General features: G+C 35.0%; 105 protein-coding genes and 6 pseudogenes (1 of these 111 running past the window's edge). 102 read left to right on the top strand and 9 right to left on the bottom strand.

The window, feature by feature from the left end:
* From QM450_RS00555 to QM450_RS00430, 26 genes are all read left to right on the top strand, one after another.
* Positions 1–913 carry the 3' portion of a hypothetical protein gene (locus QM450_RS00555; RefSeq protein ID WP_414319340.1) on the top strand. Its footprint begins 734 nt before the window's first position, so only the last 913 of its 1,647 coding nucleotides appear in the window; the start codon falls outside the window, past its left edge; it ends in the stop codon at positions 911–913.
* A gap of 59 nt (positions 914–972) precedes the next feature.
* On the top strand, positions 973–1,821 hold the full coding sequence (locus QM450_RS00550) for a KilA-N domain-containing protein (RefSeq protein ID WP_049513379.1): 849 nt from the start codon (positions 973–975) through the stop codon (positions 1,819–1,821).
* 11 nt (positions 1,822–1,832) lie between these two features.
* The gene (locus QM450_RS00545) at positions 1,833–2,114 is read left to right on the top strand and encodes a CD1845 family protein (RefSeq protein ID WP_001267140.1); all 282 of its coding nucleotides are present in this window, start codon (positions 1,833–1,835) and stop codon (positions 2,112–2,114) included.
* A 73-nt stretch (positions 2,115–2,187) separates the two neighbouring features.
* Complete coding sequence (locus QM450_RS00540) at positions 2,188–3,225, top strand: DUF6017 domain-containing protein (protein ID WP_049513382.1); 1,038 nt, start codon at positions 2,188–2,190, stop codon at positions 3,223–3,225.
* Positions 3,225–3,710: a PcfB family protein gene (locus QM450_RS00535; RefSeq protein ID WP_049513384.1), complete on the top strand. Its 486-nt coding sequence runs from the start codon at positions 3,225–3,227 to the stop codon at positions 3,708–3,710. The genes QM450_RS00540 and QM450_RS00535 overlap by 1 nt, the downstream gene beginning before the upstream one ends.
* Positions 3,707–5,488: a VirD4-like conjugal transfer protein, CD1115 family gene (locus QM450_RS00530; RefSeq protein WP_049513386.1), complete on the top strand. Its 1,782-nt coding sequence runs from the start codon at positions 3,707–3,709 to the stop codon at positions 5,486–5,488. The genes QM450_RS00535 and QM450_RS00530 overlap by 4 nt, the downstream gene beginning before the upstream one ends.
* Positions 5,489–5,564: 76 nt before the next feature.
* Positions 5,565–5,993, top strand: coding sequence for a VOC family protein (locus tag QM450_RS00525; RefSeq protein ID WP_049513388.1), 429 nt, complete (start codon positions 5,565–5,567; stop codon positions 5,991–5,993).
* 19 nt (positions 5,994–6,012) lie between these two features.
* Positions 6,013–6,333 carry a TfoX/Sxy family protein gene (locus QM450_RS00520; RefSeq protein ID WP_049513390.1) on the top strand — a complete coding sequence of 107 codons (321 nt, stop codon included), beginning with the start codon at positions 6,013–6,015 and terminating at the stop codon, positions 6,331–6,333.
* A gap of 316 nt (positions 6,334–6,649) precedes the next feature.
* Positions 6,650–6,961, top strand: a complete 312-nt coding sequence (locus tag QM450_RS00515) for a single-stranded DNA-binding protein (protein ID WP_049513392.1) — start codon at positions 6,650–6,652, stop codon at positions 6,959–6,961.
* Positions 6,962–6,964: 3 nt separating this feature from the next.
* Entirely contained in the window at positions 6,965–7,180 is a 216-nt protein-coding gene (locus tag QM450_RS00510) for a Maff2 family mobile element protein (RefSeq protein ID WP_000345446.1), read from the top strand.
* A 12-nt stretch (positions 7,181–7,192) separates the two neighbouring features.
* On the top strand, positions 7,193–8,056 hold the full coding sequence (locus QM450_RS00505) for a VirB6/TrbL-like conjugal transfer protein, CD1112 family (protein ID WP_000466903.1): 864 nt from the start codon (positions 7,193–7,195) through the stop codon (positions 8,054–8,056).
* Between the two features lie 12 nt (positions 8,057–8,068).
* A complete protein-coding gene (locus tag QM450_RS00500) occupies positions 8,069–8,335 on the top strand; it encodes a hypothetical protein (protein WP_049513395.1) in 267 nt (88 codons plus the stop codon).
* Positions 8,336–8,338: 3 nt separating this feature from the next.
* Positions 8,339–8,737 carry a PrgI family protein gene (locus QM450_RS00495; protein WP_000542590.1) on the top strand — a complete coding sequence of 133 codons (399 nt, stop codon included), beginning with the start codon at positions 8,339–8,341 and terminating at the stop codon, positions 8,735–8,737.
* Positions 8,640–11,072 (top strand): VirB4-like conjugal transfer ATPase, CD1110 family, encoded by a 2,433-nt coding sequence (locus QM450_RS00490; protein ID WP_049513397.1) that lies wholly within the window; start codon positions 8,640–8,642, stop codon positions 11,070–11,072. Before QM450_RS00495 ends, QM450_RS00490 begins: the two co-directional genes overlap by 98 nt.
* Before the next feature lie 6 nt (positions 11,073–11,078).
* Positions 11,079–13,160 (top strand): CD1108 family mobile element protein, encoded by a 2,082-nt coding sequence (locus QM450_RS00485; RefSeq protein ID WP_414319339.1) that lies wholly within the window; start codon positions 11,079–11,081, stop codon positions 13,158–13,160.
* A gap of 15 nt (positions 13,161–13,175) precedes the next feature.
* Positions 13,176–13,406: a hypothetical protein gene (locus QM450_RS00480; RefSeq protein ID WP_049513399.1), complete on the top strand. Its 231-nt coding sequence runs from the start codon at positions 13,176–13,178 to the stop codon at positions 13,404–13,406.
* The gene (locus QM450_RS00475) at positions 13,384–15,030 is read left to right on the top strand and encodes a CD1107 family mobile element protein (protein ID WP_414319338.1); all 1,647 of its coding nucleotides are present in this window, start codon (positions 13,384–13,386) and stop codon (positions 15,028–15,030) included. The genes QM450_RS00480 and QM450_RS00475 overlap by 23 nt, the downstream gene beginning before the upstream one ends.
* Positions 15,031–15,121: 91 nt before the next feature.
* Entirely contained in the window at positions 15,122–16,828 is a 1,707-nt protein-coding gene (locus QM450_RS00470; RefSeq protein ID WP_049513404.1) for a DNA topoisomerase 3, read from the top strand.
* Between the two features lie 50 nt (positions 16,829–16,878).
* Complete coding sequence (locus tag QM450_RS00465) at positions 16,879–17,832, top strand: DNA cytosine methyltransferase (RefSeq protein ID WP_414319337.1); 954 nt, start codon at positions 16,879–16,881, stop codon at positions 17,830–17,832.
* 9 nt (positions 17,833–17,841) lie between these two features.
* On the top strand, positions 17,842–26,241 hold the full coding sequence (locus QM450_RS00460) for a DEAD/DEAH box helicase family protein (RefSeq protein WP_049513407.1): 8,400 nt from the start codon (positions 17,842–17,844) through the stop codon (positions 26,239–26,241).
* A gap of 52 nt (positions 26,242–26,293) precedes the next feature.
* Positions 26,294–26,953, top strand: a complete 660-nt coding sequence (locus tag QM450_RS00455; protein WP_273162462.1) for a DNA-binding protein — start codon at positions 26,294–26,296, stop codon at positions 26,951–26,953.
* Positions 26,954–27,101: 148 nt separating this feature from the next.
* Complete coding sequence (locus QM450_RS00450) at positions 27,102–27,323, top strand: helix-turn-helix domain-containing protein (RefSeq protein ID WP_049513411.1); 222 nt, start codon at positions 27,102–27,104, stop codon at positions 27,321–27,323.
* Position 27,324: 1 nt separating this feature from the next.
* Positions 27,325–28,347, top strand: a complete 1,023-nt coding sequence (locus tag QM450_RS00445; RefSeq protein ID WP_001049189.1) for a DNA cytosine methyltransferase — start codon at positions 27,325–27,327, stop codon at positions 28,345–28,347.
* Positions 28,348–28,360: 13 nt separating this feature from the next.
* Positions 28,361–29,317, top strand: a complete 957-nt coding sequence (locus QM450_RS00440; protein WP_049513413.1) for a HaeIII family restriction endonuclease — start codon at positions 28,361–28,363, stop codon at positions 29,315–29,317.
* 41 nt (positions 29,318–29,358) lie between these two features.
* Positions 29,359–31,242, top strand: a complete 1,884-nt coding sequence (locus tag QM450_RS00435; RefSeq protein WP_049513486.1) for an ATP-binding protein — start codon at positions 29,359–29,361, stop codon at positions 31,240–31,242.
* A gap of 30 nt (positions 31,243–31,272) precedes the next feature.
* A complete protein-coding gene (locus QM450_RS00430; RefSeq protein ID WP_049513415.1) occupies positions 31,273–32,526 on the top strand; it encodes a DNA cytosine methyltransferase in 1,254 nt (417 codons plus the stop codon).
* A gap of 1 nt (position 32,527) precedes the next feature.
* Here QM450_RS00430 and QM450_RS00425 read toward each other — a convergent pair whose 3' ends face one another.
* Positions 32,528–33,859 (bottom strand): relaxase/mobilization nuclease domain-containing protein, encoded by a 1,332-nt coding sequence (locus tag QM450_RS00425; protein WP_049513417.1) that lies wholly within the window; start codon positions 33,857–33,859, stop codon positions 32,528–32,530.
* Positions 33,860–34,219 (bottom strand): plasmid mobilization protein, encoded by a 360-nt coding sequence (locus QM450_RS00420; protein ID WP_049513419.1) that lies wholly within the window; start codon positions 34,217–34,219, stop codon positions 33,860–33,862. It abuts the gene before it with no gap.
* Between the two features lie 303 nt (positions 34,220–34,522).
* On the opposite strand from QM450_RS00420, the pseudogene QM450_RS00415 reads away from it, so the two are divergent.
* The 41 genes and pseudogenes from QM450_RS00415 to QM450_RS00215 form a co-directional block, all read left to right on the top strand.
* Positions 34,523–34,846 (top strand): annotated as a pseudogene (locus QM450_RS00415) (helix-turn-helix transcriptional regulator); the annotation flags it as partial.
* A 76-nt stretch (positions 34,847–34,922) separates the two neighbouring features.
* Positions 34,923–35,738, top strand: coding sequence for a hypothetical protein (locus QM450_RS00410; protein WP_037365824.1), 816 nt, complete (start codon positions 34,923–34,925; stop codon positions 35,736–35,738).
* A gap of 117 nt (positions 35,739–35,855) precedes the next feature.
* Positions 35,856–35,939: pseudogene (locus QM450_RS00405) on the top strand (MLS leader peptide); the annotation flags it as partial.
* Between the two features lie 48 nt (positions 35,940–35,987).
* A complete protein-coding gene (locus tag QM450_RS00400) occupies positions 35,988–36,071 on the top strand; it encodes a 23S rRNA methyltransferase attenuation leader peptide (RefSeq protein WP_001865637.1) in 84 nt (27 codons plus the stop codon).
* Between the two features lie 124 nt (positions 36,072–36,195).
* Entirely contained in the window at positions 36,196–36,933 is a 738-nt protein-coding gene (gene erm(B) / locus QM450_RS00395; RefSeq protein ID WP_216730757.1) for a 23S rRNA (adenine(2058)-N(6))-methyltransferase Erm(B), read from the top strand.
* A gap of 451 nt (positions 36,934–37,384) precedes the next feature.
* Positions 37,385–37,945, top strand: a complete 561-nt coding sequence (locus QM450_RS00390) for a WYL domain-containing protein (RefSeq protein ID WP_414319427.1) — start codon at positions 37,385–37,387, stop codon at positions 37,943–37,945.
* 60 nt (positions 37,946–38,005) lie between these two features.
* A complete protein-coding gene (locus QM450_RS00385) occupies positions 38,006–38,620 on the top strand; it encodes a GyrI-like domain-containing protein (RefSeq protein WP_049513436.1) in 615 nt (204 codons plus the stop codon).
* A gap of 11 nt (positions 38,621–38,631) precedes the next feature.
* Positions 38,632–39,174: a ClbS/DfsB family four-helix bundle protein gene (locus tag QM450_RS00380; protein ID WP_049513437.1), complete on the top strand. Its 543-nt coding sequence runs from the start codon at positions 38,632–38,634 to the stop codon at positions 39,172–39,174.
* A gap of 20 nt (positions 39,175–39,194) precedes the next feature.
* Positions 39,195–40,070, top strand: coding sequence for an SPL family radical SAM protein (locus QM450_RS00375; RefSeq protein WP_049513438.1), 876 nt, complete (start codon positions 39,195–39,197; stop codon positions 40,068–40,070).
* 236 nt (positions 40,071–40,306) lie between these two features.
* Positions 40,307–40,720 carry an RNA polymerase sigma factor gene (locus tag QM450_RS00370; RefSeq protein ID WP_049513440.1) on the top strand — a complete coding sequence of 138 codons (414 nt, stop codon included), beginning with the start codon at positions 40,307–40,309 and terminating at the stop codon, positions 40,718–40,720.
* A 100-nt stretch (positions 40,721–40,820) separates the two neighbouring features.
* Positions 40,821–42,575: a DUF262 domain-containing protein gene (locus tag QM450_RS00365; RefSeq protein ID WP_414319336.1), complete on the top strand. Its 1,755-nt coding sequence runs from the start codon at positions 40,821–40,823 to the stop codon at positions 42,573–42,575.
* A gap of 499 nt (positions 42,576–43,074) precedes the next feature.
* The gene (locus QM450_RS00360; RefSeq protein ID WP_001035198.1) at positions 43,075–43,230 is read left to right on the top strand and encodes a hypothetical protein; all 156 of its coding nucleotides are present in this window, start codon (positions 43,075–43,077) and stop codon (positions 43,228–43,230) included.
* A gap of 98 nt (positions 43,231–43,328) precedes the next feature.
* Positions 43,329–44,993, top strand: a complete 1,665-nt coding sequence (locus QM450_RS00355; protein WP_049513445.1) for a recombinase family protein — start codon at positions 43,329–43,331, stop codon at positions 44,991–44,993.
* On the top strand, positions 44,993–46,660 hold the full coding sequence (locus tag QM450_RS00350; RefSeq protein ID WP_049513446.1) for a recombinase family protein: 1,668 nt from the start codon (positions 44,993–44,995) through the stop codon (positions 46,658–46,660). The genes QM450_RS00355 and QM450_RS00350 overlap by 1 nt, the downstream gene beginning before the upstream one ends.
* Positions 46,653–48,146 (top strand): recombinase family protein, encoded by a 1,494-nt coding sequence (locus QM450_RS00345; RefSeq protein ID WP_049513449.1) that lies wholly within the window; start codon positions 46,653–46,655, stop codon positions 48,144–48,146. The genes QM450_RS00350 and QM450_RS00345 overlap by 8 nt, the downstream gene beginning before the upstream one ends.
* Before the next feature lie 83 nt (positions 48,147–48,229).
* Positions 48,230–52,912, top strand: a pseudogene (locus QM450_RS00340) (SNF2-related protein); the annotation flags it as partial.
* A gap of 74 nt (positions 52,913–52,986) precedes the next feature.
* Positions 52,987–53,271 (top strand): DUF5962 family protein, encoded by a 285-nt coding sequence (locus QM450_RS00335; protein ID WP_000969637.1) that lies wholly within the window; start codon positions 52,987–52,989, stop codon positions 53,269–53,271.
* Positions 53,264–53,584: a DUF5966 family protein gene (locus QM450_RS00330; RefSeq protein WP_414319335.1), complete on the top strand. Its 321-nt coding sequence runs from the start codon at positions 53,264–53,266 to the stop codon at positions 53,582–53,584. Before QM450_RS00335 ends, QM450_RS00330 begins: the two co-directional genes overlap by 8 nt.
* Positions 53,585–54,102: 518 nt before the next feature.
* A pseudogene (locus QM450_RS00325) lies at positions 54,103–54,180 on the top strand (salivaricin M family lantibiotic); the annotation flags it as partial.
* A gap of 269 nt (positions 54,181–54,449) precedes the next feature.
* Entirely contained in the window at positions 54,450–55,184 is a 735-nt protein-coding gene (locus QM450_RS00320; RefSeq protein ID WP_050543105.1) for an ABC transporter ATP-binding protein, read from the top strand.
* 12 nt (positions 55,185–55,196) lie between these two features.
* Positions 55,197–57,212, top strand: coding sequence for an FtsX-like permease family protein (locus tag QM450_RS00315; RefSeq protein WP_414319334.1), 2,016 nt, complete (start codon positions 55,197–55,199; stop codon positions 57,210–57,212).
* Between the two features lie 926 nt (positions 57,213–58,138).
* Positions 58,139–58,867, top strand: a complete 729-nt coding sequence (locus QM450_RS00310) for an ATP-binding protein (protein WP_414319333.1) — start codon at positions 58,139–58,141, stop codon at positions 58,865–58,867.
* Entirely contained in the window at positions 58,848–59,444 is a 597-nt protein-coding gene (locus QM450_RS00305) for a response regulator transcription factor (protein ID WP_000698198.1), read from the top strand. The genes QM450_RS00310 and QM450_RS00305 overlap by 20 nt, the downstream gene beginning before the upstream one ends.
* A gap of 278 nt (positions 59,445–59,722) precedes the next feature.
* Positions 59,723–60,364, top strand: coding sequence for a peptidylprolyl isomerase (locus QM450_RS00300; RefSeq protein WP_414319332.1), 642 nt, complete (start codon positions 59,723–59,725; stop codon positions 60,362–60,364).
* Between the two features lie 9 nt (positions 60,365–60,373).
* Positions 60,374–61,459 (top strand): DNA primase, encoded by a 1,086-nt coding sequence (locus QM450_RS00295; RefSeq protein WP_414319331.1) that lies wholly within the window; start codon positions 60,374–60,376, stop codon positions 61,457–61,459.
* A 50-nt stretch (positions 61,460–61,509) separates the two neighbouring features.
* A complete protein-coding gene (locus tag QM450_RS00290; RefSeq protein ID WP_414319330.1) occupies positions 61,510–61,743 on the top strand; it encodes a DUF5965 family protein in 234 nt (77 codons plus the stop codon).
* Positions 61,740–62,123: a DUF5945 family protein gene (locus tag QM450_RS00285; RefSeq protein ID WP_414319329.1), complete on the top strand. Its 384-nt coding sequence runs from the start codon at positions 61,740–61,742 to the stop codon at positions 62,121–62,123. Before QM450_RS00290 ends, QM450_RS00285 begins: the two co-directional genes overlap by 4 nt.
* A gap of 37 nt (positions 62,124–62,160) precedes the next feature.
* Entirely contained in the window at positions 62,161–62,433 is a 273-nt protein-coding gene (locus tag QM450_RS00280) for a hypothetical protein (protein ID WP_414319328.1), read from the top strand.
* Positions 62,434–62,500: 67 nt separating this feature from the next.
* Positions 62,501–62,977 (top strand): type II toxin-antitoxin system antitoxin PezA, encoded by a 477-nt coding sequence (pezA, locus tag QM450_RS00275; RefSeq protein ID WP_000579610.1) that lies wholly within the window; start codon positions 62,501–62,503, stop codon positions 62,975–62,977.
* Positions 62,977–63,738 carry a type II toxin-antitoxin system toxin PezT gene (pezT, locus tag QM450_RS00270; protein ID WP_414319327.1) on the top strand — a complete coding sequence of 254 codons (762 nt, stop codon included), beginning with the start codon at positions 62,977–62,979 and terminating at the stop codon, positions 63,736–63,738. The genes pezA and pezT overlap by 1 nt, the downstream gene beginning before the upstream one ends.
* A 27-nt stretch (positions 63,739–63,765) precedes the next feature.
* Complete coding sequence (locus QM450_RS00265) at positions 63,766–66,264, top strand: Spaf_1101 family AAA-like ATPase (RefSeq protein ID WP_414319326.1); 2,499 nt, start codon at positions 63,766–63,768, stop codon at positions 66,262–66,264.
* A 924-nt stretch (positions 66,265–67,188) separates the two neighbouring features.
* Positions 67,189–67,548 carry an SAG1252 family conjugative relaxosome accessory protein gene (locus QM450_RS00260; RefSeq protein ID WP_414319325.1) on the top strand — a complete coding sequence of 120 codons (360 nt, stop codon included), beginning with the start codon at positions 67,189–67,191 and terminating at the stop codon, positions 67,546–67,548.
* Between the two features lies 1 nt (position 67,549).
* Entirely contained in the window at positions 67,550–67,915 is a 366-nt protein-coding gene (locus QM450_RS00255) for a MobC family plasmid mobilization relaxosome protein (RefSeq protein ID WP_414319324.1), read from the top strand.
* The gene (locus tag QM450_RS00250) at positions 67,902–69,731 is read left to right on the top strand and encodes an SAG1250 family conjugative relaxase (protein WP_414319323.1); all 1,830 of its coding nucleotides are present in this window, start codon (positions 67,902–67,904) and stop codon (positions 69,729–69,731) included. The genes QM450_RS00255 and QM450_RS00250 overlap by 14 nt, the downstream gene beginning before the upstream one ends.
* Positions 69,732–69,834: 103 nt before the next feature.
* The gene (locus tag QM450_RS00245; RefSeq protein ID WP_004261340.1) at positions 69,835–70,059 is read left to right on the top strand and encodes a helix-turn-helix domain-containing protein; all 225 of its coding nucleotides are present in this window, start codon (positions 69,835–69,837) and stop codon (positions 70,057–70,059) included.
* A gap of 272 nt (positions 70,060–70,331) precedes the next feature.
* Positions 70,332–70,601 (top strand): DUF3173 family protein, encoded by a 270-nt coding sequence (locus QM450_RS00240; protein WP_000450956.1) that lies wholly within the window; start codon positions 70,332–70,334, stop codon positions 70,599–70,601.
* Entirely contained in the window at positions 70,573–71,760 is a 1,188-nt protein-coding gene (locus tag QM450_RS00235; RefSeq protein WP_414312223.1) for a tyrosine-type recombinase/integrase, read from the top strand. Before QM450_RS00240 ends, QM450_RS00235 begins: the two co-directional genes overlap by 29 nt.
* A 478-nt stretch (positions 71,761–72,238) precedes the next feature.
* Entirely contained in the window at positions 72,239–73,000 is a 762-nt protein-coding gene (locus QM450_RS00230; RefSeq protein ID WP_414319322.1) for an elongation factor Tu, read from the top strand.
* Positions 73,001–73,018: 18 nt separating this feature from the next.
* Entirely contained in the window at positions 73,019–73,936 is a 918-nt protein-coding gene (gene glyQ / locus QM450_RS00225; RefSeq protein ID WP_414319321.1) for a glycine--tRNA ligase subunit alpha, read from the top strand.
* A 282-nt stretch (positions 73,937–74,218) separates the two neighbouring features.
* A complete protein-coding gene (glyS, locus tag QM450_RS00220) occupies positions 74,219–76,255 on the top strand; it encodes a glycine--tRNA ligase subunit beta (RefSeq protein WP_414319320.1) in 2,037 nt (678 codons plus the stop codon).
* Between the two features lie 29 nt (positions 76,256–76,284).
* On the top strand, positions 76,285–76,542 hold the full coding sequence (locus tag QM450_RS00215; protein WP_000187071.1) for a DUF896 family protein: 258 nt from the start codon (positions 76,285–76,287) through the stop codon (positions 76,540–76,542).
* 242 nt (positions 76,543–76,784) lie between these two features.
* On the opposite strand, the gene QM450_RS00210 is transcribed toward QM450_RS00215, so the two are convergent.
* Genes QM450_RS00210 through QM450_RS00200 form a run of 3 tightly spaced genes read right to left on the bottom strand, consistent with a single transcriptional unit; the run spans position 76,785 to position 79,568 of the window.
* Positions 76,785–78,020, bottom strand: coding sequence for an NAD(P)H-dependent oxidoreductase (locus QM450_RS00210; protein ID WP_315639245.1), 1,236 nt, complete (start codon positions 78,018–78,020; stop codon positions 76,785–76,787).
* A gap of 17 nt (positions 78,021–78,037) precedes the next feature.
* Positions 78,038–78,643 carry an NADPH-dependent FMN reductase gene (locus QM450_RS00205; protein ID WP_153224737.1) on the bottom strand — a complete coding sequence of 202 codons (606 nt, stop codon included), beginning with the start codon at positions 78,641–78,643 and terminating at the stop codon, positions 78,038–78,040.
* A gap of 34 nt (positions 78,644–78,677) precedes the next feature.
* The gene (locus QM450_RS00200) at positions 78,678–79,568 is read right to left on the bottom strand and encodes an FAD:protein FMN transferase (protein WP_414319319.1); all 891 of its coding nucleotides are present in this window, start codon (positions 79,566–79,568) and stop codon (positions 78,678–78,680) included.
* A 346-nt stretch (positions 79,569–79,914) separates the two neighbouring features.
* Between QM450_RS00200 and nox the strand changes: the two genes are divergently transcribed.
* On the top strand, positions 79,915–81,294 hold the full coding sequence (gene nox / locus QM450_RS00195) for a H2O-forming NADH oxidase (RefSeq protein ID WP_414273454.1): 1,380 nt from the start codon (positions 79,915–79,917) through the stop codon (positions 81,292–81,294).
* Positions 81,295–81,364: 70 nt separating this feature from the next.
* Here the strand turns inward: nox and QM450_RS00190 are convergent.
* The 3 genes from QM450_RS00190 to QM450_RS00180 form a co-directional block, all read right to left on the bottom strand.
* Positions 81,365–82,217, bottom strand: a protein-coding gene (locus QM450_RS00190; protein WP_414319426.1) for an IS630 family transposase whose coding sequence is annotated in 2 segments (ribosomal slippage) — positions 81,365–81,899 and positions 81,898–82,217 — 855 coding nt in all. Because the reading frame shifts where the segments join, the coding sequence is not laid out codon by codon here.
* A 44-nt stretch (positions 82,218–82,261) separates the two neighbouring features.
* Positions 82,262–83,119, bottom strand: coding sequence for a YitT family protein (locus QM450_RS00185; RefSeq protein ID WP_414319318.1), 858 nt, complete (start codon positions 83,117–83,119; stop codon positions 82,262–82,264).
* 59 nt (positions 83,120–83,178) lie between these two features.
* On the bottom strand, positions 83,179–84,834 hold the full coding sequence (locus tag QM450_RS00180; RefSeq protein WP_414319317.1) for an NFACT family protein: 1,656 nt from the start codon (positions 84,832–84,834) through the stop codon (positions 83,179–83,181).
* Positions 84,835–84,938: 104 nt separating this feature from the next.
* Here QM450_RS00180 and ybeY point away from each other — a divergent pair, with 104 nt between their 5' ends.
* The 17 genes from ybeY (at position 84,939) to prsA (ending at position 98,874) form a co-directional block, all read left to right on the top strand.
* Positions 84,939–85,436, top strand: coding sequence for an rRNA maturation RNase YbeY (gene ybeY / locus QM450_RS00175; protein WP_000275150.1), 498 nt, complete (start codon positions 84,939–84,941; stop codon positions 85,434–85,436).
* Positions 85,417–85,812, top strand: coding sequence for a diacylglycerol kinase family protein (locus QM450_RS00170; RefSeq protein ID WP_000378151.1), 396 nt, complete (start codon positions 85,417–85,419; stop codon positions 85,810–85,812). The genes ybeY and QM450_RS00170 overlap by 20 nt, the downstream gene beginning before the upstream one ends.
* A 16-nt stretch (positions 85,813–85,828) precedes the next feature.
* Positions 85,829–86,728: a GTPase Era gene (gene era, locus QM450_RS00165; protein ID WP_075231656.1), complete on the top strand. Its 900-nt coding sequence runs from the start codon at positions 85,829–85,831 to the stop codon at positions 86,726–86,728.
* Between the two features lie 48 nt (positions 86,729–86,776).
* Positions 86,777–87,601 carry a DNA-formamidopyrimidine glycosylase gene (gene mutM, locus QM450_RS00160; RefSeq protein ID WP_414319316.1) on the top strand — a complete coding sequence of 275 codons (825 nt, stop codon included), beginning with the start codon at positions 86,777–86,779 and terminating at the stop codon, positions 87,599–87,601.
* Complete coding sequence (gene coaE / locus QM450_RS00155; protein ID WP_414319315.1) at positions 87,601–88,206, top strand: dephospho-CoA kinase; 606 nt, start codon at positions 87,601–87,603, stop codon at positions 88,204–88,206. The genes mutM and coaE overlap by 1 nt, the downstream gene beginning before the upstream one ends.
* Positions 88,193–89,392 (top strand): multidrug efflux MFS transporter, encoded by a 1,200-nt coding sequence (locus QM450_RS00150; protein ID WP_414319314.1) that lies wholly within the window; start codon positions 88,193–88,195, stop codon positions 89,390–89,392. Before coaE ends, QM450_RS00150 begins: the two co-directional genes overlap by 14 nt.
* Complete coding sequence (gene rpmG / locus QM450_RS00145; protein ID WP_001809104.1) at positions 89,392–89,541, top strand: 50S ribosomal protein L33; 150 nt, start codon at positions 89,392–89,394, stop codon at positions 89,539–89,541. Before QM450_RS00150 ends, rpmG begins: the two co-directional genes overlap by 1 nt.
* A 39-nt stretch (positions 89,542–89,580) precedes the next feature.
* Positions 89,581–89,814, top strand: coding sequence for a preprotein translocase subunit SecG (secG, locus tag QM450_RS00140; protein ID WP_000282514.1), 234 nt, complete (start codon positions 89,581–89,583; stop codon positions 89,812–89,814).
* Between the two features lie 98 nt (positions 89,815–89,912).
* Entirely contained in the window at positions 89,913–92,267 is a 2,355-nt protein-coding gene (gene rnr / locus QM450_RS00135; protein ID WP_414319313.1) for a ribonuclease R, read from the top strand.
* Positions 92,230–92,697, top strand: coding sequence for an SsrA-binding protein SmpB (gene smpB / locus QM450_RS00130; RefSeq protein WP_001051741.1), 468 nt, complete (start codon positions 92,230–92,232; stop codon positions 92,695–92,697). Before rnr ends, smpB begins: the two co-directional genes overlap by 38 nt.
* Before the next feature lie 14 nt (positions 92,698–92,711).
* The gene (tehB, locus tag QM450_RS00125) at positions 92,712–93,572 is read left to right on the top strand and encodes an SAM-dependent methyltransferase TehB (protein ID WP_414319312.1); all 861 of its coding nucleotides are present in this window, start codon (positions 92,712–92,714) and stop codon (positions 93,570–93,572) included.
* Between the two features lie 119 nt (positions 93,573–93,691).
* Positions 93,692–93,880 (top strand): type II toxin-antitoxin system HicA family toxin, encoded by a 189-nt coding sequence (locus tag QM450_RS00120; RefSeq protein WP_414319311.1) that lies wholly within the window; start codon positions 93,692–93,694, stop codon positions 93,878–93,880.
* A 27-nt stretch (positions 93,881–93,907) separates the two neighbouring features.
* Positions 93,908–94,285 (top strand): type II toxin-antitoxin system HicB family antitoxin, encoded by a 378-nt coding sequence (locus QM450_RS00115; RefSeq protein WP_414319310.1) that lies wholly within the window; start codon positions 93,908–93,910, stop codon positions 94,283–94,285.
* Between the two features lie 77 nt (positions 94,286–94,362).
* Positions 94,363–95,319: a competence protein CoiA gene (locus QM450_RS00110; protein ID WP_414319309.1), complete on the top strand. Its 957-nt coding sequence runs from the start codon at positions 94,363–94,365 to the stop codon at positions 95,317–95,319.
* Positions 95,320–95,337: 18 nt separating this feature from the next.
* Complete coding sequence (gene pepF, locus QM450_RS00105; RefSeq protein WP_414319308.1) at positions 95,338–97,140, top strand: oligoendopeptidase F; 1,803 nt, start codon at positions 95,338–95,340, stop codon at positions 97,138–97,140.
* 5 nt (positions 97,141–97,145) lie between these two features.
* Positions 97,146–97,859: an O-methyltransferase gene (locus QM450_RS00100; protein WP_414319307.1), complete on the top strand. Its 714-nt coding sequence runs from the start codon at positions 97,146–97,148 to the stop codon at positions 97,857–97,859.
* A gap of 73 nt (positions 97,860–97,932) precedes the next feature.
* The gene (gene prsA / locus QM450_RS00095) at positions 97,933–98,874 is read left to right on the top strand and encodes a peptidylprolyl isomerase PrsA (protein ID WP_414319306.1); all 942 of its coding nucleotides are present in this window, start codon (positions 97,933–97,935) and stop codon (positions 98,872–98,874) included.
* A 47-nt stretch (positions 98,875–98,921) separates the two neighbouring features.
* Here prsA and QM450_RS00090 read toward each other — a convergent pair whose 3' ends face one another.
* The gene (locus QM450_RS00090) at positions 98,922–99,260 is read right to left on the bottom strand and encodes a helix-turn-helix domain-containing protein (RefSeq protein WP_414319305.1); all 339 of its coding nucleotides are present in this window, start codon (positions 99,258–99,260) and stop codon (positions 98,922–98,924) included.
* Positions 99,261–99,398: 138 nt separating this feature from the next.
* Between QM450_RS00090 and QM450_RS00085 the strand changes: the two genes are divergently transcribed.
* The 17 genes and pseudogenes from QM450_RS00085 to QM450_RS00005 all read left to right on the top strand — a co-directional run.
* On the top strand, positions 99,399–101,354 hold the full coding sequence (locus QM450_RS00085; protein WP_414319304.1) for an SEC10/PgrA surface exclusion domain-containing protein: 1,956 nt from the start codon (positions 99,399–99,401) through the stop codon (positions 101,352–101,354).
* Positions 101,355–101,722: 368 nt separating this feature from the next.
* A complete protein-coding gene (locus tag QM450_RS00080; protein ID WP_414319303.1) occupies positions 101,723–102,178 on the top strand; it encodes an LPXTG cell wall anchor domain-containing protein in 456 nt (151 codons plus the stop codon).
* 160 nt (positions 102,179–102,338) lie between these two features.
* The gene (ftsW, locus tag QM450_RS00075) at positions 102,339–103,550 is read left to right on the top strand and encodes a cell division peptidoglycan polymerase FtsW (RefSeq protein WP_414319302.1); all 1,212 of its coding nucleotides are present in this window, start codon (positions 102,339–102,341) and stop codon (positions 103,548–103,550) included.
* A gap of 25 nt (positions 103,551–103,575) precedes the next feature.
* Positions 103,576–106,401 carry a phosphoenolpyruvate carboxylase gene (ppc, locus tag QM450_RS00070; protein ID WP_414319301.1) on the top strand — a complete coding sequence of 942 codons (2,826 nt, stop codon included), beginning with the start codon at positions 103,576–103,578 and terminating at the stop codon, positions 106,399–106,401.
* A 435-nt stretch (positions 106,402–106,836) separates the two neighbouring features.
* Positions 106,837–107,838 (top strand): tryptophan ABC transporter substrate-binding protein, encoded by a 1,002-nt coding sequence (trpX, locus tag QM450_RS00065; RefSeq protein WP_414319300.1) that lies wholly within the window; start codon positions 106,837–106,839, stop codon positions 107,836–107,838.
* A gap of 60 nt (positions 107,839–107,898) precedes the next feature.
* The gene (locus tag QM450_RS00060) at positions 107,899–108,765 is read left to right on the top strand and encodes an ABC transporter permease (protein WP_414319299.1); all 867 of its coding nucleotides are present in this window, start codon (positions 107,899–107,901) and stop codon (positions 108,763–108,765) included.
* Positions 108,762–109,520: an ABC transporter ATP-binding protein gene (locus QM450_RS00055; RefSeq protein ID WP_070459428.1), complete on the top strand. Its 759-nt coding sequence runs from the start codon at positions 108,762–108,764 to the stop codon at positions 109,518–109,520. Before QM450_RS00060 ends, QM450_RS00055 begins: the two co-directional genes overlap by 4 nt.
* A gap of 263 nt (positions 109,521–109,783) precedes the next feature.
* On the top strand, positions 109,784–110,494 hold the full coding sequence (locus tag QM450_RS00050) for a TipC family immunity protein (protein WP_414319298.1): 711 nt from the start codon (positions 109,784–109,786) through the stop codon (positions 110,492–110,494).
* Between the two features lie 86 nt (positions 110,495–110,580).
* The gene (locus QM450_RS00045) at positions 110,581–111,291 is read left to right on the top strand and encodes a TipC family immunity protein (RefSeq protein ID WP_414319297.1); all 711 of its coding nucleotides are present in this window, start codon (positions 110,581–110,583) and stop codon (positions 111,289–111,291) included.
* A gap of 86 nt (positions 111,292–111,377) precedes the next feature.
* A complete protein-coding gene (locus QM450_RS00040) occupies positions 111,378–112,100 on the top strand; it encodes a TipC family immunity protein (RefSeq protein WP_414319296.1) in 723 nt (240 codons plus the stop codon).
* 372 nt (positions 112,101–112,472) lie between these two features.
* Complete coding sequence (locus QM450_RS00035) at positions 112,473–113,096, top strand: TipC family immunity protein (protein ID WP_414319295.1); 624 nt, start codon at positions 112,473–112,475, stop codon at positions 113,094–113,096.
* A gap of 39 nt (positions 113,097–113,135) precedes the next feature.
* A complete protein-coding gene (locus QM450_RS00030; RefSeq protein WP_414319294.1) occupies positions 113,136–113,663 on the top strand; it encodes a hypothetical protein in 528 nt (175 codons plus the stop codon).
* Positions 113,664–113,694: 31 nt separating this feature from the next.
* Positions 113,695–114,180, top strand: a complete 486-nt coding sequence (locus QM450_RS00025; protein WP_414319293.1) for a hypothetical protein — start codon at positions 113,695–113,697, stop codon at positions 114,178–114,180.
* Positions 114,181–114,249: 69 nt separating this feature from the next.
* Positions 114,250–114,309, top strand: a pseudogene (locus QM450_RS00020) (GH-E family nuclease); the annotation flags it as partial.
* A gap of 9 nt (positions 114,310–114,318) precedes the next feature.
* Positions 114,319–114,858, top strand: a complete 540-nt coding sequence (locus tag QM450_RS00015; RefSeq protein ID WP_414319292.1) for an ankyrin repeat domain-containing protein — start codon at positions 114,319–114,321, stop codon at positions 114,856–114,858.
* Positions 114,851–115,135, top strand: a complete 285-nt coding sequence (locus tag QM450_RS00010; RefSeq protein ID WP_414319291.1) for a DUF2185 domain-containing protein — start codon at positions 114,851–114,853, stop codon at positions 115,133–115,135. The genes QM450_RS00015 and QM450_RS00010 overlap by 8 nt, the downstream gene beginning before the upstream one ends.
* A gap of 120 nt (positions 115,136–115,255) precedes the next feature.
* Positions 115,256–115,343 (top strand): annotated as a pseudogene (locus QM450_RS00005) (IS5/IS1182 family transposase); the annotation flags it as partial.

Here is a 115,343-nt window from a genome sequence, read left to right as displayed (position 1 = left end):
ACCTTTAGATAATATTGACCAGGTAGAAGAAAATGTGGAAGTTCATTCCCTATCTAAAGTAGATAAAATTGTAGAAGAAGCTTTGAGGGAATATCCAATCGGTTCACAAGTAAGTTATAAAGGACAAGTATTTCAGTTGGTTTCGATTGAAAATGCGCAGTTAAATGACTTAGTTCGCCTAGAGCTATTCAATGATTCCAACCAGTTATTTGAAGAGAATCCTATCTTATACTTGAACAGTTTGGAAGAGATTGAACAAGTATTGTCTCATTTAGAACTTGAAAAAGAAGATTCAGAGATTGAGATTGAATCACCAAGTGAAAGCCAGGAAATAGATCTGTTTTCCTACCTGGAAGAAGAAAATGAAAAGGATAAGGAAACAGAAACGCTTATTGTAGGCATAGAAGAGACGGATGTCCCTGTTCAAGATTTTGTTTTTCCAGATGATTTAGAGGACTTTTATCCTAAGACAAATCGAGAAAAAATTGAAACGAATATCGCCGCAATTGATCTTGTTAAAAGATTAGAAAAAGAGAGACGACAAGCAAGTCCAGAAGAACAAGAACTACTAGCCAAGTATGTTGGATGGGGTGGTCTTGCTAATGAATTTTTCGATGAACTCAATCAAAAGTATGAAGCAGAACGTTTAACTCTTAAGAGTTTAGTAAGTAAATCAGAATACTCCACCATGAAACAAAGTTCTCTCACAGCCTATTATACAAACCCAATGATTATTCGCCAGATTTGGCAAAAATTACTGGATGATGGTTTTGAGGGAGGAAGGATATTAGATCCTTCTATGGGGTTTCGTGTCATAATAATGACACAGGCAAATAGTCAAGTAAATACAAGGGTTTTAGAGCTTCTACCAAAGTTTAAAATCAAAAAAATGAATCGTTGGTGTGCTGTTTAGAGCAGTTATTACGAAAATAAATGTTGTAAACAGTACATCAGCATAAAGGAGGAACTCATATGTCTAGGGTGAAAAAAGAGACGATTGAAGCAAAAGGTTTTGCTATTCAAATTTATACTGAAGACTTTAAAAACGACTATATAAGTCTAACGGATATTGCTAGATATAAAAGTGATGAGCCAAGTGATGTAATTAAAAATTGGATGAGAAGAAAAGATACAATTGAATTTCTTGGTTTATGGGAAAGCTTAAACAACATGAATTTCAATTCGGTCGAATTCGACCGAATTAAATCGGAAGCTGGATATAATTCCTTTACACTGTCCCCTAAGAAATGGGTAGAAAAAACAGACGCAATCGGAATTATCTCAAAAGGCGGAAGATATGGTGGTGCATTTGCACATACAGATATTGCCTTTGAATTTGCTTCATGGATTTCTGCTGAATTTAAGATGTATGTAATTCAGGATTACAAAAGACTTAAGTCAGATGAAAACTCTAAGCTATCATTAGGTTGGAATCTTAATCGAGAAATTTCCAAGATTAACTACAAAATTCATACAGATGCAATCAAAGAATATCTCTTAAAAGATCTTACCAACGAACAGTTGTCTTACAAGTATGCAAGTGAAGCAGATATGCTCAATGTAGCCTTGTTTAACAAGAGAGCTAAACAGTGGCGTGAAGAAAATCCTGAGTTAAAGGGTAATATGAGAGACTATGCAAGTCTGAATGAATTACTTGTTCTTGCAAATATGGAAAGCTATAATGCAATTCTTATTGGTAAAGGTATGGAACAAAAAGAAAGAATGATAGAACTTAGAAAGCTTGCCAGAACTCAGCTGATGTCAATTGAAAAGTTGAACAATACAGGAATTAAGAGCTTAGAAGATAAGTCAAAGAAGTAGAGAGGTATGTTATGAGATGGGCATTGAAAATTATCTTATTTCCAATAATATTGCTCTTGTCGATACTAATTGCTTTTCTAAAATTTATTATAAAAGTTAGCGGAATGATTTTAGGTATAATATCTTTTCTAGTATTTATTGGAGCAGTAGCTTGCTTCATACAAAAAGATATGGCAACAGGAATGGTAGCATTACTTATAGCATTCTTAATCAGTCCTTATGGACTACCTAAAATTGCACTGTGGATTACAGCATACCTTGAAGTAGCGAAAGATACATTAAAGGAAATATAAGAGATCTAAGACGATGGAACATAAATCTATCGTCTTTTTCTATGCCTAAATTTAAGAGAAAGGAGGCGATGAAATGAGTATGTATTTATTTGATGAACAACCTATACTGGCAAATAAAGCATTAGCCAGAGAATTAGGCTTAAATGAAGCTCTTGTGCTTCAACAAATAAATTACTGGATTGAGATAAATAAGAAGTCTGGTAACAATTATCATGATGGCAAGTATTGGACATATAACTCAATACGAGCATGGCAAGAAAAAGATTTTGACTATTTAAGTGTTGATACAGTAAAACGAACTTTTTCTAAGCTTGAAAAAGCGGGCTATCTTTTAGTTGGAAATTATAATAAAGATCCTAGAGACAAAACGAAGTGGTACACAATAAATGACAAAAAATTAGAAGAGCTTTATCTTGAACTAAATCAAAGAAAACAAGATAAAGAAAGAGAAATACTAGAACAAGTAAGTAAAAGAGATATGCCTAATGCATTAGGGCAAAATGCACCAATGGAAGAGGGCAAAATCAACCAATGCAATGAGGCATTTAGCACCGATGCATTTGATGAAAATCTGCCAGTGCATTATGGCAACTTGCATGAACCATTACCAGAGATTACTACAAATAATTCATCAAAGATTACTTCATATATTTCTACAGAGAATTCCTCCCACCTACCCATCTATGAAAAAGATACATTTTATTTAAGGGATGGAATGGAGGATGGACGTAAAAAAATAAAATCATATAAATCTTGTTTAGAAGAATTAAGAGAAAGTACAGGATATAACGAACACATGAGGCTAGGTAATAAGATTATTGCTAAAACCTTTGATGAAATAATTAAAGTTTTAGCTGATGTTATGGTATTAAATGCAGAAGATACAGTAACAATAAATCAAACGAAATTACCAGCATATGTTGTTCAAGAGAGATTTAGAGAATTAGATTCTTCGCATATGGAGTATCTTGTAAATGCTTTATCAGAGAACGAATCAAAAATAAGAAATGTAAGAGCATTTATTTTAACGGCAGCATATAATGCACCAAGCAATATGGATGCCTATTATACAGCACTTGTTAGTTATGATATGAGGGAAGGAGGTTACTGATGATAAATGAAGAAATTTCTAATAGAGTAGTTAATATTGAAATTAATGTCTTAAAGGCAACATATCAAGAAATCTTAAGCCAGGTAAAGAAGTTACAACAGAGATCAAAACAACATGGTGGCTTGGATAAACTTATAAAGGCTGAGGGAAATGAAGTCACACTTAAAGATATGGTTAAGAAAGGGCAGCTTGAAGAAATCAATGTTAAAGATGGTGAATTAAAAGAATTAAAAAAAGAATTGAATAAATATGGCGTTAAATTCTCAGTGATGAAAGATAAGGAAACAGGTACACATTCAGTATTCTTCCAAGCAAAAGATACAAAAGTTATGAATAAAGCTTTTCAAAATGTGCTTTCAAATATTGAGAAGAAAGAGAAAAATAAGGAGTCAATTCACAAGAATATTGAGAAGTTCAAGGAGATGGCTAAAAACTCTGTTTCCAAAGATAAAATCAAGAATAAACAAAAGGAGCAGAGCCTATGATAGATAAAATATTACAGGACATCAAAGGCTTATTTAAGGTGCAAGATAAGGTAAAGTTTCTAAAGCAGAACATTCCCTATCTTGCATTTTTCTATGTTGGCAATATCTTTTCTCGTCATGTACGAGCATATACGGGTGGCGATGTGATAGACAAAATCTTTCAAGGGATATTAGAGATTAATACGATGAGCTTTATTACGAGTATTCATCCTACGGATATTATAATGGGCGTGGTAGTAGCTGTTTTAATCAAATTTATCGTATATACCAAAGGGAAAAATGCTAAAAAGTTCAGACAGGGGAAAGAGTATGGTTCAGCACGATGGGGAAATGAAAAAGATATAGAGCCATATATGGATGAAAAGTTTCAAAACAATATCCTGCTTACGCAAACAGAACGATTAACTATGAATGGCAGACCGGCTAATCCTAAGTATGCAAGAAATAAGAATGTTCTTGTCATCGGTGGATCAGGAAGTGGAAAAACAAGGTTTTATGTAAAACCGAACTTAATGCAAATGCACAGCAGCTATTGTGTAACTGATCCGAAAGGAACGATAGTCCTTGAGTGCGGTAAGATGCTTGAAGATAACGGATATGAGATAAAAATCTTAAATACAATTAACTTCAAAAAGAGCATGAAGTACAATCCATTCGCTTATCTCAGAAGTGAAAAAGATATACTCAAATTAGTACAGACAATCATCGCAAACACCAAGGGAGAAGGAGAAAAAGCAGGAGAAGATTTTTGGGTGAAAGCTGAGAAGCTCTATTACACTGCACTTATAGGATACATCTTCTATGAAGCTCCAAGAGAAGAAAAGAACTTTGCAACACTTCTCGATATGATAGACGCTTCAGAAGTTAGAGAAGATGATGAAACCTATATGAATCCGATAGACAGACTCTTTGAAGCACTGGAAAAGAAAGAGCCTACACACTTTGCAGTGAAGCAATATAAAAAGTACAAATTGGCTGCCGGAAAAACAGCCAAGTCTATTCTTATTTCATGTGGTGCAAGGCTTGCTCCATTTGACATTCAGGAACTTAGGGACTTGATGAGCGAAGATGAACTTGAGCTTGATACTCTTGGAGATAGAAAAACAGCACTCTTTGTTATTATCTCTGATACAGATGATACTTTTAACTTTGTGGTGTCTATCATGTACTCACAGCTATTTAACTTACTTTGCGATAAGGCAGATGACGAGTACGGGGGAAGATTACCTGTTCATGTAAGATGCCTTCTTGATGAGTTTGCAAATATAGGCTTAATTCCCAAATTTGAGAAATTGATTGCGACAATCCGTTCAAGAGAAATTTCAGCAAGTATTATCTTGCAGGCACAATCTCAGCTAAAGGCAATCTACAAGGACAATGCAGATACGATTGTAGGTAACTGTGATAGCACGCTATTCTTGGGTGGAAAGGAGAAAACAACACTTAAAGAGCTATCAGAAACGCTTGGAAAGGAAACGATAGATCTATATAACACTTCTGAAACAAGATCCAATGCTAATAGTTATGGACTAAATTATCAAAAGACAGGAAAGGAGCTGATGAGTCAGGATGAGATAACTGTTATGGATGGCAGTAAATGTATTTTTCAGCTTCGAGGTGTCAGACCGTTTTTGTCAGACAAATTCGATATTACAAAGCACAAGAATTACAAGCTCTTGGAAGACTATGATAAAAAGAATGTGTTTGATATTGAAGAATACATCAGAAGAAAAGGCAAAGTTAAGATGAATAGAAATACAGTAATTACAAGATTGTAATATTTTCTGTTATAGCTTTATGTGACATGGGTATATTTGGTATAATAGAATAAATTAGAATTTATAGGAGGTAACGATGAACAAGATTACTTGTATTTGTTTAGGTGTTAAAGATATGGAAAGGTCAATCAAGTTTTATAGAGACGGTTTAGGATATAAGACTGATTGTACAGAAAATAATCCGCCGGTATGTTTTTTTGATACTCCGGGAACAAAGTTCGAATTATTTCCTTTAGAACAATTAGCAAAAGATATTAATGAAAATAATCCACCAAAAGGAAATGGATTTTCTGGGATTACATTAGCTTACAATGTTGAACATAAAGAAGATGTAGATAATGTGATTGAATTAGTAAGAAAAGCAGGTGGGGAAATTGTAAAAGAGCCACAGGAAGTTTTCTGGGGTGGATATCATGCGTATTTTTCGGATCCAGATGGATACTATTGGGAAGTTTCATGGGGACCGCATTTTCAATTTGATGAAAATGGATTGCTGAAATTTTGAGGATAAATAGGAAAAGAGTATGGCTTCAAGTAAAGAATATTTAGATTTTATTTTAGAACAATTATCCGATTTGAAAGAAATAACATATCGTGCAATGATGGGTGGATATATAATTTATTATCGTGGAAAAATTGTTGGTGGAATTTATAGTGATAGATTTTTAGTGAAGCCTGTAAAATCTGCAATAGAATATATGGAAAATGCAATATATGAATTGCCATATGATGGAGCAAAGGAAATGTTATTGGTAGATGATTTAGATAACAAGGAGTTTTTAACTGGTTTAATTAATGCAATGTATGATGAATTACCTGCACCAAAACCAAAGAAAAAGAAATAATAAAATCCCAGTTTGTCGAACTGAATATAAGATATTAAAGACGATAGAAAAGTAACATCTATCGTCTTTTTTAATGCCTATTTTCAATTTATATTGCGATCAATAAATAGGAAAAACTCGCAGAGAAGCTAACTAGTATTTCAAATGCCGCTCACTAATATATACACGACAAAATGCTAGTTCCCTTAAATATGTTACAGAAAGTAAAGGAGAAAAGATGATAAGGATAAGAAGCCCTACTTAATAGACAACTAAATATACAAATACTTGGCGATTGAAATTAACTTTTTAGTCGCTTTTTTAATTGGAGGAAAAAATGGACAAAAAAATGATTAATATCAATGCCAATCTGTTAAAAGAACCTACTTTTGGAACTTTTACAAGAGGTGATGAAGAAGTTCAAGTTGTAAATTTTGCTCTTTCGAAAGGATATGGAAAAGGTAGAGAGTATATCAACTGTGCAGCCTATGGCAATAAATCTGAAGTGGCTAAGGAATTTTCAGAAGGTGATTTCATTCATGTATATGGCTACTTCAATAGACGGACTAAAAATGGAAAGACATATAAGAATTTTGTAGTTATGTCTATGAACAAAATTGAAAAGAAAGAAGAAAACGAGGAGGAATAAATAATGGATTTTTTCGTACAAGCAGTTAATGTATTAAAGATTTTGGTAATGGCAGTAGGTGCTGGTCTTGGAGCATGGGGTGTTATTAACCTTATGGAGGGATATGGTAATGATAATCCTGGAGCAAAATCTCAGGGCATTAAGCAGCTAATGGCTGGTGGAGGCATCGTTCTAATCGGCTTAAAACTAATCCCATTACTTTCAAATGTATTGAAGTAAGGAGAGTAGCTTATGTTTGGTATTTTCGATAAGATAGAGGAATTTTTTAAAGAGCTTCTTCTCGGAGGTATCCAAGCAAATCTTGAGTCAATGTTTATCGACATTAATGATAAAGTCGGAGCAGTAGCAACCGATATAGGCAAGACACCAATGGGATGGAATTCAGAGGTATTTAACTTTATTAAGAGTATCAATGATAGTGTCATTATTCCAATTGCAGGTTTAATCATTACAGCAGTTTTATGTATTGAACTGATAAATATGGTTATGCAAAAGAATAATATGCACGATACAGATACCTTTGAGTTTTTTAAATACATGATAAAGATGTGGATAGCGGTATGGCTAGTATCTCATGCATTTACATTCTCAATGGCAGTCTTTGATGTTGCACAACACCTTGTAAATCAGGCGGCAGGAGTAATCAATACTTCTGCTACCGTTTCAGGTGATCAAATTGTTCAGATGGTTGAGGGATTAAAAGACAAAGGACTTGGAGAACTGGTGATGATACTCTTTGAAACCTCGCTTGTTAAAGTTGCAATACAGGTTATGTCGGTAGTCATTATGCTAGTTGTCTATGGCAGAATGTTTGAGATATATGTTTATTGTTCAGTTTCAGCAATTCCATTTGCCACTATGGGAAATAAGGAGTGGGGACAAATTGGAACAAACTATATCAAAGGTCTATTTGCTATTGGACTTCAAGGCTTATTCTTGATTATATGCTTGGGTATTTACGCAGTTTTAGTAAAGACGATAAAGATAACGGACATTCATGCAAGTACCTTTATGATATTAGGCTATGCATTACTTCTTGGTCTAATGATGCTAAAGAGTGGAACGCTTGCAAAGAGTGTATTAAACGCACATTAAGGAGGATTTTTAATGATAGAAGTAAAGAAAAAGTTGTTTCCTGTTTCAATTATTGCAGTAGGGATTGGAGCAATTGCTATCTCAATTTTCAACAGGAACAAATTAAAGAATTTAGAAGATGAAGTAAAAAGTACAAGAGATGATGTGAAATCTATTCTTTGTTATCAAGAGCAGAAAAATGCATTCATTGAGTCAGAATTAGAAGAGATAAGAAGTGAAGTTGCTTCATGCTATGAGCATTTTGAAGCATTTTCAAAGGAAAAAGAAGATGGGAGGTAAGTTATGGGCTATGTACCAATTCCCAAAGATTTAAAAAAGGTAAAAACAAAGGTAGCCTTTAATCTTACAAGAAGACAATTAATTGGATTTACACTTGCTGGACTGGTTGGTATACCAGTCTATTTATTTATGAGAAAGTTTATGCCTAATGATATAGCGATACTGTTTTTAATTGTATCAACTCTTCCAATCTTCTTTGTAACACTATTTGAAAAAGATGGACTTACCTTTGAGAAATATTTTAAGCACATATATCTACACAAGTTTTATCAACCACAGAAGCGAGTGAGAAAGGAGGTTTACCTTGAACAAGAAAAGAAAAATACAGCAAATTCAGTTAGAAAAAAATCAAAAGGTATTAAAGGAAAACAAAAGAAACCTGAAAAAAGAAAAGCTGACTAAGCAGAAGAAAAAAGCTTCTCTAATCGACTTAATATTTAAGAAAGAGCCTAAGAGATATACTGTTGAAGGCACAATACCTTATCTGAGAATGCTAAAAAGTGGAATATGCCAGCTTGATGAAAAGCACTATAATAAGTGTATTGCATTTCAGGATATAAACTATCAGCTTGCCTTAGAAGAAGATAAGGATTTGATTTTCAATCAATTTGCGAATGTCTTAAACTCTTTTGATCCAAGTGTAGATATTGAGTTTTCATATATCAATCAGCTTGGAAGAAATAATGAATTAAAAGCAGCTATTCAGATACCGGATAAAAATGATGGTTATGATGATATTCGATTAGAGTTTCGTGAGATGTTAAAAAGTCAGCTTGCAAAGGGAAATAATGGTTTAAAGAAATCGAAGTATATCACCTTTGGAGTGGAAGCGGATAGTTTGGAGCAAGCGACTGCAAAACTTGAGCGACTTGAGATTGATATATTATCAAATCTAAAGAGCATGGGAGTTCGTGCTGAGGGCTTAACTGGAGAAGAAAGATTAAAGGTATTGCATGATATTTTAAATCCAGATAAGCTCTTTTCTTTTTCCTATAAAGACATAAAACCAAGAGAAAGTACAAAGACTGTTATTGCACCAGATTCTTTTAACTTCGTGCCAAGTAAGTATTTTAAGTTTGGAAAATATATTGGAGCAGTAAGTCATCTTCAAATACTTGCAAGTGAGCTATCGGATAGAATGCTTGCAGAATTTTTAGATATAGATGACAACATCAATATTTCTTTTCATATCAAAGCAGTTGAGCAGACAGAAGCTATTAAGATGGTGAAAAGAAAAAATACAGATATTGATAAGATGAAGATTGAGGAAAATAAAAAGGCAGTTAGAAGTGGTTATGACATGGATATCTTACCAAGTGATTTAATTACCTATGGTGATAATATTAAGATGCTTTTAAAAGACCTCCAGACAAGAGATGAGCGTATGTTTATCGTAACGATTGTCTTTATGAATTTTGCAAGGACAGTACAAAAGCTAGATACGACTATTTCTCAGATTTCATCTATTGCAAGTAAGCATAATTGTAAGATTAAACGCTTAGATCATAGTCAAGAACAAGGTTTTATCAGTGTATTACCTCTTGGCGTAAATAAGATTGAAATAGATAGAGGGTTAACCTCATCATCTACAGCAGTCTTTTTACCATTTACAACAGAGGAGCTTTTCATAAACTCATCAAATAGCTTGTACTATGGATTAAATGCCTTAAGCCATAATCTTATTATGGCAGATAGAAAAATGCTTAAAAATCCAAATGGATTGATTCTAGGTACGCCTGGTTCTGGTAAGTCCTTTTCTGCAAAGCGTGAAATGGCAAATGCTATTCTTACAACAGATGATGATGTGATTATTTGTGATCCAGAGGGAGAATATGGCAATCTTGTTAAACAGTTCAAGGGGGAAGTCATAAAGGTTAGTGCAAAGAGTAAAGACTATCTCAATCCACTAGATATAAATATGAATTATGGAGATGGTGATGCACCACTTAAGGATAAGGCAAACTTTATTATGTCTATGCTTGAACTTGTGGTTGGTGGTAGTGGTCTTACAGCAGAAGAAAAATCTGTTATAGATAGGTGCTTACCTAGAATTTATGAGAAGTATTTTGAAAATCCAATTCCAGAGAATATGCCTATACTCCAAGACCTTTACGATATGTTAAAAGGACAAGAAGAAAAGGTGGGAAAGAAACTTGCAACAGAAATGGAAATCTATGTTTCAGGAAGTCTTAACGTCTTCAATCATCAATCCAATGTGGACTTAAATAAGCAGCTTATTTGCTTTGACATTAAAGAACTTGGAACACAGCTTAAAAAGATAGGAATGCTTGTTATTCAAGACCAGGTCTGGAATAAAGTTTCTCAAAATAGAAATACCGGCAAAAGCACAAGGTATTACATTGACGAGTTTCATTTGCTTTTAAAGGATGAACAGACTTCACAGTATTCGGTAGAAATCTGGAAGCGATTTAGAAAATGGGGAGGTATTCCAACAGGAATTACACAGAATGTTAAAGACCTACTTGCAAGTAAAGAAATTGAAAATATTTTCGATAATACGGATTTTATTCTAATGCTTAATCAAGCAACAGGTGATAGAGATTGGCTTGTTGTAAAGCTTAAAATCTCAAAGGATCAGGAAAAATTCGTTACCAATTCAAGAGCAGGTGAAGGTTTGATTTTCTTTGGAAACACCATTGTTCCATTTGTAGATAACTTCCCTAAAGACACAATCCTATATCAAAAGATGACTACAAAACCTGAAGAAGTGAGGTAGCGTCTTATGAGTAAAAAAAGAAAGCGAGATTTGAATGAAAAGTTAAGGGCAAGAGAAGAGAAAATCATCACAAAATCTGAAACAGATGATGTCCTAGATTATAAAAGAAAAACTGGAGATGATTACAGGGATAAGGTAGTTAAAGAAGAAAATAGGTTTCAAGATAAAATTCACGAGAAGATAAGTAAAAGAACGGATATTACTAGTGAAATAGAAACAAGTAACAAGAGCAAAAATGCTATAAAAAGAAATATTCGAAGTAACAGTTTTCAAGCCAAAGTAGCCAAGTCAGATTATCAAACAGAGGTTAAAGAAAACCGTATCTATGATCCTTTGGCAAAAGACCAAGATGGTGATGGTGTCATTGATAGATATGATAATGACTTTAGAGATAGTGATGTATCCTATGAGCCTTTAGGTAATAAAAAGTCTAAACTTCATGAAAAGCAGAAAAGATCACTTAAAAGAAAGAACTATGCTGATAAGCTCTTTACAAGAAAAGGGGTGGATAAGAAAAAGGAAGATAATACTAAAGCTTCTAAAACTGGTAAAGAAGCCATCAGAGATAGGGAAAAGAAAAATCAGATTTATAAAAGGTATAACAAAGAAACCTTAGTCGGTGGAAGTGTGATTGGAGCCGCAAAACTTGGTGAAGTTACAAGTAAGTATCTATCATCTGGTAGTGATGAAAATGCATCGGTTGAAGCTGCTGAAAAAGGCTTAGGAAGTTCCTCTAAACTTATTCATGGCGTAAAAAAATATTCGGATAAGAGAAAAAGTAAGAAGATATATGATTTAGAAAAGAGCAATAGGAAAATCAAAAGTAGAAAGTCCAAGCTTGAGTTTAGAAAGAGCATGGACGAGGTTGAGAAGACCGACCAATATAAAAAAGCAAATGCTTATAAGAAGTTTCAAAAGAAGAAACAGATGAAGTCAGCTATCTATAAGCAAAATAAGACAAGAATTAGAGATAGAGTTAAAAAGACACTGATGGATACATTCAAGGTATCTAAAGACTTTATCATAAGAAAAGCAAAAGTGGCAGCAATAGTAGTAGCTGCCATAATTATTTTTGGAACTTTTGTATTTAACTTTGCAAGTATGACAATGGGTGGATTCGCTAATTCTACAAGCAGTGTTTTAACAACATCATATTTATCAAGACCAAATGTTTTAACTGAGATTAATCAAAGTTTTTCAAACAAGGAAAATGACTTATATAGTGAGCTTGAAAATGTAGAAAAGAATAATCCAGGATACGATGAATATATCGTAAGAAAAAATGGAGATATTGGTCATAATGTTCATGAGCTTTTATCCTATATCACTTCAAGATGTGGTGAAGTAAAAAATTTATCTGAAGTTAGTAATATTTTAGATGACTTATTTAAGACTATGTACCATGTCGATTATAAAGAGGAAATAGAGATAAGATATAAGACTGTAACTGGAACTTACACTGATGAAGAGGGGAACCAATATACCGAGAGCCACGAAGAACCTTATGAGTATAGAAAGCTCATTGTAACTTTAAGTAAAATGGAAATGGATAGCGTGGTTCGAGAAGTCTTTGCCAAGTATCCAGATAATTTAAAGCATTATGAAGCACTATTCCTTGCACAGGGGAATATGGGTGAAATATTTGGAAACACGAATCTCATTACTGCAAATGGTGGCATTGGTGGAGGAAAAGAATACGAAGCATCGTCTGATGTTCAAAAGAAAATTGTAAATGCAGCATATATTACACCGTCACCTGGAGCGGGCTGGTGTGCAATGTGGGTTTCACAGGTTTATCAAAATGCAGGTCTTGGATATATCGGAGGAAATGCTAATGATATGTACCGAAATCATACATTTACTTCTGATAGATCAAAGTTAAAAGTAGGAATGCTTGTAGCTGTTGAAAGTAGCAGTAGTGGTGGACAAGCCGGACTTACTTATGGTCATGTCGGTATCTATATTGGTGATGGTAAGGTAATGGATAATATTGGAGTAGTCAGGGTTACAACATTAGATGATTGGATTGCAACGTTTTGTAAACATCATCCAGTAGGCTTTGGATTTCCACCAAATGTACAAAGATAGAAAGGAGCGGAAAATGTGAATAGGGAACTGAATATTGTTAATAAAAAAATTCAAAAGTTATTAGATAAGAAAGCTCAGGTCGATAAAGATTTAGAGCCTTTATTTATTCGTAAAGATGAACTATTAGACCAAGAGTATGTAGTGATTTGTAGAGAGAATAATATCACTCTTGAGGAATTAGTGAAGATGTTTAAAGAGAAAAAAGAAAAGGAGAAATATAGTAATGAAAAGCAAATTGAAGAATAAGAAAGTATTGGTCGCACTTATTGGAGTAGCATTACTTTTGGTTTCAGTTATATGTGTGATGACTGTAAATAAGCAGATTGTATTTGCAAAAGATGGAACTGTACTTTCAATTCTTAATCCGATTGAAGCTCTTGCAGAAACGGAAGAGAAATTTGAAGTAAAGATTAAGTATGTATTTTCAGACGAGAAAGTATTTAAGGAAGAGGTTGTAAAGGCAGATAAAGGACAAATCCTTGATAGTGGTGACTTGCCAATGTTACCTGACGATATGAAATTCATTGATGATTTTCTTTATTATGAAGTAAAAGGCGATGGGAAAGATGAGATTATCCGTAAGGTAGAAAAGATTGTAAAAGATGAAGCAACTCAGACTGAAAATGATAAAGATAAAGAAAAGAAGTCAGATGAAGCAAAACAAGATAAAGCCACTCAAACAGAAGAACCTAAGAAAGATTCATCAGCTCAAACTGATATTACTAAAAATGATTTATATAAGATGGATAAGGAGTCTAAGGACTTAAAAGAAAAGGTAGATAATCTTAGCAAGGAACTTAAGGACAAAAACAAGTTAAGTGATAAGCAAAAAGATAAAATCAAAAATCTTGAAGATGAAATTGAAGCTTTGGAAAAGAAAATCAAAAAGGATAAGGATTCTATTGATTCATCAAAGGAAAATATTGAGCTAAAAAAATCTATTGAAGAGTTAGAAAAGAAGACTAAGGAACTACAGGAAAAGCTTAATTCTGTAAATAAGATAGGGACTAATGTTAATCCAACTATTTCAAATCCAGTACCTAAAAACAGTGGATCATTTAGTAGTTTTATTCCAAGCACGCCTATAAATACAGGAAAAGGAAGCGATGCTTCTGGTAATATTATAAATACAGGAAAAGGAAGCGATGCTTCTGGTAATATTTCAACACCAACATCTAAGACTGAAAATAAGGTAGAAACTAAGTCAGATAAAAAAGAGGAGAAACAGGAAATCCGTTATCCGAATAAGCTAACACCTAAACAAAATTCAAGTAATGGAGATACGTCTTCTATGGATGGAACAAGCAAGCCTGTAAATACAAATAAAGGAGTAGCGTCAGCACCATCAAAGGCAAGAGGATCTGTTACAGAGAATAAGGATAATGCAAACAAAGATTATCCAATTCACCACAACGATGGTAAAGATAATAAGTCTACGGATATGTATTCAGCAGACGCAAGACAGTTTGTAACTTTTACAACTAAAAATGGAAAGACTTTTCATCTAATCATTAACCATGATGAAGATAGCGAAAATGTAATGCTTTTAACAGAAGTTTCGGAAGATGATTTATTAAATATGGTTGAAAAGAAGGAAACACAAAAGGAGATTGTAAAGGAAGACCCAATAAAAGAAGAGACTAAACCAGTGAAAAAAGAAGAGAGTAGCAATATAGGAGCATACTTAATTCTGATTCTTGTAGTAGCTGGAGCATTAGGTGCAGGTTATTATTTTAAGGTTGTTAAAAAGAAAGAGAATGAAGAACTTGAAGCATTAGAAGATGATGACGATGATTTTTTCTCAGAAGCTGATGAAAGTGAAGAAACATCAGAAATAGAGGTTGAAGAAATCGAAGAAGATGAAGAATAAAATGCATCATAAATTATATGATTTTTGGTGCAAGTTAAAGGCGAGAGAGTATTATCTTTCGCCTTATTTTATTTGAAAGATTGGAGATAATATGGATTTAGTTATTGCAGAAAAACCGAGTGTAGCTATATCAATTGCAAAGGTAATAGGAGCTACAAAAAAGAAAGATGGATACTATGAGGGAAATGGCTATAAGGTAAGTTGGTGCGTTGGACACCTAATTCAGATGGCAAATCCCGATAGTTATGATGAAAAATACGCTAAATGGAATATGGCGGATTTACCGATTATTCCAAAAGAATATAAGTATGTTGTATCAAAAGCTACTAAAAAGCAGTTTAATACTCTTAAAAAACTGATGAATGATAAAGATGTTGATACCGTAGTAAATGCTTGTGATGCAGGTCGTGAGGGCGAAGCAATATTTAGACTTGTATATAACGAGGCTCATTGTAAAAAGAATATGAAACGACTTTGGATTTCATCAATGGAAGATAGTGCCATAAAAGATGGTTTTGGAAACTTAAAAGATGGAAGTTACTACGATGATTTATTTGAATCCGCCAAGGCAAGAGCGATTGCAGATTGGCTAGTCGGGATGAATATTAGTAGGCTTTATTCTTGCTTGTATAAGCAAAATTATAGTGTGGGAAGAGTACAAACACCTACACTTGCAATGATTGTAAATAGAGATGATGAAATTAATAATTTCAAGAAAGAAAAATACTATACAGTAGAGCTTTCTTTAGATGGATTTTCACTTTCTACAGATAGAATTGATGACAGGACTACAACAGAGCAGCTAATCAATTTAGTAGGTAATTCCATAGAAATTATTGATGTCGTTCAAAAAGAAAAGATAACAAAGCCTGAGTTACCATTTGACCTCACAACACTTCAAAGGGAATGTAACAAGTATTTTGGATATAGTGCGAAACAGACACTTGATTATGCTCAAAGTCTTTATGAGAAGAAACTTATCACATACCCAAGAACTGACAGCAGATGCCTTACTGAAGATATGATTACAAGCGTAATTAACAATATATTAGGCAAGAATGACTTTGATACTGAAAGAATTAAGATAGTGTTTAATTCTAAAAAAGTTACGGATCACCATGCGATTATACCAACAATCAGCTCATTAAAAGAAGATATTTCAACTCTTCCAGAAAGTGAAGCAAAGGTATATAGACTTATAACAAATAAACTTCACGCAAGTGTTGGATACCCTTTAGTAGAAAATACTACAAAAATTGTTGCTGAGTTTGATGGTTTTGAATTTAGTAGTAGTGGTAAAGTGATTATTGATGAGGGATTCACTAAGTATTTAAAAGAATATAAAACTAAGAAAACTGAAGATACATTACTACCAGGTGTAAAGGTAGGCGAAGTATTTGAGATAAGAAATAAAGAAGTAAAAGAGAAATATACAACACCACCTAAACATTTTACGGAAGATACACTTTTAAAGGCTATGGAAGTAGCGGGTAATGATGCCTTAGAAAAAGGCATTGAGGTAGAAAGAAAAGGACTTGGTACACCGGCAACTCGTGCAGGTATTATTGAAAACTTGATTTTCAAAGGTTTTATCGAAAGAGATAAAAAGAATCTAATTGCAACCAATAAAGGAATTAGTTTGGTGACTATTGTTTCAGATACTTTTAAATCGGCAGAAACTACTGCTGAATGGGAAATGAAACTATCTGATATTGCTAATGGCAAGGCGGATAAGGATGACTTCTTAAAAGGTATAGAGAATGAAATAAGAGAAACAGTAGGAATATATCGTAAATAGTTTTTTAGGGGGATGAGCTTTAATCTTGTTCCCTTATTTTATTGGAGGTGATGAAAATAGATGAGCTAAATGTATTAGAACTGTTTGGTGGTATAGGTGCTATTAAAAAAGCTTTAATAAGGCAAAAAATACCTCACAAGACGGTTGATTATGTAGAGCTAGATAAGAACTGTGTTAAAAGCTATAATGCACTTTATGATGAAGAATTTGAGCCTAAAAGTATAGTAGATTATCATCCACCAGATGAAAAAATAGATTTATTAATGCATGGCAGTCCCTGTCAAGATTTCAGTAGAAGTGGCTTAAAGAAAGGTGGCACAAAGGGCAGTGGTACAAGAAGTAGTCTTCTTTTTGAAACAATACGAATAATAGAAGAAATGAATATCAAGCCCAAGGTTGTGCTTTGGGAAAATGTAAAGGGAGTTCTCGATAGAAATTTGAGAGCTTCCTTTTTTCATTACTTAAAAGAAATGGAGAGACTAAGATATGAGAACAAATATGAAATTCTAAATGCTATGGATTTTGGAATACCACAGAAAAGAGAGCGTATCTTTGTTGTGAGTATTTTGGAAAATAATCCTTTTGATTTTGTCAAACTAGAAAAAACACAAGCAAGGGATATATCTGAATTTTTTGAGAAAGACACTTCAAATCTTTATGAAGTAAGGCAAGAGTCAATACTTCGATATATAAGAGGAGAGCCTAAGAATAATAATTTTAGAGGAAGACTTAAAGTGATAGATAAGTTTGCCTACACAATTTCCACCAAGCAAGTGCGTATTCCTAATTCAGGAATTATTGATTTAGGTAATGGCAAATATAGATATTTAACTGAGCGAGAGTGTTTTAGACTTATGGGTTTTGATGATGAAGACTTTAATAAGCTAAAAGCTATTTATCCAGGAAGAAAAGGAAAATTATCGTCAATACTGTATAAACAAGCTGGAAATAGCATTGTCGTGAACGTGTTAGAAGCAATATTAAAAGAAATTTTGAAGAACTAGGAGGTAAAGATGAGAACGAATGATTTTTACAACATAATTGAGCTTGTAAAAAGAGATGTTTTAGATAGTGAAAGAGAATATCTAAAGCTCTTAAAGGTCATTGGAAATAATCAAAGATATGACTTTTTAAGTCAACTTAGTATCTATGATAAAAATCCCAATGCAACTGCTTGTGCAAGCTTTGATATGTGGAGAGAAAGATTTAATCGAACTGTTATGAGAGGGCAAAAAGGGATACCTATTCTAAATGACAGTAATGCTTTCCAAAAGGTTGGATATATCTTTGATATTAGTCAGACAGTATCTATGGATAGAGGCGTAAATGAGGTAAAACTATGGGAGTTTGATAGAGAAAAACATGAAGAAGCACTAAAAGATATGATTACTCTTCGTGGCTTTGAAGCAAGTGATAAGTTATCTGAAAATATCTACTCACTTAGCAGAGTTTATGCAGATGACAGCATCTATGAGCTTTGTAATAACTTGAGAATTTCTGATGAAGATAGAAACTCATTTGTAAACTTTATGAGAAATTCTATTAGCTATGCTGTTTCAAACAGGTTTAACTTAGATTATCCGATAGGAATGGATAACCTAAAAGAAAATTTTAGAACCTTAGATAGTATTTCTCTTATGAGCGTAGGGGCTTGTATTTCAAAGGCTTGCGACAATGTTATTGAAAATACCATGATAAGAACGAAAAATTTATCTGTCAATTACGACCTGACAAAGGATATTAGTGCCGATTATAATATAGATAACGAAAAAAATAGTTTAGGAGGGATTAAAAATGTTATTCGATCAAATGACCAAAGAGATGATGACACAAGAAACCGAGTTTTTGGAAATGGAGAATACGGACGAGATAATTTCAAAAATCAAGGAGAAGACCTTGAACAATCTGGAAAACGAGAAGAGCTTCATGGAGGAATTTCCAAATCCGACTTACGCAGTGATGAGACTGGACTTTCTGATAGAAACGAGCGAGGAGAAACACTATCAGATGCTAATCGACCTTTACAAGGAGAAGAAATTACTAATGCATCTAATGGAAGTACAGAAAAGAGCAATCCACTTTATGAGAGAGGAAAAACCGAAGATGATGGAAGCTTGGAAGATAATGGACGAGAATCATCCAGAGTACAAGGCGATGATTTCAGCCCTAAAAGAGATGGTGATAAAGGAAATAGTAGAAGCATAGAAAAAAGCACAGAAGATATGAACGAGGAAGCAGAAAATGCTTCCTTTTTCTATTCTAACGAAGAACCATATAATCTAATGACTGATGAAATGCTTGAGCGTGTTCCTGAACTTTATGAACAGGAAAAAATAAACCTTGCCGAAAAAGAAGTTCATGCAGCATATATTATTCCATTTAGAAGTAACTGGACTTGGTATATGACAGAGTATGATAGAGAAAGTGGCGATGCCTTTGGGCTTGTTTTAGGAATAGAGCCTGAATGGGGATATTTTAATATCAATGAGCTTAAAGAACTAAATGCTCAAAGACTAATTTTAGAGGATTTTCCAAAGACTTTTAGAGAACTTAAATACACAGAACTTAAAAAACAGATGGATGAACAAGAGCTTCAGATGGTCTTTAATGGTGAACTTAGCTTTGAAGATGATGTAATTCATAAAGAAATTAACAACGAAGTTATAGAGGAATTTGAAGAAGAATTAAGTACTAATTTTGCCGAAGAAGTCGGAGCTATAATGGAAGAGTACGAGGTATCAAGAGATATTGCAATCAGTAGACTTACCACAAGCAAATTAGAAGAAGCACTTCAAGGCACAAATATTAAGCTAAGCGATTTTAATTCTGAACAGTTAGAAGAGATTATGATTGCCATTAAAGAATATGACTTTTACGGAAATGAGATTACAGAAATTGCAGATCCAAAGCTTCCTGTTTGGAAGATGGAACAGTTAAAATGGCTGATTGATGACTGGAACAAAGATGCAAACGGTGTTACATCAGAAAAGATAAAGTATTTAAAAGACCTAGATATTGAACTTGCAAAATTCAATGTACTAAAAGGTTATCTAATAAATGATGAAGTAAGCATAAGTCAAATTGAAGAATTTAAGGACAATATTGACTTTGTTACGATGAGCGAGTTTGTTGATAGCCTTAAAGAATATTCATATAACAATCAAAATGAAAAAGTGGCAATTAAGGTGGGTAACGAATTTATCCTTGCAAGTAAAAAAGACAGCTTTGCCATTAGCCTTGAAGAGACTGGAAGAAAAGTAGAAGTTGAAGGAATAGAGTATCCACTTCATCGTGGCACTACTTTTAAGGAAAGTACGAACGTCGATAAGCTCATTGATAGCGGAAAATATAAGGCTCTTGAAATTTCTGAATATGCTTTAGATGAAAAAGAAGCTGAAAATACGCAAATGAAAGAGCCACAAACAAGGCAGGAAACACTTTTTGATTATCTAAACCAAGCGGATAGTAATGTAGATAATATCAATGAAAAGCCCCTTGATTTATCCATCGGAAAAACTGTATATATGGATCACGAAGCATATAGGATTGATTCAGAGATTACTTTTAATAACATTTTACAAAAGAATGATTTAAGACTTGCACCACTTAGAAAAGGTAACTTTATGATGCCGATTGTGAGTTTTGCTGATGATAAGGAGCTTTTAGAAAAAATCTCTTTTGATAGACCAAAACTTATGGTTGGAGATGAAGTTCAATATAAGAATAAGGACTTTACCATTACAAGATTTGATGACATGGGAAAGGGTCTAAAGACAGTAACCATAAAGGATAATGTGGAATATCTTGGCGGAATGATTACAGGTTCAGAAGTTATTGCCTACAGACAAGATAGCGATTTAGATAGACTTTTCGGTTTAGAAGAAACAACAAGAATTAGTGAAAAGACAAAAGCTTCAAACTTTAAAATCACAGAAGAAACACTACCTGAAAAGTTATCGCCAAGTGAGAGGTTAAACAATAATCTTGAAGCAATCTCTATGCTTAACAGAGTGGAGAGCGGAGAACGAGAGCTTGATATTACAGCTCAGGAAGTTTTAGCAAAATATGTAGGTTGGGGTGGGCTATCTGATGTCTTTGATGAAAGTAAAGAAGGACAGTGGAAAGAAGCAAGAGCTTTCTTAAAAGAAAATCTAACGCCTTTTGAATATGAAACTGCAAGAGAATCTACCTTAACAGCCTTTTATACACCGAAAGTTGTAATAGACGGAGTATATAAGACGCTTTCAGATATGGGATTTAAGAGTGGAAATATCTTAGAGCCATCAATGGGCGTTGGAAACTTTATTGGAAATCTTCCAGATGAAATGAATAAGTCTAAGTTTTACGGAGTAGAGATTGACTCGGTTAGCGGTAGAATTGCAAAACAACTCTACCCTCAAAGTGATATAAAGGTACAAGGCTTTGAAGAAACAAGTTTTTCAAATAATTTCTTTGATGTAGCAATCGGAAATGTACCTTTTGGAGAATTTAAGGTAAATGACAGAGACTACAATCGTAATAACTTTCTTATTCACGACTATTTTTTCGCTAAATCCACTGATAAAGTAAGAAATGGTGGTGTTATAGCCTTCATCACATCATCTGGAACTATGGATAAAAAAGACGAAAGTATCCGTAAATATATAAATGCAAGAGCAGAGTTTTTAGGTGCAATAAGACTTCCTAACGATACCTTTAAGGGTGTTGCCGGTACAGAAGTAACTTCAGATATTATATTCCTGAAGAAAAGAGATAGTGTACTTGAGCGTGATGATGACTGGGTTCATTTAGCGGAAGATGAAAATGGTCTTGTATATAATAAATATTTTGTAGACCATCCAGAACAAGTTCTTGGAAACATGAGAGAAGTAAGTGGAAGATTTGGAAAAACTCTTACTTGTGAGCCAATAGCATTTTTACCTCATGAAATAAATATGTCTTCTTTAAAAGATCGTATTGAAGCTGCAGGTGAAAGAATATCAAAAGATGCGAAGTATGAAGAGATAGAGTTGTTAGATGATGAAGTAACAGCAATCCCAGCAACAGATGATGTAAAAAACTTTTCCTACACAATCATAGATGAGGAGGTATATTACAGGGAAAATTCACTTTTTGTTAAGAAAGAAGTATCGGACAAAAACAAGGAAAAGATTAAGGATTATCTCGAATTAAATGATGCACTAAAGAATGTAATATACAAGCAAAAAGAAGACTTTAGTGAAGCTGAAATAAAAGAATCTCAGGATAAATTAAACGAAGTCTATGACAGTTTTTCTAAGAAGCACGGCTTTGTAAATAACCTGAGTAATACTAGAGCTTTACGAGAAGATAGTAACTTCCCACTGGTATCTTCTATTGAGATATTGGATGAAGAAGAAAACTTTAAGGCAAAGGGAGATATATTCTCGAAAAGAACCATTACAAAAGCGAAAGTTATTGACCATGTAGATTCTTCACTTGAAGCATTGGTATTATCTATTTCACAAAAAGGCTATGTAGATTTTGATTACATGACAAATCTAACCGATAAGGATAGAAATACTCTTATAGAAGAACTTAGAGGAGAAATCTTTCTAAATATTAGGGAGAAGAATGTTAGTTTTAATCAGAAGCTTTCTTTTGACTTGGAAGATGGTGATTTACCATTTGCTTGTAGCGATGAGACTAACTCCTTTAAGTATACCTATGTAACGAAAGATGAATACTTAAGTGGAAATATTAGAGAAAAAATAGGTATTGTAGATAGTTATATCAATAGGTTACGACAAGTAGAACGAATGCTTCCAGAAGAAAGTGAAAACGAAAGAAAAACACTTGTAAACGAACTAAGCAGACTGGAATATCAAAAAGCAGAACTTCAAAGAGTAATGCCAAAAGAACTTGAAGCCAGTGAAATCAATGTAAGGCTTGGTGCAACATGGATTCCACCTAAAGATATTGAAAGATTCATATTTGAAACATTAAAGACTCCAGGATATGCAAGATGGGATATTAAAGTCAAATTTTCACATTTAACCAGTGAATGGAATGTTGAAGGTAAGAGCAAAGACAGGGGAAATGACCTTGCAGAAATGACTTATGGTACAAGCAGAGTAAGTGCCTATAAGCTTATTGAAGATGCACTAAACCTAAAAGAAACAAAGGTGTTTGACCAAATTCTCAATCCAGATGGTTCAAAGACTTCGATACTAAATAAAAAAGAAACTATGCTTGCGGGGCAGAAACAAGAACTTATAAAAGAAGAGTTTAAGAATTGGATATTTAACGATCAGGATAGAAGAAATAGACTTGTAAAAGCCTATAATGAAAAATTTAATTCTATCCGTAATCGAGAATATGACGGATCAAATTTAAGCTTTGATGGAATGAGTACAGATATTTCGCTTCGTCCACATCAAAAGAACGCAATTGCTAGAATACTTTATGGTGGTAATAGCTTACTTGCTCATGTAGTAGGGGCCGGCAAGACTTTTGAAATGGTGGCAAGCTCAATGGAAGCTAAGAAACTTGGAATGTGTACTAAGTCATTGTTTGTTGTGCCAAATCATCTTACAGGGCAAATTGGTCGTGAGTTTATGCAACTATACCCATCAGCTAATATTATGGTGGCCGATAAAAAAGACTTTGAACCAAAGAATCGAAAGAGATTTATTGGAAAGATCGCAACAGGCGAATATGATGCAGTTATTATTGGGCATAGTCAATTTGAAAAGATTCCAATGTCTAAGGAATATCAACAAAAGCACATTCAAGACCAGATTGATGAGATTATAAATTATGTAGAAGAGTACAAGCATGATAGAAATCAAAATTTTACAGTAAAAGAGCTTCAAAAAACCAGAAAGAAATTAGAAACAAGGCTTGAAAAGTTAAATGATGATTTCAAAAAGGATGATGTTATTACTTTCGAAGAGCTTGGCGTAGATAAGCTGATTGTTGATGAAGCTCATAACTATAAGAACCTATATCTTTATACAAAAATGAGAAATGTTGCAGGTATTGGACAATCTGAAGCTTTTAAGTCATCAGATATGTTTATGAAATGCCGATACATGGATGAAATGACTGGTGGCAAAGGAATTGTATTTGCTACAGGTACTCCAGTATCGAATTCAATGACAGAGCTTTATACTATGCAAAGATATTTACAGTACGATACTTTGAAAAAGAATGGATTAGAGCATTTTGATTCATGGGCATCAACCTTTGGAGAAACACAATCTGCTTTCGAGTTATCTCCAGAGGGAACAGGCTACAGAGTGAAGACTCGTTTCTCTAAGTTTTATAACCTACCTGAGCTTATAAGTATGTTTAAGGAAGTAGCGGATATTCAAACTGCAGATATGCTCAATCTTCCTGTTCCAGAAGCTCATTTTAAGGTCATTAAGACAGAGCCAAGTGAAGAACAAAAAGAAATACTAAAGAGCTTGTCTGAAAGGGCTGATAAGGTGCGTAATAAGTCCGTAGAGCCTGAAGAAGATAATATGCTTAAGATTACTAATGATGGTAAGAAACTTGCCTTAGATCAGCGTTTAATCAATCCTTTACTTCCAGATGATGAAAACTCAAAGGTTAATGTATGTGTTAAAAATGTATTTTCTATTTGGGATAAGACAAAAGAAGAAAAATCAACACAACTTCTATTTTCAGATATGTCTACACCTAAAGGTGATGGCAGCTTTAATATCTATGATGATATTAGAGATAAACTTGTAGATTTAGGAATACCAAATGAAGAAATTGCCTTTATACATGAAGCCAATACTGATAAGCAAAAAGATGAACTCTTTGCAAAGGTAAGAAAAGGAGAAATTCGTATTTTAATGGGTTCTACTCAGAAGATGGGTGCTGGTACAAATGTGCAAAATAAACTAATTGCAATGCACGATTTAGATGTGCCATGGAGACCGGCTGACCTTGAACAGAGAAGTGGTAGAATTGTTCGTCAAGGTAATGAAAACAAGGAAGTTAGTATCTATCGTTATGTTACAGAGAATACATTTGACAGCTACTTGTGGCAGACAATAGAGAATAAGCAGAAATTTATTTCACAGATTATGACTTCAAAGACTCCTGTTCGTGTGGCAGAAGATGTAGACGAAAGCTCCCTTAACTATGCAGAGATTAAAGCTCTTGCCACAGGTGATCCGAAGATTAAAGAGAAAATGGACTTGGATAACGAGGTTACAAAACTTAAAATGTTGGAAGCAAACTATAAGTCCAACCGTTACAGATTAGAGGACAAGGTGGCGAAAACCTACCCGGAAGAAATTGCAAGAACAGAAAAGCTAATTGAAGCAGTGAAAAGAGATATAGAAAATGTTGAACCACAAGGAAGTGGTGAAAATAAATTCACTTCTATCACGATTAATGGCGAGATAATTCGAGATAAAAAGATAGCTGGAGAAAAGCTTTTAGAAGCGATTAAAACTGTAAAACTTAATGAAAGTAAGGTTATCGGACAGTATCGAAATATGGATTTAGAGGTAAGCTATAACTTCTTCACCAATGAGCATAATTTCACTTTAAAAGGTGCTACAAACCATTCAGGAGAGCTTGGTACAAGTTCAGATGGTAATATTACAAGATTAGACAATGCTATTGATAAAATACCTGAAAGGTTAAATCGTCTTGAAGAAAAACTCGTTAGCACAAAGGAACAACTGGAAAATGCAAAAGAAGAAGTAACAAAGCCTTTTGAAAAAGCAGATGAACTAAAGACAAAAGTATTAAGGCTTACAGAATTAAACAAGCTACTTGATATGGGAGAAGTAGAAGAAAAAGAAAATCCTAATCCATTACTTGAAGATGTAAAGAGGGCTATTGTAGATTTTTGCAAAAGGGAATATGAAGATGATAGTTATACCTATGAAAATTTTAATAATCTATTTCCTGACCTTGCTCATATTGGAATTGCATATACTACTACACCAGATGAAAAGCATGAAATCCAATATGAAATTAGCTTAGAAGATTTTACAGCTACTCAATATATCAATGGAGAATCAATCACAAAGATTGATTATCTCAAAGACCTTGGAAGTGAAGAAAAGGCATTGGAATTTCTAAAACAAGAAATGGAATATGGAGACTTTGGAGAGTTTGTATCTATTGATGATAATGACCTTAAAAAAGCATTAGGTCTTGAAAGAGATGACGATGGTAATATCTATGATCCGCTTGCAGAAGATTTGGACAATGATGGTGTGCCAGATAGATACGATAATGACTTTAGAGATAGTGACTATTTTGAAACTACTTATGATGTAGAGGATAATCTTAATGCAAGGGCAGAAAGCAAAGAAAAGGTATCTGAAAAACCATCTATTTTAGGGCAAATTAAGTCATATCAGTCACAAGAAAAACAAGCAGAAACACGAGAAAATAAATCAAAAGAACACGATGAACGTTAAGGGGCTTATTACAAGCTCCTTTTCATTTTTAGTAGAAAAATGGAGGTATATTATGAACTACAAAGAAATGAGAAATACACTAGAACAAATGGCAAACGAAAATCACGAAGATTTTGCAAAGGCACTAATTAGTTTTGAAAAAGGTATCAATGATAAAAATGCCTTGGATAGGTTGTACCAGGAGTATATGGATAATGACAGTATGAGCTTACTTAATGATGAGTTTGATTATTTGATTGATGAACTTAGAGAAAATGGACAGATTAAAGAAAGTGCAGCAATTGAAAAAGAAGATAATAATCTGGTGAACATTGTTGGGAATGTCGTAGGTGAGATTGAAACAATTGAAAGAGAAAACAAAAATGGAGAAGCCTTTAAAGTAGTTAATTTCTCGGTTGTGTCAAAAGATGATGAGGGAAATAAGACTTATATAAATTGTTCGGCTTATGGAGATAAGGGAGATATACCAAAGAATTTTAAGCAAGGTGACTTTGTAAAGATTTTTGGTCAGGTAAGAACATCCATTGACGATAACGGAAAGGAACATACTAATGTTAGAATACTATCGTCTAAGCTTTTAAAAGCAAAGGAACAGATGAAGAAGCAAGAAGAAAAGAAAGAATCGGTACTTGGAGCAATAAAGAAATATAAGGCTGAAGAAAAAGCAAAACCTGTAGAAAAGAAAGAATCTCTAAAGGAAACTGAGAGATAAGATATGTCGGTGTAGTCTTCGGGCTGCACCGATTATTTTTTTTGCAAAACCAGTTCGAGAAAAGGGAATAAAAGTGTACTATAAGTACTAGTTTTGTGGTATAATAGAAGCGATATGATTTTAACAAGAAAATGACTGGAGGTTAGTCATGTCAAAATTCAGCTATAAAAAATTGTTTAAAAAATTGATAGATAAAGATATGAAAAATACTGAACTTATGAAAAGAGCAAAAGTGAGTAAAAGTACATTCTATAAAATTAAAAATGGTGATAATGTCACAACTGACGTGTTACTAAGAATCTGTAATGTATTGGAATGTGATATTTCAGAGATTGTAGAATGTGTTAATGATTCTTCGGAGGAAATATAAAATGAATTTAATTAGCTTGTTTTCAGGAGCGGGAGGATTAGACTTAGGCTTTGAAAAAGCAGGGTTTAATGTTGTAGCTGCTAATGAATACGATAAAACAATTTGGGAAACATATGAAAAAAATCATGATACAAAACTTATTAAGGGAGATATTTGTGGTATTCCTTCAGAGATGTTTCCTGAATGTGATGGTATTATCGGAGGTCCGCCATGCCAGTCTTGGAGTGAGGCAGGGTCATTAAAGGGGATTGATGATCCTAGAGGACAATTATTTTATCAGTACATACGCATTTTGAAAGATAAAAAGCCGAAGTTCTTCTTAGCAGAAAATGTTAAGGGCATGATGGCGAAAAGGCATAATAGTGCTGTTGAAAATATTGTTTCTCAATTTGAGGAAGCTGGTTACGATGTTTTCATTCATTTGTTAAATGCTAGTGATTATGGTGTTCCTCAAGATAGAAAAAGAGTTTTCTATGTTGGATTTAGAAAGGATTTAAACATCAAATTTGAACCACCTAAACCATACGAGTCAAAGTTGACTTTTAAAGATGCGATATTTGATTTAAAAGATTCGGCAATTCCAGCATTAGAAAAAAATAAGACAAATGGTGATAACTGTAAAGTTTTGAATCATGAATACTTTATTGGTGCCTATTCGCCAATATTTATGAGTAGAAATAGAGTTAGACAATGGGATGAACAGGCATTTACGGTCCAGGCATCTGGTAGACAGTGTCAACTACATCCGCAAGCACCAGTTATGCCTAAAGTAGAAAAAAATAAAAATATATTTGAACCTGGTAAGGAAGCACTATATAGAAGATTAACCGTGAGAGAGTGTGCAAGAATACAAGGATTCCCAGATAATTTTAAATTCTATTATACGAATTTGAACGATGCATATAAAATGATTGGTAATGCTGTTCCTGTGAACTTAGCGTATGTTATGGCTGAGTCAATTTTAGAAGCTTTACGTAATTCTAGTTCAAATTTGAGTCTCTTAAAAACAGGCACAGATAATTAGGCGGAGGTAATCTATGAGTGAAAAAAGTAATAATCAAGGAAGGGCATATGAGTTTTCTTATTTAACTACATTGTTTGAAGAAATATCAAAAGTTCGTCCGGCAAAGATAGAAAAAAACAGTAGTTTTTATGCTGCAGAACGTGCATGGAATACTTTAACCGATTCTGAAAAAGCTATATACAAGATTAGTGCATTAGCTGGAGTAAATACTATATTTGAACTTGAACCGTTGATTTTAGATGATGGATTAGATGAGTTGGAATTGAAAATTCAATCAGATGATAAAGGTAAAGAAGGCGATGTAAGAGATGTACTGATTATTAGACGAGGTATTGAGTGGGAAATTGGTCTTAGCGTAAAACACAACCATTTTGCTGTAAAACATAGTAGATTATCTAAAAATTTAGATTTTGGAAAAAAGTGGTATGGAATAGATTGTTCTGAACAATATTGGAAAGATATTAAACCAATATTTGAATATCTTGATTCTGAAAAACAAAAGGGTTCTAAGTGGAGTGAATTACCTAACAAAGAAGACGATGTATATGTTCCTTTATTAAATGCATTTAAAGGGGAACTGGAGAGACAAAATTGCTTGTTTAGTAAAGATATTCCTAGATTGATGGTTGAGTATTTGCTCGGAGAATTTGATTTTTATAAAGTAATTGGGATTGATAATAAAAAGATAACTCAAATTCAAAGCTACAATTTGAGAGGAACGTTGAATAGACAGGGTAAAAAGCGTAAAAGAAGTGTTGAATTGCCAATATCAACACTTCCAACAAGGATTGTTAGCTTGGAATATAAACCAGACAGTAAGAATACATTGGAACTATACCTTGATGGCGGTTGGCAATTTAGTTTCAGAATTCATAATGCTTCGACTAAGGTTGAATCAAGTTTGAAGTTTGATATACAAATTATAGGTATGCCTACAACAATTATATCGATAGATTGTAGATGGAAATAGGAATGCTAGGAGGGGCTGATAGTTTTATCAGATGTAATATTATGGAAAATAGTGGATTTAAAATAAAATTTGATAAGAATACAATTGATCATCTAGGTATTAAGTTGTATAGCAAATTTCCCCCAGTAATTGCTGAACTTATTTCTAACTCATATGATGCAGATGCTGAAAATGTTGTAATAGAAATAGATTACAATAATAAAATTGTTACAGTTACAGATGATGGAATTGGAATGAATCACGAGGAATTGAATGAAAATTTCTTGAAAATTGGTAGAAATAGAAGAAAAGCTGAGGGAACTGGATTATCTAAAATTAAAGGCAGAAAAGTAACCGGTAAAAAGGGACTTGGGAAATTAGCAGTATTTGGAATAGCAAACACAATTGAAGTTCATTCGATAAAAGAAGGAATAAAAAACGCCTTTAGTATGAACTACGATGAACTTAAGGCTGAAATCAAGGATGAATATAAGCCAAAGGCATTATATGAAAATGAAAAAACAGATGAGCTACATCAAACACAAGTAATTATTAAAGAGATAACTCAAAAAAATATTATGGATATAGACACTCTGGCATATAATTTATCAAAAAGATTTTCGTTCTATGATTCTGATTTTAAAGTGGAGTTAGTTGATTTAACATCGGATAGACGCATTGAAATAACTAAATCCATATATTTTGAGAAATTAGATAAAGAATTTGACTGGAATTTCCCAGATGATTTTGAAAGCGAGTTAAGTCAAACGGAATGGTTTGAATGGTTGAAATCTCATAATGTTTCAGGTAAAATTTTTACAAAAAAAACACCATTGAACAAATCGGAAGCAGGTTTTTACATTTATGTAAGAAATAAACTTGCTGCTGAGAATGATTTTTTTGATGACAGAGCGAATGATACGTTTAATGGATATGTTACTGGATATTTTAATATAGATTTTATTGATGATTCAAATGAAGCTGATTTTATATCCACAGATAGAAAAAACATTTTATGGGAAGCGGATGAAGATACAGCTAAATTAAAACAATATCTTAATAAATTAGTATCTAAAGTTTCAAATTCTTGGAGAAAAAAGAGAAAAGATAAGAAAGAAGAACAGTTGCAACTTCCTGAAGATTTTTTTGAAGGAATGTCAAAACTCGAAATATCTAGTATAAATAAAGTTAAAGATACTTTAATTGCTAACTCGATAGAAACTGATAATATTGACTCGTTGAAACGAATCTTAGATAGCATGAAAACATTATATAAATTTGAAAGTTTTCAAAATTATATTGCCGAGTTAGATGATGAAGATTTAACGGTTGATAAAGTGGAAAAAATTACTACAGATTGGGAATATATAGAATCTAAAGAGTTGGCTAAAATATCAATCGGACGTATTAAGGCAATTGAACAGTTCGAAAAGTATGTAAGAAATGATGCAAGTGAAACAAAAGTTATTCAACCTTTCTTAGAAAAATTTCCATGGATATTGGATCCAAGGATTACAACATTTGAACGAGAAGTTACCTTCAAGAAGATATTAAAAGAAAATTTTCCAGATACAGAACTTGAAGAAAAAAATAGAAGACTAGATTTTCTTTGCAATTTAGTAAATGGCGAATTGATAATAATTGAATTAAAGAGACCAAGAATAAAAATTTCGTTAAAAGAAATTAGACAAGCAAGGGAATACGAAAGATTTTTGCTGAAAAATCATAAAGAGAGTATTGCAAACGGTGTTAAAACATTTTTGATTTCAGATAGTTTTGTGATGGACGATGAGACGACAGATTTTTATTCGTCTTTGGAAGATACAGGCAAACTCTATATTAAATCGTATTCAGATTTACTGCAGCAGGCAAAGCAATATAATAAAGATTATATAACTAGGTATAAAGAGATTGAGAGCATTTATAAACCAGATAAAGAAGTATAGTGATAAAACAACTTGAAAGGAGGTGTGGTTATGCTCAATATAGTAGATGTGTTTTCGGGAGCAGGTGGATTAACCGAAGGCTTTAGGTATAAAGACTATTATAATTTTATTTGTCATATAGAAATGGACAAAGATGCTTGCTCTTCTTTAGAATTAAGAAACATATATTACTATTTAAAAAAAGAAAATAACCTATCTCCATATTTTGAATATATTCAAGGAAAAATCTCGAGAGATGATTTGTACTCGATTATACCAAGAAATCTAACTAAAGATATATTGAATAAGGAAATAAGTAAAGATACTATACCTTCGATTTTTGAATTTATTGACCAAAGATTAGGCAATAATGAGTTAGATGGTATTATTGGTGGACCACCGTGTCAGGCATACTCTACAATCGGTAGAGCCAATAACAAGTCGAAAAAATCTACAGATAAAAGAATTTATCTGTATAAACATTATTTAGATTTTCTGGATAAATATAAACCAAAGTTCTTTGTTTTTGAAAATGTTAAAGGGTTGCTTTCTTTTAAAGATTTATCAGGAGAGTTACTCTTGCCAAAAATAATTTGCGAATTTGATAAGTGCGGATATGAGGTAGATTATCAAATAGTAGATGCAAGTAATTATGGTGTAGTACAAAAAAGAGAACGTTTAATACTTGTCGGACATCGAAAAGATTTAGTGTTCGATAACTCATTTTTTGACAGTTTGGCTGAATATGTTGAGGCTGCTCCAACTATAAAAGAATTGTTTGAGGACTTGCCAAGTATAAAGTCTGGAGGAAGTTCTCATAAGTATCGTTGTGATGTTTCGAGTCAGTTCGTTGAAAAATATATTCGTAAAAAAGATGATATTTTAACACAACATGCTGCAAGACCTCATAATGAAAATGATTTGAAGATATATAAATTGGTACTAAGAGCTAAGAAAAAAGGTAAGAATTTAAGGTATATCGATATACCTGAAGAACTACAAACGCATTCTAATACAACATCTTTTTTAGATAGATATAAAGCTTTGGATTATGGCTCTGTTAGTCATACAGTTGTTGCTCATATAGCGAAAGATGGACATTACTATATTCATCCAGATTTAAGACAGAATCGTTCAATTACAGTAAGAGAAGCAGCTAGAATACAAGGATTTCCAGATGATTTTTATTTTGAACATTCACGAACAGCTGCATTTAAACAGATAGGCAATGCTGTTCCACCAATTTTATCTAAAAAAATTGCAATGGCCGTTATAGATTTTTTGAGAGGAGAAAAAGGAGAATGAATTACCTTTCAATCTCCTTACCCATATATTTTTCATAATTTTTTCTGATTTGATATAGTTCTTTCATATCGGATTTTGAAGAAGAATACTCTTGCATCAGGGTATTCTTTTTTTCATGCAATGAATCAAGCTCTTTCAAAATATCCTTGGAGTTTGGAAGTTTTGAGTAAGATTTTTTTAGGTCTGAAAGGGCATTTTCATAGAGCGTTATTTCTGATTTATGTTCTTCAGAAAAAGCCTTATCAGATGGATCTTTCTTATATTCTAAATAGATTTGACGATACAATTTTACGGTATGAACTTGTTCCATAATATTTGATAGAGTTGAAATTTTGTTATCAACAACTTTGATTTGATCCTGTAAATCTTGTCTTTTTAATGCACTCTCTTTAATGTATTCATCAAGCTGGGAGATAGACTTAAATCTTTTTTCACGCATCAAAAGTACAGTATCGGCTGCAGTTTTCAAATTATGTTTTGTAGCCCAATACTCATAGCCTTTACTTGATTTTATCTTTTCATTATTCTCAATATCAATTATATTTCCGATACGTTTTTTAACAGCATAGGTTCTTTGATTAGCATTATCTAAGATACGCTCTTTTAATCTATCCTCAGTATAATCTTCTCCAATAGTCTTAGCTCTTGTAAATCTTTCTTTGTCCTTGTGCTTAAATGCAATATGTTTTCCATATTTGATTTCATAATTAAGGGTAGCCATTCTCTTTATAAAATCAGCCCAATCTTTGGATTGTTTAATAGCTCTATCTATATCAAATTGAAGTCTACTTTTCCAAGAAGTACCTTTCTTAAGTTGGTCATTTTCATACCATGACTTACCATTAGTTTTATATTTCTTCCTATAAGTTTCGTAGAACTCATCAATAACAGATAGGTTGTTTTCTTTGCATAGTTTATCACTTTGATACCTAATTTGATGATAGCTTCTCTTGTTGGATTGATAGCACTTGCCTGTAACCATATTTACATTATTGAATATGATGTGATTGTGGATATGCCCTTTATCTATGTGAGTAGATAGTACAAATTCATATTCGTCCTTTAATATCTTTTTACACAGTTCAAGACCGATTTGATGTGCCATTTCGGGCGTTGCTTCACTAGGCATAAATGACTGAATAAGGTGTCTTGCAAGTACTGTTCCATTAACTTTATTATCTTCTCTAGTCTTCATAAAAGCAGTATGGGCAGTAGAAGCAAAGCACTTATTTGTGCTTACCAATATTTTTTCGTCTGTCTTTTCTTCATTTGTTATATAGGCAATAGCGAGGTTAAGTGTTGATTTTATAGGGTGTATTTTTGTAATTGCCACTTATATGTCATCTCCTTTGTTGGTAGTTTTATTGAGCAGTAGGGAATGTATTTGCCATATTTCTTTTGATAGATGTTCAATTTGGGACTGCATATCTTTGATGTCATCGCTATAGATAACACCAGTTGAATTAACTCGTTTAGCAATTTGGTTGACGCTACTTGCGTATCGAAAAAGTAGTCCCTGAATTTCTCTAAAGGGCTGTAAATCAACAACATAAATATCTGTTTCAGATACTACTTTTCTTAGAAAGTGGTTCATCGTCTTACATTTTGCCATCTTCATTTTCTTTTCAAAAAGTGCTTTTTCTTCTTCTGTTAAGTTTATTTTCAGCTGAACATTTCTAATTCTATTTACCATGTCTGTTACTTCCTTTCATAAAATCTGAGGTCTTAGGGTACGCCCTAACAAGTTAAAAATTGATAAAAAAGAAGCAACACCACGAGGGGGCTGCTTCATCGATTTTTCGTAAGTGGGTACACACTTACTGTGCTTGCTACATAAGAATGATTTGTAAAGCAAGCGTTAAGCGAGATATGAGTTTGTGTCTTAATTATACCAAGTATAGAAGTTAATGTCAGCGTTTTATCTAAAACACATTTATAACATGACAAAAAATGTCATATTTATGGTATAATAGTAACTACTAGGAGTGGTTAAATAATGAAAAACAATAGATTGTTTAAAATTTTGTATTATGTACTGGAAAAAGGAAAAGTAACGGCAAATGAACTTGCGGAAAAATATGAAGTATCAATAAGGACAATTTATAGAGATATTGATGTCCTTAGCAGTTCCGGAATTCCCATCTACGCCACCCAAGGGAAAGGTGGTGGAATAGAAATAGCGGATGATTTTGTGTTGAAAAAATCATTTCTTTCTGAGAACGAGCAAGAACAGATTTTGATTGCCTTAAAAGGTTTAGAACTGACAAATAAGGAGTACGAAAATGAACTTTTAACCAAATTAACCGCTTTATTTCAGGTATAAAAATATCTTTGAAGAGTTATCACGAGTTCGGAAGCGCTGGATTGACTTATTTTGGAACTCACGAGTTACAAAGATGAGCGATAAGAACAGTATTCAGTATGAAACACTCACGCAAGGCTTCCGCGCAGTCGGTAGCAAGACAAGGCTAGATGATACTTACGTTCTAGCTTTCAAAGTAGGCGAGAAGCACACGCTGGAAAGCTTGAATGAAATTCTTTCAGAAGATGATAAAATCAAAATCGGTTACAAGTCTAAAATGAGCTTAGAAGAAGCTAAAAAGAGGTATCCTGATTGGTATCAGCGCCGAATTGTTGAGGGGCAAAAGAAACCGAGTGAAGATTTTGTCTTTCATCGACATCGTGGAATTTATGATAACTGGAAACAAAAGATTATCAGCGGTGCAGTTGTCGGAAAGCGTTACTATTGCCTTGAAAATCTTTGCTCGTTAGCGGTTCAATGTTGTATCAGTCCTGAAGAGTTGGAAAAGGATTGTAAAATGATTATGGAACATTTTGAGACCCTTACAAATGACGATAAGAACCATTTTACGCTATCTGACGTTATTTCAGCTCTTGCAACTTACTACCGTAATGATACAAACGCATTTACACGCAAAATTGAGTATATCAGCGAGCGCACAGGCATTCCGCTTCAAAGAGCCAAGCGAAACGGAAATACAAGGGCGGAACACGTTGAAATCATGAATTTCACAAGGCAATTAAAAGGGCGTAGAGATAGCAAATATCTAGGCGGTAGACCTGATAAGAAAGCAATCGTCCAAGAATGGCGCAAAAAGAAACCTTGGGGAAAGAAAACCGATTGTCAAAGAGACACAGGTTTATCACGTCCAACAATTTCAAAATATTGGAATGTTGAAACAGACGAGTAAAAACTACTCAAATCGATTTTAAGCCCTGAAACGTGTGTAGATAAGGGGTACATGGATTTTATCATTAAAATCATGAGTATTGTCCGAGAGTGATTGGTCTTGCGTATGGTTAACCCTAAAGTTATGGAAATAAGACTTAGAAGCAAACTTAAGAGTGTGTTGATAGTGCATTATCTTAAAATTTTGTATAATAGGAATTGAAGTTAAATTAGATGCTAAAAATTTGTAATTAAGAAGGAGGGATTCGTCATGTTGGTATTCCAAATGCGTAATGTAGATAAAACATCTACTGTTTTGAAACAGACTAAAAACAGTGATTACACAGATAAATAAATACGTTAGATTAATTCCTACCAGTGACTAATCTTATGACTTTTTAAACAGATAACTAAAATTACAAACAAATCGTTTAACTTCTGTATTTGTTTATAGATGTAATCACTTCAGGAGTGATTACATGAAAAAAAATATAAAATATTCTCAAAACTTTTTAACGAGTGAAAAAGTACTCAACCAAATAATAAAACAATTGAATTTAAAAGAAACCGATACCGTTTACGAAATTGGAACAGGTAAAGGGCATTTAACGACGAAACTGGCTAAAATAAGTAAACAGGTAACGTCTATTGAATTAGACAGTCATCTATTCAACTTATCGTCAGAAAAATTAAAACTGAATACTCGTGTCACTTTAATTCACCAAGATATTCTACAGTTTCAATTCCCTAACAAACAGAGGTATAAAATTGTTGGGAATATTCCTTACCATTTAAGCACACAAATTATTAAAAAAGTGGTTTTTGAAAGCCGTGCGTCTGACATCTATCTGATTGTTGAAGAAGGATTCTACAAGCGTACCTTGGATATTCACCGAACACTAGGGTTGCTCTTGCACACTCAAGTCTCGATTCAGCAATTGCTTAAGCTGCCAGCGGAATGCTTTCATCCTAAACCAAAAGTAAACAGTGTCTTAATAAAACTTACCCGCCATACCACAGATGTTCCAGATAAATATTGGAAGCTATATACGTACTTTGTTTCAAAATGGGTCAATCGAGAATATCGTCAACTGTTTACTAAAAATCAGTTTCATCAAGCAATGAAACACGCCAAAGTAAACAATTTAAGTACCGTTACTTATGAGCAAGTATTGTCTATTTTTAATAGTTATCTATTATTTAACGGGAGGAAATAATTCTATGAGTCGCTTTTGTAAATTTGGAAAGTTACACGTTACTAAAGGGAATGTAGATAAATTATTAGGTATACTACTGACAGCTTCCAAGAAGCTAAAGAGGTCCCTAGCGCCTACGGGGAATTTGTATCGATAAGGGGTACAAATTCCCACTAAGCGCTCGGGACCCCTTGTAGGAAAATGTCCTAAGTGTGGCAACAATATTGGGGTACATGGAACATAGAAAACAAAGTGAAGTATCTTTCTAGGGTTAAATATACCACCCCCACCTTTAAGGCTCTTAAAATACGTTTTAGAGCCTTAGAAAACGACACAAAAAAGCAAGAGCATTTTTGACCTTGCTTTTTTTATTGTCGTGCAATCCTGATACACTTTATACAGAAGCTCTAAACCCTTGTAGCCCTTGCATTGATACAGATTTTATACTTTTTCTTTAAAAAATACCAACTGGATAGAAGTTGATTTTACAAATTGGCAACGAAGTAAATCTTATGATGAATTATTTAAAGATATAAAATCAGCAATCATCAATAAAAATATTGTTCGTTTAATATATTTTTCCAGTAATAAAAAAGAAACAAGCAGAAAAGTAAAGCCAATCAGACTCCTATTTAAAGGATGGGATTGGTATGTGTATGCATTTTGTTTGTCAAGAAATGATTTTAGGTATTTTAAGCTGTCACGCATAAAAGAATTTGAAATTTTACCAAATACCTTTGAAGATGATTTTGATAGTATCGTCTTAAAAAAAGAAATGGAGTATGAGGAAACTGTATTTGTTAAAGTAAAATTTGATAGAAAAATGGCTTTTAGAGTATATGATGAAGTATCCAGTGCTATTGAAGAAGATGAAGATGGAAATTTATATGCTACAGTAGAACTTCCCAACGATTACAATTTATATAACTATATATTTTCCTATGGAGATGCGGCAGAGGTGTTAGAACCGAAAGAAATTCGAGATAAAATTAAAAACATAATAAACATTATGGCTAAAAAATATAGAATATGACAGATGGTGTCAAGTTAACTTTTGTATAATATATTTATCAGTACAAAGGAGAATTTTGCTATGAAATATGAATGGAAAAAAGAAGAAAAATATTTATATGGAGCGAAGCAAAAAGCGGAGATAATAGATGTTCCTAATCAGAAGTTCATTATGATAAATGGAGAAGGTAATCCCAATTTAGCTGATTTTTCAGATAGAGTTTCGGCATTGTTTACATTAGCATATGGTATAAAAATGTTATTTAAAAAGACGAATATAGATGAAAATAATTCTTCTTACAAAGACTTTGCTGTATTTCCACTCGAAGGCATCTGGAGAAAAAACTCTGGAGAACAATTTGATAAAAATAAATTGAAATATGCAATTATGATTAAACAGCCAGATTTTATTACAAGAGATATTTTTGATTTAGCTATTAAGAATGTTAGAGAGAAAAAACCGAATAAATTATATGATGAAATCATTTTTGATAATGTAGAAGGTGGCAAAGCAGTACAGATTTTACATATTGGAAGTTTTGACACAGAACCATATTCATTTGAAAAACTAGAAAGTTTTATGGAAAAACATGGTCTTTTAAGAAAATTTGATTATCATACAGAAATCTATTTGAGCAACAAGAATAGAACATCAGAAGAAAACTTAAAAACCATATTGAGATATAGCGTAAAGTAGGAGGAAATATTATGCCAAGACCAAGAACAAAAGAAGATTTAATGATTGCAGCGAAAGAAAACTATGATAAGTTGAACGTATTAATTGCTAAGCTGTATGACGAAGAATTAAATACACCTTTTGACTTTTCAAGTGATGAAAAAAAGAAAGAGGCTCATTGGAAAAGAGACAAAAATTTAAGAGATATTTTGATTCATTTATATGAATGGCACCAACTTCTTTTGAATTGGGTAGATACAAATTTAAAGGGAGTGGCAAAACCTTTTATTCCAGCTCCATATAATTGGAAAACTTATGGAGATATGAATGTCGAGTTTTGGAAAAAACATCAAAATACTTCTCTTGAAGATTCAAAAGAAATGTTTCAGAAATCCCATAAAGATATTTTAGAATTAGCTGAGAGATTTACAAACGAAGAATTGTTTTCAAAAGATGTCTATAAGTGGGTAGGAGGAAGTGTACTTGGTTCGTATTTTGTAAGCACTACTTCAAGCCATTATGATTGGGCGATGAAGAAATTAAAAGCACATCAAAAAAATTGTAAGAAAAAATAAGCAGATATGGAGATGATAGAATGCATTTTACGAAGGTAAAAGGAATATTATCTTCAAAAAATGGAATGAATTTATTCAGAGGCTGTACACATGGTTGTATTTATTGTGACTCAAGGAGTAAATGCTATCAGATAAACCATAGATTTGAAGATGTAGAAGTTAAAGAAAATGCCCTACAACTTTTAGAAGATTCTTTAAGAAGAAAACGCAAAAAATGTATGATTGGATTAGGTTCTATGACAGATCCATACATTAAAGAAGAGCTTAGATTAAATTATACAAGGCAGGCACTTGAGTTAGTGAACAAATATGGATTTGGAATAACGCTTATAACAAAATCATCAAATGTGTTAAGAGATTTAGATTTATTGAAAGAAATAAATGCCAAGACTAAGTGTGTTGTTCAAATGACACTTACTACTTATGATGAAAAGCTATGCAAATTGCTTGAACCAAATGTTTCTACAACAAAGGAAAGATTTGAGACCTTGCTCGCTTTAAGAGATGAAGGGATACCTACAATTGTATGGTTAAGTCCAATTTTACCTTTTATCAATGACACTGAAGAGAATCTAATGGGCATTTTAAATTATTGCAAGGAAGCAAAAGTAAAGGGGATAATTTGCTTTGGTATAGGTCTTACCCTAAGAGAAGGGAATAGAGAATATTTCTATTGTGCATTAGATAAAAAATTCCCCAATGTTAAAGATAAATATATTAAAACATTTGGAAATAGCTATATTGCTAACAGCAAGAATAATTCTAAATTAATGAAGATCTTTCATGACTTTTGCGAAAAAGAGAAAATAATGCATGACAATGATATTATTTTTGGCTACTTGAAAGAATTTGAAGAAAGAGAGATAACTAGACAACTTAGTATATTTGATTTTTAGAAAATAGAAATAATACAAAAGGTTAAGGAGGACTTTTAAAGATGGTGTCACAAAGAACTAAATACGATACATATCTTAATATAAGTCCTTTTTTATATTTTCAATTTAGTAAATCATAAGGATTACCATGTAAATAATTTAATATTTTTCATCCATTATGGAGGATTCGGTATGCATAAATGCCGAAGTCCTCCTTTTTTGTTTTAAACAAGAAAACAAAGAAATGGAGGAAAAAAATGCGAAAAAATTATTTCCTGTTTGTGAATGGAAAAAAAGTGGAGGTTAGTGAAGAGATTTATAAAGTCTACTGGCAAGAAAAAAATCATGAAAAATATTTGAAGCAGGTGGATAGAAGAAATCACCTGCTTTTTTTCTCGTCTTTTGATCATGATGGGCATTTTGAAGATAGTATCGTTGATGAGGGATTTGATGTAGATAAGATTGTTCAGACACAAATGATGATAGAGGCAGTAAGAGATGCACTATCAAAATTAAATGATGAAGAAAGAGAAATCATTGATAGACTTTATTTCAATGATGAAACCATTCGCTCAGTAGCTGAAACTAAAAAAATATCTCATCCAGCTCTCATAAAGAGAAGAAATAAGATATTAGAAAAGCTAAGAGAATTGCTGAAAGACTTTAAATAGTGTTTAAAATAAGCAGGCAGAGTAAAATCTGCCTGCTTTTAAAATGGAAAATCATACCGAAAAATGGTATAATTAATATATATTTTTGGGAGGAAATAAGATGAGCAGTGGTTTTCAATCTCCAATTACAATAAAAGATGCAATAGATAACATCCATAATAGACAATTTTTATTACCAGCAATTCAAAGAAAATTTACTTGGTCGAGTAATCAGATTGAGATGCTATTTGATAGTATTATGCATGGGTATCCTATTAATTCTTTTATGTTTTGGAAGATAACAGATAACGAAATAAAAAGTGGCTATAAATTCTATGAGTTTATAACTAGATACAGAGAATTTTTTTCGGAAAATAATAGAGATATTGATACAAAGGGAGTTCCTAATTTTGATGCAGTTATAGATGGACAACAAAGATTAACAAGCTTATACATTGGCTTAAGAGGTAGTTATGCATATAAAATGCCTAGAAAATGGTGGAAAGATACAGAAGAATGCATTCCTACTAGAGAATTATATTTAAATTTAATTGCACCTATAAATCAAGAATATGATAATCAAAAGGAATTTGATTTTAGGTTTCTGTCAAAATTAGATTTAGAGAAATTTGATAAAGATAGAGATACATATTTTTGGTTTAGAGTCGGTGAAGTGTTAGACCTAGATACTATAAATAAAGTTTATAAGTATCTAAATGATAATAAACTAATGGATAATAATTATGCTTCCGATACATTAGTTCAATTATTTCAAGTTATTCATAAAGACAAGTTAATAAATTATTATCTACAAGAAGAACAAGAACCTGATAAAGTGCTTGAAATTTTTATTAGGACTAATAGTGGAGGGACACCACTATCTTTTTCAGATTTACTTATGTCTATTGCATCTGCTAATTGGAAAGTGATAGATGCTCGTAAGGAAATAGAAAAATTAGTAGAGGAAGTTTATATAATTGGGCGTCCTGGTTTCATTATTGATAAAGATTTTGTTTTAAAAACTTGTTTAGTACTATTTATAGATGACATAAAGTTTAAATTAAAAAATTTCACACATGAAAATGTTAATGAATTTGAAAATAATTGGAGTAGAGTAAGAAAAAGCATAATTGCAGCATTTTCTTTATTCGAATCTTTAGGATTTAATGACAAAACTTTTAGAGCAAAAAATGCAGCAATTCCAGTAATATATTATATCTACTATAACAATCTAGAAACAACTATTTCTAGTCCTATCTACAAGAATAAAGAAAATAAAGATAGAATAGCAAAATGGTTAATACTTACGTTTATTAAGTCGGTATTCGGTGGACAAACTGATACCGTTCTAAAGAAAATGAGGGATGTTTTGAAAGCGAATTTAGGAAAGGACTTTCCGGATAAAGAGCTAATGGATGCTTTTAAAAATGATCCGGCAAGAAATTATAGTTTTGATGACGAATTTATAGATGGTTTATTAGAAGCAGAGAAAGATTCTAATAATGCATATTACATATTGCATTTAATGTATTCAAATTTGGATTTTTCAAACCAAGATTTTCATCAAGATCATTTACACCCGTCAACTATTTTCACTGATGAGAAAAAGTTTAATAATTTCATTCCATATGAAGTACAAGATTTTGCTAAGAAAAGAGAAAACTGGAATGGAGTTGCTAATTTGCAATTATTAAACGGAAGGCAAAATGAATCTAAGAATGCTAAGTCTCTTAAAGAATGGGTTGATGCAGAAAACAAGACACATGATGATTTATTTTTATCTGATGGAATTGGTTTGGAAATAAAAGATTTTAAGGATTTTATTATTGATAGAAAAACAAATATAAAAAAATATATTAAGAGTATTATTGGATAGTTAAATTAGCAGATCTTAATGGTCTGCTTTTTTCTTTAAAAAATTAATAAATCTGGTTACCAAGAAGGATAAATTTTCACTTTTAAAGTGTAGGGGGAAATTTATCCTTTTTGCTTTTCAGGTAGAAGAGAAAATCTATTCCGTTATTAAGCAAAGAATCCTACATAGCAGAAAGCTAATTGATCTTTGACAACTGAATAGACCAAGGTGGGACGTTATCCATTTGTGGAGAATTATGACCTACGCCAAGACTTTTCTGCTGAGAAATTGGTTTAAATGAATACTGGTAAGTGCCAAGGATAAAAGAAAAAGAGCGATAAATAGGAATACATAAAGGATAGGTGTGGCAATCTATCTCTGTGATACGAATGGTGATAATGATACTTCAATAGTTTAAGCCGGCTCGTCTTAATAAGGGGCGGTGGTGAGATTCCAATGTAGCAGCCAATGCATCTACCAATGTCAAAAAACTTATTATAAAAATAGTGAGGTTAAGACTATGAATAAGAAAAAAGAAGTTAAAAAAGATAAGGATAAGAAGCAAATAGCAGATGATTATTCTAAGAAAATAACCTACTCTACAAGCGAAAGTGAAAAGCTTGATTTACTTGATATTGTTGAGATGTATCTATGCAAATCCTGTGTCAGGATTTGAGGGGCTGACAAAGAGAAATAGGGTGCGGTAAAATATAGGTGGTAGAAGTAATCTTCCGAAATGACTATTTGCCAAAATATCATTTTAGGAGGATTGTTATGAGAAATACTGCGTGTATGTATCTTCGTCTTTCAAGAGAAGATGGAGACAGCAATGAAAGTAACTCTATTTCAAATCAAAGACAAATAATCAAATCTTACGCTAAAGAAAAGAACATAGATCTATTTTATGAATATGTAGATGATGGATATAGTGGTTCTAATTTTGAGCGTCCAAATTTTAGGAATATGATTGATGACCTGAATAAAGGAAAGTTTTCCATCATTATGGTAAAAGACTTATCTCGTTTCGGCAGAGATTATATTGAGTCTGGGAAGTATCTGCAAAAGATATTTCCTGAAAAAGGTATTCGCTTTATATCTGTAAATGATAATTATGATAGTGATAATGCGGATGTTAGCGATACACATTTAATACTTCCTATTAGAAATTTTATCAATGACAGTTATTGTCGAGATATTTCTATGAAAGTAAAATCATCAAAAGAAGTTAAAAGGAAGAATGGCGAGTTTATTGGATCATTTGCTCCTTTTGGCTATAAGAAAGATGATAGGAACAAACATCAGCTTGTAGTTGATACAGAAGTAGCTCATATTATTGAACGAATATTTAATATGAAAATAGAGGGTTATTCCTCAAAGGCTATTGCCGACTTTCTAAACAGTATTGGAACAGTTACACCATCCAAGCATAAGGAAAATAATGGTGATAACTTCAATACTGGTTTTGTTGTGAAAAAAGCAAAGTGGGATGCTAAGATGGTAAACCGTATTATTTTAAATAAGGTTTATATTGGTGTCCTAGAACAAGGAAAAACCACAAAATTAAATTATAAATCAAAGCATGAAGTAGATGTTTCAAAAGAAGACTGGATAGCAATAGAAAATGCTCATGAAAGCATAGTATCAAAATCCATCTTTGCACTTGCAAACAAAATGCTACTTCGTGATGTGAAACAGTCTAAAGATAAGCCATATATATTATCAGGTATGCTTTATTGCAAAGATTGTGGAAGTCCTATGATTAGGCGAAAAGTAAGAGACAAGATTTTCTACATTTGCTCTGAATATAACAATGCTGGAGAGTGTTCAAGACATAGTGTAAAAGAAGACTATGTTACTCATGCAACTATTCATGCATTAAATGAATATCTATCTAAGTACAATGAACTGCTTAAAAAAGTTAGCGAAATAGATGTGTCAAAGTTTAAATTAAAAGTTGATTTTGAGTCATTATATGCAGAAAAAAGAAAGTATGAAAGACTTAGACAATCTCTTTATATGGATTTAGAAGAAGAACTTATAACGACTGAAGAATTTGAACGATTTAGAAAAAATTATCTTATTAAGATTAGGGAAATTGAGAAACAAATTATTACAAAGCAAAATATCGTAAATGAACTGAAAATGAAGATAAACGATAAAGGTAGTTTCGTTTCTGAGATAGTTCCTAATCCTGAAAGTGATGAACTAAATCGATTGTCTTTAGTGTCTTTTATAGATCGTATTGAGATTGGAGAAGATAATGTAATTAACTTTGTCTTCAACAATATTGAAACAGTGAACCTGCTTCAAGCAATTGTGGATAGTGATAAGGTTGAAGCTAAGGATACACATAAGGCAAGACTAATATCAATGGGCAAGCTATTTGGTGAGCATTTAGAAAGAGTTGAACCTATGCTTGCAGTTGGAGGTGTTTGTTAATGGCAAGGACTTCCAAAAGATATATAAGAAAAAGTGAAGAACAAACACAAAAAGTATTTTATAAAGCTGGAATATATACAAGATTATCCAGTGAAAGAAAAGAAGAGTGGCGTGAGAAATCATCGTCTATCGAAACACAGGTGCTTTGTTGTAAAGAATATGCTTTAAAGGAAAATATTAAAGTCGTAAATATTTACACAGACTATGAATATAGTGGGACAAATTTTGAAAGACCACAGTTTCAGGAGATGATGCAAGATATTCGTGAAAGAAGAATTAATTGTATTATCATAAGGGATTTATCAAGACTTGGAAGAGAATATCTTGAGATGGGTAGACTCATAGACAAGGTATTTCCGTTCTTGGGAGTAAGGTTTATTTCTGTTAATGATAAGGTTGATACCGTTAAGGATTTAGACTCTAAGAAGTCATTTGAAGTAACTCTTAAGAATATCGTCAATGATATGTATGCTAAAGACATTTCTGTAAAGATAAAGACAAGTAAACATAATAGGGCAAGAAATGGATATTTTATTGGTTCTGTTCCGCCCTATGGATATAAGGTAGTGAAATTAAAAGAGGGACAGAAGTTAGAAGTTGATGAGAATGTTCGATCCATTGTTGAAGAAATGTTCCGACTAACACTTGAAGGAAAAAGCCAATATGAGGTTGCAAAGCACTTTAATACTATGGGTTATGCTACAGGAATGGTCTATTACAAAACAGGTAGAATTTATAGACGGGATGGTGATCCGCAGTGGAATAAAGGTACTATTTCCAAAATGCTTACGAATAAAGCTTATACAGGAACTTTAGTACAAGGTGTTAAGCAACAGAATCTTGCAAAGGGAATGAAGCAACAATTTGTAGATGAAAGTCAGCATATTATTTATGAAAATGCACATGAACCAATTATCTCAAAAGAGGATTTTGAAAAAGTGCTGCAAGGGCGAGCAGATAGATTAAAGAACAATGCTTTTGGTGCAAAAATGCATGACTTTGAAAGAGATTATGAGAATAGATATAAGGGCTTGATTTTCAATAATGCAACAGGTAAAGAGCTTCATAGAAGAACCAGAATTTATGGGATAAACCATGATAGGCTTTATTATTCTTTTCAAAACGATACTTGTACAGGCAAGATAGATAACGAAGCAAGAGTATTTATTATGGAAAGAGAGCTTGATAGAGCAATGTCTGAAAAGGTAGCAGACTTTATTACTAAGGCTACAAGTAAGGTAAAGTTAATAGAAAGAGTATCTAACAGATTTTCTGAAAGCATAGGTAAGCTAAACGAAAATATTTCAAAGCTTAAAATTAAGGCGGAGAAGGAAGAATTCCTAATTCAAAAAACTTATGAAGAATATAGCTTAGGCAAGATTGACAGGGAAGTATATATCCTTAAAAGAGAAATTACCCTTAGACATATTGCAACAATCAATAATGAAGTTATTGCGATTGAACAGGTTGTAAAAGACCTTGAAAGGGATAATAAAACATCTATTAAGTGGATTAAGGATGTATTTTCGGCAAAAAAGGTTGAAAAATTACCAGCTGATTTAATTCATAATTTAGTGGAAAAGATAATTGTCTATGGCAATCATAATTTTGAAATAGTCTTTAAATTTAATATGGATAGTTTGATGGGAGGTGTTGAAGATGAGTAAAATTGCACTCTATATCAGATTATCTGTAGAAGATCAGATGAAGAAAGATGAGAGCGAAAGTATCATCAACCAAAGGTATTTCCTGAATGATTTTCTTGATAGAAATGATGAATTGAAAAGCTTCCAAAGAGAAGAATATATTGATGACGGATACACAGGAACAAATGAGAAAAGACCATCTTTTCAAAGAATGCTTGAGGAAGTTAAGAGTGGTAAAATCAATGCCATCATTGTAAAAGACTTATCAAGGTTTATGAGAGATTACATTTCACTTGGTGATTATCTGGAGAATATATTCCCTTTTCTTGGCATTAGGTTTATTGCGATTAATGATGGCTATGATAGTGCTAAGGAAAAAGGAAATGGAACAGACCTTGATATTCAGTTTAAAGGTTTGCTATATGACTTTTATACAAAAGATATTTCTCAGAAAGTAAAGACAGTTACTACTGAACTTAAAAAGCAAGGAAAGTTTCTTGCTTGGAGTCCACCATTTGGTTATATGAAAGATCCAGATGATAAGCACAACATCATTATTGATGATAAGACAGCTTGGATTGTGAGGAAGGTATATGATTTAGCACTTACAGGACTTGCATCAAGAAAGATTGCAGCAGTTATGAATGAAGAAAATATATCAACACCAAACGAGCGTAAAAAAGAACTTACCAATATGGATTATGAATATAACATAGTCTCATCAGATACAAGAGATGCACCAACATGGACAAATGGTACAGTGGTAGATATTTTATCCAATGAAAATTACACCGGCACTTATGTCTTCAATATGCAAGAAAAGTCGATATTGACTCCTGGTAGTTTTAAATTTAATCCCAAAGAGGAATGGGGTAGAGTTTATGAACATCATGAAGCTATTATCTCAAGAGAAGAGTTTGAAAAGGTTCAAGCTATCAAAGAAAATAATAGTTTCTTAAAAGGGAAAAATACTGACTATCCATGGAGAAAGCATTCTCCATTACAAGGATTTGCAAGATGTCCTACTTGTAACCATATTCTGGGACTTACTCAATCAAAATTTAAGCGACCAGATGGAAGTATGAGAATACATAAGTATTTTCATTGTAGGATCTGCAAGTGCAATAATGTAGAACATAAAAACTCAAGAGTAGATAAGTTAGAGGATCAGGTGCTTGCACTTATTAAAGAGAAATATGGTGAAGCAGAAGTGAAGCCCAAAGAAAAAATAAGTATTAAAGATATAGAGAAGAAGATGGAAAAGCTTCAGGCGAAAAAAATGTCTGATTTTGAAAAATATAAGCTTGGGAAAATGACGAAAGCTAAGTTTGTAGAAAGTAAAAACCAGATAGATAATGAATTTGATAGGCTTGATGAAAAGATAAAACTATCTTCTAATGAAACAGAAGTTGTAACGGATAATGAACTTACACGAGAACTTATGGAAAAGTATGTTGAGTCGGTTATCTGTGAAGGTAGTATAGTTCAAAAAATCATATGGAAATAGACGCAAGAGGGAGTGAGAAATCACTCTCTTTTTGCTGTCTAAAAATAGACAATAAATTTTGTGTCAGTCGCTTGACACGAGAGGGGACTGGGAACTTCTTTGCGGCGATGCCTAGAAGTATACGAGATAAATCAGAGCTCTATGGGGTTGAATTAGACAGTGTGACAGGCGCAATCGCAAAACAACTCCACCCCAATACCCATATTGAAGTGCGAGGATTTGAAGAAGTTCCCTATCAAAATAATAGTTTTGATTTAGTCTTAACGAATGTTCCTTTTGGAAATTTTCGCATTGCCGATAAAAACTACGATAAACCTTATATGATTCATGATTACTTTGTCAAACACTCACTTGATTTAGTAAGAGACGGAGGACAAGTGTCGATTATCTCATCTATTGGGACAATGGATAAGCGGACAGATAATGTCTTACAAGAGATTAAAACCAACACTCATTTTTTAGGGGGTGTTCGTTTGCCGGATACGGCTTTTAAAACGATTGCAGGTACTCGAGTGACCACAGATCTCCTCTTCTTTCAAAAGGATCAAGCAAAGAATCTTAATGAGGAGGAACTTGTCTTTAGTGGCTCTATTCCCTTTGAGGAAGATAAGCGTGTCTGGATCAATCCTTATTTTGATGGGAAATACAACACACAAGTTTTGGGTGAATATGAAGTACGTAATTTTAATGGAGGAACCCTCAATGTAAAGGGGGAATCAGAAACATTATCTACTGATATAATGAAAGCATTCGAGAATGTGGAAGCACCTAAACAAATTGACAATTCTTTGAAAGCACCTGTTTTTATCCAAGAAGAAGTGGATAATTCGATCCCAAGTCGTATACGTGAGGACTTAGCGCTCTATTCTTTTGGATATGAGGGAAATCAAATTTATTACCGAGATACGCATGGCATTCGGAAAAGTTCAAAAGTAGACGAAATTAGTTATTATGTAGATGAGAAGGGAGATTTTAAAGCTTGGGACAGTTCTTTGTCTGAACATAAAATAGACCGATTCGTGCAACTTCATTTGACAGAAGAGGAAGCACTAGATGTTTACAAGTCAGAAGAAGCGAGTAAAAGAGGGAAATATAAGGGACTGTTCAAAAAAACTGTCTTTTATGAAAGTCCCTTATCGGATAAGGATATTAGTCGCATTAAGGGCATGGTTGATTTGAGAGAGACCTATCAATCCTTAATTGAAATTCAACGTCATCAAGATTATAGTCGGACAGAATTTCAGGTGTTACTTAGTAAACTCAATCATAACTATGACCGCTTTGTAAGTCAATTTGGATACTTGAATGCCTCAGTCAATCGGAACTTATTTGATAGTGACGATAAGTATTCTTTACTAGCAAGTTTAGAAGATGAATACATCGATTCTAAAGACCAGAAAGTAAAATATAAAAAATCTTTAGCCTTTGAGAAAGCATTGGTTAGACCAGAGAGAGAGATTACAAGAGTATCAACGGCTTTAGATGCCTTAAACTCCAGTTTATCGGATGGTAGAGGAGTTGATTTAGACTATATGGTATCAATTTATCCCGAACATAGCCAAGCTGCTATTTTAGATGAGTTAGGTGACCAGGTTTTAATGGATCCAGAAAGTTATTTAAGAGGGGAAAGAAAATATCTTTCTAAGAACCAGTTTTTGTCAGGAGATATTCTCAATAAGATAGAAGTAGTTCAACTATTAGTAGATGAAAACAACCAAGAATTTGACTGGTCTCATGCTTTAGATTTGTTAGAATCTGTTCGCCCTCCACGGATTCATCTGGCAGATATTGAGTTCAAAATAGGGTCACGTTGGATTCCTCAATCCGTTTATGGTAAATTTGCCTTTGAATGTTTTACCAATCGTGAATTTGAATTGTCTTCGCCAGATGTTGAACAAGTCATTGAAGTGAATCCTGTCGATGGCCAGGTTCATTTAAGGACATCATTTGTTTATCGCTATCCAAGTGCCAAAGATAGTAGTCTTGGAGTTAGTGGGTCACGTTATGATACAGGAAGAAAGATTTTTGAGAATTTACTTAATTCGAACCAACCGACGATTACCATGACTGTTACGGAAGGGGAAAAGAAAAAGACTATCACAGATTTGGAAAAAACCTCTGTTCTAAGAGCAAAAGAGCAGCATTTACAAGAGCTCTTTCAAGAATTTGTCTCACGGTATCCAGAAGTCCAACAGGTCATTGAGGAAAGCTATAATCGTCTTTATAATCGAACAGTTAGTCGAGAGTATGATGGTAGCCATCTAGTCATTGATGGCTTGGCACAAAACATCAGTCTTCGTCCTCATCAAGAGAATGCTATTCAAAGAATCGTAGAAGAAAAAAGAGCTTTATTAGCTCATGAGGTAGGTTCAGGAAAGACCTTGACCATGCTTGGTGCTGGGTTTAAATTAAAGGAGTTGGGGATGGTTCATAAGCCCTTGTATGTGGTGCCCTCTAGTTTGTCTGCTCAGTTTGGCCAAGAAATCATGAAATTTTTCCCTACTAAAAAAGTCTTTGTGACCACTAAGAAAGATTTTGTGAAGGCGAGAAGAAAACAATTTGTGTCACGTATCATTACAGGAGATTACGATGCCATTGTCATTGGGGATTCTCAATTTGAAAAAATCCCTGTCAGTAAGGAAAGACAGATGAATTATATCGAGGACAAACTCAATGAACTACGAGAGATTAAAACACATTCTGAAAATAAGTACACCGTTAAAGAAGCAGAGCAATCAATAAGTGGTCTTGAGAGACAATTGGAAGAACTCCAACGCTTTAATCGTGATAGTTTTATTGATTTTGAGAACTTAGGAATTGATTTTCTCTTTGTGGATGAAGCACATCACTTTAAAAATATACGTCCAATTACTGGACTTGGAAATGTAGCAGGGATTACCAATACAACCTCTAAGAAGAATGTGGATATGGAAATGAAGGTTCGACAGATTCAGGAAGAACATGATTTTAAAAACATTGTCTTTGCGACAGGAACACCTGTTTCCAATTCTATTAGTGAGTTATATACTATGATGAACTACATTCAACCAGATATCTTAAAACGCTATCAAGTTGATTATTTTGACTCTTGGGTAGGTGCTTTTGGAGAAATTCAAAACTCTATGGAATTAGCTCCTACAGGGGATAAGTACCAACCTAAGAAACGATTTAAAAAGTTTGTCAATCTACCTGAGTTGATGAAAATCTATAAAGAAACAGCCGACATTCAAACACAAGATATGTTGGATTTACCTGTTCCAGAAGCTCATATTATCCCTATTGAGAGTGAGTTAACTGAAAACCAGAAACTCTATTTAGAAGAATTAGTTATGAGGTCAGATATGGTCAAATGTGGAACAGTTGATCCGAGCCAGGATAACATGTTGAAGATTACGGGTGAGGCGCGGAAACTAGCTATTGATATGCGTTTATTGGACTCTAGTTATAGTCTAGCAGACAATCATAAACTGCTTCAGGTAGTGGATAATGTTGAAAGAATTTATCGTGAGGGAATGGAAAATAAGGCTACTCAGATGATTTTTTCAGATATTGGCACACCTAAGAAAAAAGATAATGGCTTTGATGTTTATTCTGAGATTAAGGCTTTATTAGTTGATAGAGGAATCCCTAGTATGGAAATTGCCTTTGTACATGATGCCAATAGTGATGAAAAGAAGAATAGCTTGTCTCGAAAGGTTAATGCAGGAGAGGTTCGGGTTCTTCTTGCCTCAACTGAAAAAGGAGGAACAGGTTTAAATGTTCAGAGCAAGATGAAAGCAGTTCACCATCTGGATGTACCGTGGAGACCAAGTGACATTCAGCAACGTAATGGACGTATTATCCGACAGGGAAATGAAAACAAGGAAGTGGATATTTACCACTATATTACCAAAGGTTCGTTTGATAATTATCTATGGGCAACTCAGGAGAACAAACTCCGTTATATTAAGCAGATTATGACTTCTAAGGAGCCGATTCGTGCTGCGGAAGATATTGATGAACAGACTATGACAGCTTCTGATTTTAAGGCACTAGCAACAGGTAATCCTTATCTCAAATATAAGATGGAACTAGAGAATGATCTAACTCTATTAGAAAATCAAAGACGCGCCTTTCAACGCAGCAAGGATCACTATCGTCATACAATCTCTTACTGTGAAGAAAATATGCCCATTCTTGAGAAACGATTAAGCAAGTATGAAGGCGACATTCAACAGTCTGAAATGTCGAAAGACCAATCATTTTCTATGACGATAGGTAAACAAGTTTTTGAGCAACGAGCTGAAGCAGGTGAATCCCTACACCGTCTTATCCGTCATAATCAATCTGACAGCAAAGAATTTCGAACCCTAGCAAGTTATCGAGGATTTGACATTAAAATGCTTAGTCTACCAACGAATCAGCCTCTTCCTGAAACCTTCTCTGTTAAGATTGTAGGAGAAAATCAGTATTCTGTCAGTTTGGATTTGTATTCTCCTTTGGGGACAATTCAAAGGCTTCAGCATACGATAGACCACATTAAAGATGACCAAGTGAAAACTCAGAACTTATTGGATGAATTAAAGGATAAATGGACTACTGCTAAGGTAGAAATTGAGAAAAATTTTCCAAAGGAAGAGGATTATCAAACTAAAAAGGCCGAATACGATGTACTCGCGCCATTGATTGAAACAGAAACGGATTTAGATATTATTGATCAGGCCTTACGACAATTCCACGAAAAAGGAAAAGAAAAGCAAGAACAACTTTCTTTTGAATTAGATTAAAAAATAGATATAAATAGCGGACAAGAAAAGAAAAGCGCGGTAGAATAAAGATAGAAAGAAACGAGGTAACGATTATGATGGAAGATACCTATTATCAATTAGAAGAGGCTTTGGTACAGGGATTTCAAACACCTGAAGAATACCAAGCCTACAAGGAGTTAAAGGAACATTATGAGGAAGTGACAGGGGATTACAGTTTTTCTAAACGAGAGCTCACTAGTCAATTGGAAATCGCTCTTCAGAATCATCAAGGTGTGGACTTTGAAGAACATGAAAAAGAAGAGTATTTGGACTTAGTTCAAAAATTAGAAGAGTTTGATTCCTCTCTTGCCACCCATTATCGTCAGTTGATTGATTAGAAAGGAGAAAGTCATGAATGATTTACTCCTTATCCCAGTAATTTTTTTAGCAGTAGGAGGAATTCTCATTCTTTTATGGAGACTCTTTCTTATTGCCAGTGGACTTTTCCTTATTGGTTTTATCAGTTTTCTTATTTTCGTAGAGTTCTATGGAATTTATCTGTTCTTTACTGAACCGACCCTTTATATGGAAGATTTATCCCAGAATGGTCTGATCAGTTTTACAGGATTTTATGCGGTATTTAATCTAGCCGTGCTTGTATGTGGTGTTTTGAAAATCATTAGTTGGACAAGAAGATTAAAAAGTAGCTGAACAATCTCTTGTTCAGCTACTTTTTAATTGGGAACTATAAAAATTTTTCTCGAAAATAAGAAACTTGCACGATTTACTCATTACTTAGCCAATACTAGAGTTTATACTAGTTACTGTAATAATGATCATCTAAAAGAAGGAAGGAGGCAACCTTATGTCTAAAAATACAAGTCGTCCAGAGATTGATTCTCTAAGTTTCGAGGTTGAAAACCAAGAACTTTCCGGGAAATCAGGAGCTAGTGGTGCATAGCTTTTAAAATGACACTAGCAGGTCGCTGTGGATTGTGTTTCACCTGTTCCTATGAGTATACGAGAAATAATGTTTGTTGTTAGATAAAACAAAAGGAAAATTCTTGAGTTTTATTACAAAACATTGACAAAACTTTGATTTGGTGTTATATTTACGAGGAGAAATACAAATGAAACAAGACCATTTTGAGATTGATTCTTTGGATTATGAAATTAATAGCCAAAAGTTAAATATTAAATATACTGCTGGGTGACGTACGACTGTTAGATTAACAGTACAAGGTCGCTGTGGTTGGTGGTTTACATATTCTTATGAATGTACTTCGCCAAACGTGCGCTGTGGATAAAACTACCTATATTTTTTGATAGGAGGATAAAATGGAAGGAATTATTGGAACACTAGAATTCTATGCACCTGTACTGGTCTTAGGAGTTATTGTCATAGGGATTGTTTACTTTATGAAAAAAAGAAACGATCGCAAATAATCAACATCGACCGATACCTGAAAAAGGTATCGGTTTTTTATAACTTGAATATATTGCACAAAATACTCATGGAAAACCTTGAAAGAAACCGTATAATGAGAGAGTAATAAAGAAACGGAGGAATGAAATGATGAAACAGCTTATTGTGACAGGATTAACGAAAACATTTGGTCAAGGGGATAATATCGTTCATGCTTTATTAGATGTGAACTTGTCCGTTGAAAAAGGTGAATTTCTGGCAATTATGGGTGCCAGTGGTAGTGGAAAAACAACACTCCTCAACTGTATTTCAACGATTGATAAACCAACATCAGGTGAGATTCGATTTGAAGATTTTGACATCATCCATGCCAAGGAAAATGAACTAGCTGACTATCGTGCTAAAAACATTTCCTATATTTTCCAAGCCTACAACTTGGTGGAAACCTTGACGGTCTATGAAAATATCATTCTACCTCTTCAAATTCAGGGGAAAAATATCAAAAAACATCAGGATAAGATTGAGGAAATTTTGGATAAGTTGGCCATTCAAAACTTAAAAGATAAGTTTCCTAATCAGTTATCAGGTGGCCAGCGACAACGTGTGGCAACTGCTAGAGCCTTGATTGATGATTCTAAACTGATTATCGCAGATGAGCCGACAGGAGCCTTGGACTCTGCCAATTCTGAAAAACTGATGGCACTTTTGCAGGAAATCAATAAAAGTTTTGGTATTACCATTTTACTGGTTACGCATGACCCTGCCGCAGCCAAGTACTCTTCACGGATGGTGCTACTTAGCGATGGAAAGATTATGGATGATTTGGAACGTAACAGCTTATCTAATGAACAGTATTTGCAAGAGATTTACAGCCGTACCAGATAGGAGGAAGAGAGTATGTATCCAAAATTAATTTTACGAAATGTATTTCGAAATTTACAGACTTACACCATCTACTTTTTCAGTCTAACCTTGATTTATAGCTTGCTCTATGCTTTTAATGCTTTACCAAGCCATCCAGTGATGCAAAGTTTATCAGGGGCAAAGGAAATGTTGACGACGGTGATGAGTCAGTACATGGGCTTGCTTTCCTATCTGATTCTATCGGCGATTGCCTTTCTCGTCGTTTATTCCACAAACTTTGTCCTGGGACGTCGTAAGAAAGAGCTGGGACTTTATGCAACGCTGGGAATGAAGAAGAAGCAGATTATCCGTACCCTGTTCTTTGAAACCATGCTGGTCAATATCTTTTCCTTGATTCTAGGTTTCTTGCTTGGCTTGATTTTACTGGTCATTCTATCTAAGGTTGCATCTGAGTTTTTTATGGCCAATTACTTTGGTAGTCTGCTTTTTTTTGATAGCAAGTCTGTCATCTTACTAGTTTATTCCTATTTAGTAACCAGTTTTATTGTTGGTGTCATGGACATTCTTACCTTTAGAAAGCAAAATATCATTGCACTCATTCAAGAAAATGGGGTCAAGAAATCTGTCTTGGCAAAAGGCAAGCCAGTTCTTCAAGCACTTCTCTTTATTCTTTCGACAGCTGTTATCGGTTTTGGTGCTCTCTATTTTTCAGACTATCACCATCTATCATTCTTGAAAAGCTGGGGTATCTTGCTGGTATCTGTCTTCGTGATTTTTGTGATTTTATTTTACAATACCTTGAGCCATTTTATCTTGGTTTCCCTTAGAAAACTGCCTCAAACCTACTATAACAAACTAAACAGTTTTAAAATTCGTCAATTTTCAAAACAAGCTGATAGTAATTCGGTAACGTTGGCTGTCTTATCCTTGACCTTGACACTGGCTCTCAGCTTACTAGTTTTTAGTGGTAGTGCCTATACGACTATGAACCGAGAGCTGAACAAATACTCACCTTATGATGTAACTGTCAATCTTTATCGTGGTCAAGAGTTCCAGTTTTCTCAGGAATCTGTCAAAGACAGATTGAAAGCAGATGGATTTGACTTTAACCTCATCAAAGAGGAGTACAGCTATCCTATCTATTCTAGTGATTTAACCTATAAAGATTTGATTGATACTAGCAATCTCTGGGCGCATGATAAGGAACTTCCTGAATCAAAAGTACCGATTTTAGGAATTTCTGCCTACAATCATCTCCGCAAACTGCAAGGGGAAAAAGCGGTTGACTTGGCAGATAACCAATTTCTGGTCAATGCAAACTATAAAGGAACTGCCAAGCAGATCCAGGACTTTCTATCAACGACCAAAACCCTCATGATTAACGGTCATTCTCTCAACCTTGCCTCTTCGAATCCACTTGAAACAGTTTACTTTTTATCGTCAGTGGGTACAAATGATACAGGAACCTTAATTGTACCAGATAAGGTAGTAGTTGGATTGACGGAAGACCACACGACCTATGTTGCCAATTTCAAAGAAAATATCGACAAACGGAAAGTAGAAACATTCTTAAGTCAGTGGATAGAAAAATACTACTTCACTCGTGATGGAGCAGAGTTGAATCCGTTCACCTATCAAACCAAAGGAAGAATTTTTGAGATTTATCTTGGATTTATGGGCGTCATTGTCTTTGTCATGATTTTTGTCAGTGTTATTTTTATCATTATTTCCCTCAGTATCTTGTCCCTTCAAACATCTACAAGTGCTTTGGATAGTGTTAATGATTATCAAATCTTATATCTTCTTGGGAATAAGAGGAAGCAAAATCGCTCTATTCTTTTGCAACAGATTCTAAGTTATTTCTTGGTTCCGCTGGTCATCGCAGGTCCGCTAGCGCTTGCCTTAAGTACCGCACTTCTAGGCTATTTTGAAAATTTCGCTAATACCAGCATTTCTATAGATATCACCTATCTGGGAGTAGTGGTCTTACTATTTGTCCTTTACCTGCTAGTGACTTACAGAGTAAGTTGGCAAATTATTGAAAATTAAGTCAAATACCAGAGTTGTCTATCCGACAATTCTGGTATTGTGTTATAATGATATTAAAGTAGTTCAGGAAGTGGATATATATGAAACAGTTTGTCAAATCGCTCTCGAAAAACTCACTTTTATTGTGGTGGTTGACGATTTTTAATCATCTAACTTTGATGATTTATATTTATTATAGGATTCCTCTGGACTTTTCGACAGATTTTTCCTTGCAGATGGTTTTATTGCTAATTATTGCTTTAATTGCATTTAGTTATATTTGTAATATTGTGACCTTTCGGTATAGTGAGTTGAAACTTTGGTTGCTCCTTATGTTGTTTCTCATTAGCTGGCAATCCATTTTTAATCAAGGAGTTGCGAGCACCCTGTTGTACTTTTTTGATATTCTTCATCCGCTCAACTCTTTTTTATTGGTGTATAGCTCTCTGTCTATTATCTTTCTGGGAGAGAAAATAGGAGAAGAACTGTTGAGTGTGTCCTTGGTGTTGACACTAATCACCATGAGTTCGTATCTGTTAAGTCCTTCAATTTTTCTATTTCTGTCCTTGTTTGCGTCTTTCTTTTTAAACCTTGTTCCCTTGATTTTACTGATTTTATATCATAAAGAGTTGAAAAGTAAACTCAAGTATCAGAGACGAAATTTGTGGATATTAGCTTTGATATTGCCTCTTTCTTATTTCTTTTTGTATATCAATACGACGGGCTCAGGAGTGACTAACCTAATCTGGTATCTAGAAATTCTTGGTATCTTAGCTTTTTTACACTTCAAAACAATTATCAGCTCACTTCAAAAAAAGGTATCAGAGTTAAAATTGTCCTATATAAAAGCTTTTTCACGCTTGTTTTTACTGGTTATGTTTTTGTTAGTAGGCATTTTCATCATCTTTCGTCTAGATTTAAACACGAGCTTTTTGGTTTTGAATATCATGTTACTATTGTTCGGGATTTGTTCGGAAGAATTGATTCGCCTCTTTCGCTCTGCTGAAATGCTAGATTCTAGGGATTATGTAAAAGTTCTCTTTTTAAAGCGTAACCGTATGGTGAAAAATCTGCTGGCAAATGAAGATACAGAACAACAGTTCTCCGAATTTCTTCACAATGAAATCCTGCAAAATGTTATGGCAATAAAAAATTTCAATAAATATAGTAGCAATCAAGCTTTTGGTGAACAGATCAATCTGGTAACAGAGGAGTTGGTTCAGCGGATTCGTGAGCGGATGGATTATTATCAGCCAATGGTAGAAACAGACGAGCAGTTAGACATCCAGTATCAAGGGCTGATTAATCGGATTGTCAAACGCTATCACGCAGAAAATGAAGTCGTCACACAGTTTCCTGCCCACTTTAGGCTTTTATCTCCTTACGATAAAATTGCCTATCGTCTGGTTGAGGAGTTGGCGACCAATGCCGTTAAGTACGCTAGTGGTGGAAAGATTTCTTTGAAGATTGATGTGCATGATGACGCTATTTTTATCATTTCTGAAAATGACTGCCTTCAAAAAGAAAAATCCTTAGGTTATGGCTTGAAAAATATGTCTAATAAAATTAGTGTTTTAGGTGGTCAAATGCAGATTTTTGAAAATAATAAGAGATTTCGTGTAGAAATTACTCTCCCGATTGATAAGGAGTTGTGTTATGAAAATTTTGTTAATTGATGATCATAAATTATTTAGCCAAAGTATCAAGATGATTTTAGAGTTATCGGAAAACATTAAAAAGGTCCAGTTAGTAGATAATTTTTCGACTATTTCGGAGATTGCTTTTAATGACTACGATATTATTTTGATTGATATCAACCTGACGAGTCTGTATCAAGATGATGGGCTGACCTTGGCACAAGAGATTATCGACAATGGTTGTTCTAGTAAGGTTGTGATTTTGACAGGTTACAGTAAAAAAATGTATGAACACCGAGCTAAAGTTATGGGGGCTTATGGCTTTCTGGACAAAAGTATGGATCCAGATGAGTTGGTGAAAAAACTGGAAAAGATTTATCTAGGTGGTAAGGTCTTTTCAGATGAAGTGATGGTAGAGGTGTTAACACCACGAGAAATCGAGATACTAGAACTGGTTAGAAATGGCTTGACCATTGATGATGTCTGTGACAAGGTCTATGTGAGTAAACGTACAGTTTCCAATCACTTGGCCAATATCTTTTCAAAATTGGGAGTGACTAACAGGCAGGAGGCGATTCATATCGCTGAGCAGTTGGGTTATTTTCCACCAGATTAGAAAGCTGCAGAAGATGTAGCTTTTTTAATTTATTTACAAAAATTTCACATATTACTCATTCTAATAAACGGTATATTTGATAATCTATTAGTAATTAAGGAGAAAATCATTATGTTTATGGTATCTGAAAAATGGTTTGTATAAAAAACTTTATCAGACGGATTACTAATTTTGTAAGTTATATTGGCCACCTTCGGGTGGCATTTTTACTTCTGTGATACTTTTTTCAAGATTTATCTGCTATTCTTGACCTAGTTTTTATAGAAAGAAGGTCTAAGATGTTAAATAAAGTCAAAACTAAAGCCTTAATTAGTGTTGGAGCAGTGGCTGCAACTAGCTTTATTCTCATGATGGGATATACTGCTGGTCAACATTCTACTGCTAAACAAAGTCGCAAAGAAATCGAATTGGCTGCATCTAAACTTGTAGAGGATAAACAAGCAGAAGATAAAGCCAGCATTTTGTCATCGGATACTGTAAAAGAATTTTTGACTCAGTACTATACGAAAGAAAAGCTAGGGGAAAATAATACACGTATTCAACCTTATATGACTGAATCGGCTTATTCTCAAGAATTGACAAGTCAAAACGATGCCATGAACCAAGTGTATAAGGACTATATTTTGGATTATCATTTTGAAAAAGCTGATATCTTTGTCAATCAGACTACGAATCAAGCCATTGCCATGGTCTCTTATAATGTAACCTATGTATCCGATTTAAAGAATGCCAACCAATCAAAGACCAATCAGACAGAAACAAGAACTGTTAAATTGTCCTATTCTAAACTACCTGGTAAGTTATTGGTCAATCAAGTGCAGGTTTGGAAATCTGGGTTAGATGATTTAGATAAGGCCACTCCCAAAACTTTAGAAGAATCATCATCAATACCATCACTGCCAAATACTACGACAAAATGATGATATTGCATGGAAATAGAAGAATGTAAGCAAATTTCAATTCTTGATGTAGCCAATCGTTTAGGTATCTCCTTTAAACAAGTTTCTAGCAGTGTCTATGAACATCCTGAACACGATTCATTTCGGATTTTTTCAACTACCAATACTTTTAAATGGTTTTCAAGAGATATTCAAGGTGATGTCATTGATTTTGTTCGACTTGTTCAGGGAATTTCCTTTAAAGAAGCTCTAGCCTTCCTTTCTGAAGAACCTTTTCAAAAAGAAGCTGTTCAAGAAAAAAGAGAGAGACCATTTTATTATCCTTTAAAGAGAATAGAAGATTCTAACTGTAGTCTGGCCAGATATTACTTAACAGAATGTAGAGGAATTTCAGAAGAAATCGTACAAAGGATGATTCAACAAGGTTTGATAGCACAAGCCAGCTGGAAAACAAATGAAACAGTTGAACCTGTTATTGTTTTTAAAAGCTTTGATCATCGTTACAAGCTGCAGGCAGCAAGCTTACAAGGGATTTATAAGAATCACTCTCTTCCTAGAGAGAGGTTAAAAACGATTCTAAAAGGAAGCCATGGACATGTTGGAATATCCTTTGACATTGGTAAACCAAATAGACTGGTCTTTTGTGAATCGTTTATCGACTTGATGAGCTATTACGAACTTCATCAACAAAGTCTAACTGATGTTCGTTTGGTATCTATGGAGGGATTAAAAAGGTCTGTTGTCGCTTATCAAACTTTACGACTGATAGCTGAAGAAAATCAGAAGTTGGAATTTTTAGATACAGTAACACCTTCAAAGTTATTGCCTTTGATCAATACAATTCGTGATACCACTACCTATTTTGATAATCATCCTGATTTATTGACACTTGCGGTAGATTGTGATGATGCAGGAAAAGATTTTTCTGATAAGTTATCTCAAGCAGGATTGCCTGTTAAACTGGATTTACCTAATAATGAATTTGGGAAAGAAAAAATAGACTGGAACGATATTCTTCGAGAAAACAAATCAGATTTTCAATTTAAGCTTGAGAATGCAAAAGAGACATTGAGGAATCAACCAGTAAGACAAACCTCCCAATGTTTAGAATTGTGATAACAAAATCAAGATGTTTTAGCTAATATTAAAATGAAGGAGGATCGTATATGACCATTATTGAACGCTTAGAAGAAAAGGTCACTAGGCAAGAAAACAAGGTAGCAAGAGAGACAGAAAAACTAGCAGCTTACAGAGAGCAACTGGAGACAGCGATGTTTGCGACGTTCAAAAGGCGTCAAATCATTAGTCACATGAGTTTTGAAGAAGCTCTTGACCATGCCTTTGGTAAAGAAAGACAATTTGATGATTCTGAATTTAGAAAGGATGAAATGAGTGAATGACAAAAGATTGGAATTTTAATCAGCCATTAGAAAGTAAATCAGAAAATCAAGGGGCTTCAGATAAAATTGCGGCCTTATTTGGAAATCATCAAGGAGGTAATGAAGTAAATTATGAAGCAGCTTTTCAAAAGCGAAAACAAGCGCCTGTGACGGAATCAAATCCTAATTCTAAACCCAAAGTTACAGAGGTTAGAACAGGAAAAGGGACAGATATTACTACAAGTTATCAGCAACATCTTAAAAGACTTATTGCGGATAACAATAGCGATATCCAAAGCAGTCAAAAGAAAATTGAAGAGCTACATACGTTGATTGACACTAAGAATAAAGACAATAAGAAATTGCAGTCAATTTATGATGCGATTTCGGAATTACACTAAGCAGTCCTGATAGGCTGCTTTTTTTGAGAGGTTATAGATGTTTACAACATTTTTTAAGAAAAATCAAGACAATAGTGATGTATTTAAGAAGCTAATTCATAGACTATCTGATATGTCTGTCCAAGATCTTGAAAAAATTGACAGACTGTTAGATATCATTTTCACTCCAGATCAAGAATCACAACAAGTAAAAACAGAATCAATTTATAGGGAAGAAACATTGGACGACACATTAAAGGAAGCTAAAAATCAACTTCATAAGGAACAATTGGAGAAGAATTTAGAGAGATTTAGGAAAAATAGTCAATAACGCACCAAAATTGGTGCGTTATACTTTTTTATGCTATAATTGAATTATAAAAATAAAGGAGTTTGCCATGATTGGAAAGAACATAAAATCCTTACGTAAAACACACGACTTAACACAACCCGAATTTGCCCAAATTATAGGAATTTCTCGAAATAGCTTGAGTCGTTATGAAAATGGAACTAGTTCAGTCTCTACGGAGCTAATAGACATCATTTGTCAAAAGTTTAATGTATCTTATGTCGATATTGTAGGAGAAGACAAAATGCTTAATCCTGTTGAAGATTATGAACTGACTTTAAAAATTGAAATAGTGAAAGAAAGAGGTGCTAATCTATTATCTCGACTTTATCGTTATCAAGATAGTCAGGGAATTAGCATTGATGATGAATCTAATCCTTGGATTTTAATGAGTGATGATCTATCTGACTTGATTCATACGAATATCTATTTAGTTGAAACTTTTGATGAAATAGAGAGATATAGCGGCTATTTGGATGGAATTGAGCGCATGTTAGAGATATCTGAAAAACGGATGGTAGCTTAATGGAAATCCAAGATTATACTGATAGTGAATTCAAACATGCTCTAGCACGGAATCTTCGTTCTCTGACAAGAGGAAGAAAGTCCAGTAAGCAACCTATAGCGATTTTGCTTGGAGGGCAAAGTGGTGCTGGCAAGACTACAATTCATCGTATTAAACAGAAAGAATTTCAAGGAAATATTGTTATCATAGATGGCGATAGTTTTCGTTCTCAGCATCCACACTATTTAGAACTGCAGCAAGAATATGGCAAAGATAGTGTAGAATACACCAAAGATTTTGCAGGTAAAATGGTAGAGTCTTTAGTAACAGAATTGAGTCATTTGGGATACAATCTTTTGATAGAGGGAACTTTACGAACGATTGATGTTCCAAAGAAAACAGCACAACTCTTGAAAAGTAGGGGATATGAAGTACAATTAGCCTTGATTGCGACAAAGCCTAAGCTGTCCTATCTGAGCACCCTTATCCGATACGAAGAACTATACGCTATCAATCCAAATCAAGCACGTGCAACTCCAAAAGAACATCATGATTTCATTGTAAATCATCTAGTTGATAATACACGGCAATTGGAAGAACTAGCTATCTTTGAAAGAATTCAAATTTACCAACGAGATAGAAGTTGTGTATATGATTCAAAAGAAAATACAGCTCCAGCAGCAGATATTCTTCAAGAGTTACTCTTTGGGGAGTGGAGTCAGGTAGAGAAAGAGATGTTGAAGGTGGGGGAAAAGAGACTTAATGAATTACTTGAAAAATAAACAATTTATATTTTTAGGAGAGTAGAAGTGAGAGGGTTTAATAACAAGATAAAGTCTGTTTATCAAGAACTAACAAAATCCAAAGAGAAATTCGGTAGCTTTCACAAGACTTTAATGCATTTGCATACACCTGTTTCTTATGATTACAAGCTATTTTCTAATTGGACTGCAACGAAATATAGAAAAATTACTGAAGATGAACTATATGATATATTTTTTGAAAATAAGAAAATAAAAGTTGATAAGACAATTTTTTTTAGTAATTTTGATAAGGTTGTTTTTTCTAGTTCAAAAGAATATATTAGTTTTCTTATGTTAGCAGAGGCAATCATAAAAAATGGAATAGAAATAGTTGTAGTAACTGATCATAATACTACCAAAGGTATTAAAAAGTTGCAAAAGGCAGTCTCAATCATAATGCAAACTTATCCGAATTATGATATACATCCTCATATTTTACATGGAGTAGAAATTAGTGCAGCGGATAAATTGCATATTGTATGTATATATGATTATGAACAAGAGTCATGGGTTAATCAATGGTTAAGTGAAAATATTATAAGTGAGAAAGATGGAAGTTATCAACATTCACTGACTATAATGAAGGATTTCAATAATCAAAAAATAGTTAACTATATTGCTCATTTCAATAGTTATGACATTTTGAAAAAAGGTTCTCACTTATCAGGTGCATATAAACGAAAAATTTTTTCTAAAGAAAATACACGATTTATTGGTATTAAAAATATAAATTCTATTGAAGGTTCTAGAAAAAAACTATTAACAGATTTTAATTGTGAGCCCAACTTTCTATTAGATAATGATTCTCACGAAATTGATTCACTCGGGAAGAACAATCTGTGGTTGAAAGGTGGAAAAATTTCTTTCAAGATGTTTCAAGAAGCATTGTTTGATTATAACGTATCAGTTAGTTTATGTGAGCCAAGCTTTAAACAAAAGTCTTATATAAAAGGATTATATATAGAAAATCGTGGGGGAAATAGAAGCTTTCTTGCAGGTGATAAATTAAAAAAAGATAAAGACTTCTTTTTAACATTTTCACCATCTATGAATTGTTTAATTGGAGGGAGAGGTACAGGAAAAAGCACATTAATTGATATGCTACAATTTGTACTTTCTCAAGATTGTGATAAGCAAAGCAAATTGGAATTTCTATGTAACCATGCAAATGCTTTTGTACTCTATGTTTTAGAAGAAACTGAATATATTATTGAAGTTAGTTTGCCAGATGTCAAACAAGAAAATAAGGATAATATTTTACAATATTATGGGCAAAATCGAGAGAATAGGTTTGGCTATTCTTATAGATTTAATTCTGACTCTATTAAAGAATGGACACGGTCTCAGTACACAAAAGTTTATAAAGTTGAAGGTAACTATTTTAGATTAGTTGATAAAACTAGAATTTTAGAGAAAATGTTTGATAGGAGATATTCTGTTAATGAGTTAGTTAGAACAGCTGACGGTGAAAAAATTACAGAATTTATTTCTAATTTAATGATTAAAAATAAAAAATTACCTAGACCAGACTATGGGCTAAGAACTCAGACACTCGAATCGTTTGAAGTAAAATTAAAGGAACTTGATGAATATTTAAAACAGCGGAAGCAATTAATACTCGAAATTATTGAGGATTTTAATGAAACTCAGATTGGTAAGTTAAGAATTTGTTATGAGCAAATTGATAGATGGGAAGAACCGCATTTCGAAAGTTATCTTTTCAAGAATAGTCGTTCTTCGTTTGATAATTATAGAATTAGTATGCAAGATGTAGCAGACGTTTTATATCTTATCTATCGGGAATTAGGAATGAAAGAATTTGTTAAAGTCATTGTAAGACAAAATATCCCTAATAAGTATTTTATGCTTTTAAAAAGTATCTCTGAAGATAATTTTGCAAAACAAGAAAATAATTGGAGAGATAAATCTGAAATTAATGAATACAACATTACGCATTTAAAAACGAGTATCTACTCTTTAATTGAGAATAGTAGTTTATTAAATGAGTTTAAAAGAGTTTTAAAAGCGCATGTAGCTAATGAAAGGTTATTTTTAGAGTTTAATATTAACTCCAAAGAAACCTCACAACAACTTGATATTCTCTATAAAGAAGTTGGTGTATTAAGTTTGGGACAAAAAGTTGTAGCCATGCTTGATTTTTTATTAGCGTATAGTGATTATTCTAAAGACTTCAGACCATTGATTATTGATCAGCCTGAAGATAATCTAGACAATCGTTATATTTACAGGCATTTAGTTCAGCAGTTTAGAGATGTGAAAGCTCAACGTCAAATTATTTTAGCAACACATAATGCTACAATTGTAACAAATTCTATGACAGATCAAGTTGTTATTATGGAGTCAGATGGAGTTAACGGATGGATTGAATCACAGGGATATGTTAGTGAAAAATATATAAAAAATCATATCATCAATCAATTAGAGGGAGGGAAAGATTCCTTCAAGCATAAAATGTCTATATATGAGACGGCTTTATCAGAGTAGAGCCAGAAAAAGTAGGTTAGAAATTTAGCCTACTTTTTTCTTTGTTCGACAGGCATAGTGTACATCTGAGGTCCAAGTCCTCTGTGGATATCTGCTGCAGATGAAACCAATAGCGACTCCTAAGCCTGAATATCGTGAGGTAGGGGGGAGAGGAAGGAATTAGCGAAATCAAGGCTCTATAAACAGAATCGTGACTTGAAGCCACATAGCGGATGAGGAACTCTAAAATCCAAATAGGTGTCGTAACCTATATATGTAAATTACGAGACTAAACTAGGAAAGATGTACGGATTATTCCGTGAGCGTTTAGGACGTAGTACAACGAATCATGGGAGTCAGCTGAACACATAGTATTGAAGAAATTTCTGTAATGGAAATGGAGCGAAGAAGTGAACAATTAAATGAATCTCTCTCTAATTAAATTTGTCAATTCTAATTCCTGGTATCAAAAGACAGTGACCTGAAAATGTAAATGATGGGAGCTGATCACAAATATAGGACGGTACTGATAGAACGAATTGTAAAATGAGAATATGAGTGAGTTTAATGCTCTAGTTAAAACCTAGTTTGTACACTGTGCGCTGTACGGTACATGCAGTGGTGTGAGATGGGCTAGAGATTAGTCCCTACTTGATTTGTGATAACTTCTCCAAGTTTCTTCGGATATACTTTTCTCAACTTGTAAAAATCTATGTTAGATTTTCTCTGGGGGTTTGGGGGCGAAGCCACCAAGTTATCTTATCGTTGGCTGTCAAAACTGAGAATGTTTTGATCGGCTGGCGATATGATTTTTGGGATATTGTGGACACAATATCTGAGCTCGCAAAGCCTTACAAAAATGTTGAAGCTATTTTGAAAAATGTACTGACAGTGTCTGTAAGCTTACATTGTCAGTACAAGTATCTATGAGGGAGGAAAAGCCATATGAAAAGAGATATACGTAGTATTCGGAAACAATTTCGCTTAACAGAAACGGAAGAAAAACAAATAATAGATTTAATGAGAGAGAAAGGAGAGGATAATTTTTCTGATTTTCTCCGTAAAAGCTTACTATTGTCTGATGGACAAAAACAGATGGAAAAATGGTTCAACCTTTGGAAAAAACAAAAGTTGGAACAAATTAGCCGTGATGTTCATGAAATATTAATAATTGCTAAAATAAATCATCAGGTTACTCAAGAACATGTTTCTATATTGTTAACTTGTATTCAGGAATTAATTAAAGAGGTAGAAAAAACAAGTCCTCTTAGTGAAAATTTTCGTAACAAATACATGAGGTTGTAGAGTGGAGCACCGATATAGAACAAATTTAAAAAAAGTCTTTTTATCTGACCTAGAATTAGTCAAATTGAATGAAAATATCTCAAAAAGTAACTGCTTATCATTCTCAGAATATGCTAGACGAACTCTACTAGATCCTGGTATGAATTTTATCACCATTGATACAAATAGTTATCAAGATTTGATTTTTGAATTAAAACGAATCGGAAATAATATTAATCAAATAGCCAGAAGCATAAATTATTCGAATTTAATAACGGAAGTTGAATTAAATGAGTTGAGAAAAGGTATAGAAGAGTTAATAGTAGAAGTGGAGAAAGATTTTCTTATTCAATCTGAAAAATTGAGGAAATTTTATGGTCATTACTAAACACTTTGCGATTCATGGAAAAAATTATCGTAGTAAACTAATCAAATATATTTTGAATCCAAGTAAAACAAAAAATCTAACACTAGTTTCAGATTTTGGTATGAGAAATTATTTAGATTTTCCTAACTATAAAGAACTAGTGAAGATGTACAATGATAATTTTTTAAGTAATGATACTCTTTATGAATTTCGTCATGATAGGCAAGAAGTAAATCAACGAAAAATTCATTCTCATCACATCATTCAGTCCTTTTCTCCAGATGACCATCTCACTCCTGAACAAATCAATCGGATTGGTTATCAGACAGTTAAAGAGTTGACAGGAGGTAGATTTCGTTTTATTGTAGCAACTCATGTGGATAAAGATCATATCCACAATCACATCATTCTAAATTCAATTAATCAGAATTCTGATAAAAAGTTTCTATGGGATTATAAGGCAGAACATAATCTACGAATGGTTTCTGATCGTCTTTCAAAAATTGCAGGGGCAAAAATTATAGAAAATCGTTATTCGCATCGTCAGTATGAAGTTTATCGCAAAACAAATTACAAATATGAAATAAAACAACGAGTATATTTTCTAATCGAGAACTCGAAAAATTTTGAAGATTTCAAGAAAAAAGCAAAAGCTTTACATTTAAAAATTGATTTTAGACACAAGCATGTTACTTTTTTTATGACTGATTCAAATATGAAACAAGTCGTACGTGATAGTAAATTGAGCAGAAAACAACCTTATAATGAAACATATTTTAAGAAAAAGTTTGTTCAAAGGGAAATCATAAACATCTTAGAATTTTTACTTCCGAAAATGAAGAATATGAATGAATTGATTCAACAAGCAGAATTTTTTGGATTAAAAATAATTCCGAAAGAAAAACATGTTCTATTTGAATTTGATGAGATTAAGATTTCAGAGCAGGAATTGGTAAAAACGAATCGGTATAGTATTAGTTATTTTCAAGACTATTTTAATATCAAAAATGAAACTGTTCTCTTAGATAATAAAAATTTAGTTGAACTTTACAATGAAGAAAAGCTAATTAAAGAAAAAGAGTTGCCGACAGAAGAGGTGGTATGGAAATCCTATCAAGATTTCAAGAGAAATAGGGATGCAGTTCATGAGTTTGAGGTAGAGTTGAATCTTAATCAAATAGAAGAAGTAGTAGACGATGGAATGTACATTAAGGTACAGTTCGGCATCCGACAAGAAGGACTTATTTTTGTACCAAATATTCAAATCAATATGGAAGAAGAAAAAGTTAAAGTATTTCTCAGAGAAACTAGTTCTTACTATGTATACCATAAAGATTCAGCAGAAAAAAATCGCTTTATGAAAGGTAAAACTTTGATTAAGCAATTTAATCTTCAGTATGAACCACAGTATATGTATAGAAGAATACCTCTTAGCAAAATTAAAGAAAAAATAGAACAATTAGATTTTCTTATATCTGAGGAAAATAGTCCGAATGATTTTGAAGATATAACAAATGATTTCATTGCCCAAATATCATATCTAGAGAATATGATTGAACAAGTCCAAAATAAAATTGATGATTTAACTAATTTAGAGGAAGTATTGTTGAAAGATACGACAAATAGTTCTGGGAATTTAGAAAAAAATATTCAAGGTAAAAGCTCAGTAGATACAATAGAGAAGGATTTATACCTCTATAAAGGAATAATTGAAAAACTGAAGGAACAACATAGAAAAGCTATAAATGAATTTGAAATGTTTAATCGTACAATAAAGAATTACAAGGAAACAAAAAATATGAAATCTATTGAGGAAAATGAGATACATTTAGAGTAAACAGTTTCCTAAAAAGTATATATAGAATAGTTTCATGTGCCAATTTGTCACATATTTAAAAATAAGAAAATAACTATATTATACTTGTTTTAGGAGACATTGGATGTTGAAAAGGATTAGAGATTTACGTGAGGATGATGATTTGACACAAGAATATATTGCGAAAATCGTTTTGAATTGTACAAGATCAGCTTATTCTAAAATGGAAGCTGGTAGCAGGTTAATCTCTATAAATGACCTTATCAAACTTGCAGATTTTTATAAGGTAAGTTTAGACTACCTTGTAGGTCGAGTGGATAATAAAGAAGACCATTACTCCAAAAAGTAGTAGGTTAAGAAAGCACATTGACAATTGAATAGTCCAAAATGGTACTTTCCTCATTTGTGGAGCAGATTTGAATGGCTCGCCATGATAAGAGCGATTTTAAAACCATCAATAAAATAGAGCGATACTTTATATGCCATGATACAAATGATATACAATGATACTTCTGACCGTTCAGGCTGCCACCGTAAAAGAGCAGCAAGTGAAATTCTTATGATGACTTCATCAGTCATGCCATGGAGGTGAAAAAATCTAAGAAAGGAAGTAGTAAAATCATGGAAACAGTAAACTATAAAGATTTAGTTGCGATTGGTTTTCCAGAGCACACATCGAGAAATATTATTAGACAAGCAAAAAAGATTGCGGTAAAAAAGTTTGAAGAAGCTAGAAAAAATGATAAGAATGCGGTACAATTAGGATGTTCACCTTTCGATAATAAAAGGTTAGGCATTGCTCCTAAAAATATTGTAGAAAATTTAATTGGTATTTCTTTTTCAGATATAGAAGGTGAGAAAAATGGTTATATCAAAGACAAAGAAATATAAAGGTGTATACAAAGATTCAAAAGGAAAAATTTATTTTCAAATTGAATTAGGAGTTGATCCAATAACTGGGAAAAGAATTCAAAAGAAAGGAAGGAAAAATCAACAGGGATTACCGTTTAATTCTTTTAAGGAAGCATATGAAGAGATACTTCGTTTAAAACATGAATTTGTGAACTCTACTATTAATAATAGTTTTCTAACTTTTAGAGAGTTTATGGAAGAGATTTATTTAAAATATTATCAACAAAAAGTTCAATTTGTAACTTATCAAACCGCTTTACCACATCATCAGTTATTTATTAAGCAATTTGGTAGTAAAAAATTATCAGATATTAGTACTATTGACTGTGAAAGATTTCGCTTAGCTATTATAGACAAGTATTCTAGTAACTATGCTAAAAATATGTGGTCTAGATTTAAAGCATGTCTGGGCTATGCAGAAAGATTGGGTTATATTGATAGAGTTCCTTTTAAAGGATTAGATAATCCTAGAGGAAAGCACCCTGATACAAAATTTTGGACATTTGATGAATTTAAGAAGGTAATAAACTCTTTTGATATTAGTGAGTATGAGGGACTCCATAATTACATGACGATCTGGTTATATTTTATGACTGGTTTAAGAGTTAGTGAGGGTATTGCTCTTAAATGGGAAGATATTGATTTTGAACGTAAATGGATTCATGTTCATTCGACGATTGAGAAGGATAAAAACGGTGTATGGTATGCTAAACAACAAACAAAGACAGTAGCAGGGAATCGTAAAATTGATTTAGATGATTTTACAATTACAATACTTAAAAAATGGCGAGAAGTTCAAATCAAGAATGATGATAAAGATTATGTAATATCACGTTTTGGTGAGCCCTTGTGTAAGTCTACAATCTCTAGGATAATAAAAAGGCATGCTAGGATTACTGGTGTACCAGAAATTACAGGGAAAGGATTAAGACATAGTCATGCATCCTATCTTATAAATGTATTGCATAAGGATACCTTATATGTTTCATATCGATTAGGACATGCTGATAAGTCAACCACGTTGAATACATATAGTCACTGGTATTATTCAGGTGATTCAACAATTTCAGAAGAGATTACAAACAGTTTAGATAATCTTGGATTATCAATTTACCTACCAAATTCCTGCCAGAGTTGAAAATTGAGGAATTAACCCACTAATACTGGGAGAAAATAGAATTTGCAAATTGTTACTCTTAAATAATAGAGCGACTACATTAGTAGCTTAAAAACATGATTAAACCGCTATTCTTAGGAGTAGCGGTTTTTCTTTTTATGTTCCATGGGGCACAAATGGGGCAAAAAGGGAAGCGTTAAATTAATTTGGCTGAGAAATATATAGGACTAGTGATAAAATAATTTTACTTTTTCATTTCTTTTTGATATAATAGAAAATAAGAAAGAATATCTTATCAGTAAATCCCAAGCGAGCCTGTGGTAGTGAGAGTCAGGTGATTGAGAGATGAGTGTGGCGCTTTCTGTAGTATTTTCAAAAACAATGAAGTAATAAATTAGGGTGGAACCGCGTTTCTGACGCCCCTAGGTTAAATCAACCTAGGATTGTCGGACGCGGTTCTTTTGCTTATTCAGTCTATTGTGTGAAAGAAAGGAGAGACGTGGAAAACCTTTATCTTGTAAAAGACGATAGTCAACTAGCTGCATTTCGTGATTTTGTAGTAAGAAATACTGAAAAGTTGAAAGATTATCAATCTTTTTTAAAGAATGAACTTGCAGTCTGTGATTTACCGCAAGCCGTTATTTGGTCAAGTTTTAATGCTGCTACACAGATTATTAGGGAAAGCGCTGTTCCAGCCTATACAAATAATAGACGAATGGTTATGACGCCTGATTTAGCTGTTTGGAAAGAGTTGTATTTGTATCAGTTGATGGATTACGAGTGTTCTCAGCAAACTCAAGCAATAGAAAGTCACTATCATTCTTTATCTGAAAATTTCCTCTTACAGATTGTAGGACATGAGTTAGCTCATTGGTCGGAGCATTTTTTAGATGATTTTGATGGTTACGACTCTTATATCTGGTTCGAAGAGGGGATGGTTGAATATATTAGTCGCAAGTATTTCTTGACAGAAAAGGAATTTCAAGCGGAAAAAATTTGTAATCAATCTCTCGTAGAACTTTTTCAGAAGAAGTATGGTTGGCATTCATTGAATGAGTTTGGTTCTTCGACTTATGATAAGAATTATGCAAGTATTTTTTACGAATACTGGCGTAGTTTTTTGACAATAGATAAGTTGGTAGAAAATCTAGGTAGTGTACAAGCGGTCTTCGATTCTTATCATTTATGGGCAAATACAGATAAAACTCTTCCCTTGTTAAATTGGTTTGTTCAGCAGAAATTAATTGAAAAAGAAATATAAAAACTAAAGGAGTAAATAATGTCTAAAAAATTGACTTTCCAGGAAATCATCCTTACTTTGCAACAATACTGGAATGATCAGGGTTGTATGCTTATGCAGGCTTATGATAACGAAAAAGGTGCGGGAACCATGAGTCCTTACACTTTCCTTCGTGCTATTGGTCCTGAGCCGTGGAATGCAGCTTATGTAGAGCCATCACGTCGTCCAGCAGACGGTCGTTACGGGGAAAATCCAAACCGTCTCTACCAACACCACCAATTCCAAGTGGTCATGAAACCATCACCATCAAACATCCAAGAACTCTACCTTGAGTCATTGAAAAAATTGGGTATCAATCCTTTGGAACACGATATTCGTTTTGTTGAAGATAACTGGGAAAACCCATCAACTGGATCTGCAGGTCTTGGTTGGGAAGTTTGGCTTGACGGTATGGAAATCACTCAGTTCACTTATTTCCAACAAGTCGGTGGCTTGGCAACTGGTCCTGTTACAGCTGAAGTAACTTATGGTTTAGAGCGTTTAGCTTCTTATATTCAAGAAGTAGACTCAGTTTACGATATTGAGTGGGCTCCAGGAGTTAAATATGGAGAAATTTTCCTTCAACCAGAATACGAACACTCAAAATACAGCTTTGAAGTTTCTGATCAAGATATGCTTCTTGAAAACTTTGAGAAATTCGAAAAAGAAGCAGGACGTGCTTTGGAATTGGGACTTGTACACCCAGCCTATGACTACGTTTTGAAATGTTCACATACCTTTAACTTACTCGACGCTCGTGGTGCTGTATCCGTTACAGAACGTGCTGGTTATATCGCTCGTATTCGTAACTTGGCTCGTGTTGTAGCCAAGACCTTCGTCGCAGAACGCAAGAAACTCGGATATCCACTTCTTGATGAAGCAACACGTGCAAAACTCCTAGCAGAAGAGGAAGAATAAAAACAGTTACAAGAATAGAAAAAGGGCGAACAAAGTGAGCCCGTATGGCACTCAGAGGCAAGTCGAAGACTTGCTAAAGGGATAGGCACCGCCGTACTGATATCTGGGGATTTTTGAAACTTTGGGTTCAAAAATCAGTTGCCTAAATCCACTTTGATGAGACTGTTGGAAATCTTTGTCAAGAAGACAGAAGATTTCCCCACAGACTCACAAAGTTAGTTAGCAACGTCCCCAGTACCTAAGGTGCCTATCAAAAAGAAGAAATTTTGTAAAGGAAAAAACATGGCAAAAAATTTATTAGTAGAACTAGGACTCGAAGAGTTACCAGCCTACGTTGTCACACCAAGTGAAAAACAACTAGGTGAAAAAATGGCAGCCTTTTTGGATAATAACCGCCTTTCATACGAAGGAATTCAAACTTTTTCAACTCCACGTCGTTTGGCTGTTCGCGTACTTGGCTTGGCAGACCAACAAACGGATTTGACTGAAGATTTTAAAGGACCTTCTAAAAAAATTGCTTTGGATGCAGAAGGAAATTTCTCTAAAGCAGCGCAAGGGTTTGTCCGTGGTAAAGGCTTGACTGTAGATGATATCGAATTCCGTGAAATTAAGGGTGAAGAATATGTCTACGTGACTAAGCATGAAGCTGGAAAACCAGCTGAGGAAGTTTTGGCTGGAATTCCAGAAGTATTGGCTAGCTTAAGCTTCCCAGTAAGTATGCACTGGGCAAACAATACCTTTGAATATATCCGTCCAGTCCATACGTTGACAGTTCTTTTGGATGATGTGGCACTCGATATGGATTTCTTAGATATTCACTCAGGAAGAGTTAGCCGTGGACATCGTTTCCTTGGTCACGAAGTAGAAATTCAGCATGCTGACAGCTATGAAGAAGACCTGCGCAAAGTTTATGTTATTGCAGATAGCACTGAACGCGAAAATATGATTCGTGAGCAAATTAAGGCTATCGAATCTGCAGAAGGTGTTCAAGTACAAATTGATGAAGGACTCTTGAATGAAGTTTTGAATTTGGTTGAATACCCAACTGCCTTTATGGGGAATTTTGATCCTAAGTACCTAGAGGTTCCAGAAGAAGTTTTAGTCACTTCAATGGAAACTCACCAACGCTACTTTGTAGTTCGTGACCTTGATGGAAATCTAAAACCAAACTTTATTTCTGTTCGTAACGGAAATGCAGAGTATTTGGATAATGTCATCCGAGGAAATGAGAAAGTCTTGGTGGCACGTCTTGAAGATGGTGAATTCTTCTGGCGTGAAGACCAAAAACTCAAGATTGAAGATCTTGTAGCTAAATTATCACACGTAACCTTCCATGAAAAGATTGGTTCACTTCGTGAGCACATGATTCGTACCGGGCAAATTGCTATCCTTTTGGCAGAAAAAGCAGGTTTATCAGTTGATGAAACTGTTGACCTTGCTCGTGCTGCAGCCATTTATAAGTTTGACCTCTTGACTGGTATGGTTGGTGAATTTGATGAGCTTCAAGGGATCATGGGTGAGAAATATGCTCTTCTCGCTGGTGAGAATGCAGCAGTAGCACAAGCTATTCGTGAACACTACCTTCCAGATTCTGCAGATGGTGCTCTTCCTGAGTCTAAAGTCGGAGCTATCCTTGCACTAGCTGATAAATTGGATACTCTCTTGTCCTTCTTCTCTGTTGGCTTGATTCCATCTGGTTCAAATGACCCTTATGCTCTTCGTCGTGCAACACAAGGGATTGTCCGTATCTTAGAAGACTTCGGCTGGAATATTCCAATGGACGAATTGATTGCTAGCCTTTATGCTTTATCATTTGATAGCCTAACTTACGATAATCAAGAAGAAGTGCTTAACTTCATCAAAGCTCGTGTTGATAAGATGATGGGTTCTACTGCAAAAGATATTAAAGAGGCTGTTCTTGCAAGTTCAAACTTTGTTGTTGCAGATATGATTGAAGCAGCAGAAGCCTTAACTGAAGTTGCAAAAACTGAAAACTACAAATCATCAGTTGAATCATTATCTCGTGCCTTTAACTTAGCTGAAAAAGCAGAAGGTTCAATCAAAGTTGATATTAGCCTCTTTGAAAATGAACAAGAAAAAGAACTAGCTCAAGCAGTAGAAAATCTAGAATTGAAAGGTTCAGCTAGTGATAAATTAACGCAGTTATTTGCTCTTAGTCCTGTTATTGATGCATTCTTTGACAATACAATGGTTATGGCAGAGGATGTTGATGTTAAGAATAATCGCCTAGCTATTCTAACTGAACTTGTGAATAAAGCAAAAACTGTCGCTGCTTTTAATCTTCTTAATACAAAATAGAAATTAAAAAGTAGATTGGAGGTTCAAATATGACACCAGAAAAAATCGCTCGTATTAATGAGCTTGCGAAAAAGAAAAAAACTGAAGGCTTGACTGCAGAAGAAAAAGTAGAACAAGCTAAACTTCGTGAGGAATATATCGAAGGCTATCGTCGTTCAGTTCGTCATCACATTGAAGGAATCAAAATCGTCGATGAAGATGGAAATGATGTGACTCCTGAGAAACTTCGTCAGGTACAACGTGAAAAAGGCTTGCATGGTCGTAGTCTTGACGATCCAAATTCATAATTTTGAGATATAGAAAACTCGGTTAGTAAAATCTAACCGAGTTTTTGTTTTAAAAAAAGGAACCTAAAGAGGTTCCTTTAGTATTAAATTTTATACTCTTCGAAAATCAAATTCAAACCACGTCAGCTTCACCTTGCCGTATATATGTTACTGACTTCGTCAGTTCTATCTACAACCTCAAAGCAGTGCTTTGAGCAACCTGCGGTTAGCTTCCTAGTTTGCTCTTTGATTTTCATTGAGTATTAGTTACTTGCACCAGAAGTAGCATCCGCATCTCCATGGCCGCCGTCAGCTGAGTCAGAAGCCCCAGAAGTAGCATCTGCGTCACCGTGGCCTCCAGCAGGAGCAAACGGTCCGCTTCCTCCTACCAAGCGTTGACCTGTTTCTTTCAAGTACCAGTCAAGCCATGGTTGGAAGTTAAAGACAATTTCATTGATACCAGCATATGATCCGTCAGGATAGTACATTGCTTGGTAGTTGTGAGTGTTAATAACACCTGCAGGTGAACCAGGAACGATTGTACGTACGTATTCTTGGTTACCATTGCGAAGTGTTCCGATAACCCACTCAACATTTTTCATACGTGCTGGTGGAAGTGAACCATGAACTGTTGACATACGGCTACCAGATTGAGATGGTACACGTTTTGCAAACATTGTATCAGGATCTTGGTGAGCGTTGTTGTAGTAGAGGAATTGGTTGTTATCGTCAGCGTATGTCAATTCAAAAGGCATAGCTTTCAAGAACATATCAATTTGGTTAACAGTCAAGATACCATGGTCAAGTTTAACATATGTATCACCTGAAACAGCACCTGTGATTTCAGCGACTTTTTCTACCCAGTTTGGATCGTCAGGATCAACTTCTGTAATAGTTGTAGCGATTGGTTTTCCACAATCCAAGTCTTCTGGTTCAATTGGTTTTGGTTTTTTCAATTTAGAAACGACTCCTACGTATTTGACAAAGTTATCTAAGCAAGTTTCAAGGAATTTAACAGTTCCTTCGTTGATAATATTTCCGTTAGCATCAAAAGCTTCTTTAGCTTTTCCAAGAAGGAATTCATTACCTGGTAATGTGTAAGCATTCACCCCTGGTGCGTCAAGAATCTTACGAAGGTGAACTTGCGCACGAGAAGTTCCTTGGTCGTAGTAAGAAGCACCCACGATCATCACTGGTTTGTTTTCGAATGGATGTACTTCATATGAAAGCCATTCAAGAACTGACTTGAGCGAAGCAGAAATTGTATGGTTGTGCTCAGGAGTAGCAATAATCACACCATCGGCACGAGTAATTTTATTGTAAAGAAGGCGCAATTGGAAGCTTTCGTCCCATTTTTCGTCTTGGTTAAACATTGGAACTTCATCGATTTCAAGAACTTCTAATTCAAATTTCAGTTTGAAGTTACGACGGATGAATTCCAAGAGTTTGCGGTTATATGATTGGTCGTAGTTTGATCCAACAAGTCCAACAAATTTCATTCTTTCGATCTCCTATCTTACAAATTTTCCCAGTCAAATTCTTCTGCATCTTTACGAAGAAGTTCTTGTGCGTTACGCAATTTTTCAGTCACTTTAACAAAGATACGGAAGTCATCAAAGATGGCATCTAATTTCTTGATGACATCAAGATCTACCAAGTCACCATTCTTATCGAATGCTTGAAGAGAATGAGAGAGCAAGAACTCATCTGGGAGAACATTTGCTTTAATTTCTGGTGCATTCAAGATTTGACGGAGTTGCAATTGAGCACGTGATGAACCGAGTGTACCGTATGAAGCACCTGTGATCATCACTGGTTTGTTAAGGAGTGGAAATACTCCATAAGAAATCCAAGCAAGAGCGCTCATAAGAACGGCAGGAATTGAGTGATCATATTCAGGAGTACCGATAATCACACCATCAGCTGCTTCAATTTTTGCAGCGATTTCCAAGGCTTCTGCAGGAATAAGTTTATCTGCAGGCTTGTTGAAGACTGGTAGGTCTTTAATTTCTACCAATTCGATTTCTGCTTTATCAGCAAAGTGTTTTTGCATATATTGAAGCAGTTGGCGGTTTGTGGAACGTTTAGAGTTGGTTCCTACAATAGCAATAAGTTTTAGCATGAGCTTTCCTTTCTCTTTTTGCATTATTTATTATTTATCTTTGGATACCGGATGAACAAGCGATATGTCCATCTTTATCAATAAGGATGGCTTCGATTCCATCGATATTTTCGATTTGCCACATGATAGAAGCGCTACGTTCACCAAACAATCGTGTGGTCCATATCTCACCATCAACTGAGCGGTCAGATATAATGGTTAAACTAGCCAAATCCGTTTCAATAGGATAGCCAGTTTCACTATCGAAAATGTGATGATAATCCTTTCCATCGATTTCAAGATGCCGTTCATAAATTCCAGAAGTAACAACGGATTTTCCAGTAATAGATAAGGTCATCAGGTGATTACCACGTGGATGATTAGGGTCTTGAATACCAATTTGCCAAGGTTGTCCATTTCTGGCTTGGTTATTACCAATGGTAAGGATATTTCCTCCAAGATTGATCAGAGCAGAAGTGACACCATTTTCTTTTAAGAAAGTAGCAACCTTATCTGCGCTATACCCCTTTGCTAAACAGCCTAAATCAATTTTCATCCTTTTTTTTTCTAAAAAAACAGTAGAATCAATTGAATCAAGCTTGATAAAACGGGGCTCTATCAATGGTAAAACGGAAGAAATTTCTTCAGGACTAGCAACTTTCGCATCGGAAAAACCAATACGCCAGGTTTGAACCAAGGGACCGATACTGATATTGAGATGACTTCCAGGCGCTAGACTATGGTCTAAACCTAAGGAAATCAGTTCAAACAAATCAGGGTGGACCTTAACTGGGGCAATTCCCGCCTGATAGTTAATTTCCATCAATTCCGATTCGGTGCTATTCGCATTAAATCGAAATTCAAGTTCCTTGAGCAAATTAAAAGCTTGACGGAGAAGATTATCCGCTTGTTCATGTACCAAGGAAATAGTAATCGTAGTTCCCATTAACCGTTCAGATAATGAACTGAAAGGCAAAAAATCAACTCCCTTCAAATCAATTGGAAATAGTTGTAAATCCAGATATGAAAGCAATCTGAAGATTTATATTTCATTTCCATATAAATAGAATATCATAAAGTTAGCGTTTTCACAAATTATTTTTTACAAAAAGTCAAGAAATATGCTCAAAAAAACTATATTTCCTTAAAATTTAATTTGAAAACACTGAAAATAAATTAATATATGTTTCTAGTATTTTCGAAAATAAGGGAAAACAAGTAAAAAGCTTGTAAACGCTCACAGAAAATGATATACTGGAAAGGTAAAAAAAATTAAAGGTAGGAATTATCTTATGAGTAAAATCGTAGTCGTGGGTGCTAACCACGCTGGAACAGCTTGTATCAACACTATGTTGGACAATTTTGGAAGTGAAAATGAAATCGTTGTTTTTGACCAAAACTCAAACATTTCATTCCTAGGATGTGGAATGGCTCTATGGATTGGTGAGCAAATCGATGGTCCAGAAGGTCTCTTCTACTCAGATAAAGAAAAATTGGAAGCAAAGGGTGCTAAAGTTTACATGAACTCACCAGTTCTTTCAATCGACTATGACAACAAAGTTGTTACTGCAGAAGTTGACGGAAAAGAACACAAAGAATCATACGAAAAATTGATCTTTGCAACTGGTTCTACACCAATCTTGCCACCAATCGAAGGTGTTGAAATTGTTAAAGGTAACCGCGAATTCAAAGCAACTCTTGAAAATGTACAATTCGTTAAATTGTACCAAAATGCGGAAGAAGTGATTAACAAACTTGCTGATAAGAGCAAACATCTTGAACGTATCGCTGTTGTCGGTGGTGGATACATCGGTGTTGAGCTTGCTGAAGCATTCGAACGTCTTGGAAAAGAAGTTGTCCTTGTTGATATCGTAGACACAGTCTTAAACGGTTACTACGATAAAGACTTCACGCAATTGATGGCTAAGAACTTGGAAGACCACAACATCCGCTTGGCACTTGGACAAACTGTTAAAGCTATCGAAGGTGACGGTAAAGTTGAACGCTTGATCACTGACAAAGAAAGCTTTGACGTTGATATGGTTATTCTTGCAGTTGGTTTCCGTCCTAACACAGCTCTTGCTGATGGTAAGATTGAACTCTTCCGCAACGGTGCTTTCCTTGTTAACAAGAAACAAGAAACTTCACTTCCAGGTGTGTTCGCTGTGGGTGACTGTGCAACTGTTTATGACAACGCTCGTAAAGACACTAGCTACATCGCTCTTGCATCAAACGCTGTACGTACTGGTATCGTTGGTGCTTACAATGCTTGTGGACATGAGCTTGAAGGAATCGGTGTTCAAGGATCAAACGGTATCTCTATCTACGGTCTTCACATGGTTTCAACTGGTTTGACTCTTGAAAAAGCAAAAGCTGCAGGCTACAATGCAACTGAAACTGGCTTCAACGATCTTCAAAAACCAGAATTTATGAAACATGACAACCATGAAGTAGCTATCAAGATTGTCTTCGACAAAGATAGCCGTGAAATCCTTGGTGCTCAAATGGTATCACGTGATCCTGGAATTGCTATGGGAATTCACATGTTCTCATTGGCTATCCAAGAACATGTTACAATTGAAAAATTGGCATTGACAGACCTATTCTTCTTGCCACACTTCAACAAACCATATAACTACATCACAATGGCTGCACTTACAGCTGAAAAATAATGATTTGTAAAACGGAAGATTTGTTTCTTCCGTTTTTATCATCAAAAAAATAGTAACTTCAAATTCGAAGTTATAATAAACTGAAACAAGAACAGGACAAAAGAGCCTCGAAAAAAGTATTGCAACTTGGCAATACTTTTTTGAGATGCTTTTTAATATGAGCCCATTTCTTCTCAATAGGATTGTACTCAGGTGAGTAGGGAGGAAGTGGTAAAAGTTTATGCCCAAATTTTTCACATAAGAACTCTAGCTTACCCATTCTATGGAATCTTGCATTATCCATAATAATAACTGATGGTGTGTTTAATGTTGGTAAGAGAAACTTCTGAAACCAAGCTTCAAAAAAGTCGCTCGTCATCGTCTCTTCGTAAGTCATTGGAGCGATTAACTCACCATTTGTTAGCCCTGCAACCAGTGAGATCCTCTGATATCTTCTTCCAGATATTTTACCTCTTATTAACTGACCTTTTAAAGAGCGACCATATTCTCGATAAAAATAAGTATCGAATCCTGTTTCATCAATATAAACAGGTGCTAGATGCTTTAAACTATTAAATTTTTTAAGAAATAAAGCTACTTTTTCTGGATCTTGTTCATAGTAGGTGTGATTCTTTTTTTCGAGTGTACCCCATAGCTTTGAGAGCATAGTGGATAGTAGTTGGATGATAGCCAAATTCAGAAGCTATTTCAGTCAAATAAGCGTCCGGATTGTCAGTAAGATAGTTTTTAAGTCTATCTCTATCAACTTTTCTTGGTTTTGTTCCTTTTACTTGATGGTTTAGCTCTCCTGTTTTCTCTTTTAGCTTTAACCAGCAATAAATGGTATTACGTGAGATTTGGAAAATGTGTGATGCTTCTGTTATACTACCTGTTCTCTCACAATAAGCGAGAACTTTTTTACGAAAATCTATTGAATATGCCATAAAAAGATTATACCACATTATGTACTATTTTTGTTGTCTATGTGTTAGGAAGTTTCTTCTTTTACAAAGGTGAAGCCTTCTCCAAGAATTTCGTGAGCTTCAGTGATGGTGATAAAGGCTTTAGGATCGATTGTATGAATCAATTCTTTCATCTTAATCATTTCATTTCTTGCTACGATACAGTAGATAATTTTTAAATCTTTTTGACTGTAGTAACCTTGTCCAGATATGAAGGTGACACCTCGACCTAACTCTTCATTGATTTTATCTGCCACTTCCATAGGCTTTTGAGTGATAATCATAAAACCTTTTCCAGCATATCCGCCTTCACCAATCAAGTCAATAACTCTTGAGACGATGAAGTCAAATAGAAGTGTATAAGTAACGAGACGAAGGTCTTGGAAGATTATTAAAATGAGCATTAAGATGAGGAAGTCTAGTGCAAAGAGTAATTTCCCCACGGAGATATTGGTGTACTTGTTCAGGATTCGAGCGACGATATCTGTTCCACCAGTGGTACCACCAGCATTGAAGATAATACCCAGACCAAGTCCTAAAAGAACACCCGCAACTAATGCAACAATAACCAGATCTCCCTCAAGATTAAAGCTGAGAGGAATCTTCTCAAAGATTGCTAACCAAATGGATAAGGAAATTGTTCCGAGCAAACTTGTGTACAGAGTCTTTGAACCAAATATTTTCCAGGCTAGAATAAAGAGCGGGATATTGATTAACAGGTTCATCAAGGAGATGGGAATGTTAAAGAGATAATAGGTAATCAAGGTGATCCCAGTTGCTCCCCCCTCGAATAAGTGGTGGGGCACAACGAAATACGTGAGTCCGAAGGCATAGATGGCAGCTCCGAATATAATGGTTAAAATAGATTTGATATGCCGTAGCATTGAGCTTACCTCCTATTATTTTAAATCTAAAATGTTGACAGGCTTCAGGTTAAAAGTCCTTATTTTACTTTCATTGATACAATTTTTTCAGGGTCTGGTGTGACACGGAGGGTCTTTTGTCCTGTGTAGGTGACAAAGCCTGGTTTTCTGCCAGTTGGTTTATTGAGTTTCTTGACTTCAATCATATCTACCTGGACCAGATTTGACAGGCGACCTTGAGAGAAGTAGGCTGCAAGTTCTGCTGCGTCTGTCTTGACTTCATCAGATGGCTCAAGATTTCCTGAGATGACAACGTGGCTTCCAGGAATGTCCTTGGCATGGAACCAAAGTTCCTCCTTGCGGGCCATTTTAAAGGTTAGCTCCTCGTTTTGTAGGTTGTTTCGGCCAACATAGATGATGGTTTTGCCATCGCTTGCTAGATATTGTTCTGGTTTTTTGCGTTTCTGGATTTTCTCCCGCTGTCTTCTACGGATAAAGCCGGTTTGAATCAATTCTTCACGAATTTCAGCGATTTCTTCTAGTCCAGCTTGGTTGAGGACGGTCTCCACACTTTCCAGATAGAGAATGGTTGCCTTGGTTTCTTCAATCAGATCAGTCAAGTATTTGACAGCTTCTTTGAGTTTCTGGTAACGTCTAAAATAGCGTTGGGCATTCTGGTTGGGAGTCAGAGCCTTATCAAGCGCAATGGTGATAGGTTGATTAGTATAGTAGTTGTCTAGGATAACCTGGTCTTGGTCGTTAGGCACTTGGTGGAGGAAGGTTGTCAGCAATTCTCCTTTTTGACGAAATTCTTCAGCGTTGTCTGTCGCCAGTAATTCTTTTTCTTGTTTTTTAAGCTTATGTCGATTTTTTTGAAGTTCATTTTCAACACGACGAATGAGTTCACTGGCTTGCTGTTTGACGCGGTCTCGTTCAGCCTTGTCCTTATAGTAGGTGTCCAGCAAGTCAGAAAGGCTAGCAAAAGGCTCTCCTACACGATTTGCAAAAGGAACTGGGCTGAAGGAAGTCTCTGTCAAGCATGGCTTGGTTACTTGATTGAAAAAGTTTCGGAAAGTAGACAGTTTATCACTAACCAGAATGTTTTCCAATTCATTTGCCGTATCACGTCCCAGACCTTGAAAGAGGTTTTGAAGATTTTTAGCAGTTAACTCTTGGGTTTGTAGAATCTCAAAGAGTTTTTCGTCCTTGACCATAAAAGGATTGAGAGCTTCTGTACTTGGAGGAGCGATATAAGTAGCACCTGGTAATAAGGTACGGTAGCTATTTTGAGAGAAACCGATATGCTTGATAACTTCAAGGATTTTGTGACTACTTTTATCTACGAGTAGAATATTACTGTGTTTTCCCATAATCTCGATAATCAAGGTAGCCTGGATATGGTCCCCAATCTCGTTTTTATTGGAAACTGTGATTTCCACGATACGATCGTTTTCGATCTGCTCGATTGATTCAATAACTGCTCCTTGAAGATACTTTCTCAATACCATAATAAAAGTAGATGGCTGAGCAGGGTTTTCAAAGGTGGACTCTGTTAACTGGATGCGTCCAAAAACTGGATGGGCAGACAGGAGCAAACGATGACTTTTACGATTGCTACGGATTTGCAAGACCAGTTCTTGGTCAAAGGGTTGATTTATCTTTTGGATGCGACCATTGAGTAGTTCAGTTCGCAATTCCTCAACCATGTGGTGTAAAAAAAATCCATCAAATGACATGGTTCTCTCCTCGTGAATGTATTCCATAGTATTATATCAAAAAGGTAGAATAAAATCATAGAAATGTGATATAATAAAGCCAAGTAAAGAGAATCGAGAAGCACATGTATATTGAAATGGTAGATGAAACTGGACAAGTTTCAAAAGAAATTTTAGAACAAACACAGGAAATTTTAGAATTTGCTGCAAAAAAAATTGGAAAAGAAGACAAGGAAATGGCGGTCACATTTGTGACCAACGAACGAAGCCATGAACTCAATCTAGAGTTTCGTGATACCGATCGTCCAACAGATGTTATCAGTCTTGAATATAAGCCGGAGTTAGAGATTGCCTTTGATGAGGAAGATCTGGAAAATGATCCCGACTTGGCAGATATGATGTCAGAATTTGATGCTTATATCGGTGAGCTTTTCATTTCCATTGATAAGGCACATGAGCAAGCTGAGGAGTACGGTCATAGTTTTGAACGTGAAATGGGCTTCTTGGCAGTGCACGGCTTTTTACACATTAACGGCTATGATCACTACACTCCCGAGGAAGAAGCGGAGATGTTCGGTTTACAAGAAGAAATTTTGACAGCCTATGGACTCACAAGACAATAAACGAAAATGGAAAAATCGTGACCTAATCTCCAGTTTAGAATTTGCCATTACAGGGATTTTTACTGCGATTAAGGAAGAACGTAATATGAGAAAGCATGCAGTGACGGCTCTAATAGTTGTCCTTGCAGGTTTTGTTTTTCAGGTGTCACGAATCGAATGGTTATTTCTACTTTTAAGCATTTTCATGGTAGTAGCTTTTGAGATTATTAATTCAGCTATTGAAAATGTAGTAGATTTGGCTAGTCACTATCACTTTTCTATGTTGGCAAAGAAAGCTAAAGACATGGCAGCTGGTGCCGTGCTTGTGGTTTCTCTTTTTGCCGCTTTGACAGGTGCACTCATCTTTCTCCCACGGATTTGGGATTTATTATTTTAAACAGTAAGAGGAAATTATGACATTTAAATCAGGCTTTGTAGCCATTTTAGGGCGACCAAATGTAGGGAAGTCAACTTTTTTGAATCATGTTATGGGGCAAAAGATTGCTATCATGAGTGATAAGGCGCAGACAACGCGCAATAAAATCATGGGGATTTACACCACTGATAAGGAACAAATTGTCTTTATTGATACGCCGGGAATTCACAAACCAAAAACGGCTCTTGGAGACTTCATGGTGGAGTCTGCCTATAGCACCCTTCGTGAAGTAGATACTGTTCTTTTTATGGTTCCTGCTGATGAACCACGTGGGAAGGGCGACGATATGATTATCGAACGACTCAAGGCTGCTAAGGTTCCGGTTATTCTTGTGGTCAACAAAATTGATAAGGTACACCCTGATCAACTTTTGGCTCAAATCGATGATTTCCGTAATCAGATGGACTTTAAGGAAATTGTTCCTATTTCAGCTCTTCAGGGAAATAATGTTTCACGTCTAATCGACATTCTCAGTGAAAACCTTGAAGAAGGTTTCCAATATTTTCCAGCCGATCAAATCACAGACCATCCAGAGCGTTTCTTGGTTTCTGAGATGATTCGTGAAAAGGTCTTGCACCTAACTCGTGAAGAAATTCCACACTCAGTTGCAGTAGTGGTGGACTCTATGAAACGAGACGAGGATACAGACAAGGTTCATATCCGAGCAACTATCATGGTTGAACGTGACAGCCAAAAAGGGATTGTCATCGGTAAAGGTGGTGCCATGCTCAAGAAAATTGGGACTATGGCCCGTCGTGATATCGAGCTTATGCTAGGGGACAAAGTTTTCCTAGAAACTTGGGTCAAGGTTAAGAAAAACTGGCGAGATAAGAAGCTAGATTTGGCTGACTTTGGCTATAACGAAAAAGAATATTAAGAAGAGGTGGGCAGTAGCCTGCTTCTTGTTTTTAGAGAAGGAGGAGTTATGCCTGAATTACCAGAAGTTGAAACGGTTCGTCGTGGTTTGGAAAAATTGCTTCTGGGTAAGAAGATTTCGAGTGTAGAAATTCGCTATCCCAAGATGATTAAGACAGATTTGGATCAATTTCAAAAGGAAGTGCCTGGTCAAGAGATTCAATCGATGGGGCGCCGTGGCAAGTATTTACTTTTCTATCTAACAGACAAGGTCTTGATTTCTCATCTACGGATGGAAGGGAAGTATTTTTACTATCCAGACCAGGTTCCTGAACGTAAGCATGCCCATGTTTTCTTCCAGTTCGAAGACGGTGGCACTTTAGTTTATGAAGATGTACGCAAGTTTGGAACTATGGAATTGCTTGCTCCTGAACTCTTAGATGCTTACTTTGTATCTAAAAAGCTTGGATCAGAACCTACTGAAGAGGATTTTGACTTAGAGATTTTTATAGGTGCCTTGAAGAAATCTAAAAAACCTATCAAATCGCATCTTCTCGATCAGACTTTGGTTGCTGGATTGGGAAATATCTACGTGGATGAAGTTCTCTGGAGAGCGAAAGTTCATCCTTCTAGAACTTCTAAAAGTTTAAGCGCCCAAGAGGCTAGAAAAGTCCATGATCAAACCATTGAAGTTTTGGGGCAGGCTGTTGAAAAAGGTGGTTCCACCATTCGAACATATACCAATGCCTTTGGGGAAGATGGAACCATGCAGGATTTTCATCAAGTCTATGACAAGGCTGGTCAAGAATGTTCACGTTGTGGCACTGTGATTGAGAAAATCCAACTAGGCGGACGAGGAACTCATTTTTGTCCTCAGTGCCAAAGGAGGGGCTGATGGGAAAAATCATTGGAATCACTGGGGGAATTGCCTCTGGTAAGTCAACTGTGACAAATTTTCTAAGAAAGCAAGGCTTTCAAGTAGTGGATGCCGACGCAGTCGTCCACCAACTACAGAAACCTGGTGGTCGTCTGTTTCAGGCTCTAGTCCAGCACTTTGGTCAAAAAATTATCTTAGAAAATGGAGAACTCAATCGCCCTCTCCTAGCTAGTCTTATCTTTTCAAATCCTGAGGAACGGGAATGGTCTAGGATAACTCAAGGAGAGATTATCCGTGAGGAACTAGCTACATTAAGAGACCAATTGGCTCAGACAGAAGAGATTTTCTTCATGGATATTCCCCTACTTTTTGAGCAGGACTACGTCTCTTGGTTTGATGAGACTTGGTTGGTCTATGTGGACCGAGATGTCCAAGTGGAACGTTTAATGAAAAGGGATCAGCTATCCAAAGAGTCAGCTGAAACTCGTTTAGCTTCACAGTGGCCTTTAGAAGAAAAGAAGAAATTTGCTACTTATATATTAGACAATAATGACAGTCGAGAGCAGCTTTTGAGTCAAGTAGTGACCTTGCTTGAAGGAGGCGATGCCCATGCAAAAGATTAGTTGGAAGGATAATCTTCGTATTGCTTGGTTTGGTTGCTTTTTAACAGGAGCCAGCATTTCTCTCGTTGTTCCTTTCATGCCTATTTTTGTCGAACAGTTAGGAATTGAAGGAGATCAAGTTGCCTTTTATTCAGGGTTAGCTATATCAGTCTCAGCCATTTCTGCAGCCGTTGTATCACCAATTTGGGGTATCTTAGCAGACAAGTATGGTCGAAAACCCATGATGATTCGTGCAGGGCTAGCCATGACTATTACTATGGGTGGTCTGGCCTTTGTTCCAAACGTTTTCTGGCTCTTGTTCTTACGCTTTCTTAATGGTGTTTTTACAGGATTTGTACCCAATGCGACAGCTTTAATTGCAAGTCAAGTCCCCAAAGATAGGTCGGGATACGCTCTAGGGACTTTATCAACTGGTGTTGTCGCTGGAACTTTGACTGGTCCCTTTGTCGGTGGTTTCATTGCCGAAATTTTTGGCATTCGGAATGTCTTTTTATTGGTTGGCGGTTTCTTGTTTTTGGCAGCTATCTTAACCATTCTTTTTATCAAAGAGGACTTTCAACCTGTGCCGAAAGAAAAAGCACTCCCTACAAAAGAGCTCTTTGCTTCTGTTAAATATCCTTTTCTCCTGATAAATTTATTTCTAACTAGCTTTGTGATTCAATTTGCTGCCCAATCTATCGGTCCTATCCTTGCCCTGTATGTACGAGATCTGGGACAGAAAGAGAATCTCCTCTTTGTCTCTGGTTTGATTGTATCCAGCATGGGATTTTCAAGTATGATGAGCGCAGGCATCATGGGTAAATTAGGTGATAAAGTGGGCAATCATCGACTACTTGTCGTAGCTCAGGTATATTCAGTTTTCATATATCTATTATGTGCAAATGCGACTAGCCCATTCCAATTAGGCTTCTATCGTTTTCTATTTGGTTTGGGGACGGGAGCTCTGATACCTGGTGTCAATGCTCTTCTAAGCAAAATGACCCCTAAAGTTGGCATTTCAAGGGTATTTGCCTTTAATCAAGTCTTTTTTTATCTAGGAGGAGTGATAGGTCCCTTAGCAGGATCAGCAGTAGCGGGACAATTTGGCTATCACTCAGTATTTTATGCAACAGCTCTTTGTGTAGCTATCAGTTGTTTATTTAACCTTATCCAATTTAAAACATTATTAAAAGTGAAGGAAATCTAGTGCGAGTAAAAATCAATCTCAAATGCTCCTCTTGTGGTAGCATCAATTATCTAACCAGTAAGAACTCCAAAACCCATCCAGACAAGATTGAGGTCTTAAAGTATTGCCCAAAAGAAAGAAAAGTGACTCTACATCTTGAATCTAAGTAGAAATTATGGTAGAATAATAGGGATTTTAAGGAGTTTGATATGTATAACCTATTATTAACCATTCTATTAGTATTATCTGTTGTGATTGTGATTGCAATTTTCATGCAACCAACTAAAAACCAATCTAGCAATGTATTTGATGCCAGTGCAGGTGATTTGTTTGAACGTAGCAAAGCGCGCGGTTTTGAAGCTGTGATGCAACGTTTGACAGGAATTTTAGTCTTTTTCTGGCTAGCCATTGCCTTAGCATTGACGGTATTATCAAGTAGATAAGAAAATAATGGGCGGGACTAGGTCTTTGCCTATTTTTATTTTTAAAAGAAATAAGGTTTTACACCAAAAAGAAATTATTATAAATCTAGAAAGTAAACATGAAAGATAAAATAAAAGAATATTTACAAGAGAAGGGGCGAGTCACAGTCAATGACTTGGCTCAAGTTCTTGGAAAGGATGGTTCCAAGGACTTCCGTGAGTTAATCAAAACTCTTTCACTGATGGAGAGAAAGCACCAAATTCGCTTTGAAGAAGATGGTAGTCTCACCTTGAACCAAAAGAAGAAACACGAGATTACTCTTAAAGGAACTTTTCATGCCCATAAAAATGGCTTTGGTTTTGTAAGTCTTGAAGGCGAAGAAGACGATCTTTTTGTTGGGAAAAGTGATGTTAACTATGCCATTGATGGCGATACTGTTGAAGTTGTCATTAAGAAAGTTGCTGACCGTAACAAAGGAACCGCCGCAGAAGCAAAGATTATCGACATCCTAGAGCACAGTCTAACGACAGTTGTTGGGCAAATCGTTCTTGATGAGGAAAAGCCCAAGTATGCGGGCTATATCCGTTCAAAAAATCAAAAAATTAGTCAACCGATCTACGTTAAAAAACCAGCTATTCAATTGGAAGGCACAGAAGTTCTCAAGGTCTTTATCGATAAGTACCCAAGTAAGAAACACGATTTCTTTGTGGCGAGTGTTTTAGATGTTGTGGGACATTCAACAGATGCAGGGATTGATGTTCTTGAAGTCCTAGAGTCTATGGATATTGTCTCAGAATTTCCAGAGGCTGTTCTTAAAGAAGCGGAAAGTGTACCTGATGCTCCATCCCAAAAAGACCTGGAAGGCCGTCTGGACCTGAGAGATGAAATTACATTTACCATAGATGGAGCAGATGCTAAGGACTTGGACGACGCAGTTCACATCAAGCCCTTGAAGAATGGAAATTTTGAACTTGGAGTTCATATCGCGGATGTTTCTTATTATGTAAAGGAAGGTTCTGCTCTTGATAAGGAAGCCCTTAATCGTGCGACTTCTGTCTATGTGACAGATCGTGTAGTTCCAATGCTACCAGAACGCCTTTCAAATGGCATCTGTTCCCTCAATCCTCAAGTAGATCGTTTGACCCAATCAGCTATCATGGAAATTGATAAACATGGTCGGGTTCGTAATTATACTATTACGCAGACAGTTATCAAAACAAGTTTCCGTATGACCTATAGTGCTGTCAATGATATTTTAGCTGGTGACGAGGAGAAGAGACAAGAGTATAAGAAAATTGTTCCTAGTATTGAACTCATGGCCAAGCTTCATGAAATTCTTGAAGGTATGCGGATTAAGCGTGGAGCTCTTAATTTTGATACCAATGAAGCTAAAATCTTAGTTGACAAGCAAGGGAAACCAGTAGATATTGTTCTTCGTCATCGTGGGACAGCTGAACGTATGATTGAGTCCTTTATGTTGATGGCTAACGAAACGGTTGCTGAGCATTTCAGCAAGCTTGATTTACCTTTCATCTATCGTATCCATGAGGAACCTAAAGCTGAAAAAGTTCAGAAGTTTATTGATTACGCTTCTAGTTTTGGTTTGAGAATTTATGGTACTGCCAGTGAGATTAGTCAGGAAGCTCTTCAAGACATCATGAGTGCTGTTGAAGGTGAGCCTTATGCGGATGTTCTCTCTATGATGCTTCTGCGTTCTATGCAACAGGCTCGTTATTCTGAGCATAATCATGGTCACTATGGCCTAGCAGCGGAATATTATACCCACTTTACCAGTCCGATTCGCCGTTATCCGGACCTCTTGGTTCACCGAATGATTCGTGACTATGGACGTTCCAAGGAAATAGCAGAACATTTTGAACAGGTCATTCCAGAGATTGCGACTCAATCATCCAATCGTGAGCGCCGTGCCATCGAGGCAGAGCGTGAAGTTGAAGCCATGAAAAAAGCTGAGTATATGGAAGCATTTGTGGGCGAAGAGTATGATGCAGTCGTTTCAAGTATCGTTAAATTTGGTCTTTTTGTTGAATTGCCAAATACAGTTGAGGGCTTGATTCACATTACTAATTTACCTGAATTTTATCATTTCAATGAGCGTGATTTGACCCTTCGTGGAGAAAAATCGGGTACAACCTTCCGTGTAGGTCAGCAGATTCGCATTCGGGTTGAAAGAGCGGACAAGATGACGGGCGAAATTGACTTCTCTTACATTCCAAGTGAATTTGATGTGATTGAAAAAGGCTTGAAAGAGTCTAGTCGAAATGACAGAGGGCGTGGTTCAAGTCGTCGTTCGGATAAGAAAGAAGACAAGAGAAAAACTAGCCGCTCAAATGATAAGCGTAAGCATTCTTCGAAGGACAAAAAGAAAAAAAGCAAGAAACTTTTTTACAAAGAAGTAGCAAAGAAAGGAGCTAAGCATGGCAAAGGGCGAGGGAAAGGTCGTCGCGCAAAATAAAAAAGCGCACCACGACTATACTATCGTAGATACGCTAGAAGCAGGAATGGTTCTAACTGGTACAGAAATCAAGAGTGTTCGAGCAGCCCGCATCAATCTGAAAGATGGGTTTGCTCAGGTTAAGAATGGGGAAGTTTGGCTGAGCAACGTCCATATCGCTCCTTATGAGGAAGGCAATATCTGGAATCAGGAGCCAGAACGTCGTCGTAAACTTCTCCTTCATAAAAAGCAAATCCAGAAGTTAGAGCAGGAAACAAAAGGAACAGGGATGACTCTGGTTCCACTTAAAGTCTACATCAAAGATGGATATGCCAAGCTTCTTTTAGGGCTTGCAAAAGGGAAGCACGACTATGACAAACGGGAGTCTATCAAACGTCGTGAGCAAGATCGCGATATCGCGCGTGTTATGAAAGCAGTTAACCATCGATAGAAAGAGTGAAGTAAATGGAAAAACTAGTTGCCTATAAACGCATGCCTGTCTGGAATAAAGACACCATGCCAGAAGCTGTTCAAAGAAAACACAATACTAAGGTTGGAACCTGGGGCAAAATCACTGTATTAAAAGGAACCCTTAAATTTATTGAATTAACTGAAGAGGGGGAAGTTATAGCTGAGCACCTCTTTGAAGCAGGTGCTGATAATCCTATGGCGCAACCTCAAGCTTGGCACAGAGTGGAAGCTGCCACAGATGATGTAGAATGGTATCTGGAATTTTATTGTAAACCAGAGGATTATTTCCCAAAGAAATACAATACCAATCCAGTCCATTCGGAGGTTTTAGAAGCTATGCAGACGGTCAAGCCATGTAAGGCACTAGACCTAGGATGTGGTCAAGGAAGAAACGCGCTCTTTCTTGCTCAACATGGATTTGATGTCACAGCAGTGGACCAAAATGAGCTATCCCTTGAAATTTTGCAAAGCATCGTTGAGCAAGAAGATTTAGAAATGCCTGTCGGTCTCTACGATATCAATTCAGCTAGCATTGGCCAAACCTACGATTTTATCGTATCGACAGTTGTGCTCATGTTTTTACAAGCAGATCGTATTCCAGCTATTATCCAAAACATGCAGGAACAAACCTCTATTGGTGGCTATAATTTGATTGTTTGTGCTATGGATACAGAGGATTATCCATGTTCTGTTAATTTCCCATTTACCCTCAAAGAGGGTGAGTTAGCCAATTACTACAAGGATTGGGAGTTAGTGAAGTACAATGAAAATCCTGGTCATTTGCACCGTCGTGACGAAAATGGCAATCGTATCCAACTACGCTTTGCGACCATGCTAGCTAAGAAAATCAAATAAACACACATGAAGATTAGGAATTTTCCTGATCTTTTTTCTTTTTTTACGAATAGATAAGATAGAAGAATTGACAAAAATACGCATTATAAGTATAATTTTAGCTAGAAAGGTGACCATAAATGCCAATCACAGGTAAGGAAATGGTAAAATTAGCTCTTGCAAATGGATGGATTGAAGTTCGTAAGAGAGGAAGTCATCATCATTTTAAGAAAGAAGGAGTTCCCTATCTTGTCACTATTCCAGTTCACGGTAATGAGGATTTAGGAAGAGGTTTAGAGAGAAAAATAGTAAAAGATTTGGGATTGTAGTTGATTTGGAAATTGTGGAGGTGTATTATGCTAAAATCTTATCCTGCTATTTTTCATAGAGAAGGCACTGGATACTGGGTTGAATTTCCGGAATTTGGAGGTGGGACTGAAGGAGAAACGCTTGAACTTGCAATGAAAAATGCTCGGGAAATGCTTGAGAGTGTTTTAGCTTCTTATATTGATGAAGGACTGGCTTTGCCTACTCCTAGTGACATTTCTAAGTTGAAAGCTCCTGATGGATTTGTGACTTTGATTCAGGTCAATCCCGTGCCTTTCGTAAAGAATAATAAGGCGATTCGAAAAAATGTTACGGTTCCAGAGTGGCTAGTCAGACTTGCAGATCGTGAGAAAGTGAACTATTCTGAATTGTTGACACAAGCTCTTGAAAGTCGCTTGCAGCTTTAAACTCATAAAATGATGAAGGTTGGGAATAGCTCAGCCTTTTTCTTATCCTTTTCGAATAAAGTAGAAAAGGAGGTTTTATGTTTTTAGCTAGAGATGAAAAAGGGAGCCTAGTCAATGCCTTGGAGGATGAACTAGTCAAACAAGTTTATTATTGTCCAGCTTGTGGAACAAGTGTTCGCATGAGAAAAGGAAAAAATGTGCGTGCACATTTCGCTCATGAAAGTCTCAAAAAATGTGATTTTTTCCATGAAAATGAAGGACCAGAGCATCTGGAAAACAAGAAACGTTTATTTTATTGGGCTAAGGAGAATGATGAAGTTGAAATGGAATATCCCATACCTGAACTGAAGCAAATCGCAGATATCTTTATCAATAAGAAAATAGCTCTAGAAATTCAGTGTAGTCCCATTTCTTGTGAACTTTTACGGGAGAGAAGCAATGGTTATCGAAGGTTGGGAATTCAAGTACTTTGGCTAGTAGGTCAAAAACTTTGGTTAAAGGAACGTTTGACTCACCTCCAAAGAGACCTGCTTTCCTTTAGTCAAAATATGGGCTTTCATCTATGGGAATTAGATCAGCAAAGGGACATACTTCGCTTGAAATACATGATCCATCAAGATTTGAAGGGGAATCTTTATTATCTAATAAGGGAGTTCCCTTATGGGCAAGGCAATCTCATAGAGATTTTACGACTTCCCTATCAGAAGCAAAGAATAGCAAGTATGGATGTAGCACAAGATGAAACAATTTGCGACTATATTCGCCAACAACTCTATTATAAAAATCCTTACTGGATGAGGAAACAGGGGGAGGCTTATGCTCAGGGAAAGAATCTACTGAATTTGGATGTTCAAGATTGGTTTCCCCAAGTAAGGCCTATAGAAAATGGTCGATTTTGCCAGATAACTATAGATTTGCAGGGTTATTACGACAATTTTCAGGCTTATTATCAACAAAATCCCAAAACTGACACACAAAAGCTCTATCCCCCAGCTTTTTATCAGCAATATTTCTTAAAAAATGTGGTAAAATAGAAAGGATGGAGGAATCTTATGGTATTACAACGAAATGAAATAAATGAAAAAGACAAATGGGATCTATCAACGATCTTTGCTACTGATCAGGCTTGGGAAGATGCCCTCAACCAACTGTCAGAGGAAGTTGAAACAGTTGATCAATATGCAGGTCATCTTTTAGACAGTGCTCAGAGCTTGCTTGAAATTACTGAACGTTCTCTAGAGTTAGAGCGCCAGTTGGAGAAGCTTTATGTCTATGCGCACATGAAAAATGACCAAGACACGCGCGAAGCTAAATATCAAGAATACTATGCTAAGGCTATGACGCTTTATAGCCAGCTGGATCAAGCTCTTTCTTTCTACGAGCCAGAGTTTATGAAGATTACTGAGGAACAAATGACTGCTTTCTTGGCTGCTGAACCTAAACTTGAGCTCTATAAACACTTTTTTGATCAGCTCTTACAAAAGCAAGATCATGTTCTTTCACAGCGAGAAGAAGAATTGCTTGCAGGAGCCAGTGAAATCTTTGGATCGGCAAGTGAAACCTTTGCTATCCTAGACAATGCTGACCTTACTTTCCCTTACGTTTTGGATGACGAAGACAATGAAGTGCAACTCTCTCACGGAACTTACATACGTTTGATGGAATCAAAAAATCGTGAAGTACGTCGTTGTGCCTATGAAGCACTTTATGCTACTTACGAGCAGTTCCAGCACACCTATGCTAAGACATTGCAGACAAATGTAAAAGTTCAAAACTACCGTGCTAAAGTGCGCAATTATGAGAGTGCTCGTCAGGCTGCTCTTGCGGCTAACTTTGTACCAGAAAGTGTCTATGACAATCTAGTGTCAGCAGTTCGCAAACACTTGCCACTTTTGCATCGTTATCTTGCACTACGTTCAAAAATCTTGGGTATTCCTGACCTCAAGATGTACGATGTCTATACACCATTGTCTTCAGTAGACTACAGCTTTACTTACGAGGAAGCCTTGAAGAAGGCAGAAGAAGCTTTGGCAGTTCTTGGTGAGGATTACTTGAGCCGAGTTAAACGTGCCTTCAGCGAACGTTGGATAGATGTGTATGAAAACCAAGGCAAGCGTTCAGGTGCATATTCAGGTGGATCATACGATACAAATGCCTTCATGCTTCTTAACTGGCAGGACAATCTAGATAATCTCTTTACCCTTGTCCATGAAACTGGTCACAGTATGCACTCTAGCTATACTCGTGAAACCCAGCCATATGTTTATGGAGACTATTCAATTTTCTTAGCAGAAATTGCTTCAACAACTAATGAAAATATCTTGACTGAGAAATTATTGGAGGAAGTTCAAGATGATGCAACTCGCTTTGCAATCTTAAACAACTTCCTAGATGGCTTCCGTGGTACAGTCTTCCGTCAAACTCAGTTTGCTGAATTTGAGCATGCCATCCACCAAGCTGACCAAAATGGTGAAGTCTTGACTAGTGAATTCTTAAATGAGCTTTATGCCGACTTGAATGAAGCTTACTATGGTTTGAGTAAAGAAGACAATCCTGAAATTCAATATGAATGGGCCCGTATTCCACATTTCTACTACAACTACTATGTGTATCAATATTCAACAGGCTTTGCAGCAGCTTCAGCCTTGGCTGAAAAGATTGTTCATGGCAGCCAAGAAGATCGTGATCGCTATATCGATTATCTCAAAGCAGGGAAGTCAGACTATCCACTTAATGTCATGAGAAAAGCAGGCGTTGATATGGAGAAGGAAGACTACCTCAACGATGCCTTTGCTGTCTTTGAACGTCGTTTAGATGAGTTTGAAGCTCTTGTTGAAAAATTAGGATTGGCATAAGGCAGATGGTAAAGTCTTATAGCAAAAATGCCAATCACAATATGCGTCGTCCTGTTGTCAAGCATGATATTGTTGAGTTCATGCGTCACAGACAAAAGCAAGTGACTGGCTCACTTAAGGAATTAGAGAAGTTCGCTCGTAAGGAAAATATTCCCATCATTCCTCATGAAACTGTCGCTTATTTTCGTTTCCTTATGGAAACCATTCAACCAAAAAACATTTTAGAAATCGGGACGGCTATTGGATTTTCAGCACTTTTAATGGCAGAGCATTCACCTAAGTCAAAAATTACCACTATTGACCGAAATCCTGAAATGATTGGTTTTGCCAAGGAGAATTTTGCAAAATTTGATAGCCGCAAACAAATCACTCTCTTAGAAGGTGATGCGGTAGATGTCCTTTCGACCTTAACAGAGACCTATGATTTTGTATTTATGGATTCTGCTAAATCCAAGTACATCGTCTTTCTACCAGAAATCCTCAAACACCTCGAAGTAGGTGGAGTCGTTGTCTTGGATGATATTTTCCAAGGAGGAGATATTGCGAGGGATATTATGGAAGTCCGACGTGGACAACGGACGATTTATCGTGGCTTGCAAAGATTATTTGATGCAACCTTAGACAATCCTGGCTTAACCGCTAGCTTGGTTCCTCTTGGAGATGGGATTCTCATGCTAAGAAAGAATCAAGCAGAAGTAGAACTGCCTGATATTGATTGATTTCAGATATTTTTAAGACAATTTGGTAAAATAGATAAGGTAAACCTTTATTTAGTGAACAAAAGGAGTAAACATGAAGAAAAAACTAATGGCAGGAGCCATCACATTGTTGTCAGTAGCTACTTTGGCTGCTTGTTCCAATAGCTCTCAAGGAGCAGACTTGATCAGTATGAAGGGTGATGTGATTACAGAACATCAATTCTACGAAGAAGTTAAAAATAATCCAACTGCTCAACAAGTCTTGCTTAACATGACCATTCAAAAAGTTTTTGAAAAACAGTACGGTTCAGAAGTTAGTGATAAAGAAGTAGATGATGCCGTTGCAGAAGAACAAAAGAAATATGGTGATAGCTATCAAACAGTTCTAGCTCGTTCAGGTATGACTGCTGAAAGTCGTAAGGCTCAAATCCGAACAAGTAAATTAGTTGAGTTTGCAGTGAAGAAGGCTGCAGAAGCTGAATTAACAGATGAAAACTACAAAAAAGCTTTCGAAGAGTATACTCCAGAAGTAACTGCTCAAATTATTAAACTTGATAGTGAAGAAAAAGCTAAGGAAATTCTTGCCAAGGCAAAAGAGTCAGGTGCTGACTTTGCACAACTTGCAAAAGACAACTCAACAGACGAAAAAACAAAGGAAAATGGTGGTGAGATCACCTTTGATTCTGCCTCTACAGAATTGCCAGATGCCGTTAAGAAATCAGCCTTTGCACTTGATGTTGATGGTATTTCAGATGTCATCACTGCACCAGGAACACAAGCCTATACAAGTAGTTTCTACATTGTGAAACTAACTAAGAAGTCAGAAAAATCTTCAAATCTAGAAGATTATAAAGAAAAACTCAAAACAATTATTTTAACTCAAAAACAAAATGATGCTACCTTTGTTCAAGGTGTTATCGGTAAAGAATTGACAGATGCCAACATCAAAGTCAAAGACCAAACTTTCCAAAATATCTTTACTCAGTACATCAAGGGTGAAGCAACTACTGACAGTAGCAGTAGCGCCTCAAACTAATAAAAAAACTATCTATCTTTCTTTTTTAGAAAGTAGATAGTTTTTTTCTATTGGACTTCTTTCAGAATTAGCAGTAGTGCATCTAGTACACGAGATCTTTGTTCTGCAGGAAGAAGTTTCAATTCGTCAATCAGACGGGATATTTTGGGGTCTTCTTCTTTCAGTTGGATATCAAAGAAAGTGTCTAAATCTACTTCTAATGCTTCCATGACTTTTTCTAGAGTTTGAATCTTTAAGTTTGTTGATAGATTTTCTAATTTGTAAACATAATTTGTTCCTAAGTCAGCCATTTCCTCTAATTGTTCTTGGGTATATCCTCTTTCTATTCTGAGTAAACGGATGCGTTTAGAAATGTAGTCTTGCAAATTACTTTTATTTTTGACCATGTAGTACCTCGCTACTTACATGATACAGTCAAACGACTGCATTTTTTAGACTTTAAATAGTTACATTTTGATAAAATAACTTTAAAAAGTTGTACATTGTGGTATAATGGAGATATAAAAAATAAAAAGGGGAAACCTATGAAAAAAGAATTGATTACTTTGACTGCCATAGCAGCAACGGGCCTTGCAACAACTGTAAGTGCAAATGAGGTGGCTGAACCCAATGTAGATAATGCAGGTGGTGTTCGTACTGCTCAAACTGAGCCAGCGTTTAACATTACTGATGCTCAAACCGAACCAGCTTTGGTTGAAAAAGAAGCACCAAAACCAGTGGAAGTGAAAACTCCTACAAAGGAAGAAGTTGCTGAACTTGGTGCAAGTGCTACCAAAGCACAGGAAGATGAAAGCAAAGCAAAAGAAGTCTTGGATCAAGCGAATGAAACTTCTGGTAAAGCAGAAAAGAAAGTCGCTGACTTGAAACAAGCTCAAGCAGACACTCAAAAGATTGTTGACAAAGCAACACCTGAAGCTATTCAAAACGCTGAGAAGAAAGTGGAAAGTGCTAAAGCAGAAGTTCAAGTAAAAGAAGAAGCTTTAAATTCTGCCCGGTCTTCGAAAGCAGCATCTGATGAAGCTGTATCTAATCAAGAAAAAATAGTTGAAGGTAAGAAAGAAGAAATTGAAAAACTTCAATCAGCTGTTTTAGTAGCTAAAAATAATGTACAGCTGAAACAAAATATTTTAGATGGGACTAAAATATCTGAAGAGAAAAAATCAGCTGAGGAAGCTTTAGAACAAGAAACAGCTAATGTTAAAAGACTAAGTGATGAATTAGCAAAAGCAGAGATTGAAGATGAAAAACATAGTCAAAAGATAAAAAATGCTGAAAATGACTTAGCTGAAGCTATAACAAAAGTTTCAACATCTAATCAATCAATTTCTAGCGCGAGCGAAAAAGTAAAGCAAACTCAGTCTGAGCTAATCAAAGCGCAAGAAAATTTAGCAAACCAAAATCCTAAAAATACAATTAAGTTAACTGATAGTTTTGTTGAAACTTTTAAGTCTTTTGTATTAAATCCATACGATTATGATAAACAACCAGAACTATTCATTAAACATAGTAAAGAGTATAGAGAAAAACTGAAGAAAATTGCTACAGAAAATAAATCTCTCAATCAATACCATTCAGTTGAAAAGGATAAACACAGACCATTTGATTCTTCTCATTTGACATTGGAGCAGAGAGAGGAATTGACACTCTTCGCAAACGATCTTTTCAATCAAGCTCGTAGATTGTTTGCGAAGCCTGACACAGTAGCTACTCAAGGAATGATAGGAGTTGCAGATAAGGTTGCTAAGGACAAAACTACAATTTGGGCTGCTCAGGAATTCAATTTTCTTCAAATCGATGATTATACCCCTATTAATTATAGTGTGGTAACTAGCGATAATAAAATCAAAATGTCTAGTATAGATGAAGCCAAAAAATACATATATGAAACGTTTACTTGGCTATTATTTGAATCTCCTGAATATATCGGACATCAAATTGTTTCATCTGATTGGAAGTTTATGAAACATTCGTTTAAAACGGGAAAAGATTATTTTGGTTTTACTCTTATTGAAAGAGATGGGAAAACAGAGTTTTATTATTTGACTGTCAATGAAGAAATCAAGGGTAATGAAAAATTTGATAAAACTGTAATTAAACCTTCAAACTCAACTCAATCTAATACAGTAAGCAATGAATCTGCATTGACTGTGCTAAAGACCGCAGAAGCCAACTATACTAAAGCGAAGGCAGACTTGGAAAAAGCAGAATCAGAATATAAGGAACATTTATCGATTCAAAAAGATATTCAGAACAGGCTAGAACTTCTAAAGTCAACTCCATTTAAAGCATCTTTAGTAAAGGCTGAACTTGCTAAAGCTCAAAAACTTCAGATTGAAGCTCAAAAACGACTTGCATTGGCTCAAAAAGCACAAGATGAAGTTATGACTGATATTAAGTTTAAACAAGAGAATTTAGATAAAGCAAAACAAGAGCTAGTTGATAAAGAGAATGCATTAAAACTTGGGAAAGATAAGTTATAGTGGATTGAAATAAGGTATGAACAAATCGATTAGGAAAGTCAAACTTAATTTCTAGAAGTTTTTTAGCAGTTGTAGCGTACTGTTCTAGATTCAATTTACCATAATTTCTAAAAATGTTTTAGAATTCGTAGCGTACTATTCTAAGTTCATTTTACTATCATTTCTAACAATGTTTCAGAATCCATATCGTACTATTCTAGGCTCAATCCACTATACAACAAGAAGAGGCTGAACTTACTAAGTTACAAGCTGATGTAAGTGCGAAAGCACAAGCGGTATCTACTGCTAAGAAAGCACTTCAAGATGCACAAGAAGAAGTTAAACTAGCCGAAAAAGAGCTTGCAGACCTTAACGGTGCGCACACTCGTTTGAAAGAAGCGCAAGCAGAGCTAGAAAAAGCTGAAACTGAGCTTAAAGAAGCTTACAAAGCACAAAACGAAGCTAAAGTAGACTACGAAGTTAAGAGCCTTGCAGCAAGTCAAGCTAAAACTACTTACGAAACTGCAAAAGCTAAGTATGAAGAAGCAGAAACAAAACGTTTGGCTGCACTTGCAGAAGAAAAACGTAAAGAGCTAGAAAAAGCAGGTTACCAACCAGTCCCTGTTTTGGATGAAAAAGGTAATATTATTGATTATACGGTAGATAAAGTGACTGTAGGAACTAAAAATGATAAAACCTATCAAGCGCCTGCACAAGCTATAAATGAAAAATCAGAACCTGAGAAACAACTTCCAAATACTGGAACGAAAGAATCGAATCTCTTAGCAGTGCTTGGTGCAAGTATTGGACTACTTGCTTTAGCAGGAAAACGAAAATATAGATAAAATAGAAAGGGCGTTACTGCCCTTTTTATGCTATATTTGAGTAAAATTCGAATGTTTATACTGTAAGAGTTTTTTTCTAGGCTAAAAAATGGTATAATAGCATGTAAAACTAGAAATAATAAGGGAAAATAAAAATATTTTTCCGAAAGATAGGTGACATATGAAAATAAGTAAAAGGCACCTGCTGAATTATTCCATTTTGATTCCTTATTTACTGTTATCCGTTTTAGGATTGATAGTAGTTTATTCGACAACTAGTGCGACCCTTATTCAGGAGGGGAAAAGTGCATTATATCTAGTGCGAAATCAGGGGATTTTCTGGATAGCCAGTTTATTCTTAATAGCCTTAATCTATAAATTAAAATTAGGATTTCTCCGTAATGAGCGGTTGCTCTTTATCGTTATGTTTGTCGAGCTGATACTTCTAGCTCTGGCACGGTTAATAGGTAGTCCCATCAACGGTGCCTATGGCTGGATCAAGGTTGGTCCCATCACGATTCAACCAGCAGAGTATCTAAAGATTATTATCATTTGGTACTTGGCTCAGCGTTTTTCAAAACAACAAGATGAGATTGCGGTTTATGACTTCCAAGTTTTAACCCTTAATCAGTGGTTGCCAAGAGCCTTTAATGATTGGCGGTTTGTCCTCTTGGTCATGATTGGAAGTTTGGCAATTTTCCCTGACCTTGGAAATGCAACCATTTTGATTTTAGTATCCTTACTCATGTATACCATCAGTGGAATAGCTTATCGGTGGTTCACAACTATTCTGGGACTGCTGGCTGGAACATCCATTCTTTCCTTGACTGCCATTCGGTTTATCGGTGTTGAAAAATTCTCAAAAATTCCTGTCTTTGGTTATGTTGCCAAGCGTTTCAGTGCTTTTTTCAACCCCTTTAATGACCTAGCAGGATCTGGGCATCAGTTGGCCAATTCTTATTATGCAATGGTTAACGGTGGCTGGTTTGGTCTTGGTTTAGGAAATTCCATTGAAAAACGAGGTTATCTACCAGAAGCTCATACAGACTTTGTCTTTTCGATTGTGATAGAGGAGTTTGGATTTGTAGGAGCTAGTCTTATTTTAGCTCTTCTATTCTTCTTGATTCTTCGTATTATTTTGGTTGGTATTCGAGCGAGAGATCCTTTCAACTCTATGGTGGCAATTGGTATTGGTGGAATGATTCTGATACAGGTATTTGTTAACATTGGCGGTATATCAGGCTTGATCCCTTCAACAGGGGTAACCTTCCCCTTCCTATCGCAAGGAGGAAACAGTCTCTTGGTCCTATCAGTAGCCATCGCTTTTGTGTTGAATATTGATGCCAGTGAAAAACGTGCCAAACTCTATCGCGAATTAGAAGCGCAACTCTAAGACATAATATAACAAGGAGAAAAAAATGTCTCTTCAAAAGTTAGAAAATTATAGTAACAAAACGGTCGTACAAGAAGAAGTTCAAATCTTGACAGATATGCTGGAAGATATCACAAAAAATATGCTTCCTGCTGAAACCTTTGATAAGATTATGCACTTGAAGGAACTTTCTTCAAAACTTGACTATCAAGGGCTAGATAAAGTAGTAACAGGTCTTTCAAATGATGAGATGGTCTACATTTCTAGATACTTCTCTATTTTGCCTCTTTTAATTAACATCTCAGAAGATGTTGACTTGGCTTATGAGATTAACCATCTAAATAATGTCGATCAAGACTATCTGGGTAAATTGTCAACAACTATTAAAATGGTGGCTGAAAAAGAAAACGCTTCTGAGATTCTTGAACACTTGAATGTGGTGCCAGTTTTGACAGCCCATCCAACTCAGGTTCAACGTAAGAGTATGTTAGATTTGACCACTCATATCCATACCCTTTTACGTAAATACCGTGACGTGAGAATGGGGCTCATTAACAAGGAAAAATGGCATAATGATCTTCGTCGCTATATTGAGATTATCATGCAGACAGATATGATTCGTGAGAAGAAACTTAAAGTAACCAACGAAATTACCAATGTGATGGAGTACTACAATAGTTCCTTCCTACAGGCTGTCCCTAACTTGATGCTAGAGTACAAACGCCTAGCAAAAGAGCAAGGAATTGATCTTAAACAAGCCAAACCTATTACTATGGGAATGTGGATTGGTGGAGACCGTGATGGAAATCCATTTGTAACAGCTGAGACACTTCTGCGTTCTGCTACCATTCAAAGTGAAGTGATTTTGAACTATTACATCAGTAAAATTTCTAGTCTTTATCGTACCTTCTCTCTTTCAACGAATTTGTCAAAAACTAGCAAAGCTGTTGAAGAAATGGCTGCTCAGTCTGGAGATACATCCGTCTTTCGTGAGAAAGAACCCTATCGTCGTGCCTTTCATTTGATTCAGTCCAAATTGATTCAAACTCTCTTGAATTTAAAAGAATGGTCTGTTGTTGGATCGTCAGCTGATGAACGTCATCCTGTTGAACGTCTTCTTGGTACTCAAGGGCATCAACAAGGAGTGATTACAGACTATATTAGCAATCGACTTTCAGGAGCTATTCAAGAGCTAGCTGAAGATCGTCCACCATTTTACGAAACAGTTGAAGAGTTCAAAAAAGATCTATATACCATTAAGGATTCATTACTTGAAAACAAGGCAGAGTCCTTACTCACAGGTGAATTTGCAGAACTTTTAGAAGCTGTAGAAGTCTTTGGTTTCTTCTTGGCTTCCATCGACATGCGTCAAGATTCAAGCGTCCACGAAGCCTGTGTAGCAGAATTGTTGGCATCTGCTGGAATCAATGATCACTATAGCGATTTGTCAGAAGATGAAAAGTGCGACTTGCTTTTACATGAATTGTTAGAAGATCCTCGAATCTTGTCTGCAACTCATGCTGAGAAGTCTGAACTTCTCGAAAAAGAATTAGCTATTTTCAAAACGGCACGTGAATTAAAAGATCGTTTAGGAGAAGATGTCATTCGTCAAACGATTATCTCTCATGCAACTAGCGTGTCAGATATGCTGGAGTTGGCTATCATGCTCAAAGAAGTAGGACTAGTTGATGCTGAAAAAGCGCGTGTTCAGATTGTACCACTCTTTGAGACGATTGAAGACTTGGATCATTCTGAAGAAACAATGAGAAAGTATTTCTCTCTACCACTTGCTAAGAAATGGATTGCTTCTAAAAACAATTACCAAGAAATCATGCTTGGCTACTCTGATAGTAATAAGGATGGCGGTTATCTATCATCTTGTTGGACACTCTATAAGGCCCAACAACAATTGACTGCTATTGGTGATGAATTTGGAGTCAAAGTAACCTTCTTCCATGGTCGTGGTGGTACCGTTGGCCGTGGTGGTGGCCCTACTTATGATGCCATTGCTTCTCAACCACTCAAGTCCATCAAGGATCGTATCCGTTTGACAGAACAAGGGGAAGTTATTGGAAACAAATACGGAAACAAGGATGCAGCCTACTATAACCTTGAAATGTTGGTTTCAGCCGCTATTAACCGCATGATTACCAAGAAGAAGAGTGATACCAATACGTCAAATCGCTATGAAGCAATCATGGATCAAGTAGTAGAACGTAGTTACGATATCTACCGTGAACTCGTATTCGGAAATGACCATTTCTATGATTATTTCTTTGAATCTAGTCCAATCAAGGCGATCTCAAGTTTCAATATTGGTTCTCGTCCAGCGGCTCGTAAAACAATCACTGAAATTGGTGGTTTACGTGCGATTCCTTGGGTATTCTCATGGTCACAAAGTCGTGTTATGTTCCCAGGTTGGTATGGAGTGGGTTCAAGCTTCAAAGAATTCATCGATCAAGATCCCAAAAATATCGAATATCTTCGTGATATGTATCAAAATTGGCCATTCTTCCAGTCACTTCTATCTAACGTAGATATGGTATTATCTAAATCAAATATGAATATCGCCTTTGAGTACGCTAAACTTTGTGAAAGTGAAGAAGTACAAGCAATCTACTATACGATCTTGGATGAATGGCAGTTGACTAAGGACGTTATCTTGGCTATTGAAGGCCATGAGGAGCTCTTGGCAGAAAATACTTATTTGAAAGACAGTCTCAACTACCGAATGCCTTATTTCAATATCCTTAACTATATTCAGTTGGAATTGATTAAGCGTCAACGTCGAGGTGAGCTATCTTCAGATGAAGAAAGATTAATCCATACAACTATCAACGGAATTGCTACAGGATTACGTAATTCAGGTTGATATAAGCTCCATTTTCCAAAAACCGTAGGAATTTTCGTAATTTTTTAAAATAATTCATGAAAACCCTTGACAAGTTTTAGTAAAATGATATAATTTAAGCGTTCAGAAAGTAATCATTGAAATTTTTTAGAGAGTCTGTGGTTGGTGGAAACAGATAGGTGGAAGTGATGAAAATTGGGCTGAATGTTATTAAGAATTTGAAATCATAAGAATTCGGTGAGCACACCTTACAGTGCAACTCGTTTTAGCGAGTAAGAGCGATAGGACTAGTTCCTATAATTGAGGTGGCACCGCGCATCGACGTCCTCACACAAGTTTTTTGTGTGAGGACTTTTTCTATGGGGAGGAAAAAATTATGGAAATCAAACGATGGCGTCGCTTGAATAAGTGATTGAATAAAAAAATAATAAGTTAAGAAGAAATAAGGAGAAAATTATGAAAAACAAACGTCTACTCGGTATTATCGTAGTATTAGCACTTGTAGTTGGAGGAAGCTTGGTATATTCTAGCTTAACGAAACAAGAAACTAAAACTGAGACAGCTAATAAAACAGCTAAGGTTGGAGTTCTTCAGTTTGTAAGCCACCCATCACTCGACTTGATTTACCAAGGTATCCAAGATGGACTTGCTGAAGAAGGCTATAAAGGTGACCAAGTTAAAATCGACTTTATGAACTCAGAAGGTGACCAAAGTAAGGTTGCGACAATGAGTAAACAATTGGTGGCAAACGGAAATGATGTAGTTGTTGGTATTGCAACACCAGCAGCTCAAGGTCTTGCAAGTGCAACAAAAGACCTTCCTGTTATCATGGCTGCTATCACAGATCCAATTGGTGCTAACCTTGTACAAAACTTGGAAAAACCAGGTGGGAACATCACAGGGGTATCTGACCACAACCCTGCTGAACAACAAGTTGAATTGATCAAAACATTGACTCCTGATGTCAAGACGGTTGGAGCTCTTTACTCAAGTAGTGAAGATAACTCTAAATCACAAGTCGAAGAGTTCAAAGCTTACGCAGAAAAAGCTGGTTTGAAAGTAGAAACATTCGCAGTTCCTTCAACTAACGAAATTGCTTCAACAGTGAACGTTATGACTGGTAAAGTAGATGCAATCTGGGTTCCAATCGATAACACAATCGCATCTGCATTCTCAACTGTAGTATCAAGTAACCAAACAGCAAAAAAACCAATCTACCCAAGTGCGACTGCCATGGTAGAAGCTGGAGGTTTGGCATCAGTCGTTGTGGACCAACACGATCTTGGTGTTGCTACTGGTAAAATGATTGCTAAAGTCTTGAAGGGGGAAAAACCTACAGATACACCAGTTAATGTCTTCTCAACTGGTAAATCAGTGATCAACAAAAAAGTTGCTCAAGAACTTGGAATCACAATTCCTGAATCAGTTCTCACAGAAGCTGGTCAAGTAATCGAATAAGAATGAAGGAGGAGTTGGAGACATCTCCTCCAATTTTTAGAAGAAGGAAACGAATCAAACATGCTAATATCAATTATTTCACAGGGATTGGTCTGGGCTATCCTAGGTTTAGGAATCTTTATGACCTTTCGAATCTTGAACTTCCCAGATATGACAACGGAGGGCTCTTTCCCCTTGGGAGGAGCTGTAGCAGTCACTCTAATTACCCAAGGAGTTAATCCTTTTCTGGCTACTTTAGCAGCCATAGGAGCAGGTTGTCTTGCTGGTTTAGCAGCTGGACTATTGTATACCAAAGGGGAAATTCCAACTCTTTTATCTGGAATTTTAGTCATGACTTCTTGTCATTCTATCATGCTCATGATTATGGGACGGGCTAACCTTGGACTCTTAAACACCAAGCAAATCCAGGATGTTCTTCCATTCTCATCAGAGGTTAATCAATTACTGACAAGTTTAATCTTTGTGACTTTGGTTATCCTTCTCATGCTTTTCTTCCTAGATACCAAACTTGGCCAAGCATATATCGCTACAGGGGATAATCCAGACATGGCTCGTAGTTTTGGTATCAATACAGGACGTATGGAACTTATGGGCTTGGTCTTGTCAAATGGTGTAATCGCACTTGCTGGCGCACTTATCGCTCAACAAGAAGGCTATGCCGATGTCTCTCGCGGTATCGGAGTTATCGTAGTTGGACTTGCCAGCTTGATTATCGGTGAGGTTCTCTTTAAGAGTCTTACCTTAGCAGAACGCTTGGTTACTATTGTTGTTGGTTCCATCAGTTATCAATTCTTGGTATGGGGCGTTATTGCTCTTGGCTTTAACACCAGCTACCTCCGTCTATACAGTGCTCTTATCCTAGCAACTTGCTTGGTAATTCCAACCCTTAAGGATAAATACTTGAAAGGAGTCAAGTTAAGCAAATGACAGCGATTGTAGAATTAAGAAATGCCACAAAAATTGTGACAAATGGCTTTGATGAAGAGAAGATTATTCTAAACGATGTTTCACTTGATATTTATGAACATGACTTCATCACAATCTTGGGTGGAAATGGAGCAGGGAAATCAACCCTCTTTAATAGCATTGCGGGAACTTTACCTTTAACCAGTGGTAGCATTCGCATCATGGGCGAGGATGTAACTCATTTTAGCCCTGAAAAGCGTGCCAAGTATCTTTCTCGTGTCTTCCAAGATCCTAAGATGGGAACAGCCCCTCGTATGACCGTTGCAGAAAACCTTTTGATTGCTAAGTTCCGTGGGGAAAAACGTGGACTTTTCCCAAGAAAATTGTCATCCTATAAGGAAGAATTTCAAGCGACCATTGAGAAGGTTGGCAATGGTCTAGAGAAGCATTTGGATACACCGATTGAATTTTTGTCAGGTGGACAAAGACAGGCCTTGAGCCTCTTAATGGCAACCTTAAAACGTCCAGAACTTCTTTTATTGGATGAACACACAGCAGCTCTTGACCCTAAAACAAGTGTCGCCTTGATGGAATTGACAAATGACTTTATCAACAAGGACCATCTAACAGCTTTGATGATTACTCACCATATGGAAGATGCTCTCAAGTATGGAAATCGCTTGATTGTTATGAAAGATGGACAAATCATCCAAGATTTGAATAAGGATGAAAAAGCCAAGATGAAGATTTCAGATTACTATCAACTATTTGAGTAGATGATTTTAAATAATTGAGATAAAAAACTTAGAAGTAGGCTTTTGCTTCTAAGTTTTTTGTATTAAAGGGAGATTATCTAAAAATGGTCTGGATTCCACCGTCTAAGATTTTATAGTATAATGATTATAAGGAAAATGTTGCTAAAGATAAAAAAATTATAAAAAAGTGTTTTGCGTCTAAATTTTATCTTGTCTCTAAAATAAGGTATTTAAAATGTATTTTTACTTTGTAAAGTATATAAGTTCTAGGTAAGGAAAAAGTCATGAAAAAAATTTTAAAAATTGTACTCATAACTGTAGTAGTTTTTCTAACTTTGTTTGGTCTATATCGTGTATATCAAAGGTATTATTATAAAGGAGTGTATGAATCTTTAAGTAATGTCTTTCTAGAAATGAACTATGCAGAGGTAAAAAGTGGTATTTTACCTGGTCTCGCTGATTTTAGTAAAGCCGTTGACGGGAGTCAATCGTTTAGAGATCCAGACAGGATAATTTCCATAGGACTTGATGCAGGCTTGTCTGAAAATGAAAGTTTAGAAGTGATTGTAGGTTTTGAAGAAACTTTTATTATTGAATATCAGCAACTGTTATCTGATGGGAGATATCTATTTATTAGATACAATTATAAGAATAAAAATCTTAACCAAACTATCGAAATTTCGGATTCTAAAAGTTCACTAGCATACTACTTAGCTGGATATAATATAAGAAATAAGGATAGTGGCGAGATAAATTTGGAGTCGTATTTTAAGAGAGCGGGCACTGTGGAAAAACCAAATTTTTACTTAACTAATCCCAACGAAGCACTAGAGTATTTAAAGCCTTATGGGATTGATGAAGATTGGATTAAAGAAAAATCCCACTTTATGCTCTACGATGTTGTTCTAGAACGCTGGTTTAAAAATGGCAGTCAACGCTACTCAGTTGATAATCTTGGGGATGTAGAGATTGTGCCACTAAGTTTTTCTGAATAGGATGATACCCAAGCAATGGAGATGTTAAAAGAGAAGAATAATGTTGTTTATCAGTTTCTCCAAGATTTAAGTAAGGAAAAAAGTCAATGAAAAAATTTTTAAAAATCGTACTCATAACTGTAGTATGTTTTCTAACTTTGTTTAGTCTAGATCGTGTCTATCAAAAGAATTATTATAAGGGAGTGTACGAATCTTTAAGTAATGTCTTTTTAGAAATGAACTATGCAGAAACCCATAGTGGTATTTTACCTGGACTTGCTGATTTTAGTAAAGCCGTTGACGGAGGCCAATCGTTTAGAGATCCAGACAGGATAATTTCCATAGGACTTGATGCAGGCTTGTCTGAAAATGAAAGTTTAGAAGTGATTGTAGGTTTTGAAGAAACTTTTATTATTGAATACCAGCAACTGTTATCTGATGGGAGATATCTATTTATTAGATACAATTATAAGAATAAAAATCTTAACCAAACTATCGAAATTTCAGATTCTAAAAGTTCACTGGCATACTACTTAGCTGCGTATAATATAAGAAATAAGGATAGCGGGGAGATAAATTTGGAGTCGTATTTTAAGAGAGCGGGCACTGTGGAAAAACCCAATTTTTACTTAACTAATCCCAACGAAGCACTAGAGTATTTAAAACCTTATGGGATTGATGAAGCTTGGATTAAAGAAAAATCCCACTTCATGCTCTATGATGTTGTTCTAGAACGCTGGTTCAAAAATGGTAGTCAACGCTACTCAGTTGACAATCTTGGGGATGTAGAGATTGTGCCACTAAGTTTTTCTGAATAGGATGATGCCCAAGCAATGGAGATGTTAAAAGAGAAGAATAATGTTGCTTATCAGTTTATCCAAGATTTAAGTAAGGAAAAAAGTCAATGAAAAAATTTTTAAAAATCGTACTCATAACTGTAGTAGGTTTTCTAACTTTGTTTAGTCTAGATCGTGTCTATCAAAAGAATTATTATAAGAGAGTGTATGAATCTTTAAGTAATGTCTTTTTAGAAATGAACTATGCAGAAACCCATAGTGGTATTTTACCTGGACTTGCTGATTTTAGCAAAGCCGTTGACGGAGGCCAATCATTTCGCGATAAGGATATTATAGTTGGTCTGAGTCCTGAAGCAGGCTTATCTGAGAGTGAAACTATATTAGTGTATGTAGGTATTGAAAAAACATTTCTAATTGAGTATAGGCGGGCGTTACCTGATGGTAGATACCTTTTTATTGATTATGATTATAGAGATAAGATGCTCAAACAAACTATTGAAATTTCGGAATCTGATCAATCATTAGCTTACGGGTTAATTGGTTATAATATAGAAGTGAAGAGGGGAAAAGAATCTGATTTAGAGCTACATTTAAAAAGTTCCTATAGTTTTAGCTCGACTAAAGGTTTACCAAGTTTTCAGCTAACAGATCCCAACGAAGTACTAGAGTATTTAAAACCTCATGGGATTGATGAAGCTTGGATTAAAGAAAAATCCCACTTCATGCTCTATGATGTCGTTCTAGAACGCTGGTTCAAAAATGGCAGTCAACGTTACTCAGTTGACAATCTTGGGGATGTAGAGATTGTGCCATTGAATTTTTCCAAATAGATTGTCCTACTTATGCAAAAAGTACTTTCTATTAAGTGTAAAATGTATGACTTGGAAAAATATGTTTATATATATTTTAGGACGATAATCGAAATTTTGTGTTTAAATACGGTAAATAGTTATCTTCCATGTTCTACTGAAAAAATATCGAAGGATATTCCTAATTCAGATTATTGGAGCTAATTATAGATTGGATAAGTAATGTAACTTGATTGAAGGGAGAATATGATTTTGTGTTTAAGGAGTTCTTTTAAGTTTTATGATAGAAGATGATAAAAATGTAGTAGTAGTAGGAGTTATAAGAATTTTCAAATCTTTATATAAAAATCTGATTTGCAAGATTATATTGATTAACAAGAAAGAGGTCGCAAAATGAATAAAAAAATGTTTTATACCTTATCTATAGGGGCATTTGTAATCATGCTACTACCACTCGCTTTCACTTTTTTAAAGCCACGCTATAGTAATGTTTTTGAAGAAATTTACCATGATGAGTACCATCATGCCACAACTTCTTTTTTACGTACGAATTCTACTTTAAATAGAATACCTGATATGGAAGTAAATAAAACAGGAGGTCTACTTTACGGTTCAACTATAGAAAAGTATCGTTCAGAAGTTTTACCTACAGGAGTTGAGGGGATTTCGTACAGTTTTTATTATCCAGATGGTAAACTAGATAGTGGAGAAATGTCTATAAATTTCCGATTCATGCATAGTAGTGGAGTGATTATAGATATATATTATAAGTATAATCACAAATCTGATGAATTGGTTCAGTCTCTAAGCATTATTGATGAAAAAAGGTTGACAGAACCTAATCAAATTATGGAGTATGTACAAGATAAAAAAATGGATCTTTCACCATACTTTACTAAAAGTGAAGAATTGTTACGAAATAAGATTATTCCAGACTGGCTTTCCGTCTATCCTAGTCACTTTTCAGTTGAAAATTGGGGTAATGTAAAGATGATTAGCGAATACATACTGGATTAAAGAAAAATCCTAAAACTGTTAACTGATGAGGTGAATCATATGAAGAAACAAAAAGAAGGCGTGATAAATAATATTATTTATGTGAATACAAGTTACCAAGATTCAAAGTGTCGAATTTATCCGACAATAACAAATTTATTTGGTATCTTGAGAGAAATTATCCAAACAGAAGAAACTACAGAAAGCATTCTAATTACCCTTTTCTATATCAACGAAAAATTGGATTTTCAGGAAGAATTAGATATTGGAGTTTTCTATCTCAAGTGTGCGGACACTGTAACTGTAGAAGATAAACAGAACTTTTTAAGAAAACAAATGTATTGGTTACATCCAGATTCTGATTATAAAATCCTTGAGAATTATATATCAATGGAAGATGTAGAACATACGAATTTTTTAGTAGAAAAGAAAGATATTACTGGTTTTCAAGATAGTATTAATAGATATATGGATTATCTGATGATTCGAGGGATTCCTCAAATGATGGAATGGCTTTACGATATGACTAAACTAGATGTGGCATCCCTCCCATATGGGTATTTTTGTTTTGAGATCGTATCAAGTTGAGTTTCTTTGAAATATCTAAATGAGGTATAAATTGAAAAAATCAGATTTTGTTATTTTAACCATCTTACTGTTTACTGTATCCATCCTAGCTCTTGTGATTTGTAATATAAAATGGGAAATCATCACTTTAGGTGCAAATGAAGAGACAAAGGTGCATGTAAACGGACACTCTGAGAGTTTGGACTCCATAATCCATGTAGAGGTCATTCCAGTTACTACAGATGGAAAGATAAAGCTTTCTCGAGGCGATGATTGGTTTGATCCTGAAAAAGGAATTGGATATAATATTAAGGATTCTCGGATTGAAACCTATCATTATAATGAAAAAACACAAAGCTGGGATGTAACGATGTTAGAGAATCCTCATAATGGCATTGGTGTCGATCGCGAAGGTATTATCATGGATCCACCTCAAAAGACACTTTTTTCATTTGCTTCAAAAAAAGGATTTGAAATCAAAATAAAGAATTTATCTAACCAAACTGTTAAGGTTAAAGTAAAAGTGACATATGATTAAGATTTGGCAAGTTGATAGTTTAGCAAGCAATAGATCCAAATAGTAGATTGATTAGAAACAAACCAGTCAAATCCTGCTAACTTTCAAATTGAAGTACCAAAATCAAATAGAAGTCATAAATATGAATAGGAGAAAGAAATGATATTACGAGACATATTTGATGCAGCTCAAGAAGGAACGTTTGAAAAGTTTCATTCGCTGTACAAGGGAGATGTGAATCAAATCACACATGAGAAATTGAATTTGTTAAACATGGTTTTAACTAGCAATACTTTGCTAGATGAAAAACTAAAGATTATTCAGTTTCTTATTGATGAAAAAATTGATGTTAATTGTTTAGACTCATATAATAGAAATGCCTTACATAATTTGTTTCAATTTAAAGCGAATTGGAGAGTAGATGTTGAGTATGCAACTAAGGTCATGTCAATGTTGTTGAAAGCAGGGATAAATGTTAACCAAGTTGATAAATATGGGGCAATTCCATTGATTACTGCGATTACAGTCTTGAAATTAACAACCAAGGAAGCCTTGCCTTTATATGAGATGTTGATTGCTAGTGGTTCTGATATTCACCATAAAGATTTTCAAGGGAAGTCAGCTATAGATTATGCGAGAGAATTCAGTTGGAGACAAGATTTATTATCTGAAAATGGAGGGTTACTTGCTGATGAATAATAGTGATTTTGGTGGATTTATGGTTTCAAATAATGTATTGAATGGCTATCCGATTCAGTACACTTATAGAGAGAAATCTTCAATTTCTCAGTTAAATGGCTGGACAATATTATCTTCTATTGATGATGAAGAATATATTTCTAATCCTGATAACTTTACAATTCTAGGTGCGACCAGTATGCTGCAAATTGCTCCAGTTCTACTAGAAATTTTTCCCGCAAAATATGGAACAGATTTGTTTTGGCTATACAAGGACAATGTACATATAGGATTTTAGGATTTTATGATTTAAAGTCAGAAAGAGAAGTTACTATTACAGAGATTTTGCAATAATCTTTTCTGAATGACTATGGTATATTAGACTTCCTGCGAAATAAAAATATGATACAATAAAACTATGAATTATGAATCAAGTAAACTATTAACTGATGCACGCTTTAAGCGCCTTGTTGGTGTTCAGCGCACTACTTTTGAAGAGATGTTAG

Source organism: Streptococcus infantis (assembly GCF_047464615.1).
In the GTDB taxonomy this organism is placed as follows: domain Bacteria; phylum Bacillota; class Bacilli; order Lactobacillales; family Streptococcaceae; genus Streptococcus; species Streptococcus infantis_Y.
Note: the sequence above shows the minus strand (reverse complement) of the source record. Positions and strands in the feature narration are given on the sequence as shown.

Excerpts from the sequence above, each read along its gene's own strand:
- QM450_RS00450 (WP_049513411.1), top strand. The coding sequence starts at position 27,102 with ATGTCAAAATTCAGCTATAAAAAATTGTTTAAAAAATTGATAGATAAA.
- QM450_RS00440 (WP_049513413.1), top strand. The coding sequence starts at position 28,361 with ATGAGTGAAAAAAGTAATAATCAAGGAAGGGCATATGAGTTTTCTTAT.
- nox (WP_414273454.1), top strand. The coding sequence starts at position 79,915 with ATGAGTAAAATCGTAGTCGTGGGTGCTAACCACGCTGGAACAGCTTGT.
- QM450_RS00015 (WP_414319292.1), top strand. The coding sequence starts at position 114,319 with ATGATATTACGAGACATATTTGATGCAGCTCAAGAAGGAACGTTTGAA.
- QM450_RS00170 (WP_000378151.1), top strand. The coding sequence starts at position 85,417 with ATGGACTCACAAGACAATAAACGAAAATGGAAAAATCGTGACCTAATC.
- QM450_RS00115 (WP_414319310.1), top strand. The coding sequence starts at position 93,908 with ATGCTAAAATCTTATCCTGCTATTTTTCATAGAGAAGGCACTGGATAC.
- QM450_RS00335 (WP_000969637.1), top strand. The coding sequence starts at position 52,987 with ATGATGGAAGATACCTATTATCAATTAGAAGAGGCTTTGGTACAGGGA.
- QM450_RS00310 (WP_414319333.1), top strand. The coding sequence starts at position 58,139 with ATGTTACTATTGTTCGGGATTTGTTCGGAAGAATTGATTCGCCTCTTT.
- QM450_RS00495 (WP_000542590.1), top strand. The coding sequence starts at position 8,339 with ATGGGCTATGTACCAATTCCCAAAGATTTAAAAAAGGTAAAAACAAAG.
- QM450_RS00385 (WP_049513436.1), top strand. The coding sequence starts at position 38,006 with ATGAAATATGAATGGAAAAAAGAAGAAAAATATTTATATGGAGCGAAG.
- glyS (WP_414319320.1), top strand. The coding sequence starts at position 74,219 with ATGGCAAAAAATTTATTAGTAGAACTAGGACTCGAAGAGTTACCAGCC.
- QM450_RS00030 (WP_414319294.1), top strand. The coding sequence starts at position 113,136 with ATGAAGAAACAAAAAGAAGGCGTGATAAATAATATTATTTATGTGAAT.
- pezA (WP_000579610.1), top strand. The coding sequence starts at position 62,501 with ATGATTGGAAAGAACATAAAATCCTTACGTAAAACACACGACTTAACA.
- secG (WP_000282514.1), top strand. The coding sequence starts at position 89,581 with ATGTATAACCTATTATTAACCATTCTATTAGTATTATCTGTTGTGATT.
- QM450_RS00460 (WP_049513407.1), top strand. The coding sequence starts at position 17,842 with ATGAGAACGAATGATTTTTACAACATAATTGAGCTTGTAAAAAGAGAT.
- QM450_RS00280 (WP_414319328.1), top strand. The coding sequence starts at position 62,161 with ATGTTTACAACATTTTTTAAGAAAAATCAAGACAATAGTGATGTATTT.
- ppc (WP_414319301.1), top strand. The coding sequence starts at position 103,576 with ATGTCTCTTCAAAAGTTAGAAAATTATAGTAACAAAACGGTCGTACAA.
- QM450_RS00545 (WP_001267140.1), top strand. The coding sequence starts at position 1,833 with ATGAGATGGGCATTGAAAATTATCTTATTTCCAATAATATTGCTCTTG.
- QM450_RS00380 (WP_049513437.1), top strand. The coding sequence starts at position 38,632 with ATGCCAAGACCAAGAACAAAAGAAGATTTAATGATTGCAGCGAAAGAA.
- QM450_RS00100 (WP_414319307.1), top strand. The coding sequence starts at position 97,146 with ATGGTAAAGTCTTATAGCAAAAATGCCAATCACAATATGCGTCGTCCT.
- QM450_RS00250 (WP_414319323.1), top strand. The coding sequence starts at position 67,902 with ATGGTCATTACTAAACACTTTGCGATTCATGGAAAAAATTATCGTAGT.
- coaE (WP_414319315.1), top strand. The coding sequence starts at position 87,601 with ATGGGAAAAATCATTGGAATCACTGGGGGAATTGCCTCTGGTAAGTCA.
- QM450_RS00375 (WP_049513438.1), top strand. The coding sequence starts at position 39,195 with ATGCATTTTACGAAGGTAAAAGGAATATTATCTTCAAAAAATGGAATG.
- QM450_RS00205 (WP_153224737.1), bottom strand. The coding sequence starts at position 78,643 with ATGCTAAAACTTATTGCTATTGTAGGAACCAACTCTAAACGTTCCACA.
- pepF (WP_414319308.1), top strand. The coding sequence starts at position 95,338 with ATGGTATTACAACGAAATGAAATAAATGAAAAAGACAAATGGGATCTA.
- QM450_RS00500 (WP_049513395.1), top strand. The coding sequence starts at position 8,069 with ATGATAGAAGTAAAGAAAAAGTTGTTTCCTGTTTCAATTATTGCAGTA.
- QM450_RS00530 (WP_049513386.1), top strand. The coding sequence starts at position 3,707 with ATGATAGATAAAATATTACAGGACATCAAAGGCTTATTTAAGGTGCAA.
- QM450_RS00085 (WP_414319304.1), top strand. The coding sequence starts at position 99,399 with ATGAAAAAAGAATTGATTACTTTGACTGCCATAGCAGCAACGGGCCTT.
- QM450_RS00150 (WP_414319314.1), top strand. The coding sequence starts at position 88,193 with ATGCAAAAGATTAGTTGGAAGGATAATCTTCGTATTGCTTGGTTTGGT.
- QM450_RS00110 (WP_414319309.1), top strand. The coding sequence starts at position 94,363 with ATGTTTTTAGCTAGAGATGAAAAAGGGAGCCTAGTCAATGCCTTGGAG.
- QM450_RS00120 (WP_414319311.1), top strand. The coding sequence starts at position 93,692 with ATGCCAATCACAGGTAAGGAAATGGTAAAATTAGCTCTTGCAAATGGA.
- QM450_RS00055 (WP_070459428.1), top strand. The coding sequence starts at position 108,762 with ATGACAGCGATTGTAGAATTAAGAAATGCCACAAAAATTGTGACAAAT.
- QM450_RS00475 (WP_414319338.1), top strand. The coding sequence starts at position 13,384 with ATGAAAAGCAAATTGAAGAATAAGAAAGTATTGGTCGCACTTATTGGA.
- rnr (WP_414319313.1), top strand. The coding sequence starts at position 89,913 with ATGAAAGATAAAATAAAAGAATATTTACAAGAGAAGGGGCGAGTCACA.
- QM450_RS00285 (WP_414319329.1), top strand. The coding sequence starts at position 61,740 with ATGACAAAAGATTGGAATTTTAATCAGCCATTAGAAAGTAAATCAGAA.
- QM450_RS00430 (WP_049513415.1), top strand. The coding sequence starts at position 31,273 with ATGCTCAATATAGTAGATGTGTTTTCGGGAGCAGGTGGATTAACCGAA.
- QM450_RS00300 (WP_414319332.1), top strand. The coding sequence starts at position 59,723 with ATGTTAAATAAAGTCAAAACTAAAGCCTTAATTAGTGTTGGAGCAGTG.
- tehB (WP_414319312.1), top strand. The coding sequence starts at position 92,712 with ATGGAAAAACTAGTTGCCTATAAACGCATGCCTGTCTGGAATAAAGAC.
- ybeY (WP_000275150.1), top strand. The coding sequence starts at position 84,939 with ATGTATATTGAAATGGTAGATGAAACTGGACAAGTTTCAAAAGAAATT.
- mutM (WP_414319316.1), top strand. The coding sequence starts at position 86,777 with ATGCCTGAATTACCAGAAGTTGAAACGGTTCGTCGTGGTTTGGAAAAA.
- QM450_RS00370 (WP_049513440.1), top strand. The coding sequence starts at position 40,307 with ATGCGAAAAAATTATTTCCTGTTTGTGAATGGAAAAAAAGTGGAGGTT.
- QM450_RS00350 (WP_049513446.1), top strand. The coding sequence starts at position 44,993 with ATGGCAAGGACTTCCAAAAGATATATAAGAAAAAGTGAAGAACAAACA.
- QM450_RS00455 (WP_273162462.1), top strand. The coding sequence starts at position 26,294 with ATGAACTACAAAGAAATGAGAAATACACTAGAACAAATGGCAAACGAA.
- QM450_RS00245 (WP_004261340.1), top strand. The coding sequence starts at position 69,835 with ATGTTGAAAAGGATTAGAGATTTACGTGAGGATGATGATTTGACACAA.
- QM450_RS00185 (WP_414319318.1), bottom strand. The coding sequence starts at position 83,119 with ATGCTACGGCATATCAAATCTATTTTAACCATTATATTCGGAGCTGCC.
- QM450_RS00315 (WP_414319334.1), top strand. The coding sequence starts at position 55,197 with ATGTATCCAAAATTAATTTTACGAAATGTATTTCGAAATTTACAGACT.
- QM450_RS00365 (WP_414319336.1), top strand. The coding sequence starts at position 40,821 with ATGAGCAGTGGTTTTCAATCTCCAATTACAATAAAAGATGCAATAGAT.
- prsA (WP_414319306.1), top strand. The coding sequence starts at position 97,933 with ATGAAGAAAAAACTAATGGCAGGAGCCATCACATTGTTGTCAGTAGCT.
- QM450_RS00360 (WP_001035198.1), top strand. The coding sequence starts at position 43,075 with ATGAATAAGAAAAAAGAAGTTAAAAAAGATAAGGATAAGAAGCAAATA.
- ftsW (WP_414319302.1), top strand. The coding sequence starts at position 102,339 with ATGAAAATAAGTAAAAGGCACCTGCTGAATTATTCCATTTTGATTCCT.
- QM450_RS00355 (WP_049513445.1), top strand. The coding sequence starts at position 43,329 with ATGAGAAATACTGCGTGTATGTATCTTCGTCTTTCAAGAGAAGATGGA.
- QM450_RS00465 (WP_414319337.1), top strand. The coding sequence starts at position 16,879 with ATGAAAATAGATGAGCTAAATGTATTAGAACTGTTTGGTGGTATAGGT.
- QM450_RS00485 (WP_414319339.1), top strand. The coding sequence starts at position 11,079 with ATGAGTAAAAAAAGAAAGCGAGATTTGAATGAAAAGTTAAGGGCAAGA.
- QM450_RS00400 (WP_001865637.1), top strand. The coding sequence starts at position 35,988 with ATGTTGGTATTCCAAATGCGTAATGTAGATAAAACATCTACTGTTTTG.
- QM450_RS00235 (WP_414312223.1), top strand. The coding sequence starts at position 70,573 with ATGGTTATATCAAAGACAAAGAAATATAAAGGTGTATACAAAGATTCA.
- QM450_RS00515 (WP_049513392.1), top strand. The coding sequence starts at position 6,650 with ATGGACAAAAAAATGATTAATATCAATGCCAATCTGTTAAAAGAACCT.
- QM450_RS00305 (WP_000698198.1), top strand. The coding sequence starts at position 58,848 with ATGAAAATTTTGTTAATTGATGATCATAAATTATTTAGCCAAAGTATC.
- QM450_RS00260 (WP_414319325.1), top strand. The coding sequence starts at position 67,189 with ATGAAAAGAGATATACGTAGTATTCGGAAACAATTTCGCTTAACAGAA.
- QM450_RS00505 (WP_000466903.1), top strand. The coding sequence starts at position 7,193 with ATGTTTGGTATTTTCGATAAGATAGAGGAATTTTTTAAAGAGCTTCTT.
- QM450_RS00035 (WP_414319295.1), top strand. The coding sequence starts at position 112,473 with ATGAATAAAAAAATGTTTTATACCTTATCTATAGGGGCATTTGTAATC.
- QM450_RS00535 (WP_049513384.1), top strand. The coding sequence starts at position 3,225 with ATGATAAATGAAGAAATTTCTAATAGAGTAGTTAATATTGAAATTAAT.
- QM450_RS00290 (WP_414319330.1), top strand. The coding sequence starts at position 61,510 with ATGACCATTATTGAACGCTTAGAAGAAAAGGTCACTAGGCAAGAAAAC.
- QM450_RS00550 (WP_049513379.1), top strand. The coding sequence starts at position 973 with ATGTCTAGGGTGAAAAAAGAGACGATTGAAGCAAAAGGTTTTGCTATT.
- QM450_RS00520 (WP_049513390.1), top strand. The coding sequence starts at position 6,013 with ATGGCTTCAAGTAAAGAATATTTAGATTTTATTTTAGAACAATTATCC.
- QM450_RS00040 (WP_414319296.1), top strand. The coding sequence starts at position 111,378 with ATGAAAAAATTTTTAAAAATCGTACTCATAACTGTAGTAGGTTTTCTA.
- QM450_RS00540 (WP_049513382.1), top strand. The coding sequence starts at position 2,188 with ATGAGTATGTATTTATTTGATGAACAACCTATACTGGCAAATAAAGCA.
- trpX (WP_414319300.1), top strand. The coding sequence starts at position 106,837 with ATGAAAAACAAACGTCTACTCGGTATTATCGTAGTATTAGCACTTGTA.
- QM450_RS00010 (WP_414319291.1), top strand. The coding sequence starts at position 114,851 with ATGAATAATAGTGATTTTGGTGGATTTATGGTTTCAAATAATGTATTG.
- QM450_RS00180 (WP_414319317.1), bottom strand. The coding sequence starts at position 84,834 with ATGTCATTTGATGGATTTTTTTTACACCACATGGTTGAGGAATTGCGA.
- QM450_RS00060 (WP_414319299.1), top strand. The coding sequence starts at position 107,899 with ATGCTAATATCAATTATTTCACAGGGATTGGTCTGGGCTATCCTAGGT.
- QM450_RS00525 (WP_049513388.1), top strand. The coding sequence starts at position 5,565 with ATGAACAAGATTACTTGTATTTGTTTAGGTGTTAAAGATATGGAAAGG.
- QM450_RS00435 (WP_049513486.1), top strand. The coding sequence starts at position 29,359 with ATGGAAAATAGTGGATTTAAAATAAAATTTGATAAGAATACAATTGAT.
- QM450_RS00510 (WP_000345446.1), top strand. The coding sequence starts at position 6,965 with ATGGATTTTTTCGTACAAGCAGTTAATGTATTAAAGATTTTGGTAATG.
- QM450_RS00320 (WP_050543105.1), top strand. The coding sequence starts at position 54,450 with ATGAAACAGCTTATTGTGACAGGATTAACGAAAACATTTGGTCAAGGG.
- QM450_RS00090 (WP_414319305.1), bottom strand. The coding sequence starts at position 99,260 with ATGGTCAAAAATAAAAGTAATTTGCAAGACTACATTTCTAAACGCATC.
- QM450_RS00240 (WP_000450956.1), top strand. The coding sequence starts at position 70,332 with ATGGAAACAGTAAACTATAAAGATTTAGTTGCGATTGGTTTTCCAGAG.
- pezT (WP_414319327.1), top strand. The coding sequence starts at position 62,977 with ATGGAAATCCAAGATTATACTGATAGTGAATTCAAACATGCTCTAGCA.
- QM450_RS00345 (WP_049513449.1), top strand. The coding sequence starts at position 46,653 with ATGAGTAAAATTGCACTCTATATCAGATTATCTGTAGAAGATCAGATG.
- QM450_RS00470 (WP_049513404.1), top strand. The coding sequence starts at position 15,122 with ATGGATTTAGTTATTGCAGAAAAACCGAGTGTAGCTATATCAATTGCA.
- QM450_RS00210 (WP_315639245.1), bottom strand. The coding sequence starts at position 78,020 with ATGAAATTTGTTGGACTTGTTGGATCAAACTACGACCAATCATATAAC.
- QM450_RS00050 (WP_414319298.1), top strand. The coding sequence starts at position 109,784 with ATGAAAAAAATTTTAAAAATTGTACTCATAACTGTAGTAGTTTTTCTA.
- QM450_RS00200 (WP_414319319.1), bottom strand. The coding sequence starts at position 79,568 with ATGGGAACTACGATTACTATTTCCTTGGTACATGAACAAGCGGATAAT.
- smpB (WP_001051741.1), top strand. The coding sequence starts at position 92,230 with ATGGCAAAGGGCGAGGGAAAGGTCGTCGCGCAAAATAAAAAAGCGCAC.
- QM450_RS00445 (WP_001049189.1), top strand. The coding sequence starts at position 27,325 with ATGAATTTAATTAGCTTGTTTTCAGGAGCGGGAGGATTAGACTTAGGC.
- QM450_RS00215 (WP_000187071.1), top strand. The coding sequence starts at position 76,285 with ATGACACCAGAAAAAATCGCTCGTATTAATGAGCTTGCGAAAAAGAAA.
- era (WP_075231656.1), top strand. The coding sequence starts at position 85,829 with ATGACATTTAAATCAGGCTTTGTAGCCATTTTAGGGCGACCAAATGTA.
- QM450_RS00420 (WP_049513419.1), bottom strand. The coding sequence starts at position 34,219 with ATGGTAAATAGAATTAGAAATGTTCAGCTGAAAATAAACTTAACAGAA.
- QM450_RS00295 (WP_414319331.1), top strand. The coding sequence starts at position 60,374 with ATGGAAATAGAAGAATGTAAGCAAATTTCAATTCTTGATGTAGCCAAT.
- QM450_RS00045 (WP_414319297.1), top strand. The coding sequence starts at position 110,581 with ATGAAAAAATTTTTAAAAATCGTACTCATAACTGTAGTATGTTTTCTA.
- QM450_RS00410 (WP_037365824.1), top strand. The coding sequence starts at position 34,923 with ATGAGCGATAAGAACAGTATTCAGTATGAAACACTCACGCAAGGCTTC.
- glyQ (WP_414319321.1), top strand. The coding sequence starts at position 73,019 with ATGTCTAAAAAATTGACTTTCCAGGAAATCATCCTTACTTTGCAACAA.